Source organism: Anoxybacillus ayderensis, from assembly GCF_013761015.1.
Classification (GTDB): domain Bacteria; phylum Bacillota; class Bacilli; order Bacillales; family Anoxybacillaceae; genus Anoxybacillus; species Anoxybacillus ayderensis.
The window spans coordinates 285,534-384,832 of sequence record NZ_JACDUV010000003.1 but is presented as its reverse complement, the minus strand read 5'-3'; the positions used below and the strand labels follow the sequence as shown (position 1 = coordinate 384,832).

The window sequence follows — 99,299 nt, the reverse complement described above, 5'->3', positions numbered from 1 at the left end:
CTAACATATGACAAGTATATTGAGGAAATAGAAAAGTTATCTTTAGACATTAACAAATATAATAATCAGCAGTTGTTTCATGAACAAAATTCTATCACTTCTACAAGTAGTGGAGGATTATCTTGGGTAACTTACTATTATAAATCTTCTAGAGGTGGCTATTGGTTGAGAGCAGCTAAGATGGAGGGGTATTGGGAAGGTGGATTGAACGCTTTTATGCTAGATTCTTCTGCAGTAATTTCAGGAACCACCATTTCAAAACACAACTATTTGCAAGGAAGTCAAGGTGGATTAGTTTCCTCTTTTATGACAAGGGCTGATGCGATTAGCTCAGCTAGGAGTACCCTGTTAATTGAAGCTGCCGCATTAATGGGAGCATTAGGAGTAGCTGTACTAACAGTTAGTACTATTTTTGGCGCCTTAACGGCTGCAGGATCGGCTTCGATTATTGCTGCAAATATGATTAGTGTTTCAAATTCTGCTCATGCAGATATTCAACGCCCATACGAGCTTGCAACTGTAATTAAAAGTCAATAATTGTGAGAATAAGGTGGTTTATTTTGTATGATGTTTAAACTTTTATACTCGCTTGTTATTACGTTTTTGTTGTATGCGCTTATTGAACGAAAAGGGAAACCGCGAGAAAAGATACTGTTTTACATGTGTATTTTCATTTTTCTTTTGCTTTTATCTCGATTGTGAAGGTAGTATAAAAAATTTTGGAGAAGGCATTCCTTATCGACTGCGTTTGTCGTGGTGCTTATCACCTGTCGAAAGTTAACGATGTTTTATCTACTTATGACTTCAGAGTGTGAAAGAGGAAATAGCATGAAAAAAAGTTACATTGCTTTCTTTGCATTTCTTGTATGTCTTTTGTATATTAGTTGGTCTAAAGAAGGTTGGAAAGGCATTTTACTTCTTTTTTTAAAAGGTATTGTTATTTTTGTCATTGTTTACAGTGTCGTATTTGTTATTGTATGGTCGATTATGAAGTTGGTTGGTTTTTTAAAAAGACGTTTGCAATAAATGATACGTTGGACAAAATATTTTCGAACAGTTCCACCATCCCATATGGGGTGGTTTTTTGTTATACTTGTTGCATCGATACATAGAAAGGATAACGAGTGATGGAACGAGAACATTTGTTGTTGATTGATGGGATGGCTTTATTGTTTCGGTCGTTTTATGCAACAGCGCCGAGATGGATGATGAATAGCAGTGGCGTGCCGACGAACGCCGTATATGGGGTAGTAAAGCATATTGAAGCAGCGACAAATGCCCTTCAACCGACGCATGTCGTTTGTTGTTGGGATATGGGGAGTACGACGTTTCGGACCGAATGGTTTCCAGACTATAAGGCGAATCGTGGAGAGCCACCGCATGAATTAATTCCACAGTTCGATTTGGCGAAAGAAGTCGTCGCGATGTTAGGTATCCCAAATATCGGTGTACTGAATGCCGAAGCGGACGATTGCATCGGTTCGCTTGTGAAGCAATATCGTGATGAGATGCGCATTTCGATTATGACCGGAGATCGTGATTTATTTCAGCTTCTTTCCGAGCGTGTCACGGTTTACTTATTGGCTAAAGGAATCGGCAACTATGAAGCGTATACGCTCGACCGTTTTATTGAAGAAAAAGGGATTCAGCCACAGCAGCTTATTGATGTCAAAGCGCTGATGGGGGATCCGAGCGACAATTATCCAGGTGTACGTGGAATCGGAGAAAAACAAGCGGTTAAACTCGTTCAACAATATGGATCAATTGAAGGAATCATCGCAAATTTAGCGAACTTAACAAAAGCGCAACAACAAAAAATAACAACACATCTCGACTTGCTTCATTTATCGCGCAAACTGGCAGCCATTCATTGTAACATTCCGATTCAATTAAAGTTGGAAGAGGCGAAATGGCATGATGAGCGTAAGCGATTTAGGGAAGTGCTAGAAGCGATTCGGTAAGGTGGGGTAAATCATGTTAGTAGAAGGAACAAGAAGTGGGCTGTTCCATTGTAGAAGAAAAAGTCGGACGTTAAACAATAAAAAGGTGCTAAATGTATGTGAGAATTCCCTAAGAACGCTAGATTTGAAGTTGTTTCCGATCATTGATGACTTTGAAATCATAGTGACAGTTAAAAGTAACAAGATATGGGGAAAACATCTTTTTTTCTATAGTGCGAAGCAGAATGAAATTCTCACTTCATTTCCATGGTGGGATTTTGTAGATCAATTGTTAGTTGGTTGGGATGAACATGATATTCTAAACGGTACAATGGATCGACCTTTCTTTGACCTTGAACAAGGATGGCATATTATCATTTTCGAAAAACGTGACTATATGTATATTTTAGAAGGTAACGAGTATCATTGTGAATACAATAAAATTCATACGTGGTATAAGGTTCCGAGAGAAGTGTACTATGAAGAATGGAAAAGTTATTGAATATGTTTTAACCAGCCCCCTGTGGAGGCTGGTTGTTATTTTCGCACTTGCCCGTTTCCATACACGAGCGTTTTCGTTGTCGTGATGGCGCGTAAGCCCATCGGTCCACGGGCGTGCAGTTTTTGCGTGCTAATGCCGATTTCAGCGCCGTATCCGAATTGTTCGCCGTCGGTGAAGCGAGTGGAGGCGTTATGGTACAACACAGCAGCATCGACGCGAGTGAAAAACTGCTCTACATGTTCGTTGCATTCGGAAATAATCGCTTCGGAATGTTTCGTTCCGTATCGTTCAATATGTTCCATCGCTTCGTCCACCGTTTCAACGAGCTTCACAGCTAAAATGGGTGCTAGAAATTCGGTTGCCCAATCTTCTTCTTTTGCTTCACGGACGAACGGATATGTATCCGCAAGTGGTTTGTCAGCACGCAATTCGACCCCTTTTTCATGCAACGTTTCAAGCAACTCTTTTATATACGGCCATTGTTTATGAACAATCACCGTTTCGACCGCATTGCAGACGGATGGACGTTGCAGTTTCGCATTGATGACGATATCGATCGCCATTTCTTTTTGCGCGGAGTCGTCGATAAAAATATGGCAATTGCCGACACCTGTTTCTAATACAGGGATCGTTGCGTTTTCGACGACCGACTGAATAAGTCCTGCACCACCGCGTGGAATGAGGACATCTACATACTCTTTTAGACGAAACATTTGTTGAGCAGTTTCGCGGCTTGTATCTTCTAACAATTGAATGGCGTCTGTCGGAATTTTCGACTGTTTTAATGCTTGTTGCATAACGGAAACAAGCGCTTTATTGGAGTGAATGGCAGAAGAACTGCCGCGCAACAAGACAGCATTTCCTGTTTTTAAACAAAGGCTAGCCGCATCGACGGTGACGTTTGGCCGCGCTTCGTACACCATCCCAACAACGCCGAGCGGTACACGAATTTGTTTTAAGATTAGCCCATTTGGCCGTGTCCATTCTTCTATCGTTTCCCCAATCGGATCTGGCAGGTCAACGACTTGACGGACGCCATCAGCGATTTGTTGAATGCGTTCTTCCGTGAGCTGCAGCCGATCAAGCAATGAAGGAGAGAGACCATTTTCTTTTCCGATCGTCATATCTTTTTCATTTTCTTGTAAAATGTACGCCATTTGCGCAATTAATGCTTCGGCAATCATCGCGAGCGCGTGGTTTTTTTCTTCTGTTGATAATATTCCTAATTGCTTAGCCGCTTGCTTTAACTTTTTCGCTTTCACGATTAATTCACTCATTCGTTTTCGCTCCTTTCGTTTTTAGCAGACAGATGTCCTTTTGAAACATACTAAGTTGTCGCGATGAATAACTTCTGGGCGGTGGTGGAAAGAGTATCGTTTTGCTTCCTCGCTTGAAAGACCTTTTACCTTCGCTAAATCGTTAGCCGCATAATATACTTGCCCTCTAGCGATCACATCGCCTTTTTGATTGACGACATTGACGACATCAAGTGCTTGAAATGAGCCGACTACGTTCGTTACACCGGCAGGCAATAAACTTTTTCCTTTATGCAAAATGGCTGTTTCTGCCCCTTCATCAATTTCAATCGCTCCTGTGACTTCGGAATGGTACGCGATCCATTGTTTGCGCATTTGCATATGTTCTTGAAAAGGGGATCCGATATACGTCCCGTCGCCTTTTCCTTCTAAAATATGTTGCAATTTTTCTTTGCCAGCGCCTGTGCCGATAAAAACGCTAACACCGAAAGAAAGTGCCTTTTGTGCTGCCAACAGCTTTGATTTCATTCCCCCTGTTCCAACCGTTGATCCGCTTCCACCTGCTTGGGTAATCAGTTCGTCAGTAATTTCTGATAGAAAATGGTATTTTTTTGCTTCAGGACGTTTCGGGTTTTGATCATACAGCCCGTTAATGTCCGTTAAAATGATGAGAGCATCCGCATGCAAAAATCCACTCACAAGCGCCGACAATAAATCGTTATCCCCAAACGTCAACTCTTCGACGGAAACAGAGTCGTTTTCGTTAATAATCGGAAGCACACCTCGTTCTAACAATGTGGAAATCGTCGCAAATAAGTTACGAAATCGCTCGCGATCGTAAAAATCTGCTCGTGTTAACAATAGCTGCCCGGTGACGATACCAAATGAACGAAAGGCTGAAATGTAGCTTTGCATCAGCACTCCTTGACCGACTGCGGCTGCTGCTTGTTTTCCAGCGATCGTTTTTGGGCGCGAACGATACCCAAGCAACCCAAACCCAGCGGCGACCGCGCCAGAGGAAATGAGAATGACGTCATGTCCGAGTTGTTTCATATACGCAAGCGCTTCAACATGTTCGCGTAGTTTTTGTTCCGAGAGTGTTCCGCTTTTTTCCGTTAATGAACTACTCCCAATTTTGACGACAATTCGCTTTTTTTTCACCGTTTCACTCCTTTCTAAAAAATAAAAACGCTTCTTCGCCCTTATAGAAAAGGACGGAAAAGCGTTGTTTCCGCGGTACCACCTTTTTTGGCGCAAAGCGCCCACCTCTTGCCCCGTAACGTGGGGAGACGACTTATGTTTGCATAAGCGACCATATAGGGTAGGTTCAACCGACTTCCTGTGAGGAACCTTCCAGCCTACGAGTTCCACTCTCTTGCACATTCCATCGGTTTACTTGTCCCGTGCCTTTTCTATATATGCATTTTTCAGAATTATGAAACAAAAAAGCGGAGATGTCAATGGATTTTACGACTGTTTGGATAAAAGACGAAGTTTTCGCTCATGTTGGAGTGTTTTGGAAGAAAGCAAATCAACGGTTTCTTGTGTATCCGATAGCTCGTCTCGTAAGTGGTCAATTTTTTCATTCAGTTGTTTAAATTGTTCGTTCGTCTCTTGTTTTAGTTCGTCGATTTTTGCTTCTAATTTGCTTCCCACCGCACTAATTTCAGCCCGGAGCTGGCTTCCCATTTCCTGCATTTCGGTCCGGAGTTGGTTGCCCATCTCTTGCATTTCCGTTCGTAGTTGGTTGCCCATCTCCTGCATTTCCGTTCGTAGTTGGTTGCCCATTTCTTGCATTTCGGTCCGTAGTTGGCTTCCCATTTCCTGCATTTCGGTCCGTAGTTGATTGCCCATTTCCTGCATTTCCGTTCGGAGCTGGCTTCCCATTTCCTGCATTTCCGTCCGAAGTTGGTTGCCCATTTCCTGCATTTCATCACGAATTTTGTCTGAAAATAGTTCGAGCGCTTTCACAATTTCTTTTACAATTATTTCTTTCTCCACTTCGATTCACCTCCCCTTTACTTTTCATTATAAATGAATGACGGACAAGAAAGAAGCATGTTTCTCGTCATTTTTTGAATATAAAAAGTAAATATATGAAACTTTTACCTGGATTTATACGTTATAATGGAATAAAGGGAGGAGTGAGAAACATGGGTTTAGTTTTACAACATGTGACAAAACAGTTTGGTTCGTTTGTAGCAGTAGATGACGTAACATTATGTATTCCAGAACAGCGTATGTTTGGGTTTCTTGGAGCGAATGGAGCGGGGAAAACGACAACATTTCGAATGATTTTAGGGTTGCTTGAGCCGACGAAAGGGGAGATTACATGGAACGGTGAACGCATCACATATAAGCATAGCCATCTCATTGGATATCTGCCGGAAGAAAGAGGATTGTACCCAAAGTTGAAAGTAAAAGAACAGCTCATTTATTTAGGAAGATTGCGAGGGTTACATAAAGAAGACATTGTAAAAGAAATGCGTTATTGGCTCGATCGTTTTAAAATACCACAATATGAAAATCAAAAAGTAGAACAATTATCAAAAGGGAATCAACAAAAGATTCAATTTATCGCTGCGGTGTTACATCGTCCGTCATTGCTTATTTTAGACGAACCGTTTAGCGGATTAGATCCAGTAAATGTAGAAATGTTAAAAGAAGCAGTGATTGACTTACAGCAACAAGGAACAACAATTGTTTTTTCAAGCCATCGGATGGAACATGTCGAGCAACTATGTGAACATATATGCATTATGCATAAAGGAAAACCGATTGTGCATGGATCAATAAAAGCATTAAAGAGATCTTTCGGTAAAAAAAATGTGATCATTCATGGAGAGTTACCGTTTGAAACGTTAGGAAAAATTCCAGGCGTATTGAAAATGGAGAAAACGGTTGAAGGAGTTCGTTTGCAAATAGCTGATGAACACGTATCGCAGCACATTCTTGAACATATTTATGCCAAAGGATTCATTCGTACGTTTTCATTAGAAGAACCATCGCTGAATGACATTTTTATTGAGAAAGTAGGTGCAGCGTATGAACAATAAATTTTGGATTGTTTTTGCTCATACGTATATGACGAAATTAAAATCAAAGTCTTTTTTCATTTCAACGGTGATTACTACTCTCATTATATTTGGTATTGGTCAATTAGATCGCATCATTGAAGCGTTTAGCGATAATGGTCAAAAAACAATTGGTGTGATCGATCAAACGAACGGATGGTACGAAGCATTGCAAGCACAAATGCAGTCAAATAAAGAAATAAAACTTGTTCGCCACGATGAAAATGAAGAACAAGCGAAAAAATATGTTCAAACAGAAAAGTGGTATGCGTATATTGTACTTCATGTACAAAATGGACAGCCGAAAGTAGCATATTATGCGAAAAATATTGCAGATAGCGATGTCACTCATGAAATTGAGCAAGCACTACAACAAGTAAAAATTGCGATGATGGCGAAACAAATCGGATTAACATATGACCAAATCAATGCATTATATGCACCGATTCCGATAGAAAAAGTAGCGCTTGAAAAACACGCAAAAACAGAAGAACAATTAGAACAAGCTAGAGCGATCGTGTATGTTTTACTGTTTGCGATGTATATGTTCGTGTTAATGTACGGAAGTATGATTATGATGGAAGTGGCAACAGAAAAATCATCTCGCATTATGGAAATTTTAATTTCAAGCACTTCACCAATTCAACAATTATTCGGGAAAATTTTAGGGATTGCTTTGTTGAGTTTGACGCAGTTTGTTGTGATTTTCGCTGTCGGTTATACATCACTGCAAAATAGTTCTATGTTAAGTCAGTTACTTGGAATGGAAGAATTACCAATTTCCTTAATCACATACGGAATTGTCTTTTTCTTGCTCGGTTATTTGTTATATGCAATGTTATTTGCTGTGCTTGGCTCGATTGTTAGCCGAGTAGAAGAAGTGCAACAAATGGCTGGTCCTGTAACGATGCTCGTTGTTGCCGCGTTTATTATGGCGATGGTTGGGCTTAATGTACCGGAATCTCCATTTATTACAGCGATGTCTTTTGTCCCGTTTTTTACTCCGATGATTATGTTTTTAAGAATTGGAATGTTAAATGTTCCAATTTGGGAAATTGCCCTTAGTCTCATTTTGCTCGTTGGAACGATTGCCTTTTTATTCGTGTTTGGATCAAAAATATATCGTGGTGGCGTGCTGATGTACAATCAAGCGTCTTCCTGGAAAGACCTGAAACGAGCGTGGCAATTAACGAAAAGATGAAAACCGAGCTGCTTGCTCGGTTTTTTACATCGGCTTTGTCGGCGTTGGTTTCGCATAGCCTTCTTTATATGTTTCATCAATAAGGCGGCGAATGTCTTTCACAGACATTCCTTTTTCATATTGTTCGATTGAAATGGATGCGATTTCTAAACAAACGCCACATTTTGTCGCATGATCATCCCAGACGATTGCACCGTTGCTTTTGTTTTCATATACAAAACAATCATAATTGTTTTCATGACCTGCCGATTCACCACAACCGCAATAACAAGGGATGCTTTCTAACAATGCTCGATGTGTTGCTACTTGTTCGTATAAATGGGCCATCGACTCATTGTAAGATGCTAAAAACGATGGAAGTTCGTGAATCGAGGCAGTCTCTTCTCGAATATCTCCTGTCTGATGTTCAGTTGCGTGATCATTTTCGTTTTGTGCACAACCACTGAACAATAAACTGACGGAAAGTATGGAACTAAACATAAATTGTTTTCTCATATGAAACCATCCTTTTCAACAATCATCGTATTGTCCGACTTTTTTCACTATTTCTTTTATCTTTTTACTATTATAATAAAAATAATAGTAAATGATAAGGAAAAAGGCGGGGGAAAAATGGATGGCATCGAAGTAAAAGGACAAACGGTAGAAGAAGCGATTGAAGAAGGGCTAAAGCAGCTTCAAGTGACGCGCGAAGATGTAGTCATTGAAATCGTTCAACAAGAACGTAAAAAGTTGTTCGGTATCGTTTCGCAACCTGCTATTGTCCGATTGACAAAAAAGCAACAAACAGAATCAGTTATCCAAAAAATAGAAGGTAAAGCGTGGGTGAAAGACGGTGTTTTACATTATGAATGTGTGCATGAAGGTCCAACGATTGTCGTTGGTGAAGGAGTCATCTGTTTACATAACGGAAAAGCGATCGAAGGAAGTATAACGCTACAAGAAGGAGACGACGTTCGCATTTATCCGAAAGAAGAAAGCATCGCCCAATCTGTTTGGAAAATTGACATAGATGCTAAGAAGCTAGAGGCAACGCTGACGTTTGCACCGGGTGTACGACGCCGATATGTACTTGAAGATCAGCAACCAGCTAGCAAATTACATATACAAGCGAAAATGGAGACAGAACTCATCTATGATGTGTCATATGAGCAAGTGATGGCGAAACTCCAAGAATTAGGAATCGTGTATGGAGTGAATGAAGAAGCTATTCGAGAGGCGTTGCAGGCAGAGAAAAAAATAACGGCTGTGATCGCAAAAGGAATTGAACCAATCGAAGGAAAAGACGGTTGGGTGGAAGTAAAAGTAGGGGAGGGGAGAAAAAAGCCAAAAGTTCGTGAAGACGGGACAGTTGATTATAGGGAAATAGAAACGATTGCGACTGTTGGTGAAGGAGATTTAATTGCTGTTGTTCATCCCCCGCAACAAGGGAAACCAGGGTTAACGGTGACAAACGAAGTGATCCCTGTGAAAGAAGTGCATCCGGTGACAATTAAACTTGGTAAAGGGGTAACGATGGATGAAAATCGCATTTTAGCTATACAGGGGGGACGACCGCAAATAGCAAAAAAAGGAAAAACAGTTGTCGTTTCCATCATTCCAAAGCTCGTTCATCAAGGAGATGTGGATTTATCTGTAGGAAATATTTATTTTAAAGGTGATGTTGAGATTGCAGGAAACGTTCAAGAAGAAATGGTTGTTGAGGCACTTGGTAGCATTATGATTTTACAAAATGTCAATCGAGCAAAAATTCGTGCGCAACAATCGATTTTTATTCAACAAAACGTCATTGGTGGTACAGTGACATCAGGGGAAAATAAAATGCTTGTTACGCAGCTTATTGGTTTATTACAACAAATTCGCCACTCACTTGAGCGAATGATTGTTACGATCCAACAACTTATGGTCATGTCTAAAATTCGCGAACAAGATATTTATCCAATTACGAAAAAGTTAGTGGAAAGTAAATTTCAAACAATGATGGAGGCGATGAAACAGTATAAAACACTGTGTGAGCAAAAGCGAGAAGAAATTGGCGAACAATGGTTTGATATCGGTTCGCAGTTGGACGGCTGTTTGTTTGCGGATCGTCCGAATCATTTTCATTGTTTAGAAGGGATGGCCAATTTACTTCGTGAACTCAATACGTTTATCGGACAATATGACCGTGAAGAGAATGATGCGATAGAGCTTTCTTATGCTTTAAATAGCGTCATTCATGGAAGTGGTGATGTAATTGTGACAGGAAAAGGATGTTACAATTGCAATATTTATGCCGGTGGGACATTGACGGTTCATGGGGTATTGCGCGGTGGAGAAGCGTATGCTCAAAAAGGAATGAAAGTGAAAGAAGTCGGATCTTCACTTGGCATTAAGACCGTATTGGCTGTGCCAAAAGGGGAGATCATTTATATTGAACACGCGTGGGAAGGAACTGTTGTGCAATTCGGTAAAAGGACGTATACATTTTATGAAGAAAAAAAATATGTTGAAATGAAATGGGACGATGAACGTCAAGAAATTGTATTTGGATAAGAAGGCGCATTGGCAACAAAGGCCATGCGTCTTTTTATATATTTTTTCATCTATGCATATAGTATAATAAAAATGTTCTTAATTTTCTTTCTTTTTCAAAAGGGAGGTTGAAAAATGAAAGCGGTTACGGATGGGGATATTTTATGGACACCAACGAAAGAACAAATCGAACAATCAAGCGTAAAAAAGTATATGAATTGGTTAGAAGCGAATAAAGGGCTGAGGTTTGAGTCGCACGCGGAGCTGTGGAAATGGTCGGTCGAGAAACTTGAGCAATTTTGGGAAACAGTGTGGGAATATGGGGAGATTCAATCGTCCGCGCCTTATACGTGCGTCCTTGAGGAGCGAAAAATGCCGAGAGCAAACTGGTTTCCAGGTGCACGGTTAAACTATGCGGAACATATTTTCCGCAACATGAAGGAGAAGCCAGCGCTTTTGTTTCGTTCTGAGCGTGTTTCACTACGTGAAGTGACATGGGAAGAGTTAAAACAACAAACAGAAGCGGTCGCTTCGGCATTGAAAAAACTTGGCGTGAAACAAGGCGATCGCGTCGTTGCTTATATGCCGAACATTCCCGAAACAGTCGTTGCGTTTTTGGCGTGCGCCAGTATTGGCGCGATATGGTCTAGTTGTTCCCCGGATTTTGGTGCCAACAGCGTCATCGACCGTTTCCAACAAATTGAGCCGACGATTTTGTTTGCGGTGGACGGTTGTCAATATAACGGAAAAACGTTCGACAAAGTGCCTATTGTTAAAGAATTACAAGAAAAACTGCCATCGTTAAAAAAGACGATTGTCGTTCCGTATTTACGCAACGATGTCAGTCCGTGGGACGAGTCTGTTTTGTTATGGACGGACGTGTTGAAAGAAGAAGGCGAGCTTATATATGAACAAGTGCCGTTTGCTCATCCGCTTTGGATTTTATATTCTTCCGGGACAACGGGATTGCCAAAGCCGATTGTACAAGGACATGGCGGCATTTTATTAGAACATTTGAAAATTTTATCGATTGAATACAACATTGCACACGATAGCACGTTTTTCTGGTTTACGACGACTGGTTGGATGATGTGGAACTTTTTAGTTGGCGGGCTGTTAGTCGGGGCAACAGTCGTACTTTACGACGGAAGTCCGACGTTTCCAGATGCGAACGTGTTATGGGAACTTGCCGAAAAAGCAAAAATCACCCATTTTGGCACAAGCGCAGCGTTTATTAACGTCTGCATGAAACAAGGCATCCGGCCGAAAGATACCTACGATTTCTCTCATTTGCAAGCGGTTCTGTCGACCGGATCGCCGCTGACGACCGAAGGGTTTCTTTGGGTGTATGAACATGTGAAAGATGTTTGGCTCGTGTCATGCAGTGGGGGAACGGATGTATGCACCGCGTTTGTCGGTGGGTCGCCGGTGCTGCCGGTTCGTGCCGGCATGCTGCAATGCCGTTCGCTTGGGGCGAATGTGCAAGCGTTTGATGAACATGGACGTTCGCTGATCAACGAAGTCGGGGAACTAGTCATCACGGAACCGATGCCGTCGATGCCGCTCTTTTTCTGGAACGACGAAAACGACCGCCGCTATCTCGAAAGCTATTTTGATACGTATCCAGGCGTGTGGAAACATGGGGACTGGATTAAAATTGACGACGAAGGAAGTTGCGTCATTTACGGCCGTTCCGATTCGACGATTAACCGTGCGGGCGTGCGGATGGGCACGAGCGAAATTTATCGTGCTGTTGAAACGGTTGAAGGCATTCTCGACAGCTTAGTCATTGACTTAGAAGTGATGGGGCGGAAATCGTTTATGCCATTGTTTGTCGTCCTTCAGCCAGGTGTAGAGCTAGACGATGCATTAAAGCAACGAGTGAAAGAAGCCATTAAAGCGCACGTATCACCGCGCTTTATTCCAGAAGAGATTTACCAAGTCGACCAAATCCCAAAAACGTTAAACGGTAAGAAAATGGAAATCCCTATTCGCAAACTTTTATTAGGCTTCCCGCTCGAAAAAGCGGTGAACGTCGGCTCAATGGCAAACTCCGAATCGCTTTCTTTCTTTATTGAACTTGCAAAACAATGGGAACATTCGAACGTATAAGCAAGGCTGTTGCCGTTTGGCAACAGCCTTAGGCATGGTTCTTTTTTTCATTGTGAGAGAAAAATATTGTCTGCGTGAATCGAAAAATGCCCAAATAGCTGAACAGGAATCGCGTCTCCTTTAAAATACGTACCGTAAAGCTGGTATGCTCCGTCTTTTAGCACATGTACTTCCACATACTCATGAACGGGGTCAACAATCCAATATTCGTGCACCCCTGCCTGTTCGTATCGTCTATATTTAATTAAACGATCTTTTTTTGCGGTAGACGGCGATAGCACTTCGACAATGATATCAGGTGGCCCAATAATGCGCTCATCGCTAATTTTGTTCGAATCGCAGACGATAACAATGTCAGGTTGAACCCATTCGTCATTAGAAAAACAAACATCGATCGGAGAAACGAATACACGGCATGTTTTCCCACGTAAATGCGTGACAAACTCCGCGCTAAGTAGCGTGACCACCTGTTGGTGTTTCAGAGTAGGAGTTGGTGCCATGTTGTAAAGCTTTCCATCGATCATTTCATAACGATCACCATCGCTAAGCTGTACATACTCTGCGTACGTAAACGGTTTTCGCTCTTGCGGAAAGACCATATCGTCCTCCTACCTTTCTGAATATGGTTGTTACCATTATAGCAAATGTACTTTTGATATGAATAAACATTTTTCGTTGACTTTTACGTACAATGAAATAAAGGTGAAGAGGATGAACTATTATTCGATGACGAGATGTTATCGGTTCGTTATTTTGATTTAGTGATAAATGAAACGAGGGAAGTCGGAGTATAAAGAAAAAGGCAAGGAGCCAAGTTGGTTCCTTGCTTTATAGCAATACAAACACTGCGAAAAAGTGCGCGACAGACCCACCTAACACAAACACATGCCAAACCGCATGGTGAAATTTAAACCCTCTCCATACGTAAAAAACTGCGCCGACCGTGTATAAAATGCCACCGCTCACTAAATACACGACTCCTTCTTGTGATAAAGCAGAAACGAGCGGTTTCCATGCAAATACAATTAACCAGCCCATCACAACATAAATCATTGTCGATGTGTATAAAAAGCGATTGACGAAAAAGCATTTAAATACTGTTCCGATGAGGGCCAGCCCCCAGACGATGCCAAACAACGTCCAACCGATTGCCCCCTTCACTGCTAAAAATAAAAACGGTGTATACGTGCCTGCGATAAAAAAGTAAATGGACGAGTGGTCGAAAATTTCGAATACCCGTTTCCATCGTCCTTCTGGCAAGGCGTGTACGATTGTCGATGATACATACAAAATCAACATGGTGCTCCCAAACAATGTAAAACTAACAATGTGCCAAGCGTTTCCGTGCATCGCAGCCATGACCGTCAAAATAATAAGCGCTGCGATGCTAAACACCGCACCAATTCCATGTGTAATCGCATGAACGATTTCTTCTTCTTTCGTAAATGTATGTGTAAAAGCCAATGGTTTCATTCCTTTCGTGAAAGACATTTTGTTTATTCTACCACATATACATACATATCGTACATTTTTATTCATTATTGTTTTTGTTCGCGATATAATGGGAAAAAAGAGAGAGGTGAGAACGATGCAAATACAGTTGGAAAGGCAACGAAATACAAAAAAGTGGCTCGTACCATCACTCATTGGAGTATTATTCCTTGCGGTGATCGCATGTGTTGCTATTTCGATTTACGTCGGCTGGAATTTGACGCATAAAGAGCGAAAAGCGGTCGTTGAGACACCAAAAGATTACGGAATGTTTTATCAAAATGTGACATTTACAAGTAAAGATGGGGGACTAAAGCTAAAAGGCTGGGTCATCGAACCGACGAAACAAGCGAAAATGACCGTTATTTTTTCACACGGTTATGGCGGCAACCGCTACGAACCAAACGTGCCGTTTTTACCAATTGCCAAAGCGCTAACAGACGAAGGGTATCGCGTCATCATGTTTGATTTTCGTGCCAGCGGTGAATCGGAAGGGGAGATGACAACGATTGGTGCGAAAGAAAAATACGATTTGCTCGGTGTCATCGATTACGCGAAACAACACTATTCCGAACCGATCGCTCTTTACGGGGTGTCGATGGGAGCGGCAACGTCGATTTTAGCAGCAAGTATGGATGAAGATGTTAAAGCCGTTATTTCCGACAGTGCGTTTAGCGATTTAGAAGGATATTTGCGGACATATATGCCTGTATGGACGAACTTACCGAACGTTCCGTTTACGTACTTAATTATTACCCTTATTCCGATGATTACTGATTTAGATCCAGCGGAATCTGTTCCGATCAAAGCAGTTGATACGATTACGCCACGTCCCATTTTATTCATTCATAGCAAAGCTGACCCGTCCATCCCATATGAAGAAAGTGTAAAAATGTATAACAAACATCCAGACATATTTGAACTTTGGCTCACCGACAAAGCGAAACATGTAAAAAGTTTTGCGATGTATAAAGATGAATATATTCAGCGTATGTTAGCATTTTTAGAAAAAGTGAAAGAATAAAATTCTGAATATTCATTGACTTCTGATAAAAAGATAGGTATGCTTGTAGTAAATTTGAAAATAGAGAGGGGAAAGAAGATGAGCGTAGTCGAGCAGAGAAGAGGGTATTTTGGAGAATTTGGTGGAAGCTTTGTACCACCGGCGTTACAGGAAGCGTTAGACTATTTAGAGGCACAGTTTTTAAGATACAAGGACGATCCTACATTCCATAAGGAATTTACGTTTTATTTAAAAGAGTACGTCGGACGAGAAAATCCGCTCACGTTTGCTTCAAGGTTAACTGAAAAACTTGGTGGGGCGAAAATTTATTTAAAACGAGAAGATTTAAATCATACCGGTTCCCATAAAATTAACAATGTCATCGGGCAAATTTTATTAGCGAGACGAATGGGTGCTAAGCGTATTATTGCTGAAACAGGAGCCGGACAGCACGGTGTGGCGACAGCGACAGCTTGTGCCATGTTTGGGATGGATTGTGTGATTTATATGGGGGAAGAAGATACGAGACGGCAAGCATTAAACGTTTTTCGGATGGAGTTATTAGGGGCGAAGGTTGTTTCTGTAGCGAAGGGACAAGGAAGATTGAAAGATGCAGTTGATGAGGCGTTAAACGACTATGTCCAAAACTATGAACATACATTTTATTTGCTTGGTTCAGCGGTTGGACCACATCCGTATCCGACGATCGTGAAGCATTTCCAATCTATTATTAGTGAAGAAAGTAAGCGGCAAATTATCGAGAAAGAAGGACGCTTGCCTGATGCAGTGATCGCTTGTGTGGGTGGTGGCAGTAATGCGATTGGTGCTTTTGCTCATTATATCGATGAACCGAGTGTGCGCTTAATCGGTGTCGAACCGGAGCGGGCCGCTACGCTCACAAAAGGTGTTCCTGCGGTCATTCATGGTTTTAAATGTCTCGTTTTGCTTGATGAAGAAGGAAATCCACAACCGACATATTCTATTGCCGCGGGACTTGATTATCCGGGAATTGGGCCAGAACATAGTTTTTTAAAAACATCAGGTCGAGCAGAATATTATACGGTGACGAACGAGGAAGTGTTAGAAGCATTTCAAACGCTTTCAAAAACAGAAGGAATTATACCGGCTTTAGAGAGTGCTCATGCCGTTGCATATGCAATGAAATTGGCCCCGACGCTCAATTCTGATCAAATGATTATCGTCAACTTATCGGGGCGTGGTGATAAAGATGTCGAGCAAGTGTTTCATATGTTGAGAAGTTAGCCAAAAAACGTCGTTCCTATCATGGGGAACGACGTTTTTTTGTTAATTCGCCTTTTTTAACATGTGCAATTCTTCTTCTGTGCGTGCAATACGACCAAGCTGATAGTCGAGTCGTTCGTGAATATAAGCGATATCCTGTTTTGTGGCCATTTCTCCTCGGATGTGAGCAATTTCATGCCGCATTGCATCTTGAATGCTACGTTGCTCTAGCTGGTTGTCTCGAATGGCTTTAATCATTGCTGTATTTTCCTTCATTTGCTCTTTCAACCAACGAATATCTTCTTCATGTCTATGAACGATTGCTTTTAATTCACCAATCTCTTGTTTCATTGTCTGAATCTCTTGTTTCATCCATTGCATGTCTTCTGCTAAGTTTTGAACGAGGTTAACAAGTTGAAGGAGAAGTTGTTCTTGCACGCCTGATTCACCTACCTTTCATCCTAGAGGTATACGGCATTTCTAGTGAGGAGTATGAAGAGGAATTTGGTGAAATGCCTTTGCCGTCATCTTATCATAATTTGTGGAAATGGACAAACTATTTTTTATATATGTGTTGAATCGCTTATTTTGTCGTACGTGTAGCATACATGCGCTCCTTTGCAACTTGTAAAAGCTGTTGCAATTGCTCTCCTTCGACTGGATATGTCGCATAACCGACAAGAAAAGATACGGGGCTATTTCGTCTGATTCGTTCAATCATTGTAGACGGTTTCACAGCATTTTCGACAGCAATAATCAAGTATTCATCATTTGACCATTTAGCGATGATGTCGCTTTTTCGTGTTTCTTCGACTAAAAGTTGTTCAAATGCTGCTTTTTGTTGTGGTTGGCTATTTTGTTTCGTACGGAGTAAATAAATGGTTAGACGACTATCCGGATCACGATCAACGAGCGCTGCGATTTTTTCAAATGTACTTGTAGCAAAGTCTTTGCTTTTTAGCTGATATATTAAATCTTTGACGCAAGTTTTTCGATCATAACGATTACCAAAATAAATACCTACAATGGTTTGGAACACATAAAAACCGACGACAACATATAATTCCGTTCCATGTAATTGTGTTACATCAATCGTATCACTCATAGCGATCGCTTCCGAAAATAATACAAGTTGACTAATGAATAACCCAATTGTTTTTCCCATATGTTTCTTAAACATATATTGTCACCTCTCTCTATATTATGAAACAATCGTGCTATTGGGGTGGACAAATGGAGGGAAAATAAAAAAGGGCGAGACGATCGCCCTTTTCACATTAAAAGATGAAATGCGCTATAAAAACGATAATTGGCAATGTAATGAGTGTGCGAAGTAAGAAAATGAAAACTAAATCTTTAAACGTAATTGGTAGTTTAGATGCGAGCAGCAATCCACCTACTTCAGACATATAAATAAGCTGTGTTACGGAAACGCAAGCAATGACGAAGCGAGTAAATTCACTTTCAATGCCGCTACCAATAATGGCAGGTAAAAACATGTCTGCAAAGCCAACAACCATCGTTTGTGCAGCAGCTGATGCTTCTGGTACTTGTAGGAGTGTTAAAAGTGGTACAAACGGTTTACCGAGCCATTCAAACACCGGCGTTGTTTCGGCAATAATTAATGCAACCGTTCCAATTGCCATGACGACAGGTAATACACCTAACCACATATCAATGACTGTTTGTATGCCGTTTTTTAATAGTTTCCCCATATCGCTATTGCGTTTAGCAACGTCTGTTGCTTGTTTTAGTCCCCACTGAAAAGGTGTGTACCCAGCTGGTACTGTTTCATCCACTGGTACGTGATGTTCATGATAATACGTATCTGGTTTTTTAGATAATGGTGGGATACGCGGCATAATAATCGCTGCTACGAGACCGGCAACGACGATAGTAAAATAGTACGCTCCAAACATATGTTCAAGCTTCATATACGTAATGACGACAATGCTAAATGTAATCGAAACGACAGAGAAGGTTGTTCCGATCACCGCTGCTTCTCGCTTCGTATAAAAGCCGTCTTCATATTGCTTATTCGTTAACAATACGCCAATTGTTCCATCCCCTAACCAAGAAGCAATACAGTCGATAGATGAACGACCAGGTAATTTAAATACCGGACGCATAATTTTTGTTAAAAGTGCACCACACAATTCGAGTAAGCCGAAATCTAAAAGTAACGGCAAAAATAGTCCTGCAAATAAAAAGACAGAAAACAAAATCGGAATTAAACTATATAACAACAAAGCACCTGTGTTTTCTGACCATACCCATTCCGGGCCAATCTTCCCTAATGTCATCGCCCCTAAAATTGTACCAACGATACGGGCAACGACAAACAAGCCATTCACATCGAATAATCGACGAAGAAACGAGCTATTCATTATAAAAGAAGGTTGTGCTACTTTGGCGATAATTGTGCCAATCGTTGCGATAAACATAAATAAAACAGAAATGGATGGGATGACAGAAACAAAATTCCCTTCGACCCACTTTGCTAAAATGGCTACAGGGATAGTCATTTCACTTTTATAAGGGACAGGAATCATAAAAAGGAATACACCGATAAGTGATGGAACGAGAAATTTTAGTATGTCAATAAGCTTGTGTGACTGAGTATGATTCATTTAAAAAACCACCTTTCCACTACATATTTTGAAAACGGATACATAACATTACTACTATCGTAATATAAAAATAAAAATAGTCAATATAACAAAATGATTCAGAAATATAAATTATTTTGTATGGATGTATAAATATAAAAGTGTACGCTTATATACATACGAAATTATGAATTAATAACGATTTTAATATTGCAAAATAAGCAACATAAAGCATAATAAAACAAAATGGACATATAATCAATCATTTTTTTGTATAAACGTTCAAATTCGAAATTTTTTGTTTTTGTAAGCACATCGATGCGTGTATTTTTTTTGTTTGTGCGATATGATAAGCAAAAACAAGCAAAGGGGGAATAACAGATGTGGCATTATGCAAAACCAATCGTCGTTGTTAGTGAATGTCTTGGTTTTTCTCCTTGTCGATATAACGGTGATCAACTAAACGATGAAGTGGTACATAAGCTCGCACCATTTGTGCAATTTATTCCTGTTTGTCCAGAAGTGCGCATCGGGCTTGGTACGCCGCGCGAGACGATTCGGCTCGTTCAAGATGGGGACCATGTTCGGCTCGTTCAACCATCGACCGGAATGGATATAACCGAACAAATGAAAGAGTTTTCTGTTTCATTTTTGACGCAATTGTCGAATGCAGATGGATTTATTTTAAAAAGTCGGTCGCCATCATGTGGAATAAAAGACGTCAAAATATATCGTAGCGAACAAAAAGGACCTGCATCAGGAAAGGGGAGCGGGATGTTCGCGAAACATGTGTTACAAATGTTTGCACATAAAGCTGTGGAAGAAGAAGGTAGATTGACGAACTTCGTTATTCGAGAACATTTTTTGACGAAGTTATTTACGCTTGCTTTGTTTCGAGAGGTCAAAGAGTCAAAATCACACCACCATCTCGTTGAATTTCATGCGGAGCATAAATATTTATTTATGGCTTATCACCAACAAAAATTGAAACAATTAGGCAACATTGTCGCGAATCGAGATCGTTTACCGATAGAAGAAGTATTTTTATATTATGAACAAACATTATATGAGCTGTTTGCTCGTCGCTCACGCCGGAATTCAAACATAAATGTTTGTGAACATATGATCGGTTATTTTAAACATGAATTAAGCGGTGATGAAAAACGTTATGTCCATGAGTTGCTTGAAAAATATCGTGCAGAAAAGTTACCGCTAAGTAGTGTGACAACAGTCATTCGTTCATGGGCCATTCGTTATCAAAATAAATATTTACTGAAACAACGATATTTTCAGCCTTATCCAGAACCATTGCTTGACGTGACGGACTCTGGAAAAGGAAGAGATTATTAAAAAGGCGACAAAGGATTATCCTTGTCGCTTTTTCGTCATAGCATAGTACACTGGGATACCAGATAACGTAACAACAATCGATAAAAACGTATCTAGCGGTGCATGAAGTACTGTACTCATAATAATATATGCTGTGCCGACAATGGCAACGATTGGAGTGAATGGATAAAGTGGCACCCGATATAATGGTTCGCTAGATAAGGATGATTTTCGTAATAAAAATACCGCATAAAAGGCAAAACCGTAAAATAAAAAGACGCTAAAAATAGCAATATCCGTTAAGCGATCTGCATTTCCAAGCAACATCATGACAATGGCGATGGCAATTTGCATCATTGTCGCAAAGACAGGGGTGCGCCATTTTGGATGAATATGAACCAAATATTTAGAAAAAGGAAACAAACCATCTGTTGCCATAGCAAATGGCATACGCGGAAACGTAAGTATTTTTCCATTTAAACAGCCGAAAATAGAAATTAAAATACCAATAGCAATGAATTTCCCACCGAATGCCCCAAATAAGATGGTCGCAGCTTCGCTTGCCGCATTCGGTCCAAGTGCAACAATTTCATCGGCACGAAGTACATGAAGTAATGCTATATTCACAGCCACGTAGGCAAACATGACGATAAGAATACCAGTAATAATCGCTTTTGGTAACGTTTTTGCTGGATTTTTCATTTCACCAGCAACAAATCCAACGTTCATCCATCCGTCATACGCCCACAAAGTTGCTAAAACAGCAGCTCCCATACTGATCGTTTGGCTGTTTCCACTATCCATGTCGAAAATAGGTACATTTCCCTTTACTACGCCAAAGATAATAATAAGAAAAATAGGCAATAGTTTCGCCGCAGTTAACACACTTTGAACAATTCCACCAAACTGTGAACCAAGCATATTCACAACGGATAAAAATAAGACAGCAATGATTCCGATCCAAAGCTCACTTTCTTTTGGTAGTGCAAAAACACCAGCAAACAATGCACCAAAATACAACCCTAGTGCACCGATGACGGCAGGACCATAAATGATTGTTTGCACCCATCCACATAAAAATCCCCAAAACCGTCCATACACTTTTTCGATATACACATACAATCCACCTGTTTCAGGAATTTTTGAGCTTACTTCTGCAATCGTTAACCCACTTGCTAAAGTAATGATTCCGCCGATGATCCATGCGAGAAGAGCAAGTGTAGAATTTCCAGTTGAGTCGATGACGATCGCTGGTTTCATAAAAATTCCTGAACCAATGACTGTGCCGATGACAATGGCTGTCGCTGTAATAAAGCCGATGCTTCGTTTTAGTTTTGTGTTCACCATGTTGTTCACCTCTTGAGGACAAATGTTTTTTTATAAAGAACAATCGCTATTATAGCATGAGATGAAGAAAAAATTGTTTTTTTGAAAATTAAAACATTGACACGATGAAAGGAAACGAATAAGATAAAATTAAAGTTGGTTTAAAGAAACTTTTTTAACCTTAATCATCATTGTTTGCTTGTTCCACATGTCACAACATTTTTTGTTTATGCATATGATGGGCGGCAAACAAATTTTTTTGACTTTATTTTGCGCTAGGGAAACTTTTATACCTTTATACAACTTTTGAGGAGGATGCATATGAAAAGGTGGCTGGTTGTATGGACTGCTTTATTATTGTTGTTTGGTTGTGAAACGAAAGAACATAAAAAAGACGTCATCTATGTTGTCGCTACGACAGGGCAAATTGCTGATCTAGTTGAACGTGTTGGAGGAGAGCATGTTCATGTAGAAGCATTGATGGGGCCAGGGGTAGATCCGCATTTGTATAAAGCGACACAAGGAGATATTCAAAAGCTAAGTCAAGCAGACGTCATTTTTTATAACGGTCTTCATTTAGAAGGAAAACTAGGGGAAATATTCTCTAAAATGTCAAAAACGAAAAAGGTTGTTCCAATCAGTGAAGCAATTCCAAAAGAAAAATTAATTGACGTAGATGGAGTATATGATCCGCATATATGGTTTGATCTTGATTTATGGAGTTATGCTGTTCGAACGGTAAAAGATGAGTTAAGTGCGATCGATCCGAAACATAAGCAAACTTACGAAGAGCGAGGAGAAGAATATATATCCGAACTGATGAAATTAAAAGAAGAAGCAAAACGAGAAATTAGTTCCATTCCAAAGCAGCAGCGCGTTTTAATTACAGCGCACGATGCCTTTCATTATTTTGGGTGCGCGTATGATATTGAGGTAGTTGGGTTGCAAGGATTAAGCACGGATGCAGAATACGGATTGAAAGATATACAAGAACTCGTTGACCTCATCGTTTCTCGAAATATTCAAGCGGTGTTTGTGGAAAGTAGTGTATCGAAAAAAGCGATCGAAGCAGTTGTCGAGGGAGCGAAACAGCGTGGACATCATGTCTCGATTGGTGGGGAGCTCTTTTCAGATGCGCTCGGCCGAAAAGGGACAGAAGAAGGGACATTCATTGGTATGTATCGTTACAACGTCAAAACGATTACACAAGCGTTGAAAGGGGAATGAAGATGAATCCGTTAGTTGTAGAACAAATGACAGTTGCATATGACCGGCAACTTGTATTGGAGGATGTGTCGTTTTCTGTTCCCGAAGGAAAGTTAGTTGGGGTGATCGGCCCAAACGGGGCGGGAAAATCAACGTTAATGAAAGCGATGTTAAATTTTATTCCGCGTATGCACGGACATGTTTTTGTATACGGTCAACCATATGAAAAGCAACGCCATCTTGTTGGGTATGTTCCACAACGAAATTCGGTCGATTGGGATTTTCCGACGAATGCGCTTGACGTCGTATTAATGGGGAGATACGGTCATATCGGATTATGGAAACGACCGAAAAAAGAAGACGTAGATATGGCTATGCAATGTTTAGATAAAGTCGGCATGTTGCCGTATGCAAAGCGGCAAATTAGCCAATTATCTGGTGGGCAGCAACAACGTGTATTTTTGGCGCGAGCGCTAGCACAAGACGCTTCCATTTATTTCATGGATGAACCGTTTGTTGGGGTAGATGCAGCAACAGAAAAAGCGATTGTCCAACTGTTAAATGAATTAAAAACGCGTGGAAAAACAGTATTAGTCGTTCATCATGATTTGCAAACGGTACGGGATTACTTTGATTACGTTTTGCTGCTAAATAAGCGTGTCATTGCATTTGGAGAGACGGAAAGCGTATTTACGTATGATCATATTCAAAAAACGTATGGTGGAAAAGTGACTTTTCTTTCTTCCACACATATTGTGGGGTGAATAGGATGGATATTAATGTTCAATGGGTATTTACAAGCATGGCTTTGCTTGGATTAGCAAGCGGGATGATCGGAACGTTTGCCTTGCTCAAAAAACAAAGTTTAATAGGAGATGCGATGGCGCATGCTGCCCTTCCTGGTATTTGTATCGCGTTTCTTTTATATGGACAAAAATCGCTACTTCTTTTTCTTATTGGTGCTGCTTGTTCGGGATATATTGCAACGATATGCATTCAGTTTATTGTTAAACATACGCGTGTAAAAGAAGATGCTGCGATCGGTATTGTGTTGTCTGTATTTTTTGGTTTAGGCATTGTGCTATTGACATGGATTAATCAACATGAAGGCGGAAATCAAAGTGGAATTCACGACTTTTTGTTTGGAAAGGCAGCGTCATTGACTGGAAGTGATGTAAATGTGTTAACTGCAACAGCTGTAACGGTCATTATTATGATTCTCATTTTTTTTAAAGAGTTTAAAATCATTACATTTGACCGAGCGTTTGCGCAAGGAATTGGTATACCCGTATCGCTGTTAAATGGTGTGCTCATGTTTTTAATCGTTTCTGTTGTTGTGATTGGTTTGCAAGCAGTAGGCGTTGTGTTAATGTCCGCACTACTTATTACCCCCGCATTAGCTGCGAGATATTGGACAGAAAAGCTTGAATGGATGACGTTATTAGCCGGAGGATTCGGTGCTTTATCGGGGGTTGCCGGGGCATATATCAGTTTAATCGCCTATGCACCGACTGGTCCGCTTGTTATTATTTTTGCGACGATGCTGTTTATTTTTTCATTTTTATTTGCTCCGAAACGTGGTTTATGTAGCAAAATGATTCGGCGCCATATAGAAAGAAAAAAATTGCAATCTCAACAGCTCATGTATAAGCGAGGAGAGCAACTATGAGTTATACGATGTGGATTTTACTCACTGCATCTCTTGTCGGCATCAACTGCGGGTTAGTCGGTACATTTCTAGTGTTGCGAAAAATGTCAATGCTGTCCGATGCCATTAGCCATAGTGTGTTGCTCGGCATTGTTGGAGCGTATATGATCAGTCATCATCTCCAAGGTGTGTCTATGCTCGTTGGTGCATTAATTGTTGGATTGCTCACGACATTTCTCGTTCAATGGCTGCATCAAAAAGGGGTTCAAAATGATGCTGCAATCGGAGTTGTGTTTACATGTTTGTTTGCTATCGGTGTTGTCCTCATTTCTCTCTTTGCAGATCGTGTCCATTTAGATGTTGAACATGCATTAATGGGAGAGATTGCATTTGTGCCTTGGGATGTGCTTGAAGTCGGGGATAAAAGTATCGGTCCGAAAGCGATTTGGTTGCTTGGATTTGTTTTAGCTATCAATATATTTTGCATCGTTTTTGCTTACAAAGAATTGAAAATTAGCTCATTTGATCATGAAATGGCAGTCACGCTCGGCATTCCGGTTGTATTGATTCATTATGTATTGATGGGAATGTTGTCATTAACGACCGTTGCATCATTTGATAGTGTTGGTGCCATTTTAGTAGTAGCGATGCTTATTGTACCAAGTGCCACGGCATACTTATGGACGGATCGGCTAAGTGTGATGCTTATATGCAGTGCGTTCATTGGTGTGTTAGCGTCAATGATCGGTTACACGATTGCAACGGTATTCAATGTATCCATTTCCGGAGCGATTGCTGTATCAACAGGTGTTATCTTTTTTATCTCTTTATGGATTGCGCCCAAACACGGACTATTACGAAAGTGGCTAAAAAAATCTCCTGCCTAGGCAGGAGATTAATCTTTTATTGAGGAAAGAAACGTATCCACAATGCTCACATCATTTGTAATAAGAAAAGCAGGAAGTAATGCAATAATTGTCACAACCGTCGCATAAGAGACAATAATATTTTTCACTATTTTCACTGTGCTCACTTCCTTTTGAATTTATTTTCTTATTTTTCTGTCATTTTGTCAACTTCTTTTTATAAGCAAAATGTTTATAAGAAAATGGTATAATGAAAAAATAGTTGTTTGAAAGGAGGGATACGATGCGAATACGAGATTGGGATCGGAATTTACGCATTCGGTTAATTGGAGAGTCATTGGTCGGGGTTACATTTTGGATGATATTTCCTTTTATCGCTATTTATTTTTCAGAGATATTTGGTAAAGAAAAAACAGGTGTATTGCTTGTTATTTCGCAATTATTTTCTGTGATTGCTAATTTGCTTGGCGGGTATTTGGCTGATCGATTCGGAAGGAAAAAAATGATGGTGTTTGCTGCTTGTGGACAAGCGCTTGCTTTTTTGTTATTTGCATTGGTCAATTCTCCGTTATTTTCATCGCCGTTCATGAGTTTTATTTGTTTTGCTCTCGTAGGGGTATGTGGTTCACTTTACTGGCCTGCTAGCCAAGCAATGGTGGCTGATGTTGTTTCGGAAAAAGACCAAAGTAGTGTATTTGCTGTATTTTATACGGTCAATAACATCATGGTTGTCATCGGTCCATTGCTTGGTGGCATATTTTATCCTGAGCATCGTTTTTTCTTGTTTTTAATCGCAGGAACGTTTTGTGGTATCGTCGCTATTGTTCTTTCTATTTATTTAGAGGAAACCGCACCGATATGGGGAAAAACAACAGGAACGTGGTATATGTTTTTTGTGGAGCAATTAAACAATTACCGTCTCATTGCAAAAGACCGTACATTTCTTTTGTTTATTGTTGCCGGTATTCTCGTAGCACAAACGTTTATGCAACTTGATATTTTAATTCCTGTATATGTGAAAGACGTTGTGTCACAGCAAACGTTATTTTCCATCGGACAATGGTCCTTTTCGTTGAGCGGAGAGAAAGCGTTTAGTGTTCTTATTGCTGAAAATGGATTGCTTGTCGCTTTATTTACGGTAGCTGTGACGAAGTGGATGGAAAACTATAAAGAAAAATGGGTGTTTGTCTTTTCTTCACTTTTTTACGGAATCGCTATTTTCCTTTTTGGTCAAACAACATCGCTATGGATGATGATCTTTTTAATTGCTTTATTTACGCTAGCAGAACTGATGACAGTCGGCTTACAACAAACGTTTGTTGCTAAATTAGCACCTGAACATATGCGCGGACAATATTTTGCTGCAGCGAGCTTACGTTTTACGCTTGGGCGCATGATGGCACCGCTCGCTTTGACGTTGCCGTTTGCGTATCATTGGACGTTTTTTATCTTAACGTTACTTGCCGTATGTAGTGCTTGGCTGTATGCGATCATGTTTCGAGCGATGGAGGAAAAACAAGCATGATTATTCTGGATGGTTTACAAAAAAGAAAAAATGGGCGTATTGGGAAGCAGTGACGTTGTCGTTGACAAGGCGCACACCGTGATGTACATATATGGTGTGTAACCTCTTCTTTTTCTCATATTTTCCCTTTTCTTCTCATACATATGATGATGTAAATATGAGAAAAAGAGGGGAAATACGTGTGAATGAACAAGGGGGATTACAAAAAGAAGCGATGACACGAAGCGAACGACGAAAACGAAAACAACGATTTGTTTTTGTGTGTTTATTATTCGTTGTAAGCGCGTGTGTCGTCGGGGCATGGGGAATGGTGAAACGAGAGACGAATGAGCAAAAAGTAATCGAGCAATTTATCATCGCGTTGCGTCAAGAAGATGTACATACGTTGCGTCAATTTATTAATGAACCATTACATCATAAGTCGCTCTCACCGCTTTTTGTGTATTTGCGCCAACACCCAGAAGGCTATGACCGAATAAGAAAAGAGTTAGAGCGGCAAAAAGATGATCGAGTTTACATAAAAGGATTAACGTCAACTCCACCGATTTTTTTAATGAAATTGTCGCAAGGAACATACAAATTTGAGCCCGCGTTATATCACGTCTATGTACAAACGAATGAGAAAGGAGCACGCATTTTCGTTAACAACGATTATATTGGAGAAACGAATGTGCCGTTAACGAAAGTCGGGACATATGTTCCAGGCTTATACGAAGTGAAGATCGTTACTGATGAACACGAACGAACGGAAACAATATCGCTTTTCGGCGGTGAACGCATTCGAATCATCCGTCTTGATTTCAATTAAAAGGATGCAGCGATACGTTGCGTCTTTTTTTATGAATAATTGAAACATATTTTTTCGCTCGTACGTAATACAGTCAGCGTTTCCATTTAGTAAAAAATCATAGTAAAATAAAGGATCATAGACGATTGGAGGAAAACGATGAAACGATTCATTCGAACGATATGGCGATGGTTTGTATCATGGAACGTTGGATTATTTAGTGCCCTCATTTCGTTGCTTGCATTTCGTTTGCCGTTTTTTATTTCATTTTTGATTGGTATAAGCATAGGGGTGATGTATTCACTTTATATGAAGAAAAAAGAAAAGAAAGATCAATTATACGATTTTAAGGACGAGCGATTGAAAGATGCGAAAAAAAAGGTTCGGAAAATAGGACAAAGTTTGTGGAGAATTCGTTCAGTCGCGATGTTTTCTAAACTTTCCCGTTTGTACTCCATCTGTCAAAAAATAATTGAAATTGTCGAAAAACAACCGGATCGTCTTGCTGTCGCACAACCGTTTTTTAACACAACGTTAGACTCTATTGTTACAATTATTGATAAATACATTTATTTAACGAAACAACCAGTAAAAAGTGAGGAGATTCGTCAGGCGATTCATGAAGCAGAGGAAGCGCTTAGTCTTGCGCTAACGAAAGCAGAAAACGAACTGTTGGACATGCTTGAAGAAGATTTGTTTGATTTAAAGACGGAAGTAAAACTTGTGAAACATACGATTGCATCAGAGGATCCCATTTCTTTACCAATAAAACATACAGTAACAATAACGGAGGAGAAAAAGCATGAGCAAAAACGATGAAATGCTTTGGACAAGTTCGATCGATTCGTTGCTTGCCAATCCATTTGGTGAAGTGACAGAAGTAAGGGACAAGCCATCATCTTCGCGTTTCATTGACCAATTAAAAGAAGAACATCGTCAAAAAGCGTTAGCACTTGCAGAACAAATTGATCCGCGCAACCATCAAGCTATTTTACAATATGGTGTAGCAGCACAAGCGGAGTTGTCACGCTTTTCACATTCGATTTTAAACCATGTGCAGAAAAAAGATGCCGGACCTGTTGGAGAAGTCATTCAAGAGCTAATGACAAAAATGAAAGAAGTAAACGTTGAAGATTTTGCAATGAACAAAAAAAGCTTTTTCGCGCGCATGTTTCAATCTGTCACACAGTCTGTGCAACATATTTTATCTAAATATCAAAAATTAGGTGTCGACATTGATCGGATTGCTGATCAACTTGAAAAACATCGCCAAATGTTATTTCGTGACATCATGATGTTAGAAACATTGTATGAAAAAAATAAAGAATACTTTGATGCCTTAAACATTTACATCGCTGCAGCTGAGTTGAAGCTCGAACAACTGCGAACAAAAACGATTCCAGAACTAGAGAAAAAAGCGTTACAGTCGCAAAATCAAATGGATGTGCAAGAAGTAAATGATATGATTCAATTTGCTGACCGACTTGAAAAACGCATTCATGATTTAAAATTAAGTCGGCAAATTACGATTCAAACGGCACCACAAATTCGGCTCATTCAACATGTCAATCAAACGTTAGTCGAGCGCATTCAATCGTCCATTTTGACAGCCATTCCGCTTTGGAAAAATCAACTTGTCATCGCACTAACGCTCCTTCGACAGAAGAAAGCGGTAGAAGCGCAAAAAGCGGTAACAAAAACGACGAATGAGTTGCTGTTGCGCAACTCAGAGATGTTAAAAATAAATACAATTGAAGCGGCAAAAGAAAATGAAGAAGGGCTTGTCAGCATCGAAACGTTAAAGAAGACGCAAGAAAATTTGTTAGAAACACTGGAAGAAACGTTAAAAATTCAACAAGAAGGTCGCATGAAGCGTCAACGAGTAGAGCAAGAGCTGATCGAAATGGAAGAACAATTAAAACAACGACTACTTACGTTAAAAAGGGCTGAATAAAATCAGCTCTTTTTTATTGATTTTATATACCTATTAGGGTATGATGTGTAAGGGAGGTAAGACAACATGATTTATACAGTCATTGCTTTGTTCGTACTATATGCCTTGTATTATCGTTATGTACCTGTTCGTGGTGTCAAAGGGTTGACATCTTTATCATCATATGAACATGTGACGTTGCTTGATGTGCGTGACTACAATGAGAAAGACGAGATGAATGGAGCGCTCCGGATTCCGGTTGCGTACTTAAAACGTCATTATCAAGCCATTCCAAACCGTCAAGTGATCGTCATTGCAAAAAGCCATTTGGAGAAAAATGTCGCGATTCGATTGCTTAGACGTTATCATTTTTCTGTACAAGGATATTATATAAAGGAACATGAGCAGGCAAATGCATTAAAGATGGTAAAATGTCACTAACTGTTCAAACTTTATGAAATGATTGTTTGATATAATACGGTTACATGTACTTGTATATGGAGGGGATAGATGATGAGAAAAATTGTTATTGTTGGCGGTGTAGCTGGAGGGGCTTCTGCTGCGGCACGTTTGCGTCGGTTAAGCGAAAAAGATGAAATTATTATGTTTGAACGAGGTGAATATATTTCATTCGCAAACTGTGGGCTTCCGTACTACATTGGGGATGTGATTCAAGAGCGAAGCAAGCTACTTGTACAGACGGTTGATGGCATGTCCAAACGATTTCGCATTGATGTGCGCAATTTAAGTGAAGTCACAAGCATTAATCGTGAACGGAAAACGGTCACTGTAACAAATTTACGAACAAATGAACAGTATGAACAACCGTATGATGTTCTTATTTTGTCGCCAGGTGCTAAGCCGATCGTACCGCCGATTCCGGGGATTGATGAGGCAAAAGCACTTTTTACGTTGCGTAATGTACCGGATACAGATCGTATTCGTTCGTTTGTTGATAACGAAAAACCGAAACGTGCTGTCGTCATCGGTGGGGGATTTATTGGTGTAGAAATGGCTGAAAACTTGACAGAGCGCGGTGTACATGTGACGCTTGTAGAAATGGCGAATCAAGTGATGGCACCGATTGATTACGAGATGGCAGCAATTGTGCACACACATATGAAAGAACACGGTGTCGATTTAATTTTAGAAGACGGTGTGCAATCGTTTGAAAACGAAGGTCGACGCGTCGTGTTAAAAAGTGGTCGCACGATTGAAACAGATATGATCATTTTAGCCATTGGTGTTCAGCCGGAAAGCCAGTTAGCGAAAGAAGCAGGATTGGAACTTGGTTTTCGTGGTGCCATTAAAGTAAATGAACATTTACAAACGTCTGATCCAAATATTTTTGCAATCGGTGATGCGATTGAAGTAAAAAGCTTTATTCACGGATTTGAAACGTTCATTCCGCTTGCTTGGCCAGCAAACCGTCAAGGTCGACTAGTCGCTGACTACATTAACGGCCGCGATGTAAAGTACAGCGGAACGCTCGGTACGTCGATCGCTAAAATTTTTCATATGACAGTAGCAGCAACAGGATTGAACGAAAAAATATTAAAACATCACGGTGTTGATTATGAAGTCGTTCACGTTCATCCAATGAGCCATGCAAGCTATTATCCAGGTGCAACACAAATGACGTTAAAGTTAATTTTCGATCGTCAAGGTCGAATTTATGGAGCACAAGCAGTTGGACAAGATGGAGTCGACAAGCGCATTGACGTCATTGCAACGGCGATAAAAGGTGGATTAACTGTATACGATTTGCCTGATTTAGAGTTAGCCTATGCGCCTCCATTTTCATCAGCAAAAGATCCAGTCAATATGGCCGGATATGTAGCGTCAAACGTGCTAGATGGCATGGTTGAAACAGTACAATGGCATGAAATTGATGACATTGTTGCTAACGGTGGTTTGCTCATTGATGTTCGCACACCGAAAGAATTAGAGACAAGAGGAGCAATTCCAGGAAGCATCAACATCCCACTTGATGATTTGCGTGACCGTCTTCATGAATTGCCGAAAGATCAAACGATTTATGTCACATGTCAAGTTGGTTTACGTGGATATTTAGCCACGCGCATTTTACAAGAACATGGTTTTCAAGCAAAAAATTTAGACGGCGGGTATAAACTGTATTCAAGTGTAAAATAAGGGGGATTGACATGTTTGAGAATATTTTACCAACACAAGCGGACGTATTGCGCCATGAAACAAATGTTGAAGTACTAGACGTTCGTGAAGCACACGAAGTAGCGGCAGGAAAAATTCCAAACGCACGCCATATTCCGCTCGGCCAGCTGTTTGCTCGCTTAAACGAACTTGATCCGGATAAAACGTACATCGTCGTTTGCCATTCCGGTGGCCGAAGTGCATTAGCGTGCGAATGGCTAGCGGAACGCGGTTTCCATGTAAAAAACATGGTCGGTGGCATGATGAGTTGGGAAGGAGAAGTGGAGTAAGACTGGCGATGTGCCAGTCTTATTTTTTATGCATTTTTAATCGTTTTATTGTAAAATGAAAGACATGTATTGGAAGGGAGATATAAGTGAAGGGGAATACGTATGTGGAAAAATAAAAATATTATGCTTATTTTCATAGGGGAGTTTATTGCAGGAATTGGCTTATGGCTTGGAATCATTGGGAATTTAGAATTTATGCAGAAACATATTCCTTCCGACTTTGTAAAGTCGCTTATTTTATTTTCTGGTTTGCTTGCTGGTGTAATTGTTAGTCCAATAGCGGGGAAATGGATTGATACATATAACAAAAAACATATTCTTCTATACGCTGGAATCGGTCGTGTAGGGAGCGTCCTTTTTATGTTATTCGCTTTAAAATATGAATCTATTTTTCTCATGATTTGTTTTATGATCTCGATTCAAATGGCGGCAGCTTTTTATTTTCCAACGCTGCAAGCCATTATTCCACTTGCCGTAACGGATGAGAAGCAATTGATGACCGTCAATGGAATGCATATGAACATTTATGCGCTATCACGCATTGCTGGTACTGCCTTCGGTGGTGCGCTACTGATGATTACGAGTTTACAAACGTTATATATTGGGGCGATGATTGCATATATTTTACTATTTTCGCTTACGTTTTTTATTGATATAAAAGAAGAAAGGCGTGAAACAAAACACAATACAAAAGAAAGAGAGCGATTTACAGACATATTTCCAATCATTCGTCAACTCCCTATCGTTTATATGGCGGTTGTTTTAACGATTGTGCCACAGCTATTTATTGGCGGATTTAATTTAATGGTCATCAATATTAGTGAATTGCAACATGACCCGTCAATTAAAGGATGGCTATACACCATTGAAGGAATCGGATTTTTGTTCGGGGCATTTTTCATTAAATATGCTGCTCATGAAAAAACGTATATAAAATGGATGTACGCATTAACATGTTTCATTGCCTTTGCACAGCTATCTCTACATTTTGCTCATATAACATGGGTTTCACTCGCTTCATTTGGATTGTTCGGCATATCCGTCGGTTGCTTTTTTCCAATGATTGCGACCATTTTTCAAACAAATGTTCCAAAGCGATACCACGGTCGATTTTTTTCATTTAAAAATATGTTTGATCGCGTGACGTTTCAAATTATATTGTTAGCTTCTGGATTTTTGTTAGATACAATTGGATTAGAGAATATGGTCGTTTTGTTTGGATCTTTATCACTTTTGTTAATGATGTACACGATGTTTCGTAAAAAAGAAGAGTTAAAAAGCGAAGGAGCATAAATACCTTCGCTTTTAACCAATAATAATGCGCTCTTTTGGATAGTGGTACGTCTCTTTTTGATTGTTGCCGCGAATAAGGAACAAAAACGATAAAATGCCAATTCGCCCAATAAACATTAAAGCCGTAATCACTAGTTTTCCAAATGTGCTTAGTTGGGATGTAATACCCATAGATAAACCGGTCGTTCCAAAGGCTGAGCATACTTCAAAAACGATTTCGATCATTGTAAAAGGCTCTGAAAAAGAAAGAAACACAACAGCTAAAAAGCAAAGAATAAGAGCTGTTCCAAACACAATAAACGACTTTAATATATCTTCATGGTGAATCTCTCGTTGAAACACTTTAATCGAGTTTTTTCCTTTCGCATAAAAGAAAATCGTTAACATCACAATAGCAAACGTCGTCGTTCGAATCCCTCCCCCTACACTGCTTGGAGAGGCACCGATAAACATGAGGACACTTAAAACAAGTAGTGTAGGTTCAGAAAAGTCGGCGACATCCATCGTTGCTAATCCACCATTGCGGGAAGAAATCGATTGAAATAACGCATAAAAAAGCGACTCATGCCATGTTTTATTCGCAAAAAAACGATTCCATTCAATGAATAAAATAGCCCATGTTCCAAATAAAACGAGAAGAAAAAATGTGACGGTCGTTAATTTTGTGAAAAGCGAAAAACGATATTGTTTCTTTTGACGATGGAAGAAAAATTCTTTCACTTCAATAAGTACAGGAAAACCAATTGCACCTAAAACGAGCAAAATCATATGTATCGTCTGGACGAAATAATCGTCAGCAAATGGAATAAGCGACTGTCCTGTAATATCAAATCCAGCGTTCGTTGTTGCGCTCACCGATGCAAAGAAGCCTTGGAAAAACGCTTCTTTCCATGACGGAAAGTAACGGAGAAAATATACACCTAAAATCACCGCACCAATGATTTCGATGGTAATAATGAGCGTTAAAATTTCTTTCATTAGCTTTACTAATCCAGCAAATGTTGAACGGTTTTGATCTGTCATAATCAGTTGTCGTTCGCGAAAGCCAATTTTTTTCCCGAACATCAGCCAAATAAATGTCCCAAGTGCCATAATGCCAATTCCGCCAAATTGAAGAATAAAAGCTAATACAAATATACCAGGCGTATTAAAAGTATGAGCTGTGGATACGACGGTGAGGCCTGTTACACTAATAGCGCTGACTGCGGTAAATAACGCATCAACAAAACTAATCTTTACCCCAGGCTGATGAAAAATAGGAAGCCATAGTAAGAATGTTGATATGCAAACAGCTACAAAGTAAAATAAGACGATAAGCTGAACGGTAGATAGGCGCGATAATTTTCGAGATTTCACAGCTTTACTCCCTCGCATGTTTTCGTTTTACACATATTTTGATTTTGGCAAATGACAAAAAGGAATGCAAGTCTGTTTTTTCATGAGGCAATATTTGTATTTATAAATTTTGATACATTTGATAAAATAGTGTTGCTCATTGATTCGCAAAAGTGGAGGGGACAATTATGAAGACGCGTGAAAAAATTGTAGCTGTATATATTCTGACCGTTTTTTTATTAGTGGGGCTTATTAACGGTATGATTTATGTTCAATTTCAATCATTAATCGCCAATAAAGTGATAACGACAAATGCACAGCTTGCTTTGCAATTGATTGATGCGAAGTTTGTTGGGGAGTGGCAAATGAAAGACGGCAAACTGTATAAAGGAGAAGTAGAAATTAACAACAACGAGAAGATCGTTGATTACGTAAAGGAAGTTGTTGGGGCAGACAGTACCATTTTTCTTAACGATGAACGTGTTACCACCACAATTATGAAAGATGGCGAAAGACAAATAGGAACGAAAGCAGATCCGAAAGTTGTACGGGAAGTCATTCATGGTGGAAAGCGTTACATCGGTGAAGCGAACGTACTTGGGGAACCGTATGTAACGAGTTATTTACCAATTACAAACGACCGTAATGAAGTCATCGGTATGTTTTTTGTCGGTATGCCAAAACAAATCGTCAATCAAGAGATTAATAACGTTATTATAAAAGTCATTGCTATTTCTGCATTGTTTGTTATTGTTGGAGTCATCGCATATCATTTCTTTATTTCTATTCGAATTATGAAACCGTTACATATCGCCAAACAACATCTCGAACAAATGGCTAGCGGCGACTTTAGTAAACAGGTACCTGAAAAACTTCTCGAGTCAAAAGATGAATTTGGCGAAATGGCGCGCGCACTTGCGGAGACAAAACAAGCACTTCGGGATATGGCTGTTCTCATTCAGATGCAAGCGGATGCCATCGATCAACAATCAAGCGCACTCTCAGCTACTTCACAACAAATGTCTGCATCTACTGAAGAAGTGGCCGCAACGATGGAACAAGTATCGCAAGGAGCGGCCGCGCAAGCGAACGATTTAGCCGACATGACCCATTCGCTTTCTTATTTAACAGAGAAAGTCGAACGTGTATATGTAGAACTTGAAAATGTCAAACAAGAGGCGATTCGCACGTCTGAACGAGCAGACATCGGTAAAAAAGAAATGGATGTATTAATTGCTTCGATCGAACAAATTAAACAAGCATTTGAAACGGTGACAAACCATGTTCGGACATTAACGACATCTGTACAAAAAATTAGTGGAATTACGGAAATGATTTCAACAATTTCAGATCAGACAAACTTGTTAGCCTTGAACGCTGCAATTGAAGCGGCACGCGCTGGGGAGGCTGGAAAAGGGTTTGCTGTTGTTGCTGATGAGGTGCGCAAATTAGCTGAACAGTCTAAATCATTTACAGAGGACATTGTTCATCTCATTACATCCATTAGTAAAAATACGGAAGACGTCATTCACACATCGGAAGAAGTAGAGCACTTTATTAAAGATCAAGCAAATGCCGTCGAAAAAACGGTCCGTTCGTTTGCTGATATTTTAACATCCATTAGTCATATCGCACCTTTACTTGTTTCGACTGAACAAGCGATGGATGAAATCGTGAAAGAAAAAGATAAAGTGATTGCTCGTATTGAACAAATTAGTGCCGTGGCTGAAGAAAACTCAGCAGCGACAGAAGAAGTAACTGCATCATCAGAGGAATTAACCGCATCAGCCCAAGAAGTAGCCGCAACGGCTCAACGGTTGTATGACATTGCAGAGAAGATGAAAGAAACAACCAATCGATTTACCGTGTAAAGCGACAGAAAATCTGTCGCTTTAAAAAATATTGTAAACGTTATCAAAACGAATTATAGTAAAATTAGGTGAAGACAATGGCACAAAAAAATGGACAATAAGTCTTATTGTACTGCTCGTTTTATTTTTATATGTTTTTTTCACTTTATCACCGTCACCAAGCAGCTTGAAAAAACAGTAGCCAAGTTGCAACATGAACAAAAAGCAGCGTCGCATCTCCCACATATTATTTTAATATCTCAAGAGTTCGATAATCCGTATTGGCGGAAAATTGAACAAGGGGCAAGGGAAGCAGGAAAGCAGAATAACGTCAATATTGAATACATTGGCCCTCTCCGAACAAGCATAAAGGAATTCCTTTTCCTATTATTTTTGTTATTGCACTCGCGTTGATCTTTTCATTCATTGCGACAAAAACGACATTTGGTCGTCATGTATATGCAATTGGAGGCAACGTGGAAGCGGCTCGTTTATCTGGCATTAACATTCAGCGTCATACGATGATGTTGTTTGTTTTTACAGGATTACTCTCTGCCATTGCGGCTCTCGTGTTAACGGCACGCTTATCATCAGCTACCATTTCAGCGGGACAAATGTACGAACTAGATGCGATTGCCGCTTGCGTCATCGGTGGAACGTCGTTAATGGGAGGATCAGGTACAATTATCGGTGCAATGATCGGAGCCATGGTCATGACGTCGCTCGATAACGGGATGTCGCTACTAGGTATGGAGACATTTTGGCAGTACATTGTAAAAGGAAGTATTTTAATTTTAGCCGTTTGGATCGATATTGCTAGCCGAAAAAGGAAAGTAAATTGATAAAGGGCGCTCGGAAAGGAAGAAAATGGTACATTACTAGGCGCTTCTTTTGTATGAAAATGGAAATGTTTTAGAAATATACTGTTAGGGGGGTATTTTCATACTTCCCATTCCTTTTTCCATCGGGATGTGGGGGACAAAAAATCGAGCTGATCGTTAATACGATCAGTTTTTTTGTTGAAATATGTCTTTTCTTTTAAATTTCAAAAATATGTCTTGTCTATTCTGTTAATTCATATTATATTATTCTTGTGAAAATATTAAATTTTCAGAAAATAAAAAAGGGGGATTGACATGAAAGGGAAAAAGACGCTTTCTATTTTCACATCTGTTGCTTTAGCTATTGGTTTGTTAGCTGGCTGTTCAGCAGAGAAAACGTCGGAAACGGCAAAAAACGGTGGAGAATCTGGAGGGGGGACAGTCATTAAAATCGCCACACAAAGTCCGCTTTCTGGTGGAGCAGCAACGTTAGGAGAATCGATTAAACTTGGGGCTCAACTCGCGTTAGAAGAGCAAAAAGAAAAATTCGAGAAGTTAGGTTTCAAATTAGAACTTGTTCCATATGACGATCAAGCCGATCCGAAAAAAGGAGTAGCAAACGCTCAATTAATTGGAGCCGATCAGCAAGTTTTAGGTGTAGTTGGACATTTGAATTCAGGTGTTGCCATTCCATCCTCAGAAATTTACGAAAAATATAGTATCCCAATGGTTTCTCCAGCAAACACAGCAACAGATGTCACTGACCGAGGTTTAAAAACGGTGAACCGCATTTGTGCACGTGACGATTTCCAAGGTCCTGCAGGTGCAAAATTCGCTGTTGAAAAATTAGGAGCAAAGAAAATTTTTATCATTCAAGATAAAACAGCATACGGCACAGGCTTAGCAGAAGCGTTTAAAAAAGGAGCAGAAGAAGCAGGTGCTGAAATTGTTGGATTTGAAGGAATTACAATTGGCGAGAAAGACTTTAATGGCGTATTAAATCAAGTGCTCGCGAAAAAACCGGATCTCGTTTATTTCGGTGGTATGTATACAGAAGGTGGCATGTTAATTAAGCAAGCGCGTGATAAAGGTATTAATGTACCATTTATGGGCGGAGATGGGATGGACTCGTCAACGCTTGTTGAAATTGCGGGCGATGCAGTGAAAAATACATTCATTACATCTGCAGCAGGTATTGCAACGACGACAGAGGCCGGAAAGCAGTTTGCTGAAAAGTATAAACAAAAATTCGGCAAAAATATTGAATCGTATTCCGCTTACGGATACGATGCGATGGGTGTTTTATTAAAAGCGATTGAGGAAGCAATTAAAGCAAACGGAAACAAACTTCCTTCCCGTCAACAAGTAGCGGAAGCGGTTCGTAACGTTCAAGATTATGAAGGAGTTGTGACGAAAGTAAGCTTTGATGAAAAAGGGGACAACAAATACGCGAAAATTTACATTTATAAATTCGAAGAAGCAACATATCCAGCTCGATTAGAAGATGAAGTAAGTAAATAATGATGGATACGTTTGAAAAGGGTATGACAGTTTGCCGTACCCTTTTCTTGTAAATTTTTTCACGAGCAAAGGGACAAGCTACATGTTTTTAGAAAAAGACAAGGAAATGGAGGAACTACATATGATCGAACATGTGCTACAAACATTGCCCCAAGTTATCATCGACGGATTGGCGTTGGGCGCTGTATACGCCATTGTCGCTCTCGGATATACAATGGTGTACGGCATTTTAGAACTCATTAACTTCGCTCATGGAGAAATTTTCATGACAGGTGCATTTGTTGGGACAGCGCTTTTATTATCATTTTCTGCTTTTGGCTGGCTATCTTCTATGCCGATGCTGTTGGCGTTGCTTCTCGTCCTTGTAGCGACATCAGTTGTAACGGGATTGCTCGGCATGGGCATTGAGCGAATTGCTTATCGTCCATTACGAAATGCCCCAAAACTAATCACGCTCATTACAGCAATTGGTATTTCGTTTTTATTACAAGATTTTGTTCGTTTCATTACAGAATTAAAGAAAGGAAACTACATTTTAACTGGTCCAAGTTTATTTACTGAACAAGTAAATATTTCAGCTTCCTCTATTTGGTCAGGATTTCATGACGCCTCAGTTAAGTCCTCTTTCTTTATCGTTTTAGTTACAGCAGTTGTCATGATGGTGACGCTTGACTTTTTTGTGAATAAAACGAAGTGGGGAATGGCGATGCGTGCTGTCGCCCAAGATCGTGAAACGGCTGCGCTTATGAGTGTAAATGTCAATAAAGTGATCGCTTTAACGTTTTTTATTGGATCTGCATTAGGTGGAGCAACAGGTGTTCTTTTTGCGATTCAATATGGAACGATTGACCCATACATCGGTTTCATTTTAGGATTGAAAGCTTTTACCGCAGCGGTATTGGGTGGGATTGGAAACATTCGCGGTGCGATGTTCGGTGGCATTGTTCTCGGTCTACTTGAAATGTTTGCAGCAGCCAACTTACCGATCGTCTCTGATGGAATATTAGGAGCGGAGTACAAAGACGTGTTTGCTTTTTCTATTTTAATTATTGTTCTTATTTTCAAGCCAGAAGGACTATTCGGAAAAGTGTCGGTTGAGAAAGTGTAGGTGGTCGAGATGAAAAAATGGTTGAACGTATTCGAGCAAAATAAACGTCTTCAGGCGACCGTGATTGGTGTGTATATTGCTACCACGTTTGCTAGCTTATATTTAGCACAAAAATCAGTTGTTGCTTTTTTGCTTTTGCTTTCCTCGCTTTTAGTTTTATATTTTACGACATTTTCGAATCGTGTGAAGTGGGTCATCGGCATTCTCGTATTAAGTGTGCTATTGCCTCTAGCCGCAAGTCAAGGAGAAGCTTATCAATCATATATGGAAGTGGCCACGTTAGTCGGAATTTACATTGCGATGGCGCTTGGATTAAACATTGTTGTAGGACTTGCTGGTCTTTTAGACTTAGGGTTTGTAGCTTTTTTTGCCATTGGTGCCTATACGTACGGTATTTTCGCGACAGCACAGGCAAACAACTTTATGCCATTTGGACACTATCCGTTATCCGGGGAAAGTTTTTGGATATTTTTAATCATCGGTTGTATTGTTGCTGCGATATTTGGAGTGTTGCTCGGCATTCCGGTGTTACGAGTAAAAGGCGATTACTTAGCGATCGTAACGCTCGGATTTGGAGAAATTATCCGTATTATTTTCAATAATTTAGATAAGCCAGTTAACATTACAAACGGTGCGATGGGACTTGCTTCTGTTCAACCGCCCAAACTGTTTGGAATTGAATTTATGTACCCGAGCCAATTTTATTATGTTGTATTAGTGATTTTGTTGCTTACGATTTTTATTGTCCGTCGTTTAGAATATTCGAAAATTGGTCGAGCATGGAAAGCGGTGCGGGAAAATGAAATTGCCGCACAAGCGATGGGCATTCCGCTCGTCCGTACAAAGTTGATGGCGTTTGCCGTTGGCGCTTCATTTTCAGGAATGATGGGGGTTGTATTTGCAGCAAAACAGACGTTTGTTGATCCAACAAGCTTTACACTGCTCGAGTCTATTACAATTCTTGTCATGGTCATTTTAGGGGGCATGGGTAGCGTTCCGGGGGTTATACTCGGTGCAGCGCTCGTAACGATTTTAAATCTTCAAGTGCTTACAGAATTAACAAACTGGTTGAACCAGCTTAGTTTAAGCGGAGCCGTTCACATTCCTGATGCGCTATCTCCAGCCAAAATGCAACGGTTTATTTTTGGCTTGATTTTAATTGTCTTTGCCTTGTATCGTCCACAAGGATTGTTGCCGGCAAAAAATCCTCGTTTTGATGAAAAAGAGTTGAAAAGTGGTGTAAAAAACGTAGCAGATGGAAAGGAGGGAGCGAAAGGTGTCTATTTTAACGGTTAAACAATTAACAAAACAATTTGGTGGGCTTATTGCAAACAACAATATTGATATGGATGTACAAAAAGGATCCATTACAGCTGTTATCGGACCGAACGGTGCAGGGAAGACAACATTGTTTAACATGGTCACAGGGGTGTATCAACCGACGAGCGGTGATATTTTATTAAATGGTGAGTCGCTCGTTGGATTAAAGCCCCATCAAGTTGCACAAAAAGGCATTTCGCGTACGTTCCAAAATATCCGTTTATTCGGAGCGATGACCGTATTAGAAAACGTCATGGTTGGCATGCATACGCATTTACGTAGCGGGTTATTTCATACGATATTTTCTACCCCATTGATGCGCAAAGAGGAAAAAGAAGCGAAACAAGAGGCGTATCGTCTTTTGCAATACGTCGGTTTAGAGTCACTTTATAACGAAGAGGCAAAAAATTTACCTTATGGGGCGCAGCGAAAACTTGAAATTGCCCGCGCACTAGCGACGAAACCAAAAGTGTTGCTACTAGATGAGCCTGCCGCTGGAATGAATCCGAAAGAGACAGCGGAATTGACGAAGCTCATTTATGACATGCGTGAACAATTGCAACTAACGATTATTTTAATTGAACATGATATGAAGCTCGTTATGGAAATTTCTGAACATATTATTGTGTTAGATCATGGAGAAAAAATTGCTGAAGGTACGCCGGATGACATTCGAAATAATGAAAAAGTCATTGAAGCTTACTTAGGAAAAGGAGCGACAACAGCATCGTAGGAGGGGATGGCGAGTGAGTTTGTTGCGTTTAGAGCGCGTTCATACGTTTTATGGTGGAGTGCATGCGCTAAAAGGAATTGATTTAGAAGTATGTGAAGGGGAAATTGTGACGTTAATCGGCAGTAACGGTGCGGGAAAATCGACGACATTAAAAACAATTAGCGGACAAGTGAAGGCGAAAAGCGGAAGCATTGTATACGAAGGAAAAAACATGACAAACACACCACCACATGTAACCGCGTTGGCAGGCATCGCCCATGTTCCTGAAGGACGGAGAATTTTTCCGCGATTGACAGTGAAAGAAAATTTAGAAATGGGTGCCTTTTCGGTGAACGATAAAAAAGAAATAGCTGAGCGAATGGAGCGGGTATTTCATTATTTCCCTCGGCTAAAAGAGCGTCTACAACAAAAAGGAGGGACGATGAGTGGAGGAGAGCAACAAATGTTAGCGATCGGTCGTGCTTTAATGATGAAACCGAAGTTGCTCATGTTAGATGAACCGTCGATGGGATTAGCTCCAATTATCGTTGAGCAAATTTTCCATATTATTCGAGAGTTAAACGATGAGGGAATGACAATTTTGCTTGTCGAACAAAACGCGTTTCAAGCGTTGCAAATCGCGCATCGTGGCTACGTCATTCAAACAGGAGAAATTACAATGTCAGGTACAGGAAAAGAACTACTTGGAAACGAGCAAGTACGAGAAGCATATTTAGGGTGAATCACAAGGCGTCTGGCGACAAAAGCTAGCGCCTTTTTGTATAATTGTTTCGGAGGGATGGATGTGCACATTGATACAGTGATATTGCGACATTTAGAAATGGAATTAAAATCACCGTTTACAACAAGCTTTGGAACGATGAAAACGCGACCCGTTTTATTAGTGGAAGCGATCGATGAAAATGGCGAGCGAGGATGGGGGGAAGGTGTTGCTTTTTCTGCCCCTTGGTATACGGAAGAAACGTTGGAAACGACGTGGCATATGCTCGAACATTTTTTAATTCCGCTTCTTTTTCAAGCACCCGTTCATCATCCGGATGAACTGCACGCCCGATTTTCGATGATTCGCCGCAATTACATGGCCAAAGCAGCGCTTGAAGGGGCGGTATGGGATTTGTTCGCCAAACGACGTAGGATGTCATTAAGCGTGGCGCTCGGCGGTGAAAAACAAGAAGTGGAAGTTGGAATAAGCATCGGTATTCAGCCAATAACGAATTTGCTAAAACGAATGGAACAAGCGCTTGCGGAAGGATACAGACGTGTGAAAATAAAAATTAAGCCAGGATGGGATGTGGATGTCGTTCGTGTCGTTCGTCAACATTTCCCTGATGTTCCGCTTATGGTCGATGCAAACTCCGCTTACTCGTTACACGACATCGATCGCTTACAAGCGCTCGATGACTATGAGTTGCTTATGATTGAACAGCCGCTTGCTGTAGATGACATCGTTGATCATGCGAAATTACAAGCAAAGTTAAACACACCGATTTGTTTAGATGAAAGCATATGTTCATACGAAGATGCCAAAAGAGCAATTGAATTGCAAAGTTGCCGAATCATCAATATAAAAATTGGCCGAGTAGGTGGATTAACGGAAGCGAAACGCATTCATGATTTATGCCAAAAACATCATATTCCTGTATGGTGTGGCGGCATGTTAGAAGGTGGAGTCGGACGAGCGCATAGCATCGCTCTAGCAACACTTCCGCATTTTTCTTTGCCAAGCGATACCGCTGCGTCGGCAAATTATTGGGACCGTGATTTCATTGATCCAGAAGTTACCGTTCATCATGGACGCATTTTCGTTTCGAAACAGCTTGGTATAGGCTATGAAGTGAATATGAAAGAAGTCGAAAGGCGTGTCGTTCGTTCAAAAGTATATAACCGTGTGAAAGGATGAGGATATGTTTGACCCAACGATTTTTGATAATTTAAAAACAGTTGTTGAAGGAGCCGTTTACGATTTAGATACAAATGATGAACTCATTTCGATCATTGATCGCTCAGACATCGTTGACTTAGCGAAATTTACGCGCGCGTACGCTCTCTCTTTTCAATTGCGTCATGCTCATCAAGTGACGTGTACCATTTCGCTTGAAATGACGCTCCAACATATTGCAAACGAGTTGTTACACGAAGATGTCACGAACGCAGGCTGTACTGTGACGGTTTCGTTTTCTTTTTCAGCTACACATGTCGATTGCCAAGCCGTAGAACAGGCGCTAAAGCGCATTTGGGGGGAACAGCGCACAGTTATCCAAACGTTAACGTATACATACCCAAAACATGAACGATATACTCATCAAGTGACGATTGATTTCGAACGTACGATTAACGAAAGCCATGTTGACGATTTATTACAGATGATTCCATATATCATTCGTTCGCTTGAACAGTTGCTTTTGTATGCTGAACAAAAATAATTGAAGGAATGTGATATTCCAAGTATGATAGAAGTGAAAATGATTATAGTTATCATACTTGGAGTGTTGCTGAATGAAAAAAGTATATTTTTGTAAAAAGAATAAATTCGCAACGAAAACGTTGTATCAATTTTTAAAACAAACGTTCAAACATGTGAAAGTGAAGCGAAAAGATTGCATTGGCAAATGCAAAATGTGCAAACATTGTCCGTTCGTTTTAATTGATGGAGAAGCTGTAAAAGCGACGACGACGGACGAATTGTATGATCGTATTTCTTATGAAATGACAAAACAATGGTGGACGTTTCGGGAAAAATAAGCAGGAATTTTTTTATTTTTGTTTAATTTCATGTGTGAAAGGGGGGGAAAATGATGTGGTCAGAAGTCAAACAAGTGTTATCTCGCATGATGTCCTCACTTGCTTTTGAAACATGGATTGAAGGAACGACAGCAACGATGGAAGAACATACGGTCACTATTCATTGCACAAACCCAATGCAAAAAAGTTGGATTGAAACGTTGTATATGCCTTACATTGAACAAGCGATCGAAAAGGTTTGCGGAAAACGAGTGGTTGTCAAGTTAGAGGCACCCCATGAACTCTCTAATGAGCAATTTATGCGTATGTGGAACTACATGATTGCCCTCGAAAAACAAACGTGGAATCTCGAAGCGCGCGTCACAAAAGTGGAACGGCAAATGGAAGAAATAGAAAAAGAGGTGGCGCAACTGCGCGAACGGACAGATTTTCTTGAACGACTGCTTGCGACAGATGAGAAACCTGTACAGAAAACGTATATTCATTAACGAGGCGTTCCAAATAATGGAACGCCTCTACTTGTTAACATTTTTTGTAATGTACCGTCATACATAATTTTCCGCAGCAAATAGAACCGCCTGATCCTCCTAAACAACGAATTGATACATTTCGTAAGCTATTAAATGTTTTTGAAAATGATTGCCCTTCCTTTAATGTGGCAATTAATGTTTGATTAACGCGTACCTCGACACCATCACAACTATTTTCAACTAATACAGTTACTGTTCCAAACGGTTTAATAACATCCCCATCTGCTTCCCAAATCGTACGATCTGTACTATCACACAAAAACTCCCAATTTTGACAAACTTCATCCGTCACAATTGGACGGTCTGGACAACATCCTCCACAGCTCATCATATCCGCTCCTTTTCGTTTAATTGAAGAATCATCTTCCTTTATATACAATGCGAGGAAAGGAAAAGTGTATAGGATTTTGTCCTATGTTGCACACCTAATTTTTACACATTTTTTTCATCGTGTGCCTATGCACGAATATACATACACACATAGTATGATATATCGAATGAAAAAGGGGGGATGGCAAGTGGAAAAGCATTGTATTCATGTGGAAAAAGTGTTTGACTGGGTTGCGCGATCGGTAAAATTAACAAAAAAGGAAACGTTGACAGAACCTATTGTGAAGAACGATATTTGTGTCGACATTTGTATACCGTGCGGAAAAAAAACGATCGTATGGTCAGCGGAAGAAAGCGTGCAAGCGTTTGGAACGGTGACCGTCGTATATGAGCAAGGGTGCGGACAAAAAATGGACGTCTTTATAAATGGAGAATTTGCTTTCTCGTTGCAAGAAGGAGAATCACGCTCAGTGACCATATCACATTTACATGACGTTCAAGTTGAGTGTGAAGGAAATGGCATGTGCGTCGGACGTGTATGTATTCAACTTCATCAACAGCTCCATCGTATGAATGATTGTGAACATATTCGTTGCATATTGACTGATGCATGCGGACAGCCGATTGAACCAGAACAGATGACTTGTCGCATACTTGATGAACGTCAGACGGTGCATGTCACGTTGCCGAATGGAAAACATGTGAACTTACAGCGAGTATATGTTCTCATCGAGGCGTTTGTTGTGGTGCAATGCATCCGAAAAGACGGAACGGTATGGGAAACAAGGCCGATTTCATTAGCAACGATGGAAGATGTGTTATTATGTGCCCCTGCGGAGACAACCATCGTTTGCGAAACCGTTACGGCCGACTGTAAAGTGGCATTTCTTTCAACAACGTGCCCGCAAATATTCATCTCTGTTCAACTTTGTCAACATGTTCAAGCGCTTGGGCGTGTGAAAGTGGAATTAGAAGGAACGATATGTCTACCGCGTGTCGAACAACAAGTAAACATATGCCCACAACATGTTCATATACCAAGTTGCCCGATATAAAAAGAGAGCGACGCGTCAAGCGAAGCTCTCTTATAGCGTAAAACCAAATATACCTGAAATAAAGCAACTGTTGACGATCCATGTTTCGTTCGTTTTCGTCAGACGGACAGTTCCTTTTCCGACCGCGTCAATCGTGACGTTTTGCATGTTATTGAACTGCCCGGTAGCTAATGTGTCGACATCAACCGTTTGCCCTTGGATACGTTGCAAAAAGCTTGTAATTGAACGTTCACAACAGTCGCACGTTTCGTCAATTTGGGGGAGGGAAATGTTTTTCAATACGTCTCCTCTCACTCCGACGACGTTACAAATTGGAAATGCTGCCGAGCGTCCACTTTGTCCTGTACCTGGAATTGTGCCAGTAACAATCAAATCATTTACAATTGGACCGATCGTAAAATTATTATTTCCTTGCCCGGGTCCTGTTTGATCGAGTGTGGCGATATCGACTTCTTTTCCATTTAGCTGTGCTAATACATTTTTCATTCCTTCAACACAGCATGGACATTCGTCACGCTGTGGCGGTAACGGTTTATGGCGCATAGGTGCACAACAACATTTTTTCATCGCTTCTTCCTCCTCTCTACTTTATTGTATGAACGAGAGGGGAAGAAGGTGTGGACGGGGCGTTATAAAAACGGGTTGCGCCATTCCATAAGCAGCGCGTAGTTGCACGACTGGGCATCTTCTAAATAATTAGCGACAACCTTCACTGGCGTGCGACCGCAGCGAAGTAAAAAAGTAATAACAGGGTCTGTGAGTTTTCCGTTTATAACTGCATCTACATATTGTTCGGCAGTCATTTCATTGGCATATCGATGATACCCTGGCATTCGACTCCCACCTAATAGCCGTTCAAGCTTTTGATGGACGACAACTTCGTACATCGACTGCATGAGCCATTTTCCTAACCCGAGTTTGCGATATGCTGGACGCACACCAATGTCAACGACGTATAACGTATTGCCGTTTCGATTATGATTGCGAATATATCCGTTGTCCGTTATTTCCTCCCACGTATGATCGGCGTCGTTCGGATGGTAGTTCACAATTAAACCGGTCATCGATCCGACGACTTCCCCGTCAATTTCGACACATAACGCTCCTTCTGGAAAAAGTGTCATATGATTCATGAGCTGCTCTTTATTCCACCATAGTTCAGATGGGAAAGGGGGTGGAAAGCTTTCCTGTTGAATCCGAATTAACGCATCGATATCTTTTTCTTCATAGTTGCGAATGAGTGCAGGGATAGGACGATCATCATGAAATACGTAAAGTTGCTTTTTATACATTGTCTTCCTCCTTATGTCCAATCTACATATAAATCTGTGCGACGGTCGCGCCAAGTGGTTACCGATCCGCGCTCGCGAACGTCGTAAAGAAGCTGTAAATCAAGATCAGCTGTAATGATCATATCGTCGTTTATTTCTCCTTCGGCTAAAACACCGCGTGGTGGGAACGGAATATCGTTCGGTGTAATGATCGCTGCTTGTCCGAAGTTTGCGCGCATAAAATCAACGGTTGGCAACGACCCGACTGTCCCTGTCGTGACGACGTATACTTGATTTTCGATCGCACGAGCATGGCATGTGTAGCGTACGCGATGAAATCCGTGGCGATCATCGGTACACGATGGACAAAAAATGACGTCCGCTCCTTTTGCACGTGCCATGCGTACAATTTCAGGAAATTCAATGTCATAACATGTTAAAATCGCAATCGTTCCTTTTGTTGTTTGAAACACATGTAATGAATCGCCGCCATGCATATTCCATTCGTTCACTTCCGTTGGCGTAATATGTAATTTCGCCTGTTCAGCAATCGTTCCATCGGGATAAAATAAATGAGCGACATTATATAGTCGATCCTCTTTTTTTATGACATGTGTCCCGCCAATAATATGCATATTCGTCTGTTTCGCAAGTGTTGAAAATAATGAGCGATAGGCGTCCGTAAACGTTGGAAGCTCTTCAATTGTTATTCCATCTCCAATGGACATAAGTTGTGTTGTAATAAACTCAGGGAAGAGCACGAACTCAGCACCGAATTCTTGCGCTGTTTTCACATAATGTTCGACTTGTTTTGCAAACTGTTCAAATGATGGAATCGTATGTAAATGATACTGAACCGCACTGACGCGCATTTTCAATGAAACGCACCTTCTTTTTTGTATTTTTTCACCATTATTATAACGAATATTTTTTATTTTGTCTGAATCGAAGCATCGTTTGTGTAGAAAAAATGATCGATGTGTTACAATAGCGTTAAAGGAGGAATGAAAAATGAGCATTTACGATTTTCATGTACGTACAATTCAGGGGGAAGAGCAATCGTTAGCGCAGTATAAAGGAAAAGTATTATTAATCGTCAATACAGCAAGCAAATGTGGATTGACGCCACAGTACGAACAATTGCAACAATTGTATGACAAGTATAAAGATCGCGGTTTTGTTGTGCTCGGTTTTCCGTGCAATCAATTCGGAAATCAAGAGCCGGGATCCGAAGAAGACATCTCACAGTTTTGTCAACTCAATTATGGTGTGACGTTTCCGGTGTTTGCGAAGGTGGACGTAAACGGTCCAAACGCCCATCCGCTCTTCACTTACTTAACGGAACAAGCACCAGGTGTATTAGGAACGAAAGCGGTGAAATGGAACTTTACAAAGTTTTTAGTTGATCGCAAAGGTCAAGTGATTGCGCGGTTTGCCCCAACGACAAAGCCGTTCGAACTTGAACAACATATTGAATCGTTACTTCATGAACCCGTCTCTGAATGAAAAAGAGACGGTTTTTTGTTGGGCGTAATCGATTTGTCTATACCGATTTTTGTATAGTGCATATGCTGAGATAGTAGAGATTGACGCCAAATAGGAGGGGTTATATGTTCATTGAACCTTGGATCGTAGATGAAACGATGCATGAGTTTTTCGTACCGGATTATATTGAACAAATGGCAGAAGATGTTTTGCGTCATTATGATTTATCTGTTCAAAGTAGGCAAGTCGTCACGACGAAACCGGATAAAGGAGGAGCCATTTGGAAGCTAGAAACGAACAAAGGGCCAAAAAGTTTAAAATTGCTTCATCGTCGTCCAACACGCAGTTTGTTTAGCCTTGGCGCTCAGCGATATTTAGTCGATGTGCAAAAAGCAAATGTCCCACCGATTGTTCAAACGAAAGAAGGAACGGATTATGTGGAGGCTGGAGGGAAGCTATGGTTTGTTGCGGAATGGATCGAGCCGTTATTTCCTGTAACGAAAGATTTAGAAGGGGCAAAACAGCTTTGTTATGCGCTTGGTGAATTTCATCGTTTAAGTAAAGGATACGTTCCTCCAAAAGGAGCAGAAATCGCGTCCCGGCTGTATAAATGGCCGAAAACGTACGAAAAAACAATAAACAAAATGGACTGGTTTCGCCAATTAGCGAAGGCGTATAAAGAGATGCCTGCAAGCGGGATGTTATTGGAAGTTGTCGACCGCTTTCAGGCGCAGGCGCGCGAAAGTTTCACTAGACTACAACAATCTCCGTATGACCAATTAGTTGAACTTGGACATAGTGAATGGGGATTAGTGCATCAAGATTATGGGTGGTCGAACGGACAAATGGGTGCGAATGGCATGTGGATTATCGATTTAGATGGTGTCGCGTACGATTTGCCCATTCGAGATTTACGAAAACTGATTTCCGGTACGATGGCTGATTTATACCGTTGGGACGCTCAATGGGTGCGAGAGATGATTCGAGCGTATCATGAAGCCAATCCAATTGACGCTTCATTATATGACATATTGATGATTGATTTGTCACTTCCGAATGAATTTTACAAAAACTTAAAAGAAGTCGTATATGAGCCAGAGTTATTTTTAACGGAACAAACGATGCAGCTCATTGAGATCATTGTTGCAACGGATGAAACGAAATGGCCGGTTCTTGCGGAAATTGAAAACGATTGGAAGGAGAACGGAAACAGATGAACATTTTAATGATTTGTACAGAAAAGCTACCTGTTCCTCCCGTGCTCGGTGGTGCGATTCAAACGTATATTGCTGGAATCCTCCCCCATCTTCACCGCGCACATCGTATTACGGTATTAGGTGTACAACATGAAACACTGCCAAATGAAGAAACGATCGACGGCATTCATTATGTACGCGTTCCGGGTGGGATATTTGACATATATCTCGAACACGTCGTTCAATACGTGCAAGCTCATTCGTTCGATCTTATCCACATTTTTAACCGCCCACGTCTCGTTTTACCAATTCGTCAAGTTGCTCCTCATGCAAAAATTACGCTGAGCATGCATAACGATATGTTTCAACCTACGAAAATCAATCGTGAAGAAGCAGAGGAAGTCGTGAAGCAAGTATGTGCGATTGTCACTATTAGCGACTATATCGGTCAAGTCATTCGCGACCTATATCCAGAAGCAGAGGGAAAATTGAGAACGATTTACTCAGGTGTCGATTCCGATCGATTTTTACCAGGGAATCATCCGAATATGGCGTCGATTCGTAAACAGCTACGTCAGGCGCATGGGATCGATCAAAAAACAGTCATTTTATTTGCTGGGCGTTTGTCGCCAAATAAAGGGGTTGACAAACTGATTCAAGCGTTGCCGGAACTTGCGAAGCGATTTAACGACTTAGCGCTCGTCATCGTCGGAAGCAAATGGTTTAGTGAAGAAGGGACGACGGACTATATTGCTTACGTTCGTTCGTTAGCTAAAAGATTACCTATTCCTGTTGTGGCGACAGGATTTGTGCCGCCAAATGAAATTCAACATTGGTTTGCCGCAGCTGATTTATTTGTTTGTACGTCGCAATGGCAAGAGCCGCTTGCTCGCGTTCATTATGAAGCGATGGCAGCCGGGCTTCCGATTGTTACAACTGCTCGTGGTGGCAATCCAGAGGTCATCGTTCCAAATGAAAATGGTGTTGTTGTCGAAAGACCAGAAGATCCGCAAGACTTTGTGGAAAAAATGGCATATGTGTTGTCCAATCGTACGCTAATGAAAAAAATGGGGGAAAACGGGCGTAAATTAGCAACATCACTTTATCGTTGGGAGCGCGTGGCATCAGACCTACTCCGTGTATGGCAACATGTCGAACAAACTGAGCTTTCGCCAATACAAGCAACTGTTTCTGTTGAAGAAATCGTTGAGCAAGTCGTTGAAAAACAGCCGACCGAGCCAGTTTTACCATCTTTACAGCCAATTCAAGAAGAAGTGGTGTTGAATAAAAAAAGAAAAAAAGCATTTGTATGGGCGATTACGACATAAAACTCCCACTTATGTTTGTGGGAGTTTCGGTCTTGTTTGCATATATAAATAAAAGTCATCGTTTTGTTTTTCTGTAATGACGTCGCGTAAAATTTGAGCAAGGACTGTGCTATACACGGTTCCGTTATCTCCGTAAGCATAGACGAAATAACAGTTTGGAAAGGAATCGTACACACCAATCATCGGAAGACCATCATGCGTCCCACCGTAAAAGGCAGCTAAATAAAATTCAGGAACGACGCGAATATCGGGGAAAAGTCGATGAAATTCCTCGATCAGTCGTTCTTTTTTATGCATAAGCTTAGCGTCGCGATCATCCGCATACGCTGTATTTTCATCAAGCCCTCCGATAATAATGCGATCGTCAGCCGTTGTTCGCATATATACATACGGACGGGCTGTCTCCCAAATGAGCGTTCGTTTATACCAACTTGAAAAATCTTCAACTCGATTTGTAATAACCGCATACGAACTAACGAGTAACGCTTTTTTTTCTTGTTTCACTTCTAACGTTTCATAGCCTGCGGCAAAAATGACTTTCCGAGCTCGAATGGAATGCCCATTTTTCGTATAACATGTTGCCATATGTTGTTCGAGTTTTTTTCCGTTGATTTCTGTTTCTTCGAAAATACGCACGCCACGTTGTTTTGCATATTCCAATAAACCAATTGTCAATTTATACGGATTTAATTCTCCATCCCCCGTTGTATATAAAGCAGCATGTTTTGCAAACGGGTAATGGCTACGAATTTGTTGTTCATTCAACCAGACAACAGGATAGCCTTGTTTTTTTAACGCCGTATATTCTTTTTCAAGCTTTTGGACATCTTCCGCAACGCTTGCATAATACAAACTATCCCTTCTTTGAAATTCCACATCGATATGTAAGCAATTTGCTGCCCGTTCAAGTTCATCGACGGCTTGTTGACAAAGCGTTAAATGACGTGCGGCATACGTTTCGCCAAAGCTGTTAACGAGTTCAAAAAACATTTTATCCCCGAGACATTGAATCAGCGCTGTATTTGTCATCGTACTTCCGTATCCTGCTTTTCGTTTATCGACCACAACAACGTCTAAATTTGTTTCACTTAAATAATAGGCGCATAACGCTCCTGAACCGCCCGCTCCGACAATCAACACGTCGCATTGTATGTCGTTCTCAAGAGGGGGATACGAAGGAGCATCGGGAAATGTCGTTGGCCAATATAACTTTCCTGTTTGTAAATCCATTGCGATAGCCACCTTTCTTTTTTGTTCTGGTCTTTTTTAGATTGACCTGCATATGTAAAAGTATGCGACAACAACAATGGGATTTATATATTGACATAGCAAAAAGCTTTCTTATTTTTGGAATATTTGATAAAATAGGACGAAACGACAATGGGCATGTGAGAAAGTAGGGATGGAATGTGAAAGTATTTTTGGACTTAATGTGGTTTTTTAAGCAAGAAAAAAAAGCGTATATGATCGGAATTATATTGCTTGCGATTGTATCGTTGCTTGAGCTTGTCCCACCAAAAGTGATTGGGCACGTTGTTGATGCTGTAAAAGCGGGGGAACTGACGAAAGAAAAGCTCGCTACGTGGTTAAGCTTGCTCGCAGGTGTAGCAATTTGTATGTACGGTTGTCGTTACGTTTGGCGGACGATGATTTTCGGATCAGCGGCGAAGCTTGCTCGGCTTTTGCGCGATCGGCTGTACGGTCACTTTACAACGATGTCTCCGTCATTTTACCAAAATCGCCGCATCGGTGATTTAATGGCACATGCGACAAATGATTTACAAGCGATTCAGCAAACAGCGGGTGTTGGCGTCTTAACGCTTGTCGATTCACTATGCATCGGGGGTTTTGTCATTGCGACGATGGCATTTACGATTAGCTGGAAACTAACGCTCATTTGTTTATTGCCAATGCCGCTTATGGCTTATTTAACAAGCTATTACGGGTCGTTGCTTCATCAACGTTTTCATCATGCGCAAGAGGCATTTTCTGCTTTAAACGATAAGGTGCAAGAAAGCATTGCGGGCATGAAAGTAATAAAAACGTTCGGACAAGAAAAAGAAGAAATCGAATCGTTTCGAGTACAAGCGGATGACGTCGTTCAAAAAAATATGGCGGTTGCTCGCATTGATTCATTGTTTGATCCAACGATTTCGCTCATTGTCGGCGTGTCGTTTTTTTTAGCGATCGTTTTTGGTGCCCGTTTTGTCGTGCAAGGAGAGTTGACAATTGGGCAACTCGTTTCTTTTACGATGTATTTAGGACTTCTCATTTGGCCAATGTTAGCGTTCGGATGGCTATTTAATATTGTCGAACGCGGTCGCGCTTCGTATGACCGTGTTTCCTCGTTATTGCGCGAAAAACCAGATATACAAGAAAATGAGGGGTTACTTGATGAAGTACCAACAGGTGACATCACGTACGATATTCGTTTCTTTACGTATCCGAATGAAACGAAGCCAACATTACAACACATTCAGTTTACGTTAAAAAAAGGAGAAACGTTAGGAATTGTTGGGAAAACAGGAGCCGGAAAAACGACGCTTTTAAAAGTGTTATTGCGTGAGTTTGTTGGGATGGATGGAGACGTTTATTTTGGCGGACATTCCATTACACAATATCGGTTAGAACGATTGCGCGAAGCGATTGGTTATGTACCACAAGATCATTTTCTTTTTTCTGCCTCCATTCGTGACAATATTGCTTTTGCTCGACCAGATGCGAGTCAAGAAGAAGTAGAGCATGTCGCCAAACTCGCTCAAGTACATGATGATATTGTACAGTTTCCAGAAGGGTACGAAACAGTTGTTGGTGAAAGAGGTGTGTCTTTATCGGGAGGACAAAAGCAACGGCTATCGATTGCGCGCGCATTGCTCCTTGATCCGGAAGTGCTTATTTTAGACGACTCGCTATCCGCTGTTGATGCTCAAACGGAAGAGCGCATTTTACGAGCGTTGAAAGAAAATCGGGCAGGCAAAACGACGATTATTGCGACGCATCGGTTAAGTGCTATTCAACACGCGCATTTAATTTTAGTGCTTGAAGATGGGAACATTGTTCAGCGAGGTACGCACGACGAGCTTGTTTCCAAAGACGGTTGGTATCGAGATATGTACGTTCGCCAACAGCTTGAACAGTTTGTGGAACGTGGAGGTGTACAATGAGATCGAATATGAATCAACGGCAAGTGTTTATGCGGCTCATGAGCTATGCGATACCGCATCGAAAGTCGCTGTTTTTTGCTTTTTTTCTTTTAGCCTTAACGACTGCGGGCGAAGTGCTCGGTCCGATTATTGTAAAAGTGTTTATTGATGACTACTTAACACATATGACATTTCCGCTTCAAGCAATGATCGGATTGGCAGCCGCTTACATCGCGATTCACATTGGGAAAGTCGTTCTATCTTATTTTCAATTGTTAAAGTTTCAAGAAATTGCACTAAAAATTATTCAACAACTTCGTATCGATGTTTTTTCTAAAGTACAATCGTTAGGAATGCGCTATTTTGATCGGACACCAGCGGGGAGCATCGTATCGCGAGTGACAAATGATACGGAAGCGATTAAAGAAATGTTTGTTGAAGTGCTCGTCACATTTATCCAAAGTGCTTTTTTCTTAGTCGGTGTATTCGTTGCGATGTTTTTGCTCGATGTTCGTTTAGCTACTTTTTGTTTAGTGATTTTACCGGTTATTTATATCATTATTCGTACGTATCGAAAGTATAGCTCGGTGTTTTATAGCGATTTGCGTGAGCGGTTAAGCCAGCTAAATGCAAAGTTAAATGAGTCGCTTCAAGGTATGGCGATTATCCAGGCGTTCCGCCAACAAAAGCGAATGAGAGAGCAATTTGGAGACATTAACGAAAAACATTATATAGCGGCAAGGAAAAATATTAAACTTGATAGTTTATTGCTTCGTCCAGCGACAGACGTCGTTTATGTGTTTTCGCTTATTGTCGTTTTAAGTTATTTTGGCATCTCTTCTTTTCAAAGTCCGGTTGAAATCGGTGTGTTGTACGCCTTCGTCAATTATTTAGAGCGTTTTTTTGAACCGATTAACCAAATGATGATGCGTTTATCCATGTTTCAGCAAGCGCTCGTTGCTTCGTCGCGCGTGTTTCAATTGTTAGATGAACGAGAAGAAGAACCGAAACAATATGAGCAACCACTTGTTATTGAAAAAGGAACGGTGGAATTTCGTAATGTATCGTTTAGTTACGATGGAAAACGCGACGTGTTAAAAAACATTTCGTTTATCGCTCGACCTGGGGAAACAGTTGCGCTCGTCGGTCATACAGGAAGCGGAAAAAGTTCGATCATTCAACTGCTCATGCGCTTTTACGAGTTTGAACGCGGTGACATTTTGATTGATGGATATTCCATTAAAGCATATCCGAAAAGAGAATTGCGAAAAAATATCGGCCTTGTCCTTCAAGATCCGTTTTTGTTTTATGGGACGGTGCGAGATAACATTCGACTTCATCATAAACGTTTGACAGATGAAGACATAGAACAAGCTGCGACATTTGTTCAAGCCCATTCGTTTATTGAAAAGTTGCCAAAACGGTACGATCATCCCGTGACAGAGAGGGGGACGACGTTTTCGAGTGGCCAACGTCAACTCATTGCATTTGCTCGTACGATTGCAATCAATCCGAAAATATTAGTGCTTGATGAAGCAACGGCAAATATCGATACAGAAACAGAGGAAGCCATTCAACAAGCGCTCGAAAAGATGAGAAAAGGGCGAACGACGATTGCGATTGCCCATCGCTTATCAACGATTCAAGATGCCGATCAAATTCTCGTTTTGCATCAAGGTGAAATTGTTGAGCGCGGCACGCATCAACAGCTGCTCGCAAAACGAGGGTTATATTATCGGATGTACGTCTTGCAAAATGGGTTAACCGAAGATGTATGTATATAAAAGTTTTTAAAGCTTGTTTTAGTTTTGTCAAACACATTTGTCGAAACCGCCATATTAAGTGGCGGTTTCGCAATATACGATTTCCCCAATTTTTGGTACACATAGCTGCTCGCTTGGAAAGTTGCGCCGTTCCCATTCGGCATATAGGCGATCTAGCGCTTCTTTTGGTGTATCGTCAGCGAGTGGAAATGTACCGTAATGCATCGGAATAAATGTGTTTGCACGGCAATCGACAAATGCTTGTACAGCTTCTTCTGGTGTCACATGTTGAGGTCCCATAAACCATTCTGGTTCATATGCCCCAATAGGCAGCAACGCATAATCGATATGGAAACGCTCCCCGATCGCGCGAAATCCGCGAAAATATCCACTATCTCCAGCAAAATAAAACGTTGGTTTTTCTTTTCTTTCAATGACCCATCCGCCCCAATGGGATGTATTCGTATCAAATAGTGTCCGCTTTGACCAGTGTTGTGCAGGAACGAACGTAAACGAAACATTTTGTTCAACAACGGTGTCCCACCAACAGCATTCCACGACACGTTCAAACCCTCTTTTTAGAAAGGACGAACGTAACCCGCTTGGAACGAGGATGAGAGGATTTCCTTTTAACTGTTTTATGCTTGAGAAATGTAAATGGTCATAGTGGCTATGAGAAATTAATATGACATCAACGGGAGGTACATCATGAATCGGAATGGCTGGATCAGTTAGTCTGCGAATCGTTCCTAATCGTTTTGCCCAAACCGGATCTGTAACAATGGTTAAGCCATTTATTTGAATAATAAATGTCGCATGTCCTATCCATGTGAGCAACGTTTGCTTTTTATTTGTATGCAGCAAAGAAGAGTCAATATATTCACGAGGCAAAGTGTATGACCAGTCTTTCTTTTTTTGTCTTCTTTCCGCATACCAACGCCGTAAATCAGCAAATGTTTTTGTTGTACATACCCCATCTAAATTTTCATATCGTTTTCCCATGTTCTTCTCCTCCAATATGGGTGTTTCATTTGAGCATTCAGTATATATAAGTATACACGATGATTTCTTTAATTTTTTTGTTCGTATGAAAATGTTTCTCTTGACAATGAGAAAATGAAGCAAGTCATTCGCAAAACATCCGCATCTTGTCGTAGTGAAGTTTAAAATATATCAGAGCCAAAGAAAAAATTGTTAAATATGTGTTGAACGAGGGGAAGAAACTGGGCATAACATATGTTCAGTTCTATTTTTTATTGTTCATATATTAACTATAATGGATATATGAAGCGAAAGAAGATGACATGGCCGAGTCATAATGGATCATATATGAATACATTATAGTAAAAAAATGATTGGGGAGAAGAAAGGTGGAAGATGTTGTACTTCAACATGCGGAACAGTTGAAGCATTGGGAAGAAAAACAAGAAGAGATTTTGCAAGAGTTAAAGGAAAACCAACAAAAAATTCATCAGCAAAACGATTTATATTATAACGAAAAAGAAGAGGCGCGCATTATTGAACGATATTATGAGCATATTCATGATCAAACGGACGGAACGTTTTTATTTCGAGCATATCACGATTTAATCAAGCGGACACATATACGCCGCATCCCTTATTTTCTAAGCAAAGATTACTATTTGTACACATGGGTTGATTTGCAGCCAGATGGAACAGTAAAAAGTATTTATTCAGGAAAAAAGAAAGATCCGCGCGCCGTTATTTTACAAGACTATGAGACGATTCAAAAGCGATATGAACAATTTATTCAACTTGTGAGAAAAGCAAAAAAGGGTGAACTCGATCTTGAGCAAAAGATGAAAATGGTCGATCGACAATTCAAATTTAATGCCGAGCATGTCGTTCCGCAATCTTGGTTTGGGGCGAAAGAGCCGATGAAAGGAGATTTGCATCACTTATTCGTTTGTGAACCACGTTGTAATTCGATCCGTTCGAATTTTCCTTATGCAGATTTCCCATTTTATGAACCAGAGTCCCCTTATGAAATGGTTCAAAATGACTGTGGAGTAGCATACGGGGAATATTTTGAGCCTGAACATGGAAAAGGGGCGGTGGCGCGAGCGATGTTGTATTTTCTCCTTCGTTATCCGCGAGCGATCAAACAACCGTTTATTGAGCAAATAAATATTTCGTTGCTTATTCAATGGCATAAACAGTTTCCTGTTACAATGTATGAAAAACATCGTAACGCGGCTATTTTTCGTATTCAAGGAAATCGCAATCCGTTCATAGATAAACCGCATCTTGTTGAACAGCTTTATTTTTTGATTGGACGTAAAAGTGGTTAGGCGTTCGCACACATCCCACTCTTTTTCATATGCTGTAATATAGAAGTGGTTTAACTCGTAATGACCGTTTACCACGCTAATTGAAAGTTTTTCCCTCTCAACTAATAACCCACTTGGCATTAAATCGCTGAGTGGGTTTTTTCTATTACTTATAAAAGGTGGTTAATCCAGTGGAAAAAGATATTAAGCAGTTAGTTACTAAATCATGTGCGAATTTTTATAGACGGAAAATGTATTTTATCGGACAGGGAATGTCCTTTGCTTGTTGGTGGTGAATATCGAGGAAAAAAGATACCAGCTAGTGACTGTTCATGTACTTATTTTGAAAAGGCTGTTCTTCCAGCTAATAAGACTGTTGAAGCTGTTTATTATGGCAAAGATACCATTTTAAACAAGTCATGCAAGGGCTGTGGCAAGGGTTTTAGTTCAGTATCAAACAGGACTGTTTATTGTTCTGATATATGTAAAAGATCAGCAAGGAAAAGCACTCATATTAAGTACAATCAAAAAAGGGTTAAATAACGACATTTAGACATAAATAAACCCAGTCATAGCAAGGCTTTTAAGCGTTGGAATTTAGATGGTAAGGTGTTTATACCTAAGCTGTTTCTAACTGTCGTTAATCAATTATAAAAGGTGGTCAACAATGGAACAGTACACTAAAGAACGATATACAAATATGATGAAAATTCCTATGTCAATGGAAGGAAGTAACAAGGTTTTATATCATTACAGAAAACCAACTGTACAGAACTGTAAAGTCACTTTTATGGACGGTTCTGTTTATTGGCAAAAAATGATCTTTAATGATAAGTTCTTATCAATTAAGGCTGAACCTAATACGTTGTACTTAGATGAACAATGCACCGTTTTAGCTGATGTGACACGAAAACAGAAAATACAAGAATGTAAAAGATTAGGTTTAATCTAGGGTTAGGGTACTCTGTTACCTTAACCCTATTTTTTTGTTATCTTAATTAAGATTTTTAATCCACTTGAAAGAACGATAACGGAAAATTAAAAAGACAGCCCTTATATAGTTATCTAAAGCAATAGAAATCCAAACACCTACTAATCCAAAACCAAAGTAAACACCTAAAAGATATACACCAACAGTTCTTATAGCCCAAATTCCTATTGCTGTCATGTACATGGGATATTTAGTGTCTCCCCCAGCTTGAAAGGTTGCTGTCAATGTGGAAACAATCGCTGTTGCTGGCTGAGTTATTGTATCAATGGCAAGGACTGTTGTAATTAAACCAATAACAACCCTATTAGTTGTAAATATAGGACTAATTTGTGAAGATAGTAAATAGGTAATGAAAAGTACCAATGTCATTGCTATTGACGTTAAAAAAATTGAAGAAACACTATATCTTTTCGCCTTCTCAATTTCCCCAGCACCTAAACTTTTCCCAACTAGCGTTGTTGTTGCTACTGCAAAACCTGTTCCTATTACAGACGCAAAAATAGTAAAGTTCCCAGCAAATGTATGGGCTGCATAAACCTCAGTTCCCATACGGATAATCATTCCAAAATAGATGATTTGTCCAAAACGCATAAAGAGACGTTCCATTGACGCTGGTAAACCCAATTTGACTAAATCCTTTATAACTTCTATTTTCATTTTCCAATCATTCATGGTTATTGAAATAAATCCTTTAATAAATAAATGACGGAATAACAATATGACTGCAAATAACCTTGCAATGACACTAGCAAAAGCGGCACCTTGTATTCCAAAACCTTCAAAGAACACGCCAAAGATTAAAACATAATCCAATACAATATGTATAATATTCATCCAAATGCCTATTCTCATAGGTGTTTTGGTGTCACCTGAACCTCTCAGGATAGCACCAATAGTGTACATCATTGAAATTAGAATTGAAGGTGTCGCAACAATCCTAAAATATGATGAACCAATTTCTAATACTTCCTTTTCAGCACCCATCACCTTCAATAATTGTTCAGAGAAGAAAAAGGAAATCGCACCGAAAACAATTCCAACTATGATAGTTAAAATAATGGATTGTGACGCAACTGTTTTTACTTTATCCTTTTGATTAGCACCATAATAACGAGAAACAAAAACTGTTGAAGCTGTTCCTAAAGCTAGAAATACTGCAAAGTATATTTGAAGAATAGCATTTGATATTCCCACCGAAGCAACTTCTTGTAATCCTAATTTTGAAATAAATAAAGTATCAACAAATCCAACCATACTTTGAAGGAGACTTTCAATTATAGCTGGAATAGCCAAAATTAAAATGCTTTTTGAATACGAATTAAGTTTCACTGTTTTCACCTACTCTTTTCATAAACCAACCATTCAATAATATGACAATTATAAAGTAAATAAAAGTTAGACCTAAGAGGGTTTATATACATCCAAATTGACATTTTAACCTCTGGTTTACGCAGCACACCCGATGCGGCGTAACACCTCATCTGGGTGCTGTAAGACATGTTGTTCAAACCGAGTAATCGACTGGGCGATGTCCTTTTAATCTTTATGCAAGACGTTGGCGATGACTTCATCTTTCAGCCACTTCCATAACCGTTCAATCGGATTCAAATGAGGCGAATACGGCGGGAGAAAAATAAAATGAAACGCACCGCCTTCTTCGCTTTGAAGGAAAGCTTGCACCATGTTGGCATGATGAATACGCGCATTGTCCAACACAAGCACGAGGAATCGATCGGAATATTTCTCTTTCAACAGGCGCAAAAAGTCAAGGAACGTTTCAGCATTGGCGGATGATGCGCGATGAAACACGACATCGCCTTGTTGCACGTCGACGGCACCAAAAATGGACACGTGGGCGTGGTGACCGTAGCTTGGCACTTGTTTTTGATTCCCTACTTCTGCCCATGTCGTACGAAGCGCTTGATATGCGCGAACATGCGTCTCATCGACATGAAGAAGAACGATTTCTTCCGTGATTCGTTTTTTTTATAAACTCGAGTTCTTTTTCAAAGGCTGCTTGAAGCACTGGATCGCCTTTGACGAGCTTATAGGTCGGGCGTGTCCATGACAAGCGAAGACGATGCAATAACTTCCGAATACCTTCCCGTGACATCGAAACACCATAGGTTTGTTGGATGTAAGATTGTAATATACGTGTGTTCCATGGCGGAGAAATGCCCCACCCGACATCCACAGGAGTGGTGGTTAAGACGAGTTGTCTAATTTCTTGTTGTTGTTCTTCCGTCAGAAATGGCACGCGACCAGGTGGCAAGCGACGATCGAGTAAATGATCGAGCCCACCCTCATTAAAGCGTGCGACGTAGAGGGAAACCGATTGACGGCATAGATTGACCATTTTTGCGACATCTTTGCCAAGAAACCCTTCCATGACGAGGCGAACGGCAGTCACCCGAGCGCGAAGCGAAGCATCTTTGATTTTCCGTTCTTGTTTCCGAAGTGTTCGAGGTGTCCAACCGTGATCATTTGTTATTTTCAGACGTTTCATGTCATTTCCGCTCCTTTTATACGTGGGTATTTAGGAGCAGTATAACCATGGAAAAAGGTGGTCATACAGAAGTCATCATTTTAAAGTGCATGTATATAATAACTATTCTAATAACAGCTATCAATAGTGACAAAAATAATAGTAATTCTTTAATAGAGTTGTCGAGTTTATGAGACAAGCGTAAGCAATAAAAACTTAATGAACTATTCCTTTAGTGAATAAATCTATCTAGCTTTTAATGCTGGTGTGACAATTGAATATTCCTACACCTAACGAGTTTAATAGCATAGCAAGGAAACAGCACTTTTCCCTAATGGTCTTTATAGATCGTTAGGGATTCTTTTTTTGTCCACTTTTTACAGCTAAAATTTCACCATAAATAATTTTTATAAATACTTTATATTAAGAGGTTTTATCAGGTGATTTTATTATTCAAGGGGCACCGAAATTAACAGCGGATGCTGCAGGCATTCCAGTTTCTGAGGTCATTTCCGCAAGCATTCCGCTCGTCTTTGTGATGGGAATAGTCACAGTGACAACCGCGTTTTTCTTGTTGCGTCGCGATATGAAAAGAGGGAACATTCAACAAGGCGAAGCGGTTGCCATCGCTGAAAACGAAGTACAGTCTCATTTATTAACAAAACGAATGAAAGTGACGTTTGCGTTTCTTATTCCGATTTTATTTGGCCTAGACGTTGTAGCAATGTATTATTTTCAATTGCAAGGCGGAGATGCAACTGCGTTAATTGGTGGAACAGCCATTTTCATTTTATCTCTCTTATCAGTCGTGGCATATAAAAAGAAAAGTTTAGAACAAATTACAGACTTATTCATTCAAGGGTTTCAATTCGGGTTTAAAGTGTTTGGTCCTGTCATCCCAATCGCCGCATTCTTTTATTTAGGAGATTCAGGATTTCAAACGATTATTGGTGATTTTTTACCAAAACAGTCGCATGGCATTGTGAATGACTTAGGTGTGGCTTTATCGAATATCGTTCCATTAAGTAAAGAAGTTGGAGCTGTGACGTTAGTTGGAGTAGGGGCTATCACAGGCTTGGATGGCTCGGGATTTTCAGGTATTTCCCTTGTCGGCTCCATTGCAAAATTGTTTGCAGTAGCAATTGGAACGGGAATTGCCACATTGACAGCACTTGGTCAAATCGCAGCAATTTGGGTTGGGGGAGGAACATTAGTGCCTTGGGCGCTCATTCCAGCCGCTGCTATCTGCGGTGTCAGCCCATTTGAATTAGCAAGACGAAACGTTGTGCCAGTTATTACAGGTTTAATTGCAACGACAATTGTAGCGATGTTTCTTATTTAACTGTAAAGAGTGTCTCCAACGAGGCACTCTTTTTTGTGTAATGAAAAATAACATTTAAATAAAAAATTTTTAAAAAACTGTTGCATTTCCGATTATTTATGTAATATATTATAACCATAAATGTTATAAAAAATGACACGGAGGAGAGATGAAAATGAATGAAGTACAGTTGAGTTTGGCGCTTGATTCGCTTTGGGTCATGTTAGGAGCTATTTTAGTCATTGGAATGCAAGTCGGATTTGCTTTGTTAGAAGCTGGTTCGACACGAATGAAAAATGCTGGCCATGTCGCCGGAAAACAAATATTAAGCTTTGCCATTGCCTCACTTGCATTTTGGGCAGCAGGTTTCGCCATTACATTTGGAAAAGGAAATGGATTTATTGGTACAGAAGGATGGTTTTTGAAGGAAGGAACAGAAACGTTCTCCTCGCTTTCATGGGCGAATGTACCGCTCGAGTTAAAATTTTTATTCCAGCTAGCTTTTGTTGGGGTATCTTTAGCGATTGCGTGGGGAGGGTTCGCTGAACGGGCGAAATTATCCGTTTACTTTATTTTTGGAACGATTTTTACCGTCGCTATTTACCCTGTGATCGGCCATTGGGTATGGGGAGGTGGCTGGCTTGGTGAAATGGGAATGCAAGATTTTGCAGGTTCGACAGTTGTTCATTTGCAGGGCGCGATTGCCGCATTAGTCGCAACGTTGCTACTAGGGCCACGAATTGGAAAATTCAACAAAGATGGGACACCGAACTACATTCCAGGCCATAACCAAGTATATACCGTTATCGGTGGCTTCGTCTTATGGGTTGGCTGGTTTGGATTTAATGCAGGAAGTACAATGGGAACGGCAGATGGATTTTTCGGTTATGTCGCGTTAACAACAAATATTGCAGCAGCAGCTGGAGCGATCGCTTCGATTTTGACAGCAAAATGGCTTGTTGGGAAAGCGGATATTCCTGCGATGGTCAACGGCGTATTAGCCGCACTCGTTGCGATTACAGCAGCATGCGCATTTGTTGAGCCGTGGGCGGCAGCAGTTATTGGTGCTGTTGCGGGATCATTCACATTTTGGACGTCTGTATATTTTGAACGAAAAGGCATTGATGATCCGATTTATGCATTTTCTGTTCATGGGATAGCCGGCATTGTTGGAACGATTTCAACTGGCTTTTTCGCTTCGCCACGCCTTGTAGAAAAAACAGGGATTGGAAAACCGGGGTTGTTTTATGGCGGAGGAGTGGATCAGCTTCTTGTTCAAACGATTGGGGTTTTAGGTGCAGCAGTGTATGTGGCGGTTGTTTCGTTTATAATCTTATATGCTTTGAAAAAGACGATCGGTTTGCGAGTGACACCTGATCAAGAAATTTCTGGACTTGATATTAGTGAGCATGGTTCATATGGGTATCCAGAACATTTAGACCCGACTTATCAACAACCACCAACCGTTGTTTCATCTCGTTCGTTATGAAAATGGTGATCGTATGAATGCTTTGAACTCAATTGTCGCTCGGGCGGAACAATGTAGCGATACAGCACAACTAAAGCAACTTCATGATGAAGTTGCTTTTCTCCTCTCTTCTTTTTCATTTTCTTTTTACGATATATTTGATGTATACGATGCGCTTTGTATGTGTCACGATGCGTTAATGAAACAAGCGTTGTTGTTAGCTGAACGAGAAGTTGATCGACAAGGAATCGGCAAAAAACCTTCTTCTTTTTGTTGGTTTGTGATGGGAAGCAGCGGACGAAAGGAACCAACCGTTTGGACTGATCAAGATAACGGTGTGATTTTTTCATGCTTGCATAGCGAAAAAGACGATTGTTATGTATATATGCGTGAGTATGCGCGCCTCGGCGTTCTTTATTTAAACAAAATCGGTTATCCATATTGTCCCGGTTATGTGATGGCGACAAACGAAAGATGGTTAAAGGAAGTTGAAGAATGGAACGAACAAGTTGAAAAATATGTAACAAACGAACATATAGATGATATTCGCTATTTATCTATGTTAGCTGATATGCGTCCGATTTATGGGGAATATGCACTTGCTAATCAACTGAAAACGACATTATATAAAAAGATTGGGGCGACTTTTTCTTTGCGCAGTCGAATGATTGATAGTGTTCGTATTCCTTTTGTGCCGATTGGACCTTTTGGACGGGTGTACGTCGAACGTTGGGGAGAGAAAAGCGGCATGATTGATATAAAACAAGGAGGATATGTTCCGCTCAATCATGTGTTGAAATGGGTTGCTGTTCAAAAACAATTTGTTCATGCTTATTCAACATTTGAACGGTTAACGCGTTGGTATGATGAACACGGCTGCTCGCAACAGCAGTTTGAACGTATCGAAAAAGCGCTTCAGACGTTTTTGTATTTTCGCTTACGATGTTCGTTAGAAGAGAGCGATTTGTCGATCCAACATTTATCAAAAGAAGAAAAACAACGATTAAAAAAAGCGATGATAGTAGCAAAAAAAATGCAACGTCATGCAAGGAAGTGGGTGTAATTGATGGAGCGACCGTTTCAATGGATTAACCGCGTATTATCGCTTGGCCTTCGGTATGATCAAGCGACAGCGGTCGGTCCAGCTTTTCAACAAGAGGCATGGATTCGAAAAATGATGAAAGAAGCAAAGAAACATACGTACTCGCTCGAAACGCCGCTTTCTGACGTGACGTTTATTTTATTAGATACAGAGACGACAGGTTTTTCCCCTCAAAGAGGAGATGAAATTTTTTCACTTGCGGCTTTAAAAACAAAAAAAGGTGAAGCGTTTGACCTGTATTGTTCTCACTTTCGCCCAAAGCGTCCGATTCCAGAGCACGTCGTCGCACTTACAGGCATAACAAATGACGATGTGGTATGCGCGCCTTCGCTTGAAGAGGAGATTCATCATATTCTTTCTTTTTTAAATGGCAGTATTTTAATCGGTTATCATATTCAGCACGACGTTGCATTTTTAAATGAATTTTTATCACGAAACTATCGGATCGTTTTGCAGCAAACCGCGATCGAAATGAGGAGAATAATGGAATGTATATATCACTATTCATTTCCAACACTCGATGATGCATTATCATTTTACCATTTATCCCCTGTTGATCGTCATACGGCGAAAGGAGATGTGATGAGTTTATTTGAGATTTGGAAGCGAGTTTTTGCGGACTTGCAACGGTTGAAAATCGACACGCTACATGATTTATATGCGTTACTTAGTCAACGTTCATAAACGAATGTTGACTTTTTTTACGAAAAATTATACAATTTCATTAACTTACATGAACATATATTCATATATTGAAAGAGGGGAGAACGAGTGGAAGATTTATATGAGCCGTTAGATGAAGAAACGCTTTTCATCGTATCACAAACATTTAAAGCGTTAAGTGACCCGACACGTATTCGTATTTTACATTTACTTTCATCTGGTGAGTTTTCAGTAACGGAGATCGCGAATCGATTGTCACTTTTACAATCGACCGTATCTCATCAGCTCCGTTTTTTAAAAAATTTACGCCTTGTGAAATATCGAAGAGAGGGCACGACGTTATATTATTCGCATGACGATGAGCATGTGTTGCACATTCTTGAACAAACGATACGTCATGCGCGTGATCATTAGGGGGGAGTCAAGTGAAGGAGTATCAAGTGAAAGGGTTGACATGCGCAAATTGCGCGCGAGCATTAGAAGAACAAATTCAGTCGCTTCCATATGGAGAAGGAGCAACATTAAGCTACAATAGCGGAAAATTACGTGTGAATGAACGCGTGAATTTAGAAAAAGTACGTGCGATTTTGGCGACAGATGGGGCATATATGGTAGAAGATGAGCAGTCACAAAGAAAACGAAATCCTCTTCTTTATCTCGTTGGCACATCTATTTTCCTTTTTGTCATGGCCTTTTTACTTGAACGATTTATCGGTAACGAAGTCGTCATCATTTATATCATTGCGACAGCGCTCAGTGGATATAAAACGTTTATCAAAGGGCTGAAAAACATCGTTCGTTTTCGTTTCAATATGGATACGTTAATGACAATTGCACTCATTGGAGCGTTTGGCATTGGCGAATGGAAAGAAGCGACGGTTGTTGCCATTTTATTTGGTATAAATGAGTATTTAGAAGGATTAGGCATGGAACGGGCGCGGCGATCGCTTGATATGTTGCTGAAACAAGTACCAAAAGAAGCGATTGTCATATGTAACGGGCAAACGCGTGTCGTTTCGATTGATTCGTTGCAAGTGGGAGATGTTGTGCTCGTTCGTCCCGGTGAAAAAATTCCATCAGACGGCGTTGTTATTCAAGGGAAAAGTTCTGTCAACGAAGCAGCGATTACAGGTGAATCGATGCCGATCGAAAAGGAGACAGGAATGAGTGTGTATGGCGGAAGTGTAAATAACGAAGGGATGTTACACATCCAAATTACAAAACAATATAAAGATAGTTCTTTATCCAAAATATTACATCTCGTGCAAGAAGCACAAGAAACAAAAACACCGCTTGAATTGTTCATCCAACGTTTTGCCAAATACTATACTCCATTCATTATGGTTGTTGCGTTATTCGTGATGACGATTCCACCTTTATCGTTTGGGGTACCTTGGCACGATGCCTTATATCAAGGCTTAGCCGTTTTAATTGTCGGTTGTCCGTGCGCCCTTATTTTATCTTCACCGATCGCATTGTTAGCTGGTATGGCGCGTAATGCGAGAAAAGGAGTGTTAGTGAAAGGGGGCGTTCATTTAGAGACGCTCGGACGTGTACGTACGATTGCTTTTGATAAAACAGGGACAATTACAAAAGGGAAGCCGCATGTCACGGATGTCATTGCATATATTGACGAAAATGAACTGCTTCGTATTGCTGCATCGTTAGAAAGTGCGTCTTCCCATCCACTCGCACAAGCGATTGTCCAAAAAGCAAAGCAGCATGATATTTCATATAAACAGCCAGAACAAATGGAGACGAGAACAGGAAGTGGAATAGAAGGGAAAATAGATGGGAAGCGTTATCGTATTGGAAATGAACGAATGTTTGATCAACAAGATTTGTCCGAACAAATTCAAAAAGATGCGGAAAAGTTAAAAAGTGAAGGTAAGACGATCGTTTTTCTAGCGGATGAACAACATGTACTCGGCTTATTCGGTATTGCTGATGAAGTGCGTGAAGAGAGCAAAGAAGTGATGAAGCAGCTACATCGTATCGGTATTCGTCGCACAGTGATGTTAACGGGAGACCACGAGAAAACCGCGCAACAAGTAGCAAAGCAAGTAGGAGTGACAGACGTATTCGCCCAGCTTGTTCCTGAACAAAAAGTGGAAAAAATAAAACAGTTAATGAAAGACGATATCGTAGCGATGGTAGGAGATGGAATGAACGATGCGCCAGCACTTGCTCATGCGCATGTCGGAATTGCTATGGGGAAAGGAACAGATAGCGCAATCGAAACAGCGGATGTTGTTTTGATGCAAGATCATCTAGGGAAATTGCCAGAAGCGATCGCTATCGCTCGACGAGTGAATCGCACGATTCGTTTAAATATTGCAGTAGCACTCGGATTAAAAGCGATGGCGCTACTATTAACCATTCCAGGTTGGCTAACGTTATGGATCGCGATTTTATCCGATATGGGTGCAACGATTTTTGTTAGTGTACTAAGCTTATTGATTTTATGGGAGAAGCGTACAAGGTAAGATTGTGCGCTTTTCTAAAAAAAGGATATTATTCAGAAATATTAGAAACGTTGTTGATTTTTTCACCGTTTTTAGTGAAAATGAAGATAGAACTTTAACAACAAAGAGGATGAATAAGATGATGCAAGCAATCGCTGTCATTGCCCCAAATGGAAAAATTTTAGGAGCAGATGAACATTTTTTTCAACATTTTTATCATCGTGAGGTTGATCGCGGGCTGTTAGAAAAGTTTATACAAGAAGCTGAAAATGGGCGCACGGTTTCGTATGCCGTCGTAAAACAAAAAAATGGACAAAACGATGTATATGTACAAGCAACAGCTTTATATAACAAAGAAGGAAACTTACAGGCGGTTGTTGCGACATATCAATATGAACCGTTTATCGATATGCGTCTTACTTCTTCGATCGCTTCACTTGCATCTGAATTTACATTTATTTTATCAGCGGAAGGCGAGATTACGTACGTTTCGCCGACGGCTCAATATGTGTTGAAATGCACAGAAGAAGTGTGTAGCCATGAATTATTTTCTTTTGTTCATCATGAAGATATACCGCTTTTGATGGAAAAGTTACATACGATTTATGCGACAAAAGAAAAAGAGACGACAATTGACTGTCGTTGGCGGACGGATGAAGGGCATTTTATATGGATTCATATGCATGCCCACCCGTTGTTAAATGAAAAAAATGAAATTGAACACGTCATTGTTGTTGCAAAAGATATTACAAAGTGGAAATGTTGCGAGGAAGCACTTACGAAATTAAAACATTTCGATTCGTTAACCGACATTCCGAATCGCTTTTATTTTGAATCGTATGTACAACATATGATTCAACAAAAGCGACCGTTTGCATTATGTTATATTGATTTTGACAAAATTAAATGGATTAACGATCGCTTTTCGTATCAGGCTGGAGACTTCTTTTTGCAAGAAGCTGTTCGTCGCATTCAGCAACATTTGCAACAAGAAGACTTTTTTGCTCGCATCGGTGGCGATGAGTTTGCAATCGTGCTACACGATGTGAATAAAGAAACGATTGTTACGCGGCTGGAACATTTGCTTCAATCGTTTGTAGAACCATTCCGATATAAAGAGCATGTCATTCAATCTAGCCTTTCTGTTGGGGTGACGTTTTTTCCACAAGACGGTATGGATTTAGACACGCTGTTAAAACAAGCGGATCAAGCGCTCTGTTACGCAAAAGAGAGAGGGAAAGGTTATCATTTTTACCATCCTCAACAAAATCGAAAAACAATGATTGAACAAGAGCTACCGATTGCGTTGCTAAACAATCAATTTTATTTATGTTACCAACCGAAAGTGTCGCTAGATAATGAAGCGATTATGGGAGTTGAGGCGCTCATGCGCTGGACGCACCCAACGCTTGGAGCGATTTCACCACTAGAGTTTATTCCGATCGCAGAGAAAAATGGATTTATTTTTGAAATTACAACATGGGTGTTAAAAGAAGCGTGTCGACAAGTAAAACAATGGCAAACCCATTTTCCGACGCTAAAGCTCGCGGTGAACTTATCACCATTTTTACTGAATCGAAAAGAATTTGTGATGCATGTAAAAAATATTTTGCAAGATACACAGTTTCCACCAAACTATTTAATTTTAGAAATCACAGAAAGTGGACTAATGGAAAATATCGAGACGGGGAGACATATTTTAATAGAGTTAAAACAGATTGGAATTCAAGTAGCAATTGACGATTTCGGTACCGGTTTTTCATCGCTTGCTTACATTCGCAACTTACCCGTTTCATTATTAAAAATCGACCGCTCATTCATTCGTGACATCACGGATAATTCAAAAGATGCTACGATCGTTGATACGATTATTCATTTAGCGAAAAGTTTAGATTTACAAGTACTTGCTGAAGGGGTAGAACGCGACGATCAAGTATCTTTGTTGCAAAAAATGGATTGTGATTTTGCTCAAGGGTTTTATTTTAGTCAATCGTTAGAAGCGGAGAAGTTACTACAATGGCTTGAACAGCATAATCAATCGAAAGAGGCGCTTCATTAGTGCCTCTTTTCACGTTTTGTTCACATGTATTTTCTTTTTTCTTCACAAATTTACATTAGTGTAGATGTATAAATGATAAGAACGAGGAATGAATAGACATGCGTAGCTTATTTTTTTTGCTTATACCGATCGTTACACTTTTGTTTGCAGAAACTGCATATGGACAAACAATGGAAGTACATAAACAGTTGCAACAGGCCATTGATGAAGCGCATGCCGGTGATGTATTAGTCGTCAAACGGGGAGTATACGAAGGTCCGATTATTATTCATAAGCCGATTCATTTGATTGCTGAGCCCGGAGCGGTAGTTGATGGGGATGGAAGTGAATATGTCGTAACTATTCGTGCACCCCATGTTTACATAGAAGGGCTCACGATTCGTAGAAGTGCATACGGAAAAGGAGCAGGTGTACAAATTAAAGAAAGTTCACATGTGACGTTGAAAAACGTACGTATTGAAGATGTGCATTATGGTGTTTACGTAGAAAAAGGAAAAAATATTCATCTCGTAAAAAATGTTATGCGTGGTCGAGATGTTCACTTTGCTCAACGTGGCAACGGCATTCACTTATTGAAGACAAAACATGTCGTTATACGTCAAAATGATATTTCGCGTGTGCAAGATGGCGTGTATTTGGATGGAGCTGAACATACGACGATCGAGAAAAATAAAGTAACAAATGCGCGCTATGCGATTCATTTTATGTATGCAGAGGATGGAATAGCAAAAGAGAACGTGCTGATGGAAAATATTAATGGAATCATGATGATGATGTCAAAACGATTTACGATCGAACAAAATACGATTGCCAAACAATTAGACTACCGTGGATACGGAGCGCTCATTTATGATAGTGAACATGTTGTGATGCATAACAATACGTTGCTTTATAATAGCACAGCGTTATCATTACAAAACGGACGTCATTGTACTATAAAAGCAAATGAATTCATTGGAAATTATCGTGCTCTGCATAGTTTATATGAAAATGACAATACGATTGTTGTTGAAAATAAATTTTTAGGAAATATGGAAGACGCATTGATTCAAGGTGCGCCCATTGCATTTGATGATGGAGAAAAAGGGAACTATTGGGATACTTACCGGTTTTACGACTTGAACGATGATGGAATTGGGGATGCCTCGCATCGTATTCGTTCGATGTATAGTCGACTGTTACGACAATGGCCAAGCGTACAATTTTATTTTCAAAGTCCTGCGCTAGCGCTTCTTGATACAACGGAGTCATTTTTTACACAAGCACAGGCGCAAGGAGAAGACCGTTTTCCGCTTATGGAAGTCGATTACAATAAAAACGAAACAAACGAACGATCATGGAGACTATTGTTGTTTGGAAGCATCTTATTAGTAAGCAGTTTGTTTATGTTTGTATATGGAAGGAGAATGAAATATGAAAAAAATTGCTAGTCTTTTATTTGCATGCTTCCTTGTTGCATGTAGTGGAGAGAAAACGTATGAACCGGAAGACATTAATCCGGATATCGATGTATGCGTTGTTTGCAATATGAGTATCGTAGCGGAGCAGTATGCAACGGAAGCGATTTTGAAAGATGGAACGGTGCATAAATTTGACGATATTGGCTGCATGGTGGAATGGATGAATATGCAAAACAACGATGACATAGCTAAGTTATATGTTCGCGATGTAACAAACGGTGAATGGGTTGAGCTCGAGAAAGCGGTTTATGCTTATCATCCAGATTATTGGACGCCGATGAACTACGGGGTCGTTTCATTTGCGAATGAGCAACATGCGAAAGCGTACATGGAACAAGAAGGGGAAGGACAGTTATGGACGTATGAGCAACTAAAACAACATCGGTGGGGATTTGAACGATGAATACGGCGATGAAGTACCAATGGATGATGATGATTCGTAGCAAATGGCTCATGAGCTTTGCAATTTTATTTGCGATTTTATCATCAACCGTAATTGCGAGTAGCGGACACGAAACAGCGGGGGTATTTACACGTTCGACGGCAGCTTTATTAAATTTATCTCTTTTACTTGTTCCTCTTGTTGCCCTATTAGCAGGTAGTTTATTTATCGCAGGGGAAAAAGAAGACGGTCGGTTATCGCTTATATTAACATACCCGATCTCCCCTCGTTCGTTAACGTTCGGATTATATGCCGGTAGTTGTATATCATTATGGACAGTGATTGCTTTCGGATATGGAAGTGCAAGTGTTGTCCTTTTTACAACAGGAGGAACGTGGTCGACATTTTTTTTCCTTTCGTTTGCATTAACGATCGTATTAACGAGCATTTTTTTAGCGATCGCTTTATTCATTGGACTTGTTGCTTCTAATCGTCTACAAGCGCTCGGTGTCAGCTTGTTTATTTGGGCGTTTTTCGTTTTATTTTATGAATTTCTCACATTAGCATTATTGTCGCTTGTGCCAAAACAGTTTACCATCTTACTATTCGGGTTATCTGTTATTTGTAATCCAGTTGAGCTTGTGCGTGTTTGGACGATAACGGCGATGAAAAGTAGCGCTCTATTTGGACCGCAACTATACGAATGGTCAAAATGGGCAGAAAGCACAAATGGACAACTGTCATTTGTAGCCATCGCATGCGTATGGATGATTGTGCCATTATTTTTAGCAAACGTATGGATGAAACGAGGGAAACGTCATGCTTGAGGTGAAACAGCTAACGAAAATATACAATGAACAAAACAAAGTAGAAAACATTTCATTTTCTGTTCAGCCAGGACAATGTTTGGCATTATGCGGTGGTAACGGTGCTGGGAAAAGCACAATTATTAAAATGTTAATTGGACAGCTCACTCCAACAAAAGGAGACATATGTGTAAACGGAAAACAAGTAAAAAAATATGAGAAAAAATGGTTTTCCTTTATGCCCGATCATTTGCAATTTCCTCCGCTTTTAACGGGTTACGAAGTGTTATCTTTGTTCGGACGATGGCAAGGAGCAACAGCTGAGCGTGTCGAACAATGTTTACAGCTTGTTGGGTTGACGAACGATCAACATAAGCAAGTAAAGACATATTCAAAAGGAATGCAACAACGTCTTGCCTTTGCGCAAGCGCTTTTAGCAGACGCGCCATTGCTTATTTTAGACGAGCCAACAAACGGTTTAGATCCGTATTGGGTATGGGAATTTAAACGACTCATTCAGATTGAAAAAGAAAGGGGAAAAGCCATTCTTTTTTCGACACATATGTTGTCGATCGTGGAAGAAATTGCGGATGCTGTTGCGTTTATTCATCAAGGACAAATGCTCGTATATGATTCGGTTTCTACACTTTGCCAAGATGGGCAATCGTTAGAGTCTATATTTTTTGCACAACTTTCACAACATATGGCATACTGAAAAAGTAAGCGAACATAGCTTACTTTTTTCGTTTGGAGGGGGAATGTAACATGTTAAAATTATACGTCATTCGTCATGCAGAAACAGAGTGGAATGCACAACAACGCATGCAAGGATGGAAAGATTCATCTTTAACTGAAACAGGAAGAAAACATGCGACACTTTTACAGGAACGCTTACGTACTGTCCCGTTTACGGCTCTGTATTGTAGCCCGAGCGATCGAACAAAAGAAACGGCTCAAATTGTTTTAGGACAACGTGACGTACCAATGTATTTCGATGAACGCTTACGTGAAATTCATTTAGGTCATTGGGAAGGAAAAACGATTGCCGAAATTGCTCAAACAGATGAACGAAATCATTATTATTTTTATCATGAACCACATGCATATAATCCGATCGTTGGAGAAACGTTTCTTGATGTGCAACGGCGAGCTGTCGCTGCCATTCAGCATATTGTCGATACTCATTCAGAAGGTCATATTCTTGTCGTGACACATGGCGTCGTTATTCGTACGCTCCTTGTATATTGGAAACAGCAACCGCTCGCACAGTTATGGGAAAATAGCCGCGTATATGGTACGAGTGTGACTATCGTTTCGTTTGATGGAAAACAGTGGACTTTGGAATGTGAGTCAAATATTTCGCACCTTGAAGGTGAGATGATACGAGGATGAAAAAATGGTTTGTTCTTTTTGTATTCATTTTCCTTATTCACGGTTGTGTACAGCAAAATAAAGGAACGACGTTTGTTACGACAGTACAATATGTTGTTGATGGGGATACAGTCAAAATAAAAAAAGATGGAGAGATTGTAACTGTTCGTCTATTAAACATTGACACGCCAGAAACGTATCGCGAAAAACAGGCGTATGGTGAAGAAGCAAAGCAATTTGCTAAAGATGTCCTTCTTCACAAAAAAGTGACGGTCGAATTAAGTGCGAAAGAACAACCGTATGATCGCTACGGTCGATTGCTTGCGTACATATGGTTGGAGGATGGAACTTTGTATCAAGAAAAAATTGTACAAGAAGGGCTGGCACGTGTTGCTTATGTGTTTGAGCCGGATACAAAATATGCAAAAAAATTGTATAAAGCGCAAGAGGAAGCAAAAAAAGCGAAAAAGCGCATTTGGAGTGTGGATGGATACGTAACAGAAGAAGGATTTAATATGAGCGTATGGTTAGATCAAGCTTCGTAAATGAGAAAAGGGCTGGATGAAACAGCCCTTTTAATGTGCTAACATAGCTTGCATATCTTCTTCTACATCGCCGATAAGTTTGAGGCCGAACATATCTTGTAGGACGCTTAACACACCTTCCGAAATGAAGTGTGGTGCTTTCGGTCCAATTCGAATGTCTTGAATGCCTAAACTAAACAATCCGAGTAAGATGGCAACCGCTTTTTGTTCAAACCATGAAAGGACGATGCTAACAGGCAGTTCATTCACTTCACAGCCAAACGCTTCTGCAAGCGCCATCGCAATTTTTACTGTTGAAATCGAGTTATTGCATTGTCCTAAGTCAATATATCGCGGAATGTTTGTACCAGGAACAACACCATAATCCACATCGTTAAAGCGAAATTTTCCACAAGATGTCGTTAAAATGACGGTGTTTTCTGGTAAAGATGTTGCTAATGAGCGATAATATTCGCCACCTTTTCCAGGAGCGTCACATCCTGCAATGACGAAAAAGCGTTGAATTTTTCCTTCCTTTACAGCTTGAATAATTTCAGGCGCAATTTGAATGACTGTTTCGTGATGGAAACCGGTCACTAATGTTTCTTCTGATTCGATATTTGCTTCTGGAAGTTGTAATGCTTTTTCAATTAACGGTGTGAAATCGTCATTTTCAATTTTTTGTACATGTTCTAGTCCTGCTACATCGTATGAAAACATGCGCTCAGCGTACGAACCTTTAATTGGCATGACACAGTTTGTTGTCGCTAAAATGGCGCCAGGAAACTTTTCAAATAAGCGACGTTGATCATACCATGCTTTCCCGACATTTCCTTTTAGATGTTTGTATTTTTTTAATTGTGGGTAGCCGTGTGCTGGAAGCATTTCTGAGTGTGTATAAATATTAATTCCTTTTCCTTCCGTTTGCTTTAATAGCTGTTCGAGAGCAAATAAATTATGTCCTGTTACGAGAATACATTTTCCTTCAATTTTATTTTGTGTGACTCGGACAGGCTGAGGAATGCCAAGCCGTTCTGTATGTGCCCGATCAAGTAGTTCCATGACTCGAATGGCAGCTCTACCGACTTTCATCGCCATATCTAAATGCTCTTGTACGTTAAAGTTAGAATTTGTTAACGTCATATATAACACTTCGTGTGTTGTTGTGTCGACGAATGGATCTGTATATCCGAGTTGATGAGCATGCGTGCGATATGCTGCAATTCCTTTTAACGCAAACACAATGGTATCTTGTAAGCTAGCAATCGTTTCATCTTTCCCGCAAACGCCGACAACTGTACATCCCCCTGTTGGTGTTTGTTCACATTGATGACAAAACATCATAACCCCTCCTCTTCTTATTAACACTTTAACAATAGGGGAAAATATGTGTGACGTAAGTGATACATATCACACTTTTATACAAAAATGTGAACGAAAATTGACAATGTTCTATATTGAATAATGAGAAAAAATGTATTAAAATGAAAGAAAATTAAATGAATCACACTACTAGGGGTGCCGGATGGCGATGGCTGAGAGGAAAACGCGCAATCAGTTTTCCAACCCTTTGAACCTGATCTGGTTTGTACCAGCGGAGGGAAGTAGGCTATGTTTTGTCAATGTAAACTAGTCGATTCTTTCCGACTAGTTTTTATTTTTTATAGGGGGGAATGAACGATGAATGTTGGACAATGGTTAACGCGCGTGAGAAAGGAGTCACCACTTGTACATAATATGACGAATGTGGTGGTGACCAATTTTGTTGCTAACGGTTTACTTGCGATAGGCGCATCTCCTGTCATGGCGTATGCTAAAGAAGAAGTAGCTGATATGGTGCGCTTAGCACGTGCGCTTGTATTGAATATCGGCACATTAAATGAAACAGACGTAGAAGCGATGTTGATTGCTGGAAAAGCGGCAAATGAAGCAAACGTCCCTGTTGTTTTTGATCCCGTTGGGGCGGGAGCGACAGCGTATCGCACAGAAACAGCCAGACGTATATTGAATGAAGTAAACATTTCTATTTTGCGTGGAAATGCATCAGAAATCGCAAGCGTTGCTGGAGAACAAGTACGTACAAAAGGGGTAGATGCAGGGGACGTTCAAGGTGATCTCGTGCACGTGGCTAAAAAAGTAGCACGTATGTTTCACTGTGTAGTCGTTGTAACTGGGAAAAATGATATAGTGACAGATGGAGAACACGTAACGATCGTTTCAAACGGCGATGCGATGTTGACAAAAGTAACGGGGACAGGTTGCTTATTAAGTGCAGTATTAGGCGCATTTGCTAGTGTAGGAGAAAACATCGTAGAATCATCTGTCGCTGCGCTCGCTTATTACGGTGTAGCAGCTGAAAAAGCAGCCAAACAAGCGCAAGCACCTGGTTCTTTTCAGCTTGCATTTCTGAATGCTTTATACGAAACGAGCGCAGAAGAAGTAGATGAATACGCACACATTCGAGGGGAATAAAATGATGAAACAAAAACTATCTTTATACTTTGTAATGGGGAGTGTCGATTGTACGAAAGATCCACTCGCCGTGCTTGATGAAGCGATCGAAGGTGGCATTACGATGTTTCAGTTTCGGGAAAAAGGAAAGGGGGCACTAGCAGGAGTTGAAAAATATCGTTTAGCTGAGAAATTGTTTGAGCGATGTCTTGCTCACAACATTCCTTTTATTGTAAATGATGATGTTGATTTAGCGCTTGCCTTACAGGCAGATGGGGTTCATGTCGGACAAGAAGACGAGGCAGCTGAACGTGTGCGTGATCGAATAGGGGATCGCTATTTAGGGGTATCTGTGCACAACTTGAATGAAGTGAAACAAGCGCTTTCTGCTCGTGCCGATTATGTTGGCTTAGGTCCGATTTTCCCGACTGTTTCAAAAAAAGATGCAAAACAAGCATGTGGATTAGCAATGATTAAGCACATTCGCGCACATGAAAAACACGTTCCGCTTGTGGCAATCGGTGGGATTACACAACAAACAGCAAAGCAAGTCATTGAAGCGGGAGCAGATGGAATCGCTGTCATTTCGGCCATTTGCCGTGCCGAACAAATTCGGGAACAAACAAAGCGGCTATATGAGATCGTGATGTGTGCAAAACAAAAAGGCGGCAGTTAATGTCGTCTTTTATATTTTTAATGCAGGATTTTATTTATATCCGTCGAAAGAGAAAAACGAACATATGAAAGAGGGAGATGGGAAAAATGGAACATATCGTATTGTCATATGGAGAGCGAGTCGCAACAATCGAATTGAATCGTCCGGATGTGTTGAACGCTTTAAACGAACAAATGTTAGCGGAGTTGCTACAAGCGTTAAAGGAAGTGGAAAAAAGCGAGGCGGATATTGTCGTCATTCGCGGACGAGGAAAGGGATTTTGTGCAGGGGGAGACATTAAAACAATGTTGCAGTCAACGAATGAACATTCATTCATAGAAGTAATGGAAACGATTAGACAAATTGCTCTCACACTGTATCAATTGCCGAAACTAACGATCAGTTATGTGCATGGCGCTGCTGCAGGATTAGGATTTAGCTTAGCGCTCGCTTGCGACCATGTGATTGCAAATGAACAAGCACGTGTTGCAATGAATTTTATCAGTATTGGATTAATTCCAGATGGTGGAGGCCATTTCTTTTTAAAACGGAAAATTGGAGAAGTCAAATCAAAACAAGTGATATGGGAAGGAAAAGTAATGAGTGCACAAGAAGCATATGAAGTGGGACTTATTGATGAAATTGGTGATGAACAGACGATTCAACAAAAAGTGAATGAATGGTTAGCGAAACCGATTGTTGCAATGATCGCAACAAAGCAGTTGTACGCCCATTTAAGCGAAGAACAATTGTTAAACACGTTGCAAATGGAAACAGCATATCAAGCAGAAATGCGTCAAACGGAAGATCATGCAGAAGGCATTCGTGCCTTTTTAGAAAAGCGTCGTCCGCATTTTCGTGGAAAATAAAAAATTTGTAAAACTTTCATCTTTACGCTAGCCTTTTCGACCTTGTGACGTGTATAAATGAAATATAGAAAATATGACGAAAAGGGCGAAGGAAGATGAAAGTAGTAGTTATTGATGATTATAGACCGACATTGGAAATGATTGAAGCGATGCTTGAGCATATTGAAAATATTTCAATTTATCCGTTTGAAGATGCAGATGAAGCATATGCATATATGTTATCGCAACAGGTAGATGTCATTTTAATGGATATTTGTATGCCGAAAACGGACGGGATTGAATGGTGTCGGCGCTTTAAACAACATGAGCAATTACAACACGTTCCTGTATTAATGGTCACCGGTTATGATGAGGAACAAAAATTGGTGGAAGCGTTTGCAGCGGGGGCGTTTGACTACATTCGTAAGCCGTTTACCATGGTCGAACTGATTGCTCGTGTTCAATTGGCGTATCGCCAAAAAGAAACGATGGATCAACTGAAGCGAACGAACGAAGCATATATGGAAAGTTATCGACATATGTGGGCAATGCAAAAGAAGATGAACGAAGATTTACACTTAGCTCGGCTCGTTCAAGAAGGTTTGCTCCCTGAACGAATGAATAATGAACATATTCATTTTGTTGGGACGTATATTCCGTCCTCACAACTGTCTGGCGATTTGTATTTTTGGCAGCAAGTTCGCCCCCATATGTATGCTTTTATCGTGATTGATGTCATGGGGCATGGCGTTGCATCTGCGCTTGTTGCTATGTCGATTCGTTCGCTATTACACGGACTAATGACGAAAGTGACTGAACCGCTTGCGGTTGTGCATGAATTAAATCGACATGCTTTTCAATTGTTTGGAAAGGAAACGAAATATTATTTTACAGCTTTTTACGGAACGATTGATGTAAAAAACAAAGTGATGGAGTATGTGAATGCAGGACATCCTTCGGCGATATTGATGACCAATCAAAAAATTATGTTTCTAAAAGAAGGAGGCATTCCAATCGGTATTATACCAAACGCTCCATATAAAAAAGGGACGATTTCTTTTCAACATGATACGTATCTTATTCTTTACACAGATGGGCTAATCGAAGTGTTAGGTGATGACTGTGCTAAGCAACTTGTGCATACGATCCAAACAGCTCATTCGTTTGATCAAATGGTAGAAAAGATCAATGAACAAGCACAACATACGAAAGGAAATGACGATATTACGTTTGTTTCCATTCATGTAAAATAGCGGTCTGTTCACAGACCGCTATTTTACATCTACCATTTGATCCAATTGACAAATTGATAATATATGCTTAATCGGTGTTGAAACACCGATCATTTCAATGTGCATTCGATCTTTCAGTGGATACAGCCAGCTAATAAGCAACCGAACGCCAGAGCTATCAATAAACCGAACAGCAGATAAGTCAATTTGTAAATGAGATGTATCCCACGGCCGCGATTGAATCATTTCTTCCATGACGCGCGATGTTTCAAAGTTAATATCTTGCTGAAACGAGACAACGATTTTATCATCATATGTTACAATGTCAATCATATTTCTCCCCCTTTTTTCGTGCAATCGTTATGATTGCACGCTTTCCTTTTTCGTCAAATGAAAAATGTGAGGCGAGTTGTTGAATGAGAAAAAGTCCGCGTCCCCCTTGATGAGTCAAATCAGGAGGGGGAACGTTTAGTTGTTTCTCCCATTCAAACCCATCACCTTCGTCAATCACTTCAATGATGATCGCTTCATCTGACCAGCTGATATATACGTTTGCGTCTTTTTTCGTAGAGTGGCGAATGACATTTGAAACAAGCTCCCACAATATGAGTTGGACTGTATATTTTTGCATGTCGTCTAGTTGAATACGATCATCTAACTGCTCGAGCATCGCTGAGATCATCGTGCTATAATTTGTTTCATTTAGTTGAGCTTGAATCATTGCTTTTTAACTGAATCAAAAGTTGTTGAATATACGGATGTTTATAATCCCCTTGATGCTCGAGACGGTACAATTGACTCCATAAAGAATTATATGTTGAGCGAAACGAAAGAGGAACGTTTTCTCCAAATGAACGTTGTAAATGCATAAGACGAAACTTTGCATAATTTCGTGATGGCACATCGTTTGGCAGAAGTCCCATATCGATTCGCACAAGTTGTTCATTTGCTTCGTGAAGTAATGTTTCTGCCATTTCATCGATATGCACAAACGTTCGTTGCTCGTATTTTAGCCGTGGGTGTTTCATCGGCATCTTCCTCCGTTTAACTATTACGAATTAAATTTTTCCGTCAACTCTTGATTTAAATCATTCAACTGTTCGGCCATTTCAGCAATTTGTGATGCAGCTGATGAAATTTCATCAAACATTTGATGAAACTGTGAAATGAGAGAAGTAAATTGATCAATTTTTTTACTTGTCGATTTCACATCGGTGACGGACTGATCGAAAATGTGAATAATGCTTTCATTTGCTTGACGGAATGCGCGCGTTTCCTCGACAATTTGTTGAAACGCATGTTCAAACTTTCGAATCGTTTGTTGTACGACATCAATATGATTTTGAATGTAATCAAGCGATTGTTCGGTTTGTGTCGCAAGCTTTCGCACTTCATTTGCGACGACCGCAAATCCTTTTCCGTGTTCCCCAGCACGCGCTGCTTCAATATTTGCATTTAAAGATAAAATGTTCGTTTGATTTGAAATGCTACGAATCGCATTGACGATTTCTCCGATTTTCCGCGAACTATCTGTTAGCTCATTCGTCAACGACTTTGTTCCTTCAATTAATTTCGCGACACCATCTAATTTCGTTAATGTTTGCTTCACATCTTCTTTTCCTTTTTCCACCCGTTCAGTCATTTGTACGGACTGATGTTGGATGTTTGTGACCTCATCTAACATATCTTGCACGTTCTTTTGTACCTCAAAAATGGAAGCAGTCGTTTCTTCCGCGCTTGACGCAAGCGTTGTAGATGATTCTGTTAGCCGATGTTGTAGCTCTGCAATTTCGTTTAATTTCATCATCGAAGACGTATACGCCTCAATATACGTTTCAATAGCAATTTGCATATCTAATGAACAAAGTTTAGCGAAAGAACGATATACGTTCGTTGCTTCTGTCGGAGGCAATTCTTCCATCAATATGCGAAGCACTTCATTTTGAATGATCGTATAAGCCCCTAAATACCATTCTGGGAATAACCCAATACGGTTATGGACGTTGCCGATTACTTTTCGACGAATGACATACTGTTCGCCAACCTCTCCAGATACCATATCCATCAAATAAGCACGCAACGTTTGTTTTAAGCGGTCGATCGTCGAATGATTGTCAATAATGCTTCTTAAATGAGGCATTTGTCCAACTTGATCGTAAAACGCATTAACAACTCGTTCGACATGTTTAGCAAAAAGTGGGCGAATCGAAGCAAGTTGTTGTACATCTTCTTCCGTTAATCCGACGAAAGAAACTTGTTGTTTTCGATCGCTTGAAAGAAGTTGGCGGTAATATGTTGTCACATGTGAAGGTGTAGAGAAGCGAAGAGTTGCATCTTCTTTTTCTTTTTGATGCTTTTTTCGGAATAGTTGAATGGCCCCCGATTCATTAAAAAGGGCGTGAAATGGACATTTTGACATCGTTTTCCCTCCATTGTTTATAAAAAATCCCCTAAAATATTATATCATGTATAGCAAAAATAAGAAGGAAAATTTTTATGTTATTTCCGAGGGAAGCGCAAAAAATGACAAAGTTTTCCCTCCTTGTCGAATGAAAAAGAATGAAGTAGAATGTATATTTGTGAACAATATGAACTGCGGAGAGAGAAGCGATGAGCAAAAAAATTTTATATTTATTTTTTGTTTTAATCGGAGCTACAGTCGTTATTTTTGCGAATATGAAGCATAACATTTATACGTTCATGTAAAATGGGTATTTCTATCAGTACATGTATACCCCTTCGTACATACGCTAGAAGTGTAACAAACTTTAATGCGAAAGGGGTTATGAAATATGCATTGTCGTCCAAATATGATGCCGCCGATCGTTCATCCAACAAAATGTTGTACACAACATCAAATGCAAACAACGATTGTGCCGCACATTCATCCGTCGCATACGACATATGTGAATCACCATATGTTCCAGCATCAACATTATTTTCCGCACACACAATCTGTTGTGAATGATGTATCACACCAACATGTTGTTTGTCCAGGTCCTGGTCCGTTTCCACGACCATTTTAACCGAAGGCGAATTGCCTTCGGTTTTTTGTCGAAAAAAAGACGAAGTTTGTGAAAATGAAAAATTGACAACGACTGTTTTTTTTGAAAGAATAGGTGTAGACATGGATAATTGAGGTGAGCAAACGTGCTTTCGGATCGCATCAACTTAACAGCAAAAGACATTCTTGAAAAAGAGTTTAAAATAAGCATGCGTGGATATAATCAAGATGAAGTGGATCGCTTTCTTGATTTAATTATTAAAGACTATGAAACATTTCATCAAATGATTGAACAATTACAACAAGAAAATACACGCCTAAAAAGCCAATTGCAGGAGGCGCAAAAACGTCAGCCATCTCAATCAGGAACGACGAATTTTGATATTTTACAACGTCTTTCTAATTTAGAAAAACATGTTTTTGGTAACAAACTTTACGAATAAATGATCCAACCTTTTCTATTGATTTGGCTTATCGTTTCGGATATACTAACATATGCTTACATGAATCATGTTCGGGTAATCGCTGCGATGTGTATGCATCGTAGAGGAAAGTCCATGCTCGCACGGTGCTGAGATGCCCGTAGTGTTCGTGCCTAGCGAATGCATAAGCTAGGGCAGTCTGGCGATCAGCTGGGCTGACGGCAGGGAAAGAGCCTACGTCCCTAACGGATATGGCTCGATTACCTTTAAAGTGCCACAGTGACGTAGTCTTGCTGGAAACGGCAAGAGTGGAACGCGGTAAACCCCACGAGCGAGAAACCCAAATGATGGTAGGGGCACCTTCTCGAAGGAAATGAACGGAGAGAAGGACAGGCGTGAGCCTGTAGATAGATGATTACCGCCGAAGTACGAGGCGCAAGCCGTTTGCAGTACGACGGAACAGAACATGGCTTACAGAACATGGTTCATGGCATGACTCTCCTGCATAACGCTAGGGGAGTTTTTGTTTTTCGGGGAAATATGAGGGGAGAGTCTGATGTGAACAAAAAGTTGTCATCTTTGTTTGAAACAGATACATTTTTATCTATTGCTCATACGATTATTCAAGAAGCAGATGAAGGAATGATTGTGACGGATGGGCAAGGGCGTATTTTATTAGCAAATCCCGCGTTTGAAACGGTGACGGGTTATACACAAGAAGAAGTGTTAGGGAAAAAACCGAACATTCTTCGTTCCGGTTTACACGATCGGAAGTTTTATGAAAACATGTGGGAGACGTTACGGGATCATGGTGTTTGGAAAGGGGAAATTTGGAATAAACGAAAAAACGGCGAACTGTTTGTCGAATGGCTAACGATTAAAGCGGTCTATGACGCTACGGGAACTCCGACGCATTATGTTGCGATTTTTTCAGATGTGACGCAACATAAACGGACGATGGAACAATTAGCACGGTTATCAAATTATGATTTATTAACAAACGTTCCAAATCGCCAATTATTTGCGAAACGACTGCAACATTTACTTGATGTAGCTCGGCGTTACAATCAGCAATTAGCAATTTTGTTTCTCGATTTAGATCGATTTAAATATATTAATGATGAACTCGGTCACTATAGTGGAGACGTATTGTTAAAAAAAGTAGCAAATCGTTTAAAAAAGCTATTGCGCACGAAAGATACGCTTGCACGCATTGGTGGGGACGAATTTGTCGTCATTTTGCCTAAACTAAAAGATGTGCAAGAAGCAATAACAATCGCAGAACAAATGATTGAGGCACTTCAAGCTCCATTTATGCTGAATGGAAAAGACGTATACATTTCAGCAAGCATTGGGATTAGCATGTACCCAAACGATGGGGATGATGGAGAGACGTTGTTACGTCGAGCGGATCGCGCGATGCAAAAAGCGAAAGAAAGCGGACGAAATCGCTTTGAGTTATATACGGCTAAATTGGACTATCAAAGCGAAGTTGTGACGTTAGAAAATTATTTACGAAAAGCGCTGGAACGAAATGAGTTATTCATTTGCTATCAGCCGATCGTGAATATGAAGACGAAAAAAATTGAATCACTCGAGGCGTTAATGCGTTGGAAGCAACCAGACATCGGGTTCGTTTCGCCGGCGCAATTTATTCCACTTGCAGAAGAAACGGGGCTTATTGTTCCGATGACGAAGTGGCTGTTTGAACAAGCGTGCATACATATCAAGGCGATCCATCCATTCGCCCCACATATGAAAATAGGAATAAATATTTCTGCCGTACATTTTCAACAAGACGATTTTGTCGAGCAATTATCGACGATTGTGAAAGAAAACGATGTGCATCCACGCTTTTTTAAATTAGAACTGACGGAAAGTACGATTATGCCAAATGCTGAAGAGTCCGTTCAAAAACTTGTACAGCTTAAACAATGTGGCTTTAAACTAGCCATTGATGACTTTGGGACAGGTTTTTCTTCATTAAGTTATTTACATCGCTTTCCGATCGACATTTTAAAAATTGATCAATCGTTTATTCGTCGCCTATCTTTATATAGCGATGATGCGACGATCGTATCAACAATTATTATGATGGCGCATCATTTGCATTTGTCTGTTGTCGCGGAAGGAGTTGAGACGGGGCAACAATATGAGTTTTTAAACGAACAGCAGTGTGATATGGTACAAGGATATTACATCGCCAAGCCGATGCAAATAGATGAAGTGCAACTATTTATTCGGGAATGGGATGCTATACATGAATGAAAGGTGAAAACATATGGGACAAATGACATTCATTGCTACTGCGGCGATGGGACTTGAATCGATCGTTGCAGACGAAGTGCGCGCGCTCGGCTATGACTGTGAAGTAGAAAATGGGAAAGTGACATTTGTTGCAGATGAGCGAGCGATTTGTCGCACGAACTTATGGCTTCGCACAGCCGATCGTGTAAAAATCAAAGTGGGCGAATTTCCGGCGACAACGTTTGATGAGTTGTTTGAACAAACAAAAGCGTTACCGTGGGCGCAATTTTTGCCGATCGATGCCCAATTCCCTGTTGTCGGAAAATCGGTCAAGTCAAAATTGTTTAGCGTATCTGATTGTCAAGCAATCGTAAAAAAAGCAATTGTTGAACATTTAAAACAACATTATCGTATTTCTTGGTTTGAGGAAACAGGTGCATTATTTCGTATTGAAGTAGCTTTACATAAAGATATCGCTACATTAACGATCGATACGAGTGGAGCGGGATTGCATAAAAGAGGGTATCGAGTCAAACAAGGGGAAGCGCCATTAAAGGAAACATTAGCGGCAGCGCTCGTTCAATTAACGAATTGGACGCCAGATCGTCCGTTTGTTGATCCGTTTTGTGGATCGGGGACGATCGCAATTGAAGCTGCGTTAATCGGGCAAAATATCGCACCGGGATTTAATCGCGAGTTTGTATGCGAGCAATGGAATTGGATCCCACCTCGCTTATGGGACGAAGCAAGAGAAGAGGCGGAAGATGTAGCGCGTTATGATCAACCGTTGCATATTGTTGGATTTGATATTGATCACCGCATGGTCGATATAGCGAAAATAAATGCACAAGAGGCTGGATTAGCAGATTTAATTACGTTTAAACAAATGCAAGTAAAAGATTTTCGGACGAAAGATGAATACGGCGTTATCGTCGGCAACCCGCCTTATAGTGAGCGATTAGGGGAAAAAGAAGAAGTGGAACAATTGTATCGAGAAATGGGAAAAACATTTGCAGCTCTCGATACGTGGTCGATTTATATGTTAACATCTCACCGCCAATTTGAGCAATTGTATGGTCGACGTGCAACAAAACGACGGAAATTGTTCAACGGTTTTATTGAAACACAATATTATCAGTTTTGGGGACCTCGTCCGCCACGTTCGTATGAAAAGCTGTCTCGCTGACAGCTTTTTCTTTTCAACTTCATTGACTTCTTTCTTTTTTTGATCGATAATTAATGTTTGTGTACTTCGTTTAAATTGATGGAGGGGCTAAAAAATATGAGCAAATATCCGTTTACATTAAGCAAAAACGAAAACTTTTTTGATAAATTGAACGAATGGATTGGGGACGTCTTTTACGACATTTTACCTGAAGCTGGGTTTGAATTGCGCGATGAACAAATTTTTATGGCATTTCAACTTGAGCGAGCATTTAAAGAGAAAAAAGTGATGTTTGCTGAAGCCGGTGTAGGAACAGGAAAAACGATCGTATATTTACTTTATGCTATTTGCTATGCACGTTATATCGGAAAGCCTGCGATTATTGCTTGCGCAGATGAAACGTTAATTGAACAGCTTGTAAAAAAAGAAGGAGATATTGCGAAAATCTCACGCGTCTTAAACATGGATATTGATGTTCGATTAGCCAAATCGCCCGATCAATATTTATGTTTAAACAAATTGGACGAAGTATTAATGACGGAAGAAGAGGAATTGTACGAGCAAATTTTTGATGAATTGCCTCCATTTGTTCATGACCATGCTCCACTTCAAACGTTTTATCATTACGGTGATCGGAAAGATTACGCTCATTTAAGTGATGAACAATGGTCAAAAATTGCTTGGGATCCGTTTCAAGACTGTTTAGCGTGCGAAAAACGTCATCGATGTGGTCAAACGTTATCGCGCGATCATTATCGCAAAGCAGCGGATTTAATTATTTGTTCGCACGATTTTTATATGGAACATATTTGGACGTATGAAGCGCGGAAACGTGAGGGACAGCTCCCACTTTTGCCTGAAGCGAGCTGTGTCATTTTTGACGAAGGGCATTTATTAGAGTTTGCGGCGCAAAAAGCGTTAACGTATCGTATGAAAGAAACGACGTTAGAGACGTTGCTTTCTCGTTTATTAGAAAATGATATTCGTGAACAATTAGCTTATTTAATTGAAGATACATTGGAACTTAGTGTACGTTTTTTTGATGAATTAATGAATCATGCGAAAGCTGTGCCGGGATCGAATCGTCAAGAATTAACGTTTACTCCATCTCTTTTGCAACTTGCACAAACTTTACAAACAAAAGTTGAGCAAATTGGCGATGAACTCGTCTTTGAAAGTGAGACGTACACAATTGACCAGTATCAATTAAAAGTTGTGGATGAGTACCTAGATCAAATTCATCACTCCTTACACTTATTTATTCACAACCGAGATGCAATTACATGGCTTGAATCGTCGCTAGATGGCAATACGCTTGTCATTATGCCAAGAACGGTACAAGAAGTGTTGCGTGAAAAAGTATTTTCTAAACGTATGCCATTTATTTTTTCGTCTGCCACACTATCTAATGAAAAATCATTTGATTATATGGCAAAAAGCCTAGGAATCGACGAATATATATCGTTTCATGTCGATTCCCCATTTGACTACGATGAACAAATGAAAATTTACATGCCAATATTTGAAAAGAGCGAACGTATATTTGAAGAAAAATATGCGTATGCCTTAGAAAAAATACGCGAAACGAATGGGCGTGCTCTCGTATTGTTCCCAACGCGTGAACAATTGAATGAATTTAAAGCTCGCGCCCAACGTGAAGAACAATTTACTTTCTTATTTGAAGGGGATCAAGAAATTAGCGAGCTTGTTTCTCGTTTTCAAAACGAAGAAGAAACGATTTTATGTGCCCAACATTTATGGGAAGGATTAGACATTCCAGGCCCTTCATTAAGCAACGTGATTATTTGGGCGCTTCCTTACCCTCCAAATGACCCTGTTTTTCAGGCGAAGCGAAAGGAAACGGACAATCCGTTTTGGGAAGTCGATGTTCCGTATATGATTTTACGACTGCGACAAGGGGTCGGGCGCCTTATTCGTCAACGAGATGATCGAGGAATCGTATGTATTTTTGTAACAGATGATGAACCGATGCAAGTGATCGAGGCGATCAAACGTGTATTACCGACAGATGTACAACAAAAATAAAGGAATCATTGTAAGTATTGTAGAATAACAAATACAGAATGGAGGGAAGAAGATGAAAACAAATATTCAAGAAGTAGAAAAGCAATTTCGACAATACGTCAAAAAAATGATGGCATATAAAGAAGCCATTTCCCTTATGTATTGGGATTTGCGTACAGGGGCACCGAAAAAAGGGGTCGATCAACGCTCTGAAGTAATCGGCATGTTGTCACAAGAAGTGTTTCGCATGTCGACTTCAGAGCAAATGGCCGCATATATTGCGGAACTTTCCGCTAAGTCGGTACAAGAACAATTATCGCCTGTTACCCGTTATACGTTAGCAGAATGTCAAAAAGAGTATGAACGCAATAAAAAAATTCCTGCGGATGAATATAAACAATTTGTCATTTTGCAATCCAAAGCGGAAAGTGTATGGGAAGAAGCGAAAGCAAAATCTGACTTTTCCCTTTTTGAACCGTATTTAAAACAGCTTGTTGACTTTACAAAACGTTTCGTTACATATTGGGGAACAAACGGACACCCATATAATACGCTATTAGATTTATATGAACCGGGTGTAACAGTCGATTTATTAGATGATGTGTTTTCAAAATTACGTGATCATATTGTTCCGCTTGTTCAACAAATTCGCGAGTCCCGTCACAAACCGGACACGAGCTTTTTATTTCAACCATTTCCTAAAGAAAAGCAACGAGCATTTAGTTTAGCGCTTTTAAAAGAGCTAGGTTACGACTTTGATGCAGGGCGGCTAGATGAAACTGTGCATCCTTTTGCCATCACATTAAATGATGGGGACGTCCGAATTACAACGAAATATGACGAAAATGATTTCCGAACAGCTGTATTCGGTACAATTCACGAATGCGGTCATGCCCTTTATGAACAACATATTTCTAAAGAACTCGCAGGGACGCCATTGTACGACGGAACGTCAATGGGGATTCATGAATCACAATCGCTATTTTATGAAAACTTTATTGCTCGTCATTATTCATTTTGGAAACGATATTATAGCTTATTACAACAATATGCTCCGCACTTCTCACATGTTTCGTTAGACGATTTTTATCGTGCGATTAACGAGTCGAAACCGTCTCTTATTCGCATTGAAGCTGATGAGCTGACGTATCCATTACACATTATCGTTCGATATGAAATGGAAAAAGCGTTGTTTGATGACGCCATTGAAGTGAAAGATTTACCATATATTTGGAACGAAAAATATGAAGCGTATTTAGGTATTCGTCCAGAGCGTGATGCGGAAGGAGTTCTTCAAGATGTGCATTGGGCTGGAGGAAGTTTCGGTTATTTTCCATCGTATGCGCTTGGATATATGTACGCGGCACAGTTTAAACACACAATGGAGAAAGAGCTACGATTTGATCAGTTGCTTGAAAATGGGGAACTTGTTCGTATTCGAGAATGGCTTACAAAGCATGTTCACCAATTCGGAAAGACGAAAAAACCGCTCGATATTTTACATGAAGTAACCGGGGAAGGTCTAAATCCGACCTACTTAATCCATTACTTAGAAGAAAAATATAAACATATTTATCGATTATAAAAAACCGGGCGAGTGCCCGGTTTTTTTACCAAAGTTTAAATCCTTTTGATCCAGGAGGTGCATTTTTGATCATATCGATAAATGGAACTGTATATGCGATTAAAATAAGTACAACCGCAATACCGATCCACAATGTCCAGTTTTCGAACACAAGCGGTGTACGTTCAGCCTGCTCAGCAACTTCTGCAACAGGGAACTCTGTTTCACCTTTCGGAGCGAAAAATGCTAAGTTTGTCACGATAATGAGCACAAGAATAATACCGATGAATAAAATCGTTCCACCAACCGCTTGAGCGATTTGATAAGGAATCCACTCTAGTGCTTGTGGTGCATCACCGTATGTTGAAAATGCTGAACGGCGTGGGGCACCAAGTAACCCTGCAAAGTGCATCGCACTAGACATGAAAATCATACCGATGGACCAAACGATCGTTTGAATAATCGCTAGACGATTCATTGCTTTTGTCATGACGCGCCCTGTTAAGTGCGGGATAAGCCAATAAGCTGCCCCAAAGAATGTCAATACGACTGTTGTTGCTAATGTTAAGTGGAAGTGACCAGTTACCCAAATCGTATTATGAACGACTTGGTTTAATTGGTGTGATGCGTTGACAAGACCACCAGCACCAGCAGGGATAAAGAATAACATACCAACAAATGGTGCAAAGAAACGCGCATCACCCCAAGGAAGTTTTCGTAACCATCCGAATAATCCTGTTGCTCCTTTTGAGCGACCGTACATTTCAAATGTTGCGAACATTGAGAACGCAGTCATTAATGATGGAATAACGACCATAAACGTTAAGACAACTTGTAAGTATTTCCAAGCTGGATCAATTCCAGGTTCCACAAGTTGATGGTGGAAACCGACAGGAATCGAGAAAATTAAGAATAAGATGAATGACATACGAGCAAGAGAGTCAGAAAACATTTTTCCACCAATAATTTTTGGAATAATCGCATACCAAATCATATATGCCGGTAATAACCAGAAATATACGAGCGGGTGACCGAAATACCAGAACAATGTTCGGCTTACGAGCACGTTAATCCGATCGACATATCCTAATGACCAAGGAATGAGCTGGAATAATACAGTTGCTGCAACACCGAGCGAACAAATGAGCCATAATACCATGTTGACAACAGACATAAATGTAAGCAACGGACTTACTTGACCAGGATGAGCTTTTTTCCATTTTGCATAATGAGCGAACATCGAAAACCCACTAATCCAGCTACCGACAACAACAAGCGTTAAACCGATATAAAAACCTGCATGTGCTTGTAGTGGAGCATAAAATGTATATAAAACAGAAGCTTCACCGATTAAAATGTAAAAGGCAGTAATCGCTGTACCGATTGTCATGAGCCAAAAACCGATCCAACCCCAAAACCGCACGCGGTCAGAAAGCGTGCCGGCAGTACGACTTACAGCAGCAAATTGAAAACCAATAATAAAGAATGTAGTTAAAACGAGTCCGAGCAATACGCCATGCGTTGTTAAAATCGTATAATAGCTAATACCTGCCGGTAATTCAAATTTTCCGGAGCGCACAAGCACTTGCAATAGACCAGCAAGCCCTCCTAACGCAAGGGCAACGAAAGCGACATAAATATGAGCCATGGCTAATTTGCCATCACGTGCATCGACTTTCCATGTTCCGTTCATCATTGTTCAACCACCTTCACTTTCGCAGTCATTAAGTGGTGACCGGCACCGCAATATTCGTTACATAAAATGACATACTCGCCAACTTTATCAAATGTTTGTGTATAACTACTGACATATCCAGGCTCAACCATCATATTTACGTTCGTTCCAGCCATTTCAAACCCGTGGATCACATCTTTCGTTGCGACATTAATCGTTACTTTTGCTCCTTTTGGGATTTCGACTTGGTTTGGTGTATACGCAAATGCAGAAGCAACGATGTTCAGTTGATATTCATTATCTCCCGTTTTAACAAGGCCTGGTTTATCAAATGGTGGTGTTTGATCGACTTTTTCCGGATCGATCGTTGTTAAACAGCTTGGTGGTTGCGTTCCTTGCGCAAATGCACCGACTCCTAAGACAGCTAAAAATACGAATAACGAACCGATGCCGAAAAACAGCCAAATTTTTTCATACTTATGCATGTGCATAACGTCTCGTCTCCTTTCTCTCTATAAGCGATTTAAAAACAAGAAATATACGCTTACCCACGTGAAAATGAGGAAAAATCCCAAAAACAAAACAGAAGCAAGAGTTCCTTTTAATGCAGGTTCTTTCTCTACTTTTGTTTTTGGCGTGTTTGTGTTTAATTGAGTTTTCATCTTCATCCCCCTTTCCTAAATAAACCTTAAATAGAAATGTATACACTTACATCATACAAAACAATTTGTGAAATGAAATGCTTTTTTCAGATGTTTCACAAATTGTTCATTCGTTACTTTACCATCATCATAACCGTAAAAATAAGGGGTAGCTGTGACTTTTGTCACACACATTTTGTGAGGTTGTGAAAAAAGTGTGAAATATTTAGAAAAAGATGGCTATGGCATAAAAAAGAAGCTTACAAGCGCAAGCTTCTCATTTATTCATTATCAATTGTTAAAATAAGTTGTAATTCCCCGTTGCTTTCGAAGTGGATCGGTACGCGAAAAGCTTTGTCAAAACCGTAAATTTTTGTTTGACCAACAAGAACAGTTGGAGGAGTAATATCAATTGTAATTCCTTTTTGTGATACAACTGTGGCCAAGTTTCCTGCAATCATATTGCCGAGCTCACCCGTAAATGATTCAAGCATTTCGCCTTCTAACGGCATACCGAACATCGTTTCTCCGATGGTTCCAAACATCGTTTCATGTCCTTCAATGATTAGACGCCCGCGTAAGTCTCCGGTCATCCCAATCAATACGCTAATAGACGTTTGTGTGAAAGGTTGGACAAACAATGAAGGCTTATCGATTGTCATTGATAGTGGGATAACAGATCGAATCGATTCGATCGTTCCATTTAAAATCGTTGTAATTTTCTCGCCTAATGCCATAAAAAGACCCCCTTTTTTCTTCATCATAACAAATTTTTCACTTTGATGACATCATTTTTCGATAAACATAGATACGAATATATAAAAAACATAGTGACGAAACAACAAATTGCGTTATAATGAAAGTGCACAACAACATACCTCCTTTCAAAACGTCGAAAGCTTTCCTCCCGTTGCTGAGAGGAAAGCTTTTTTGTTTGTTATGAATAAAATTTCTTTATTAGGAAAATATTATCTTTGTCGAAAGGAGGGGCATAGATGCCAAGTATCATTGCAGTTGAATTAGCTGAACTTCCTTACCGCGTTTCACAAAACGAGGTGATGGTTGCCATAAAATGTATGTTTCAACACCGTTATGAACATATTGATCGGTTATTATCCATTTTTCAACATGATCATATTCAATCAAGATCGCTTGTACAACCATTAGATTGGTATATGCAGACTCATTCGTTTGCTGAGAAAAATGAGCTGTATATTGAGCATGCTGTTCGATATGGAAAAGAGGCGATTGTGCGCTGTTTACATCGTGCAAATATTGTTTTTGAAGACATTGAAGCAATCTTTTTCATTTCAACGACGGGAATTGCTACACCGAGCATTGAGGCAAGGATCATGAATGAACTTCCTTTTTCTGTACACACGAAACGCATCCCGATATGGGGGCTCGGATGTGCGGGTGGAGCAGCTGGTATCGCTCGGGCGGTAGATTACTGTCGAGCATATCCGAAAGCGAAAGTGCTTGTTCTTGCTGTGGAACTTTGCAGTCTAACGTTTCAAATGGATGATGTATCAAAAAGTAATCTTATTGGCACATCATTATTTGCTGATGGAGTAGGTTGCGCGTGTGTGGTGGGGGATGATGTACAGCAGCAAAGTGTCACTCCACAGGTGATCGATATGCAATCAGTATTTATGCGTAACACGGAAGATGTTATGGGGTGGGATATAAAAGATCAAGGTTTTTATGTTGTATTCTCTCGACATATTCCGACGATGATTCGTCAATCAATTGGCGAGATCGTAGAATTATTTTTAGGAAGAAGCAGAATAAAAATTTCCGAAATTGAACATTTTGTTTTGCACCCAGGCGGTAAAAAAGTGCTTGATGCGTATCGAGATGGTTTACATATCGATGAAGACAAGCTTGCTCATGCGATCGCGGTTTTACAACAGTACGGAAACATGTCATCTGTTACTGTGCTCGCTGTTTTACAACGCTTTTTGCAACAGTCGCTCACTCCACGAGGATATGGTTTAATGATGGCGATGGGACCTGGATTTAGTTGTGAACTTTTGTTGTTAAAATGGGGAGATGAAGCATGAAATGGAGAATGCTTTTCTTTTTAATTGTTCAACGATTCGTTGAGTTATATTGGGCAAAAAGAAATGAACGATGGATGAAAGAGAGGGGAGCAAAAGAATTCGGACAAAATCACTATAAGTATATCGTGTGTATGCATAGTTTATTTTTTGTTTCTCTCTTGCTCGAAGGGATTCGTAAACGTCCGTCACCATTGTGGTCTGTTTTGTTTAACATATTTGTCGTATTACAGTTATTCCGTCTTTGGGTTATTGCTTCGCTTGGAAGGTATTGGAATACAAAAATTATTGTATTGCCAAAAGCAGAACGAGTACAGAAAGGCCCATATCGCTGGTTTCGTCACCCGAATTACCTTGTGGTTGTGCTAGAATTCATCATTATTCCACTTATGTTTCAAGCGTATTGGACAGCTGTCATATTCACAATATGTAACGCGTACCTTTTATCTGTTCGTATTCGTGCGGAGGAACAGGCGTTACGTTTATTAAAATCCCCCTAATAAGCAGGGGATTTTTTATGTATTTTTTTTGTGAACTACAGTAAAATGAAGGTAGATTTTTTAAAAGGGGTATAGGTAATTATGGAAATGACAGAAACAAAATCATTGCAACAATGGATATATCGCCTGATTGCACTTCATGACGAATTTATGAAGTTGGGTGACATTGCGCAGGCAAATAAAACGAAACAATTAATTAAAAAAGTGTATCATCAGGAATTTACAATCGCTTTTTGTGGTCATTTTTCTGCCGGAAAGTCTAGCTTAATTAATGAATTGATCGGTGATTTACTGTTGCCGTCTAGTCCTATTCCAACAAGTGCAAATCTTGTGAAAGTAAAAGCGGGGAAACCGTATGCGCGCGTATATTATAAGTCTGGTCAAGCGATTGAATACGCAGCTCCTTACGATTACGAAGAGGTAAAAACGTTTTGTCGAGACGGCGATACAATTGACATGATCGAAATTAGCGATGAAACAGACGCTATTCCAAGTGGCATTGTACTGATGGATACGCCAGGAATTGATTCGACAGATGATGCTCATCGCTTGGCAACAGAGTCCGCTCTTCATTTAGCCGATGTTATATTTTATGTAATGGATTATAACCATGTTCAAGCAGAATTGAACTTTGAGTTTACAAAACGGTTGTCACAGTACGGGAAAACGTTATACTTAGTTATAAATCAAATTGATAAACATCGGGAAGAAGAGCTTTCGTTTTCACAGTTTACTCGTTCTGTTGAAGAGGCATTTCAGCAGTGGGGAGTTACATTTGAACGCATGTTTTATACTTCCCTCAAACAAAAAGAGCATGTACATAATGAGTTCGATGAATTAAAACAGTTGTTGCAGTTGCTTTTTCGTGAGAAGGAGGAGCGACTTCAGCAAAGTGTACGTATTGCTGTCGAGCAAATGATTGATGATCATATGCAGATGCTCATCGCTCAACAAGAGGAAGAAGAGCAACATATTCGTCAATCGCTTTCGTTTGAGGATGAAACAATGCTTCTCGAGAAAATGGAAGAAACGGAACGAGCGATTGAGCATATAAAGAAAACGTGGTTGAGCGCAAAGCAGCATGTTGAACAGCAGTTAGAAACGACGTTACATAACGCTTATGTGATGCCTTATGAAACGCGAGAGCATGCTCGTGACTATTTAGAAGCGTGTCAACCTGATTTTAAAGTTGGTTTTTTATTTACAAAACAAAAAACAGAAGAAGAACGCCGGAAACGACTGCGTGCTTTTTATGAAGATTTGCGCAAAAAAATCGAAAGTCAGCTAGAATGGCATGTTCGTGACTTACTGAAACGTTTTTATCAACAATATGACGTTCATGACCAAGAGTTATTACATCGTATTCAACAATTAACCGTTCCGTTTTCAGAACAATGGATTGTTGAGCGGAAGCCAAATCAGCCGCTTGTTACCGGGGATTATGTGTTAACGTATACAAACGACATAGCGAATGAAATAAAGCGGTTATATCGCGATGCGGCTCTTCAACTCGCAGAGCAAATAATTGAAAAAGGGAAGGCGCAACAACGGTTAAATATATATGAGCAACAGCTAGATGAGCTGATAAAGGAACGGGCGCGTTGGGAGCAATTGAAACAACTTGTCCATCAGCGGAAACATACGCGTCACCAATTGCAAAAAGTCGTTGAACATGCAACGCCGTTAAGCGATGATGCGATTTATCCATTTGTTCACGAGACGTTTACGATGCGAATAAGCAATCAAAAGAAAGAAGAAGTTCCACAGGAAAATGAAGCGATGCAAGAAGAACGTCCAATTCAAAAGGTGCAAATGGCAAGTGAGACGGTTGAGCAAACGATCGAAAAGCTACGCGTCATTAGCCAAATGATTGCCCCGATTGAAGGGATGAAACAGCTAGCGAAAGAAATGGGCGAAAAAATTCAACAACTTCAACAACGGACGTTTACAATTGCTCTATTCGGGGCGTTTAGTGCAGGAAAATCTTCATTTGCAAACGCGTTAATAGGTGAACACGTCTTACCTGTTTCGCCCCATCCAACGACGGCGACAATAAATAAAATTGTTCCGCCGACAGACGAGCATCCACATGGAACCGTTGTTGTACAAGTAAAAACGGAGCAACAGCTTTTAAACGATTTGCAACACTCCTTGCGCTTTTTCGGTGTGCAAGTTCATTCGTTACAAGAGGCGATCGAAGAAAGCAAAAAAGCTATTCGTAATCAAGCTGTTGATGCAAAAGAACGGGTACATTGGGCGTTTTTGCAAGCTGTCGTGCGCGGTTATGAACAAATGAAAGAAAATCTAGGGCGATTGCTTGTCATCTCATTCCAGCAATTTCACGAATATGTAGCGAATGAAACGAAATCGTGTTTTGTTGAATGGATTGAATTGTATTATGATTGTCCGCTTACTCGTGAAAACATTATTCTTGTCGATACACCAGGAGCTGATTCTGTAAATGCCCGTCATACAGGAGTAGCATTTAATTACATTAAAAATGCTGATGCGATTTTCTTTGTCACATATTATAACCATGCGTTTTCAAAAGCGGATCGTGAATTTTTAATTC

Annotated in this window: 96 protein-coding genes, 1 other RNA gene, 3 pseudogenes and 1 riboswitch (1 of these 101 only partly in view); of the genes and pseudogenes, 70 read left to right on the top strand and 30 right to left on the bottom strand. The window is 40.2% G+C overall.

Annotated features, from left to right (window positions below; genetic code table 11):
- From HNR63_RS06615 to HNR63_RS06595, 5 genes and pseudogenes are all read left to right on the top strand, one after another.
- Window positions 1-537 (top strand): annotated as a pseudogene (locus HNR63_RS06615) (hypothetical protein); the annotation flags it as partial.
- 27 nt (window positions 538-564) lie between these two features.
- The gene (locus HNR63_RS06610; RefSeq protein WP_181520202.1) at window positions 565-702 is read left to right on the top strand and encodes a hypothetical protein; all 138 of its coding nucleotides are present in this window, start codon (window positions 565-567) and stop codon (window positions 700-702) included.
- A 126-nt stretch (window positions 703-828) separates the two neighbouring features.
- Window positions 829-1,026, top strand: a complete 198-nt coding sequence (locus tag HNR63_RS06605; protein WP_085787958.1) for a hypothetical protein — start codon at window positions 829-831, stop codon at window positions 1,024-1,026.
- Between the two features lie 101 nt (window positions 1,027-1,127).
- Window positions 1,128-1,961 carry a 5'-3' exonuclease gene (locus HNR63_RS06600; RefSeq protein ID WP_181520201.1) on the top strand — a complete coding sequence of 278 codons (834 nt, stop codon included), beginning with the start codon at window positions 1,128-1,130 and terminating at the stop codon, window positions 1,959-1,961.
- 13 nt (window positions 1,962-1,974) lie between these two features.
- On the top strand, window positions 1,975-2,442 hold the full coding sequence (locus tag HNR63_RS06595) for a hypothetical protein (RefSeq protein WP_181520200.1): 468 nt from the start codon (window positions 1,975-1,977) through the stop codon (window positions 2,440-2,442).
- A gap of 35 nt (window positions 2,443-2,477) precedes the next feature.
- Here the strand turns inward: HNR63_RS06595 and HNR63_RS06590 are convergent, their stop codons facing one another.
- From HNR63_RS06590 to HNR63_RS06580, 3 genes are all read right to left on the bottom strand, one after another.
- The gene (locus HNR63_RS06590) at window positions 2,478-3,719 is read right to left on the bottom strand and encodes a glutamate-5-semialdehyde dehydrogenase (protein ID WP_181520199.1); all 1,242 of its coding nucleotides are present in this window, start codon (window positions 3,717-3,719) and stop codon (window positions 2,478-2,480) included.
- Between the two features lie 21 nt (window positions 3,720-3,740).
- Window positions 3,741-4,859, bottom strand: coding sequence for a glutamate 5-kinase (gene proB, locus HNR63_RS06585; protein ID WP_181520198.1), 1,119 nt, complete (start codon window positions 4,857-4,859; stop codon window positions 3,741-3,743).
- A 306-nt stretch (window positions 4,860-5,165) separates the two neighbouring features.
- Entirely contained in the window at window positions 5,166-5,699 is a 534-nt protein-coding gene (locus HNR63_RS06580) for an apolipoprotein A1/A4/E family protein (RefSeq protein WP_181520197.1), read from the bottom strand.
- 152 nt (window positions 5,700-5,851) lie between these two features.
- On the opposite strand from HNR63_RS06580, the gene HNR63_RS06575 reads away from it, so the two are divergent.
- Complete coding sequence (locus tag HNR63_RS06575; protein WP_181520196.1) at window positions 5,852-6,754, top strand: ABC transporter ATP-binding protein; 903 nt, start codon at window positions 5,852-5,854, stop codon at window positions 6,752-6,754.
- On the top strand, window positions 6,744-7,973 hold the full coding sequence (locus HNR63_RS06570) for an ABC transporter permease (RefSeq protein WP_181520195.1): 1,230 nt from the start codon (window positions 6,744-6,746) through the stop codon (window positions 7,971-7,973). The genes HNR63_RS06575 and HNR63_RS06570 overlap by 11 nt, the downstream gene beginning before the upstream one ends.
- Window positions 7,974-7,997: 24 nt before the next feature.
- On the opposite strand, the gene HNR63_RS06565 is transcribed toward HNR63_RS06570, so the two are convergent.
- Entirely contained in the window at window positions 7,998-8,468 is a 471-nt protein-coding gene (locus HNR63_RS06565; protein WP_085788379.1) for a PCYCGC motif-containing (lipo)protein, read from the bottom strand.
- A 117-nt stretch (window positions 8,469-8,585) separates the two neighbouring features.
- Between HNR63_RS06565 and HNR63_RS06560 the strand changes: the two genes are divergently transcribed.
- Both HNR63_RS06560 and HNR63_RS06555 read left to right on the top strand, forming a co-directional pair.
- Window positions 8,586-10,508 carry a FapA family protein gene (locus HNR63_RS06560; protein ID WP_181520194.1) on the top strand — a complete coding sequence of 641 codons (1,923 nt, stop codon included), beginning with the start codon at window positions 8,586-8,588 and terminating at the stop codon, window positions 10,506-10,508.
- 114 nt (window positions 10,509-10,622) lie between these two features.
- Window positions 10,623-12,599, top strand: a complete 1,977-nt coding sequence (locus HNR63_RS06555) for an acetoacetate--CoA ligase (protein WP_181520193.1) — start codon at window positions 10,623-10,625, stop codon at window positions 12,597-12,599.
- A gap of 47 nt (window positions 12,600-12,646) precedes the next feature.
- Here the strand turns inward: HNR63_RS06555 and HNR63_RS06550 are convergent, their stop codons facing one another.
- Together HNR63_RS06550 and trhA are read right to left on the bottom strand one after the other, a co-directional pair.
- Window positions 12,647-13,198 carry a Uma2 family endonuclease gene (locus HNR63_RS06550; protein WP_085788382.1) on the bottom strand — a complete coding sequence of 184 codons (552 nt, stop codon included), beginning with the start codon at window positions 13,196-13,198 and terminating at the stop codon, window positions 12,647-12,649.
- 229 nt (window positions 13,199-13,427) lie between these two features.
- The gene (gene trhA, locus HNR63_RS06545) at window positions 13,428-14,063 is read right to left on the bottom strand and encodes a PAQR family membrane homeostasis protein TrhA (RefSeq protein WP_246316755.1); all 636 of its coding nucleotides are present in this window, start codon (window positions 14,061-14,063) and stop codon (window positions 13,428-13,430) included.
- A 124-nt stretch (window positions 14,064-14,187) separates the two neighbouring features.
- Here trhA and HNR63_RS06540 point away from each other — a divergent pair, with 124 nt between their 5' ends.
- Window positions 14,188-15,114, top strand: coding sequence for an alpha/beta hydrolase (locus HNR63_RS06540; protein WP_181520191.1), 927 nt, complete (start codon window positions 14,188-14,190; stop codon window positions 15,112-15,114).
- Between the two features lie 78 nt (window positions 15,115-15,192).
- Window positions 15,193-16,356, top strand: coding sequence for a tryptophan synthase subunit beta (gene trpB, locus HNR63_RS06535; protein WP_181520190.1), 1,164 nt, complete (start codon window positions 15,193-15,195; stop codon window positions 16,354-16,356).
- Between the two features lie 42 nt (window positions 16,357-16,398).
- Here trpB and HNR63_RS06530 read toward each other — a convergent pair whose 3' ends face one another.
- From HNR63_RS06530 to HNR63_RS06520, 3 genes are all read right to left on the bottom strand, one after another.
- Entirely contained in the window at window positions 16,399-16,773 is a 375-nt protein-coding gene (locus tag HNR63_RS06530; protein ID WP_021094157.1) for a hypothetical protein, read from the bottom strand.
- A gap of 145 nt (window positions 16,774-16,918) precedes the next feature.
- Complete coding sequence (locus HNR63_RS06525) at window positions 16,919-17,515, bottom strand: nucleotidyl cyclase domain-containing protein (RefSeq protein ID WP_075039647.1); 597 nt, start codon at window positions 17,513-17,515, stop codon at window positions 16,919-16,921.
- Between the two features lie 97 nt (window positions 17,516-17,612).
- Entirely contained in the window at window positions 17,613-18,965 is a 1,353-nt protein-coding gene (locus HNR63_RS06520; protein ID WP_181520189.1) for a YjiH family protein, read from the bottom strand.
- A 360-nt stretch (window positions 18,966-19,325) separates the two neighbouring features.
- Here HNR63_RS06520 and HNR63_RS06515 point away from each other — a divergent pair, with 360 nt between their 5' ends.
- Window positions 19,326-20,294 carry a YbgA family protein gene (locus HNR63_RS06515; RefSeq protein ID WP_181520188.1) on the top strand — a complete coding sequence of 323 codons (969 nt, stop codon included), beginning with the start codon at window positions 19,326-19,328 and terminating at the stop codon, window positions 20,292-20,294.
- 15 nt (window positions 20,295-20,309) lie between these two features.
- Here the strand turns inward: HNR63_RS06515 and HNR63_RS06510 are convergent, their stop codons facing one another.
- A complete protein-coding gene (locus HNR63_RS06510; RefSeq protein WP_181520187.1) occupies window positions 20,310-21,620 on the bottom strand; it encodes an APC family permease in 1,311 nt (436 codons plus the stop codon).
- A gap of 300 nt (window positions 21,621-21,920) precedes the next feature.
- On the opposite strand from HNR63_RS06510, the gene HNR63_RS06505 reads away from it, so the two are divergent.
- From HNR63_RS06505 to HNR63_RS06490, 4 genes are read left to right on the top strand one after another with little or no spacing between them, the layout of a single operon-like run.
- Window positions 21,921-22,826: a metal ABC transporter solute-binding protein, Zn/Mn family gene (locus HNR63_RS06505; RefSeq protein WP_181520186.1), complete on the top strand. Its 906-nt coding sequence runs from the start codon at window positions 21,921-21,923 to the stop codon at window positions 22,824-22,826.
- A gap of 2 nt (window positions 22,827-22,828) precedes the next feature.
- On the top strand, window positions 22,829-23,569 hold the full coding sequence (locus HNR63_RS06500; protein WP_181520185.1) for a metal ABC transporter ATP-binding protein: 741 nt from the start codon (window positions 22,829-22,831) through the stop codon (window positions 23,567-23,569).
- A gap of 5 nt (window positions 23,570-23,574) precedes the next feature.
- Entirely contained in the window at window positions 23,575-24,474 is a 900-nt protein-coding gene (locus HNR63_RS06495) for a metal ABC transporter permease (protein WP_085788398.1), read from the top strand.
- The gene (locus HNR63_RS06490) at window positions 24,471-25,340 is read left to right on the top strand and encodes a metal ABC transporter permease (protein WP_181520184.1); all 870 of its coding nucleotides are present in this window, start codon (window positions 24,471-24,473) and stop codon (window positions 25,338-25,340) included. The genes HNR63_RS06495 and HNR63_RS06490 overlap by 4 nt, the downstream gene beginning before the upstream one ends.
- 8 nt (window positions 25,341-25,348) lie before the next feature.
- Here HNR63_RS06490 and HNR63_RS13920 read toward each other — a convergent pair whose 3' ends face one another.
- Window positions 25,349-25,477: a hypothetical protein gene (locus tag HNR63_RS13920; protein ID WP_021094148.1), complete on the bottom strand. Its 129-nt coding sequence runs from the start codon at window positions 25,475-25,477 to the stop codon at window positions 25,349-25,351.
- Between the two features lie 125 nt (window positions 25,478-25,602).
- Between HNR63_RS13920 and HNR63_RS06485 the strand changes: the two genes are divergently transcribed.
- The 8 genes from HNR63_RS06485 to HNR63_RS06450 all read left to right on the top strand — a co-directional run bounded on the left by HNR63_RS06485 (window position 25,603) and on the right by HNR63_RS06450 (window position 33,319).
- On the top strand, window positions 25,603-26,844 hold the full coding sequence (locus tag HNR63_RS06485) for an MDR family MFS transporter (RefSeq protein ID WP_181520183.1): 1,242 nt from the start codon (window positions 25,603-25,605) through the stop codon (window positions 26,842-26,844).
- 181 nt (window positions 26,845-27,025) lie between these two features.
- A complete protein-coding gene (locus HNR63_RS06480; protein WP_181520182.1) occupies window positions 27,026-27,652 on the top strand; it encodes a PEGA domain-containing protein in 627 nt (208 codons plus the stop codon).
- A gap of 138 nt (window positions 27,653-27,790) precedes the next feature.
- On the top strand, window positions 27,791-28,450 hold the full coding sequence (locus HNR63_RS06475; RefSeq protein WP_021094145.1) for a 5-bromo-4-chloroindolyl phosphate hydrolysis family protein: 660 nt from the start codon (window positions 27,791-27,793) through the stop codon (window positions 28,448-28,450).
- Window positions 28,434-29,585, top strand: a complete 1,152-nt coding sequence (locus HNR63_RS06470) for a toxic anion resistance protein (protein ID WP_085788402.1) — start codon at window positions 28,434-28,436, stop codon at window positions 29,583-29,585. Before HNR63_RS06475 ends, HNR63_RS06470 begins: the two co-directional genes overlap by 17 nt.
- Window positions 29,586-29,651: 66 nt before the next feature.
- Complete coding sequence (locus HNR63_RS06465) at window positions 29,652-30,005, top strand: rhodanese-like domain-containing protein (RefSeq protein ID WP_181520181.1); 354 nt, start codon at window positions 29,652-29,654, stop codon at window positions 30,003-30,005.
- Window positions 30,006-30,077: 72 nt separating this feature from the next.
- On the top strand, window positions 30,078-31,718 hold the full coding sequence (cdr, locus tag HNR63_RS06460; protein WP_181520230.1) for a CoA-disulfide reductase: 1,641 nt from the start codon (window positions 30,078-30,080) through the stop codon (window positions 31,716-31,718).
- A gap of 11 nt (window positions 31,719-31,729) precedes the next feature.
- A complete protein-coding gene (locus HNR63_RS06455; RefSeq protein ID WP_021094141.1) occupies window positions 31,730-32,026 on the top strand; it encodes a rhodanese-like domain-containing protein in 297 nt (98 codons plus the stop codon).
- A 102-nt stretch (window positions 32,027-32,128) separates the two neighbouring features.
- Entirely contained in the window at window positions 32,129-33,319 is a 1,191-nt protein-coding gene (locus HNR63_RS06450) for an MFS transporter (protein WP_181520180.1), read from the top strand.
- Window positions 33,320-33,331: 12 nt separating this feature from the next.
- Here HNR63_RS06450 and HNR63_RS06445 read toward each other — a convergent pair whose 3' ends face one another.
- The gene (locus tag HNR63_RS06445) at window positions 33,332-34,675 is read right to left on the bottom strand and encodes a TrkH family potassium uptake protein (protein ID WP_343047633.1); all 1,344 of its coding nucleotides are present in this window, start codon (window positions 34,673-34,675) and stop codon (window positions 33,332-33,334) included.
- 167 nt (window positions 34,676-34,842) lie between these two features.
- Here HNR63_RS06445 and HNR63_RS06440 point away from each other — a divergent pair, with 167 nt between their 5' ends.
- From HNR63_RS06440 to HNR63_RS06390, 11 genes and pseudogenes are all read left to right on the top strand, one after another.
- Window positions 34,843-36,525, top strand: a complete 1,683-nt coding sequence (locus HNR63_RS06440; protein WP_181520178.1) for a methyl-accepting chemotaxis protein — start codon at window positions 34,843-34,845, stop codon at window positions 36,523-36,525.
- Between the two features lie 338 nt (window positions 36,526-36,863).
- A pseudogene (locus HNR63_RS06435) lies at window positions 36,864-37,346 on the top strand (ABC transporter permease subunit); the annotation flags it as partial.
- 294 nt (window positions 37,347-37,640) lie between these two features.
- Window positions 37,641-38,846, top strand: coding sequence for a branched-chain amino acid ABC transporter substrate-binding protein (locus HNR63_RS06430; RefSeq protein WP_181520177.1), 1,206 nt, complete (start codon window positions 37,641-37,643; stop codon window positions 38,844-38,846).
- A gap of 121 nt (window positions 38,847-38,967) precedes the next feature.
- Window positions 38,968-39,954 (top strand): branched-chain amino acid ABC transporter permease, encoded by a 987-nt coding sequence (locus tag HNR63_RS06425; protein WP_181520176.1) that lies wholly within the window; start codon window positions 38,968-38,970, stop codon window positions 39,952-39,954.
- 9 nt (window positions 39,955-39,963) lie between these two features.
- Window positions 39,964-41,250, top strand: coding sequence for a branched-chain amino acid ABC transporter permease (locus tag HNR63_RS06420; RefSeq protein ID WP_181520175.1), 1,287 nt, complete (start codon window positions 39,964-39,966; stop codon window positions 41,248-41,250).
- Window positions 41,231-42,007 carry an ABC transporter ATP-binding protein gene (locus HNR63_RS06415; protein ID WP_043964239.1) on the top strand — a complete coding sequence of 259 codons (777 nt, stop codon included), beginning with the start codon at window positions 41,231-41,233 and terminating at the stop codon, window positions 42,005-42,007. The genes HNR63_RS06420 and HNR63_RS06415 overlap by 20 nt, the downstream gene beginning before the upstream one ends.
- Window positions 42,008-42,020: 13 nt before the next feature.
- Window positions 42,021-42,728: an ABC transporter ATP-binding protein gene (locus HNR63_RS06410; RefSeq protein WP_021094129.1), complete on the top strand. Its 708-nt coding sequence runs from the start codon at window positions 42,021-42,023 to the stop codon at window positions 42,726-42,728.
- 57 nt (window positions 42,729-42,785) lie between these two features.
- On the top strand, window positions 42,786-43,907 hold the full coding sequence (gene menC / locus HNR63_RS06405; protein WP_181520173.1) for an o-succinylbenzoate synthase: 1,122 nt from the start codon (window positions 42,786-42,788) through the stop codon (window positions 43,905-43,907).
- Between the two features lie 4 nt (window positions 43,908-43,911).
- On the top strand, window positions 43,912-44,430 hold the full coding sequence (locus HNR63_RS06400) for a hypothetical protein (protein ID WP_181520172.1): 519 nt from the start codon (window positions 43,912-43,914) through the stop codon (window positions 44,428-44,430).
- A gap of 73 nt (window positions 44,431-44,503) precedes the next feature.
- Window positions 44,504-44,749, top strand: a complete 246-nt coding sequence (locus HNR63_RS06395) for a YuzB family protein (protein ID WP_021094126.1) — start codon at window positions 44,504-44,506, stop codon at window positions 44,747-44,749.
- A gap of 50 nt (window positions 44,750-44,799) precedes the next feature.
- Entirely contained in the window at window positions 44,800-45,237 is a 438-nt protein-coding gene (locus HNR63_RS06390; RefSeq protein WP_246316754.1) for a DnaA N-terminal domain-containing protein, read from the top strand.
- 34 nt (window positions 45,238-45,271) lie between these two features.
- On the opposite strand, the gene HNR63_RS06385 is transcribed toward HNR63_RS06390, so the two are convergent.
- On the bottom strand, window positions 45,272-45,610 hold the full coding sequence (locus HNR63_RS06385) for a DUF3992 domain-containing protein (RefSeq protein WP_246316753.1): 339 nt from the start codon (window positions 45,608-45,610) through the stop codon (window positions 45,272-45,274).
- A 187-nt stretch (window positions 45,611-45,797) separates the two neighbouring features.
- Here HNR63_RS06385 and HNR63_RS06380 point away from each other — a divergent pair, with 187 nt between their 5' ends.
- Entirely contained in the window at window positions 45,798-46,664 is an 867-nt protein-coding gene (locus HNR63_RS06380) for a BMQ_0737 family morphogenetic spore coat protein (RefSeq protein WP_343047629.1), read from the top strand.
- Between the two features lie 30 nt (window positions 46,665-46,694).
- On the opposite strand, the gene HNR63_RS06375 is transcribed toward HNR63_RS06380, so the two are convergent.
- From HNR63_RS06375 to HNR63_RS06365, 3 genes are all read right to left on the bottom strand, one after another.
- Entirely contained in the window at window positions 46,695-47,231 is a 537-nt protein-coding gene (locus HNR63_RS06375; protein WP_181520170.1) for a hypothetical protein, read from the bottom strand.
- Window positions 47,232-47,293: 62 nt separating this feature from the next.
- On the bottom strand, window positions 47,294-47,956 hold the full coding sequence (locus HNR63_RS06370; protein WP_021094124.1) for a GNAT family N-acetyltransferase: 663 nt from the start codon (window positions 47,954-47,956) through the stop codon (window positions 47,294-47,296).
- 11 nt (window positions 47,957-47,967) lie between these two features.
- Entirely contained in the window at window positions 47,968-48,813 is an 846-nt protein-coding gene (locus HNR63_RS06365) for a carbon-nitrogen hydrolase family protein (RefSeq protein WP_021094123.1), read from the bottom strand.
- 133 nt (window positions 48,814-48,946) lie between these two features.
- Between HNR63_RS06365 and HNR63_RS06360 the strand changes: the two genes are divergently transcribed.
- The 3 genes from HNR63_RS06360 (at window position 48,947) to HNR63_RS06350 (ending at window position 51,944) form a co-directional block, all read left to right on the top strand.
- Window positions 48,947-49,441 carry a glutathione peroxidase gene (locus tag HNR63_RS06360; RefSeq protein WP_181520169.1) on the top strand — a complete coding sequence of 165 codons (495 nt, stop codon included), beginning with the start codon at window positions 48,947-48,949 and terminating at the stop codon, window positions 49,439-49,441.
- A gap of 104 nt (window positions 49,442-49,545) precedes the next feature.
- Window positions 49,546-50,637 carry a CotS family spore coat protein gene (locus tag HNR63_RS06355; protein WP_181520168.1) on the top strand — a complete coding sequence of 364 codons (1,092 nt, stop codon included), beginning with the start codon at window positions 49,546-49,548 and terminating at the stop codon, window positions 50,635-50,637.
- Complete coding sequence (locus tag HNR63_RS06350; protein WP_181520167.1) at window positions 50,634-51,944, top strand: glycosyltransferase family 4 protein; 1,311 nt, start codon at window positions 50,634-50,636, stop codon at window positions 51,942-51,944. The genes HNR63_RS06355 and HNR63_RS06350 overlap by 4 nt, the downstream gene beginning before the upstream one ends.
- A gap of 9 nt (window positions 51,945-51,953) precedes the next feature.
- Here the strand turns inward: HNR63_RS06350 and HNR63_RS06345 are convergent, their stop codons facing one another.
- Window positions 51,954-53,174 carry an NAD(P)/FAD-dependent oxidoreductase gene (locus HNR63_RS06345; protein WP_171335111.1) on the bottom strand — a complete coding sequence of 407 codons (1,221 nt, stop codon included), beginning with the start codon at window positions 53,172-53,174 and terminating at the stop codon, window positions 51,954-51,956.
- A gap of 179 nt (window positions 53,175-53,353) precedes the next feature.
- Here HNR63_RS06345 and HNR63_RS06340 point away from each other — a divergent pair, with 179 nt between their 5' ends.
- Window positions 53,354-55,108, top strand: a complete 1,755-nt coding sequence (locus HNR63_RS06340; RefSeq protein WP_327867956.1) for an ABC transporter transmembrane domain-containing protein — start codon at window positions 53,354-53,356, stop codon at window positions 55,106-55,108.
- On the top strand, window positions 55,105-56,871 hold the full coding sequence (locus HNR63_RS06335) for an ABC transporter ATP-binding protein (RefSeq protein ID WP_181520166.1): 1,767 nt from the start codon (window positions 55,105-55,107) through the stop codon (window positions 56,869-56,871). The genes HNR63_RS06340 and HNR63_RS06335 overlap by 4 nt, the downstream gene beginning before the upstream one ends.
- 54 nt (window positions 56,872-56,925) lie before the next feature.
- On the opposite strand, the gene HNR63_RS06330 is transcribed toward HNR63_RS06335, so the two are convergent.
- Window positions 56,926-57,852, bottom strand: coding sequence for an MBL fold metallo-hydrolase (locus HNR63_RS06330; protein WP_181520165.1), 927 nt, complete (start codon window positions 57,850-57,852; stop codon window positions 56,926-56,928).
- 368 nt (window positions 57,853-58,220) lie between these two features.
- Here HNR63_RS06330 and HNR63_RS06325 point away from each other — a divergent pair, with 368 nt between their 5' ends.
- Both HNR63_RS06325 and HNR63_RS06320 read left to right on the top strand, forming a co-directional pair.
- Window positions 58,221-59,162: an endonuclease I family protein gene (locus HNR63_RS06325; protein ID WP_343047627.1), complete on the top strand. Its 942-nt coding sequence runs from the start codon at window positions 58,221-58,223 to the stop codon at window positions 59,160-59,162.
- Window positions 59,163-59,808: 646 nt separating this feature from the next.
- A complete protein-coding gene (locus HNR63_RS06320; protein ID WP_181520163.1) occupies window positions 59,809-60,093 on the top strand; it encodes a hypothetical protein in 285 nt (94 codons plus the stop codon).
- A 42-nt stretch (window positions 60,094-60,135) separates the two neighbouring features.
- Here HNR63_RS06320 and HNR63_RS06315 read toward each other — a convergent pair whose 3' ends face one another.
- The 3 genes from HNR63_RS06315 to HNR63_RS06305 all read right to left on the bottom strand — a co-directional run bounded on the left by HNR63_RS06315 (window position 60,136) and on the right by HNR63_RS06305 (window position 62,638).
- The gene (locus HNR63_RS06315) at window positions 60,136-61,470 is read right to left on the bottom strand and encodes an MATE family efflux transporter (protein ID WP_343047625.1); all 1,335 of its coding nucleotides are present in this window, start codon (window positions 61,468-61,470) and stop codon (window positions 60,136-60,138) included.
- Between the two features lie 198 nt (window positions 61,471-61,668).
- Entirely contained in the window at window positions 61,669-62,097 is a 429-nt protein-coding gene (locus tag HNR63_RS06310; protein ID WP_181520225.1) for an IS630 family transposase, read from the bottom strand.
- Complete coding sequence (locus HNR63_RS06305; protein ID WP_181520162.1) at window positions 62,075-62,638, bottom strand: helix-turn-helix domain-containing protein; 564 nt, start codon at window positions 62,636-62,638, stop codon at window positions 62,075-62,077. Before HNR63_RS06305 ends, HNR63_RS06310 begins: the two co-directional genes overlap by 23 nt.
- 412 nt (window positions 62,639-63,050) lie before the next feature.
- Here HNR63_RS06305 and HNR63_RS06300 point away from each other — a divergent pair.
- From HNR63_RS06300 to HNR63_RS06240, 13 genes and pseudogenes are all read left to right on the top strand, one after another.
- Window positions 63,051-63,959, top strand: a pseudogene (locus tag HNR63_RS06300) (hypothetical protein); the annotation flags it as partial.
- A 154-nt stretch (window positions 63,960-64,113) separates the two neighbouring features.
- On the top strand, window positions 64,114-65,427 hold the full coding sequence (locus HNR63_RS06295; RefSeq protein ID WP_021094113.1) for an ammonium transporter: 1,314 nt from the start codon (window positions 64,114-64,116) through the stop codon (window positions 65,425-65,427).
- A 13-nt stretch (window positions 65,428-65,440) separates the two neighbouring features.
- A complete protein-coding gene (locus HNR63_RS06290) occupies window positions 65,441-66,469 on the top strand; it encodes a DUF294 nucleotidyltransferase-like domain-containing protein (protein ID WP_181520161.1) in 1,029 nt (342 codons plus the stop codon).
- 3 nt (window positions 66,470-66,472) lie between these two features.
- Window positions 66,473-67,192, top strand: coding sequence for an exonuclease domain-containing protein (locus HNR63_RS06285; RefSeq protein ID WP_085788441.1), 720 nt, complete (start codon window positions 66,473-66,475; stop codon window positions 67,190-67,192).
- A gap of 87 nt (window positions 67,193-67,279) precedes the next feature.
- Window positions 67,280-67,585 (top strand): ArsR/SmtB family transcription factor, encoded by a 306-nt coding sequence (locus HNR63_RS06280; protein WP_085788425.1) that lies wholly within the window; start codon window positions 67,280-67,282, stop codon window positions 67,583-67,585.
- 11 nt (window positions 67,586-67,596) lie between these two features.
- On the top strand, window positions 67,597-69,657 hold the full coding sequence (locus tag HNR63_RS06275) for a heavy metal translocating P-type ATPase (protein ID WP_181520160.1): 2,061 nt from the start codon (window positions 67,597-67,599) through the stop codon (window positions 69,655-69,657).
- Window positions 69,658-69,766: 109 nt separating this feature from the next.
- A complete protein-coding gene (locus HNR63_RS06270; protein ID WP_181520159.1) occupies window positions 69,767-71,695 on the top strand; it encodes a putative bifunctional diguanylate cyclase/phosphodiesterase in 1,929 nt (642 codons plus the stop codon).
- Window positions 71,696-71,793: 98 nt separating this feature from the next.
- Complete coding sequence (locus tag HNR63_RS06265; protein WP_181520158.1) at window positions 71,794-73,125, top strand: right-handed parallel beta-helix repeat-containing protein; 1,332 nt, start codon at window positions 71,794-71,796, stop codon at window positions 73,123-73,125.
- Entirely contained in the window at window positions 73,109-73,558 is a 450-nt protein-coding gene (locus HNR63_RS06260) for a nitrous oxide reductase accessory protein NosL (protein WP_181520157.1), read from the top strand. Before HNR63_RS06265 ends, HNR63_RS06260 begins: the two co-directional genes overlap by 17 nt.
- A complete protein-coding gene (locus HNR63_RS06255) occupies window positions 73,555-74,364 on the top strand; it encodes an ABC transporter permease (RefSeq protein ID WP_181520156.1) in 810 nt (269 codons plus the stop codon). Before HNR63_RS06260 ends, HNR63_RS06255 begins: the two co-directional genes overlap by 4 nt.
- Window positions 74,357-75,058 carry an ABC transporter ATP-binding protein gene (locus tag HNR63_RS06250; RefSeq protein ID WP_181520155.1) on the top strand — a complete coding sequence of 234 codons (702 nt, stop codon included), beginning with the start codon at window positions 74,357-74,359 and terminating at the stop codon, window positions 75,056-75,058. The genes HNR63_RS06255 and HNR63_RS06250 overlap by 8 nt, the downstream gene beginning before the upstream one ends.
- A gap of 50 nt (window positions 75,059-75,108) precedes the next feature.
- Complete coding sequence (locus HNR63_RS06245; RefSeq protein ID WP_085788432.1) at window positions 75,109-75,735, top strand: histidine phosphatase family protein; 627 nt, start codon at window positions 75,109-75,111, stop codon at window positions 75,733-75,735.
- A complete protein-coding gene (locus HNR63_RS06240) occupies window positions 75,732-76,259 on the top strand; it encodes a thermonuclease family protein (RefSeq protein ID WP_181520154.1) in 528 nt (175 codons plus the stop codon). Before HNR63_RS06245 ends, HNR63_RS06240 begins: the two co-directional genes overlap by 4 nt.
- Before the next feature lie 30 nt (window positions 76,260-76,289).
- Here the strand turns inward: HNR63_RS06240 and hcp are convergent, their stop codons facing one another.
- Window positions 76,290-77,579, bottom strand: coding sequence for a hydroxylamine reductase (gene hcp / locus HNR63_RS06235; protein ID WP_181520224.1), 1,290 nt, complete (start codon window positions 77,577-77,579; stop codon window positions 76,290-76,292).
- 163 nt (window positions 77,580-77,742) lie between these two features.
- A riboswitch (TPP riboswitch) is annotated at window positions 77,743-77,858 on the top strand.
- A 60-nt stretch (window positions 77,859-77,918) separates the two neighbouring features.
- Between hcp and thiM the strand changes: the two genes are divergently transcribed.
- The 4 genes from thiM (at window position 77,919) to HNR63_RS06215 (ending at window position 81,445) form a co-directional block, all read left to right on the top strand.
- Window positions 77,919-78,710 carry a hydroxyethylthiazole kinase gene (thiM, locus tag HNR63_RS06230; RefSeq protein ID WP_021094101.1) on the top strand — a complete coding sequence of 264 codons (792 nt, stop codon included), beginning with the start codon at window positions 77,919-77,921 and terminating at the stop codon, window positions 78,708-78,710.
- A gap of 1 nt (window position 78,711) precedes the next feature.
- Window positions 78,712-79,365 carry a thiamine phosphate synthase gene (thiE, locus tag HNR63_RS06225; RefSeq protein WP_085788434.1) on the top strand — a complete coding sequence of 218 codons (654 nt, stop codon included), beginning with the start codon at window positions 78,712-78,714 and terminating at the stop codon, window positions 79,363-79,365.
- Between the two features lie 86 nt (window positions 79,366-79,451).
- Window positions 79,452-80,213, top strand: a complete 762-nt coding sequence (locus HNR63_RS06220; RefSeq protein WP_181520153.1) for an enoyl-CoA hydratase — start codon at window positions 79,452-79,454, stop codon at window positions 80,211-80,213.
- Window positions 80,214-80,308: 95 nt separating this feature from the next.
- Window positions 80,309-81,445 (top strand): fused response regulator/phosphatase, encoded by a 1,137-nt coding sequence (locus HNR63_RS06215; RefSeq protein WP_181520152.1) that lies wholly within the window; start codon window positions 80,309-80,311, stop codon window positions 81,443-81,445.
- 18 nt (window positions 81,446-81,463) lie between these two features.
- Here HNR63_RS06215 and HNR63_RS06210 read toward each other — a convergent pair whose 3' ends face one another.
- From HNR63_RS06210 to HNR63_RS06195, 4 genes are read right to left on the bottom strand one after another with little or no spacing between them, the layout of a single operon-like run.
- Window positions 81,464-81,757 carry an STAS domain-containing protein gene (locus HNR63_RS06210; protein ID WP_042888430.1) on the bottom strand — a complete coding sequence of 98 codons (294 nt, stop codon included), beginning with the start codon at window positions 81,755-81,757 and terminating at the stop codon, window positions 81,464-81,466.
- On the bottom strand, window positions 81,750-82,145 hold the full coding sequence (locus HNR63_RS06205) for an ATP-binding protein (protein ID WP_181520151.1): 396 nt from the start codon (window positions 82,143-82,145) through the stop codon (window positions 81,750-81,752). The genes HNR63_RS06210 and HNR63_RS06205 overlap by 8 nt, the downstream gene beginning before the upstream one ends.
- Window positions 82,123-82,452 (bottom strand): hypothetical protein, encoded by a 330-nt coding sequence (locus HNR63_RS06200; protein ID WP_085788442.1) that lies wholly within the window; start codon window positions 82,450-82,452, stop codon window positions 82,123-82,125. Before HNR63_RS06200 ends, HNR63_RS06205 begins: the two co-directional genes overlap by 23 nt.
- Before the next feature lie 23 nt (window positions 82,453-82,475).
- On the bottom strand, window positions 82,476-83,843 hold the full coding sequence (locus HNR63_RS06195) for a globin-coupled sensor protein (RefSeq protein WP_181520150.1): 1,368 nt from the start codon (window positions 83,841-83,843) through the stop codon (window positions 82,476-82,478).
- A gap of 373 nt (window positions 83,844-84,216) precedes the next feature.
- On the opposite strand from HNR63_RS06195, the gene HNR63_RS06190 reads away from it, so the two are divergent.
- From HNR63_RS06190 to HNR63_RS06160, 7 genes are all read left to right on the top strand, one after another.
- Complete coding sequence (locus tag HNR63_RS06190) at window positions 84,217-84,450, top strand: CotD family spore coat protein (protein ID WP_021094092.1); 234 nt, start codon at window positions 84,217-84,219, stop codon at window positions 84,448-84,450.
- Window positions 84,451-84,574: 124 nt separating this feature from the next.
- On the top strand, window positions 84,575-84,871 hold the full coding sequence (gene gpsB / locus HNR63_RS06185) for a cell division regulator GpsB (protein ID WP_085789467.1): 297 nt from the start codon (window positions 84,575-84,577) through the stop codon (window positions 84,869-84,871).
- A 67-nt stretch (window positions 84,872-84,938) separates the two neighbouring features.
- An RNA gene (gene rnpB, locus HNR63_RS06180) (RNase P RNA component class B) lies at window positions 84,939-85,329 on the top strand.
- 79 nt (window positions 85,330-85,408) lie between these two features.
- Window positions 85,409-87,118, top strand: a complete 1,710-nt coding sequence (locus tag HNR63_RS06175; protein WP_425485165.1) for a putative bifunctional diguanylate cyclase/phosphodiesterase — start codon at window positions 85,409-85,411, stop codon at window positions 87,116-87,118.
- Window positions 87,119-87,131: 13 nt separating this feature from the next.
- Window positions 87,132-88,283: a THUMP domain-containing class I SAM-dependent RNA methyltransferase gene (locus tag HNR63_RS06170; RefSeq protein ID WP_181520148.1), complete on the top strand. Its 1,152-nt coding sequence runs from the start codon at window positions 87,132-87,134 to the stop codon at window positions 88,281-88,283.
- A gap of 96 nt (window positions 88,284-88,379) precedes the next feature.
- The gene (locus tag HNR63_RS06165) at window positions 88,380-90,308 is read left to right on the top strand and encodes an ATP-dependent DNA helicase (RefSeq protein ID WP_181520147.1); all 1,929 of its coding nucleotides are present in this window, start codon (window positions 88,380-88,382) and stop codon (window positions 90,306-90,308) included.
- A 52-nt stretch (window positions 90,309-90,360) separates the two neighbouring features.
- Entirely contained in the window at window positions 90,361-91,872 is a 1,512-nt protein-coding gene (locus HNR63_RS06160; RefSeq protein ID WP_181520146.1) for a carboxypeptidase M32, read from the top strand.
- A gap of 25 nt (window positions 91,873-91,897) precedes the next feature.
- Here HNR63_RS06160 and HNR63_RS06155 read toward each other — a convergent pair whose 3' ends face one another.
- The 4 genes from HNR63_RS06155 to HNR63_RS06140 form a co-directional block, all read right to left on the bottom strand.
- A complete protein-coding gene (locus tag HNR63_RS06155) occupies window positions 91,898-93,547 on the bottom strand; it encodes a b(o/a)3-type cytochrome-c oxidase subunit 1 (protein WP_181520145.1) in 1,650 nt (549 codons plus the stop codon).
- On the bottom strand, window positions 93,544-94,017 hold the full coding sequence (locus HNR63_RS06150; protein WP_006318623.1) for a cytochrome c oxidase subunit II: 474 nt from the start codon (window positions 94,015-94,017) through the stop codon (window positions 93,544-93,546). Before HNR63_RS06150 ends, HNR63_RS06155 begins: the two co-directional genes overlap by 4 nt.
- Window positions 94,018-94,038: 21 nt before the next feature.
- Window positions 94,039-94,188, bottom strand: coding sequence for a cytochrome c oxidase subunit 2A (locus HNR63_RS06145; protein WP_009361298.1), 150 nt, complete (start codon window positions 94,186-94,188; stop codon window positions 94,039-94,041).
- 260 nt (window positions 94,189-94,448) lie between these two features.
- Window positions 94,449-94,904 carry a chemotaxis protein CheX gene (locus HNR63_RS06140; RefSeq protein WP_021094084.1) on the bottom strand — a complete coding sequence of 152 codons (456 nt, stop codon included), beginning with the start codon at window positions 94,902-94,904 and terminating at the stop codon, window positions 94,449-94,451.
- A 258-nt stretch (window positions 94,905-95,162) separates the two neighbouring features.
- Here HNR63_RS06140 and HNR63_RS06135 point away from each other — a divergent pair, with 258 nt between their 5' ends.
- The 3 genes from HNR63_RS06135 to HNR63_RS06125 all read left to right on the top strand — a co-directional run.
- On the top strand, window positions 95,163-96,230 hold the full coding sequence (locus HNR63_RS06135; RefSeq protein ID WP_181520144.1) for a type III polyketide synthase: 1,068 nt from the start codon (window positions 95,163-95,165) through the stop codon (window positions 96,228-96,230).
- Entirely contained in the window at window positions 96,227-96,727 is a 501-nt protein-coding gene (locus tag HNR63_RS06130; RefSeq protein WP_085789458.1) for an isoprenylcysteine carboxyl methyltransferase family protein, read from the top strand. Before HNR63_RS06135 ends, HNR63_RS06130 begins: the two co-directional genes overlap by 4 nt.
- Window positions 96,728-96,808: 81 nt before the next feature.
- Window positions 96,809-99,299, top strand: partial view of a dynamin family protein gene (locus HNR63_RS06125; RefSeq protein WP_181520143.1) — the 5' portion only. The gene runs 1,136 nt beyond the window's last position; the window shows 2,491 of its 3,627 coding nt (coding positions 1-2,491); its start codon is at window positions 96,809-96,811; the stop codon falls past the right edge of the window.

Bases quoted from the DNA above. Each gene is read 5' to 3' on its own strand.
- HNR63_RS06145 (WP_009361298.1), bottom strand. From the start codon at position 94,188: ATGAAAACTCAATTAAACACAAACACGCCAAAAACAAAAGTAGAGAAA.
- menC (WP_181520173.1), top strand. From the start codon at position 42,786: ATGGATGTGCACATTGATACAGTGATATTGCGACATTTAGAAATGGAA.
- HNR63_RS06290 (WP_181520161.1), top strand. From the start codon at position 65,441: ATGAATGCTTTGAACTCAATTGTCGCTCGGGCGGAACAATGTAGCGAT.
- HNR63_RS06160 (WP_181520146.1), top strand. From the start codon at position 90,361: ATGAAAACAAATATTCAAGAAGTAGAAAAGCAATTTCGACAATACGTC.
- HNR63_RS06375 (WP_181520170.1), bottom strand. From the start codon at position 47,231: ATGAAAAAATGTTGTTGTGCACCTATGCGCCATAAACCGTTACCGCCA.
- HNR63_RS06600 (WP_181520201.1), top strand. From the start codon at position 1,128: ATGGAACGAGAACATTTGTTGTTGATTGATGGGATGGCTTTATTGTTT.
- HNR63_RS06370 (WP_021094124.1), bottom strand. From the start codon at position 47,956: ATGTATAAAAAGCAACTTTACGTATTTCATGATGATCGTCCTATCCCT.
- HNR63_RS06575 (WP_181520196.1), top strand. From the start codon at position 5,852: ATGGGTTTAGTTTTACAACATGTGACAAAACAGTTTGGTTCGTTTGTA.
- HNR63_RS06320 (WP_181520163.1), top strand. From the start codon at position 59,809: ATGGAACAGTACACTAAAGAACGATATACAAATATGATGAAAATTCCT.
- HNR63_RS06455 (WP_021094141.1), top strand. From the start codon at position 31,730: ATGTTTGAGAATATTTTACCAACACAAGCGGACGTATTGCGCCATGAA.
- HNR63_RS06335 (WP_181520166.1), top strand. From the start codon at position 55,105: ATGAGATCGAATATGAATCAACGGCAAGTGTTTATGCGGCTCATGAGC.
- HNR63_RS06305 (WP_181520162.1), bottom strand. From the start codon at position 62,638: ATGAAACGTCTGAAAATAACAAATGATCACGGTTGGACACCTCGAACA.
- HNR63_RS06565 (WP_085788379.1), bottom strand. From the start codon at position 8,468: ATGAGAAAACAATTTATGTTTAGTTCCATACTTTCCGTCAGTTTATTG.
- HNR63_RS06255 (WP_181520156.1), top strand. From the start codon at position 73,555: ATGAATACGGCGATGAAGTACCAATGGATGATGATGATTCGTAGCAAA.
- HNR63_RS06470 (WP_085788402.1), top strand. From the start codon at position 28,434: ATGAGCAAAAACGATGAAATGCTTTGGACAAGTTCGATCGATTCGTTG.
- HNR63_RS06515 (WP_181520188.1), top strand. From the start codon at position 19,326: ATGTGGCATTATGCAAAACCAATCGTCGTTGTTAGTGAATGTCTTGGT.
- HNR63_RS06400 (WP_181520172.1), top strand. From the start codon at position 43,912: ATGTTTGACCCAACGATTTTTGATAATTTAAAAACAGTTGTTGAAGGA.
- HNR63_RS06540 (WP_181520191.1), top strand. From the start codon at position 14,188: ATGCAAATACAGTTGGAAAGGCAACGAAATACAAAAAAGTGGCTCGTA.
- HNR63_RS06560 (WP_181520194.1), top strand. From the start codon at position 8,586: ATGGATGGCATCGAAGTAAAAGGACAAACGGTAGAAGAAGCGATTGAA.
- HNR63_RS06595 (WP_181520200.1), top strand. From the start codon at position 1,975: ATGTTAGTAGAAGGAACAAGAAGTGGGCTGTTCCATTGTAGAAGAAAA.
- HNR63_RS06195 (WP_181520150.1), bottom strand. From the start codon at position 83,843: ATGTCAAAATGTCCATTTCACGCCCTTTTTAATGAATCGGGGGCCATT.
- HNR63_RS06510 (WP_181520187.1), bottom strand. From the start codon at position 21,620: ATGGTGAACACAAAACTAAAACGAAGCATCGGCTTTATTACAGCGACA.
- HNR63_RS06240 (WP_181520154.1), top strand. From the start codon at position 75,732: ATGAAAAAATGGTTTGTTCTTTTTGTATTCATTTTCCTTATTCACGGT.
- HNR63_RS06440 (WP_181520178.1), top strand. From the start codon at position 34,843: ATGAAGACGCGTGAAAAAATTGTAGCTGTATATATTCTGACCGTTTTT.
- HNR63_RS06210 (WP_042888430.1), bottom strand. From the start codon at position 81,757: ATGATTGACATTGTAACATATGATGATAAAATCGTTGTCTCGTTTCAG.
- HNR63_RS06465 (WP_181520181.1), top strand. From the start codon at position 29,652: ATGATTTATACAGTCATTGCTTTGTTCGTACTATATGCCTTGTATTAT.
- HNR63_RS06285 (WP_085788441.1), top strand. From the start codon at position 66,473: ATGGAGCGACCGTTTCAATGGATTAACCGCGTATTATCGCTTGGCCTT.
- HNR63_RS06420 (WP_181520175.1), top strand. From the start codon at position 39,964: ATGAAAAAATGGTTGAACGTATTCGAGCAAAATAAACGTCTTCAGGCG.
- HNR63_RS06425 (WP_181520176.1), top strand. From the start codon at position 38,968: ATGATCGAACATGTGCTACAAACATTGCCCCAAGTTATCATCGACGGA.
- HNR63_RS06610 (WP_181520202.1), top strand. From the start codon at position 565: ATGATGTTTAAACTTTTATACTCGCTTGTTATTACGTTTTTGTTGTAT.
- HNR63_RS06385 (WP_246316753.1), bottom strand. From the start codon at position 45,610: ATGATGAGCTGTGGAGGATGTTGTCCAGACCGTCCAATTGTGACGGAT.
- HNR63_RS06205 (WP_181520151.1), bottom strand. From the start codon at position 82,145: ATGATTCAAGCTCAACTAAATGAAACAAATTATAGCACGATGATCTCA.
- HNR63_RS06475 (WP_021094145.1), top strand. From the start codon at position 27,791: ATGAAACGATTCATTCGAACGATATGGCGATGGTTTGTATCATGGAAC.
- HNR63_RS06155 (WP_181520145.1), bottom strand. From the start codon at position 93,547: ATGATGAACGGAACATGGAAAGTCGATGCACGTGATGGCAAATTAGCC.
- HNR63_RS06495 (WP_085788398.1), top strand. From the start codon at position 23,575: ATGGATATTAATGTTCAATGGGTATTTACAAGCATGGCTTTGCTTGGA.
- HNR63_RS06355 (WP_181520168.1), top strand. From the start codon at position 49,546: ATGTTCATTGAACCTTGGATCGTAGATGAAACGATGCATGAGTTTTTC.
- HNR63_RS06350 (WP_181520167.1), top strand. From the start codon at position 50,634: ATGAACATTTTAATGATTTGTACAGAAAAGCTACCTGTTCCTCCCGTG.
- HNR63_RS06165 (WP_181520147.1), top strand. From the start codon at position 88,380: ATGAGCAAATATCCGTTTACATTAAGCAAAAACGAAAACTTTTTTGAT.
- thiM (WP_021094101.1), top strand. From the start codon at position 77,919: ATGAATGTTGGACAATGGTTAACGCGCGTGAGAAAGGAGTCACCACTT.
- HNR63_RS06150 (WP_006318623.1), bottom strand. From the start codon at position 94,017: ATGCACATGCATAAGTATGAAAAAATTTGGCTGTTTTTCGGCATCGGT.
- HNR63_RS06590 (WP_181520199.1), bottom strand. From the start codon at position 3,719: ATGAGTGAATTAATCGTGAAAGCGAAAAAGTTAAAGCAAGCGGCTAAG.
- HNR63_RS06215 (WP_181520152.1), top strand. From the start codon at position 80,309: ATGAAAGTAGTAGTTATTGATGATTATAGACCGACATTGGAAATGATT.
- HNR63_RS06505 (WP_181520186.1), top strand. From the start codon at position 21,921: ATGAAAAGGTGGCTGGTTGTATGGACTGCTTTATTATTGTTGTTTGGT.
- HNR63_RS06295 (WP_021094113.1), top strand. From the start codon at position 64,114: ATGAATGAAGTACAGTTGAGTTTGGCGCTTGATTCGCTTTGGGTCATG.
- HNR63_RS06450 (WP_181520180.1), top strand. From the start codon at position 32,129: ATGTGGAAAAATAAAAATATTATGCTTATTTTCATAGGGGAGTTTATT.
- HNR63_RS06170 (WP_181520148.1), top strand. From the start codon at position 87,132: ATGGGACAAATGACATTCATTGCTACTGCGGCGATGGGACTTGAATCG.
- HNR63_RS06485 (WP_181520183.1), top strand. From the start codon at position 25,603: ATGCGAATACGAGATTGGGATCGGAATTTACGCATTCGGTTAATTGGA.
- hcp (WP_181520224.1), bottom strand. From the start codon at position 77,579: ATGTTTTGTCATCAATGTGAACAAACACCAACAGGGGGATGTACAGTT.
- HNR63_RS06500 (WP_181520185.1), top strand. From the start codon at position 22,829: ATGAATCCGTTAGTTGTAGAACAAATGACAGTTGCATATGACCGGCAA.
- HNR63_RS06135 (WP_181520144.1), top strand. From the start codon at position 95,163: ATGCCAAGTATCATTGCAGTTGAATTAGCTGAACTTCCTTACCGCGTT.
- HNR63_RS06140 (WP_021094084.1), bottom strand. From the start codon at position 94,904: ATGGCATTAGGCGAGAAAATTACAACGATTTTAAATGGAACGATCGAA.
- HNR63_RS06360 (WP_181520169.1), top strand. From the start codon at position 48,947: ATGAGCATTTACGATTTTCATGTACGTACAATTCAGGGGGAAGAGCAA.
- HNR63_RS06330 (WP_181520165.1), bottom strand. From the start codon at position 57,852: ATGGGAAAACGATATGAAAATTTAGATGGGGTATGTACAACAAAAACA.
- HNR63_RS06250 (WP_181520155.1), top strand. From the start codon at position 74,357: ATGCTTGAGGTGAAACAGCTAACGAAAATATACAATGAACAAAACAAA.
- HNR63_RS06570 (WP_181520195.1), top strand. From the start codon at position 6,744: ATGAACAATAAATTTTGGATTGTTTTTGCTCATACGTATATGACGAAA.
- HNR63_RS06260 (WP_181520157.1), top strand. From the start codon at position 73,109: ATGAAAAAAATTGCTAGTCTTTTATTTGCATGCTTCCTTGTTGCATGT.
- cdr (WP_181520230.1), top strand. From the start codon at position 30,078: ATGAGAAAAATTGTTATTGTTGGCGGTGTAGCTGGAGGGGCTTCTGCT.
- thiE (WP_085788434.1), top strand. From the start codon at position 78,712: ATGATGAAACAAAAACTATCTTTATACTTTGTAATGGGGAGTGTCGAT.
- HNR63_RS06270 (WP_181520159.1), top strand. From the start codon at position 69,767: ATGAATAAGATGATGCAAGCAATCGCTGTCATTGCCCCAAATGGAAAA.
- HNR63_RS06555 (WP_181520193.1), top strand. From the start codon at position 10,623: ATGAAAGCGGTTACGGATGGGGATATTTTATGGACACCAACGAAAGAA.
- trpB (WP_181520190.1), top strand. From the start codon at position 15,193: ATGAGCGTAGTCGAGCAGAGAAGAGGGTATTTTGGAGAATTTGGTGGA.
- HNR63_RS06130 (WP_085789458.1), top strand. From the start codon at position 96,227: ATGAAATGGAGAATGCTTTTCTTTTTAATTGTTCAACGATTCGTTGAG.
- HNR63_RS06525 (WP_075039647.1), bottom strand. From the start codon at position 17,515: ATGTTTAAGAAACATATGGGAAAAACAATTGGGTTATTCATTAGTCAA.
- HNR63_RS06200 (WP_085788442.1), bottom strand. From the start codon at position 82,452: ATGAAACACCCACGGCTAAAATACGAGCAACGAACGTTTGTGCATATC.
- HNR63_RS06395 (WP_021094126.1), top strand. From the start codon at position 44,504: ATGAAAAAAGTATATTTTTGTAAAAAGAATAAATTCGCAACGAAAACG.
- HNR63_RS06490 (WP_181520184.1), top strand. From the start codon at position 24,471: ATGAGTTATACGATGTGGATTTTACTCACTGCATCTCTTGTCGGCATC.
- HNR63_RS06605 (WP_085787958.1), top strand. From the start codon at position 829: ATGAAAAAAAGTTACATTGCTTTCTTTGCATTTCTTGTATGTCTTTTG.
- HNR63_RS06345 (WP_171335111.1), bottom strand. From the start codon at position 53,174: ATGGATTTACAAACAGGAAAGTTATATTGGCCAACGACATTTCCCGAT.
- HNR63_RS06550 (WP_085788382.1), bottom strand. From the start codon at position 13,198: ATGGTCTTTCCGCAAGAGCGAAAACCGTTTACGTACGCAGAGTATGTA.
- HNR63_RS06390 (WP_246316754.1), top strand. From the start codon at position 44,800: ATGATGTGGTCAGAAGTCAAACAAGTGTTATCTCGCATGATGTCCTCA.
- HNR63_RS06220 (WP_181520153.1), top strand. From the start codon at position 79,452: ATGGAACATATCGTATTGTCATATGGAGAGCGAGTCGCAACAATCGAA.
- HNR63_RS06265 (WP_181520158.1), top strand. From the start codon at position 71,794: ATGCGTAGCTTATTTTTTTTGCTTATACCGATCGTTACACTTTTGTTT.
- HNR63_RS06430 (WP_181520177.1), top strand. From the start codon at position 37,641: ATGAAAGGGAAAAAGACGCTTTCTATTTTCACATCTGTTGCTTTAGCT.
- HNR63_RS06245 (WP_085788432.1), top strand. From the start codon at position 75,109: ATGTTAAAATTATACGTCATTCGTCATGCAGAAACAGAGTGGAATGCA.
- HNR63_RS06190 (WP_021094092.1), top strand. From the start codon at position 84,217: ATGCATTGTCGTCCAAATATGATGCCGCCGATCGTTCATCCAACAAAA.
- HNR63_RS06520 (WP_181520189.1), bottom strand. From the start codon at position 18,965: ATGAATCATACTCAGTCACACAAGCTTATTGACATACTAAAATTTCTC.